The 114081-nt window shown below is 70.8% G+C and carries 101 protein-coding genes, 3 tRNA genes and 2 pseudogenes (1 of these 106 only partly in view); 46 read left to right on the forward strand and 60 right to left on the reverse strand.

All coding sequences use genetic code 11. The features are described 5' to 3' along the window. Positions 1-120: 120 nt before the first annotated feature. A complete protein-coding gene (locus tag OTB20_RS00005; RefSeq protein ID WP_267814309.1) occupies positions 121-909 on the reverse strand; it encodes a carbon-nitrogen family hydrolase in 789 nt (262 codons plus the stop codon). Positions 910-1048: 139 nt separating this feature from the next. Between OTB20_RS00005 and OTB20_RS00010 the strand changes: the two genes are divergently transcribed. Next, positions 1049-1903, forward strand: coding sequence for a maleylpyruvate isomerase family mycothiol-dependent enzyme (locus tag OTB20_RS00010; protein ID WP_420716286.1), 855 nt, complete (start codon positions 1049-1051; stop codon positions 1901-1903). Positions 1904-1948: 45 nt separating this feature from the next. On the opposite strand, the gene OTB20_RS00015 is transcribed toward OTB20_RS00010, so the two are convergent. The 12 genes from OTB20_RS00015 to pdhA (OTB20_RS00070) all read right to left on the reverse strand — a co-directional run bounded on the left by OTB20_RS00015 (position 1949) and on the right by pdhA (OTB20_RS00070) (position 18284). Continuing rightward, positions 1949-3370 carry an MFS transporter gene (locus tag OTB20_RS00015; protein ID WP_267814310.1) on the reverse strand — a complete coding sequence of 474 codons (1422 nt, stop codon included), beginning with the start codon at positions 3368-3370 and terminating at the stop codon, positions 1949-1951. Beyond that, positions 3367-4017: a GntR family transcriptional regulator gene (locus OTB20_RS00020; RefSeq protein WP_267814311.1), complete on the reverse strand. Its 651-nt coding sequence runs from the start codon at positions 4015-4017 to the stop codon at positions 3367-3369. The genes OTB20_RS00015 and OTB20_RS00020 overlap by 4 nt, the downstream gene beginning before the upstream one ends. Positions 4018-4096: 79 nt before the next feature. Beyond that, positions 4097-4411, reverse strand: a complete 315-nt coding sequence (locus OTB20_RS00025) for a protease inhibitor I42 family protein (protein ID WP_267814312.1) — start codon at positions 4409-4411, stop codon at positions 4097-4099. A 44-nt stretch (positions 4412-4455) separates the two neighbouring features. Continuing rightward, positions 4456-6396 carry a C1 family peptidase gene (locus OTB20_RS00030; RefSeq protein WP_267814313.1) on the reverse strand — a complete coding sequence of 647 codons (1941 nt, stop codon included), beginning with the start codon at positions 6394-6396 and terminating at the stop codon, positions 4456-4458. A 194-nt stretch (positions 6397-6590) separates the two neighbouring features. Beyond that, complete coding sequence (locus OTB20_RS00035; RefSeq protein WP_267814314.1) at positions 6591-7370, reverse strand: hypothetical protein; 780 nt, start codon at positions 7368-7370, stop codon at positions 6591-6593. Positions 7371-8074: 704 nt separating this feature from the next. Further along, positions 8075-9505 (reverse strand): non-reducing end alpha-L-arabinofuranosidase family hydrolase, encoded by a 1431-nt coding sequence (locus tag OTB20_RS00040; RefSeq protein WP_267814317.1) that lies wholly within the window; start codon positions 9503-9505, stop codon positions 8075-8077. 222 nt (positions 9506-9727) lie between these two features. Beyond that, positions 9728-12388 carry an RICIN domain-containing protein gene (locus OTB20_RS00045; RefSeq protein ID WP_267814318.1) on the reverse strand — a complete coding sequence of 887 codons (2661 nt, stop codon included), beginning with the start codon at positions 12386-12388 and terminating at the stop codon, positions 9728-9730. 257 nt (positions 12389-12645) lie between these two features. After that, on the reverse strand, positions 12646-13395 hold the full coding sequence (locus OTB20_RS00050) for a hypothetical protein (RefSeq protein ID WP_267814319.1): 750 nt from the start codon (positions 13393-13395) through the stop codon (positions 12646-12648). A 108-nt stretch (positions 13396-13503) separates the two neighbouring features. Further along, on the reverse strand, positions 13504-14484 hold the full coding sequence (locus tag OTB20_RS00055) for a GNAT family N-acetyltransferase (RefSeq protein WP_267814320.1): 981 nt from the start codon (positions 14482-14484) through the stop codon (positions 13504-13506). 146 nt (positions 14485-14630) lie between these two features. Beyond that, positions 14631-16064 (reverse strand): dihydrolipoamide acetyltransferase family protein, encoded by a 1434-nt coding sequence (locus OTB20_RS00060; protein ID WP_267814321.1) that lies wholly within the window; start codon positions 16062-16064, stop codon positions 14631-14633. Between the two features lie 13 nt (positions 16065-16077). Continuing rightward, positions 16078-17058, reverse strand: a complete 981-nt coding sequence (locus OTB20_RS00065; protein WP_267814322.1) for an alpha-ketoacid dehydrogenase subunit beta — start codon at positions 17056-17058, stop codon at positions 16078-16080. A 5-nt stretch (positions 17059-17063) separates the two neighbouring features. After that, complete coding sequence (pdhA, locus tag OTB20_RS00070) at positions 17064-18284, reverse strand: pyruvate dehydrogenase (acetyl-transferring) E1 component subunit alpha (protein WP_267753107.1); 1221 nt, start codon at positions 18282-18284, stop codon at positions 17064-17066. 325 nt (positions 18285-18609) lie between these two features. Between pdhA (OTB20_RS00070) and OTB20_RS00075 the strand changes: the two genes are divergently transcribed. Together OTB20_RS00075 and OTB20_RS00080 are read left to right on the forward strand one after the other, a co-directional pair. Next, positions 18610-19275 (forward strand): response regulator, encoded by a 666-nt coding sequence (locus tag OTB20_RS00075; protein WP_267814325.1) that lies wholly within the window; start codon positions 18610-18612, stop codon positions 19273-19275. 178 nt (positions 19276-19453) lie between these two features. Continuing rightward, a complete protein-coding gene (locus tag OTB20_RS00080; protein ID WP_267814326.1) occupies positions 19454-19876 on the forward strand; it encodes a pyridoxamine 5'-phosphate oxidase family protein in 423 nt (140 codons plus the stop codon). A gap of 87 nt (positions 19877-19963) precedes the next feature. Here OTB20_RS00080 and OTB20_RS00085 read toward each other — a convergent pair whose 3' ends face one another. Continuing rightward, positions 19964-21559 (reverse strand): protein kinase domain-containing protein, encoded by a 1596-nt coding sequence (locus OTB20_RS00085; protein ID WP_267814327.1) that lies wholly within the window; start codon positions 21557-21559, stop codon positions 19964-19966. A 240-nt stretch (positions 21560-21799) separates the two neighbouring features. Here OTB20_RS00085 and OTB20_RS00090 point away from each other — a divergent pair, with 240 nt between their 5' ends. The 10 genes from OTB20_RS00090 (at position 21800) to OTB20_RS00135 (ending at position 34048) form a co-directional block, all read left to right on the forward strand. Beyond that, a complete protein-coding gene (locus OTB20_RS00090; protein WP_267814330.1) occupies positions 21800-23485 on the forward strand; it encodes a protein kinase domain-containing protein in 1686 nt (561 codons plus the stop codon). 218 nt (positions 23486-23703) lie between these two features. Beyond that, on the forward strand, positions 23704-24222 hold the full coding sequence (locus OTB20_RS00095; RefSeq protein WP_267814332.1) for a hypothetical protein: 519 nt from the start codon (positions 23704-23706) through the stop codon (positions 24220-24222). A 95-nt stretch (positions 24223-24317) separates the two neighbouring features. Continuing rightward, the gene (locus OTB20_RS00100) at positions 24318-25004 is read left to right on the forward strand and encodes a PadR family transcriptional regulator (RefSeq protein ID WP_267814333.1); all 687 of its coding nucleotides are present in this window, start codon (positions 24318-24320) and stop codon (positions 25002-25004) included. A gap of 32 nt (positions 25005-25036) precedes the next feature. Beyond that, a complete protein-coding gene (locus tag OTB20_RS00105) occupies positions 25037-25768 on the forward strand; it encodes an ABC transporter ATP-binding protein (protein WP_267753117.1) in 732 nt (243 codons plus the stop codon). Then, positions 25765-28620: an FtsX-like permease family protein gene (locus tag OTB20_RS00110; RefSeq protein ID WP_267814334.1), complete on the forward strand. Its 2856-nt coding sequence runs from the start codon at positions 25765-25767 to the stop codon at positions 28618-28620. Before OTB20_RS00105 ends, OTB20_RS00110 begins: the two co-directional genes overlap by 4 nt. Positions 28621-28729: 109 nt before the next feature. Further along, positions 28730-29269 (forward strand): bacterial proteasome activator family protein, encoded by a 540-nt coding sequence (locus OTB20_RS00115; RefSeq protein WP_243330999.1) that lies wholly within the window; start codon positions 28730-28732, stop codon positions 29267-29269. Between the two features lie 372 nt (positions 29270-29641). Then, positions 29642-30550, forward strand: a complete 909-nt coding sequence (locus OTB20_RS00120; protein WP_267814335.1) for an NTP transferase domain-containing protein — start codon at positions 29642-29644, stop codon at positions 30548-30550. Beyond that, positions 30547-31884 (forward strand): molybdopterin molybdotransferase MoeA, encoded by a 1338-nt coding sequence (locus OTB20_RS00125; protein ID WP_267814337.1) that lies wholly within the window; start codon positions 30547-30549, stop codon positions 31882-31884. Before OTB20_RS00120 ends, OTB20_RS00125 begins: the two co-directional genes overlap by 4 nt. Continuing rightward, the gene (locus OTB20_RS00130; RefSeq protein ID WP_267814339.1) at positions 31872-32972 is read left to right on the forward strand and encodes a potassium channel family protein; all 1101 of its coding nucleotides are present in this window, start codon (positions 31872-31874) and stop codon (positions 32970-32972) included. The genes OTB20_RS00125 and OTB20_RS00130 overlap by 13 nt, the downstream gene beginning before the upstream one ends. A gap of 98 nt (positions 32973-33070) precedes the next feature. Continuing rightward, positions 33071-34048 (forward strand): NAD(P)H-quinone oxidoreductase, encoded by a 978-nt coding sequence (locus OTB20_RS00135; RefSeq protein WP_267814340.1) that lies wholly within the window; start codon positions 33071-33073, stop codon positions 34046-34048. 65 nt (positions 34049-34113) lie between these two features. On the opposite strand, the gene OTB20_RS00140 is transcribed toward OTB20_RS00135, so the two are convergent. From OTB20_RS00140 to pdhA (OTB20_RS00150), 3 genes are read right to left on the reverse strand one after another with little or no spacing between them, the layout of a single operon-like run. After that, complete coding sequence (locus OTB20_RS00140) at positions 34114-35484, reverse strand: dihydrolipoamide acetyltransferase family protein (protein ID WP_267814341.1); 1371 nt, start codon at positions 35482-35484, stop codon at positions 34114-34116. Next, entirely contained in the window at positions 35484-36497 is a 1014-nt protein-coding gene (locus OTB20_RS00145; RefSeq protein WP_267814342.1) for an alpha-ketoacid dehydrogenase subunit beta, read from the reverse strand. Before OTB20_RS00145 ends, OTB20_RS00140 begins: the two co-directional genes overlap by 1 nt. Next, a complete protein-coding gene (gene pdhA / locus OTB20_RS00150) occupies positions 36494-37645 on the reverse strand; it encodes a pyruvate dehydrogenase (acetyl-transferring) E1 component subunit alpha (RefSeq protein ID WP_267814344.1) in 1152 nt (383 codons plus the stop codon). The genes OTB20_RS00145 and pdhA (OTB20_RS00150) overlap by 4 nt, the downstream gene beginning before the upstream one ends. A gap of 178 nt (positions 37646-37823) precedes the next feature. On the opposite strand from pdhA (OTB20_RS00150), the gene OTB20_RS00155 reads away from it, so the two are divergent. Both OTB20_RS00155 and OTB20_RS00160 read left to right on the forward strand, forming a co-directional pair. Next, positions 37824-38459 (forward strand): winged helix-turn-helix transcriptional regulator, encoded by a 636-nt coding sequence (locus OTB20_RS00155; RefSeq protein ID WP_420716287.1) that lies wholly within the window; start codon positions 37824-37826, stop codon positions 38457-38459. A 119-nt stretch (positions 38460-38578) separates the two neighbouring features. Further along, positions 38579-39196 (forward strand): DinB family protein, encoded by a 618-nt coding sequence (locus OTB20_RS00160; protein ID WP_267814347.1) that lies wholly within the window; start codon positions 38579-38581, stop codon positions 39194-39196. A gap of 45 nt (positions 39197-39241) precedes the next feature. On the opposite strand, the gene OTB20_RS00165 is transcribed toward OTB20_RS00160, so the two are convergent. Both OTB20_RS00165 and OTB20_RS00170 read right to left on the reverse strand, forming a co-directional pair. Further along, positions 39242-39829, reverse strand: a complete 588-nt coding sequence (locus OTB20_RS00165; RefSeq protein ID WP_267814348.1) for a TetR/AcrR family transcriptional regulator — start codon at positions 39827-39829, stop codon at positions 39242-39244. Further along, positions 39826-41385, reverse strand: coding sequence for a 3-hydroxyacyl-CoA dehydrogenase (locus OTB20_RS00170; RefSeq protein ID WP_267814349.1), 1560 nt, complete (start codon positions 41383-41385; stop codon positions 39826-39828). Before OTB20_RS00170 ends, OTB20_RS00165 begins: the two co-directional genes overlap by 4 nt. A gap of 157 nt (positions 41386-41542) precedes the next feature. Here OTB20_RS00170 and paaN point away from each other — a divergent pair, with 157 nt between their 5' ends. Then, positions 41543-43225: a phenylacetic acid degradation protein PaaN gene (gene paaN, locus OTB20_RS00175; RefSeq protein ID WP_267814350.1), complete on the forward strand. Its 1683-nt coding sequence runs from the start codon at positions 41543-41545 to the stop codon at positions 43223-43225. 72 nt (positions 43226-43297) lie between these two features. On the opposite strand, the gene OTB20_RS00180 is transcribed toward paaN, so the two are convergent. The 3 genes from OTB20_RS00180 to OTB20_RS00190 form a co-directional block, all read right to left on the reverse strand. Then, a complete protein-coding gene (locus OTB20_RS00180) occupies positions 43298-44086 on the reverse strand; it encodes a TrmH family RNA methyltransferase (protein ID WP_267814351.1) in 789 nt (262 codons plus the stop codon). Between the two features lie 156 nt (positions 44087-44242). Continuing rightward, positions 44243-45532, reverse strand: coding sequence for an HTTM domain-containing protein (locus tag OTB20_RS00185; RefSeq protein WP_267814352.1), 1290 nt, complete (start codon positions 45530-45532; stop codon positions 44243-44245). Beyond that, positions 45469-46185, reverse strand: a complete 717-nt coding sequence (locus OTB20_RS00190) for a DUF5819 family protein (protein ID WP_267814354.1) — start codon at positions 46183-46185, stop codon at positions 45469-45471. The genes OTB20_RS00185 and OTB20_RS00190 overlap by 64 nt, the downstream gene beginning before the upstream one ends. Before the next feature lie 144 nt (positions 46186-46329). Here OTB20_RS00190 and paaA point away from each other — a divergent pair, with 144 nt between their 5' ends. The 6 genes from paaA to OTB20_RS00220 all read left to right on the forward strand — a co-directional run bounded on the left by paaA (position 46330) and on the right by OTB20_RS00220 (position 51349). Beyond that, positions 46330-47391 carry a 1,2-phenylacetyl-CoA epoxidase subunit PaaA gene (paaA, locus tag OTB20_RS00195; protein WP_267814356.1) on the forward strand — a complete coding sequence of 354 codons (1062 nt, stop codon included), beginning with the start codon at positions 46330-46332 and terminating at the stop codon, positions 47389-47391. Beyond that, positions 47388-47672 carry a 1,2-phenylacetyl-CoA epoxidase subunit PaaB gene (paaB, locus tag OTB20_RS00200; protein ID WP_030153111.1) on the forward strand — a complete coding sequence of 95 codons (285 nt, stop codon included), beginning with the start codon at positions 47388-47390 and terminating at the stop codon, positions 47670-47672. The genes paaA and paaB overlap by 4 nt, the downstream gene beginning before the upstream one ends. Beyond that, the gene (gene paaC, locus OTB20_RS00205; RefSeq protein ID WP_267814357.1) at positions 47669-48412 is read left to right on the forward strand and encodes a 1,2-phenylacetyl-CoA epoxidase subunit PaaC; all 744 of its coding nucleotides are present in this window, start codon (positions 47669-47671) and stop codon (positions 48410-48412) included. Before paaB ends, paaC begins: the two co-directional genes overlap by 4 nt. Then, entirely contained in the window at positions 48403-48909 is a 507-nt protein-coding gene (paaD, locus tag OTB20_RS00210; RefSeq protein WP_267814683.1) for a 1,2-phenylacetyl-CoA epoxidase subunit PaaD, read from the forward strand. Before paaC ends, paaD begins: the two co-directional genes overlap by 10 nt. Then, the gene (locus OTB20_RS00215) at positions 48910-50085 is read left to right on the forward strand and encodes a 2Fe-2S iron-sulfur cluster-binding protein (RefSeq protein WP_267814358.1); all 1176 of its coding nucleotides are present in this window, start codon (positions 48910-48912) and stop codon (positions 50083-50085) included. 121 nt (positions 50086-50206) lie between these two features. After that, on the forward strand, positions 50207-51349 hold the full coding sequence (locus OTB20_RS00220) for an acyl-CoA dehydrogenase family protein (RefSeq protein ID WP_267814359.1): 1143 nt from the start codon (positions 50207-50209) through the stop codon (positions 51347-51349). A 62-nt stretch (positions 51350-51411) separates the two neighbouring features. On the opposite strand, the gene OTB20_RS00225 is transcribed toward OTB20_RS00220, so the two are convergent. The 5 genes from OTB20_RS00225 to OTB20_RS00245 form a co-directional block, all read right to left on the reverse strand. After that, positions 51412-51756, reverse strand: coding sequence for a rhodanese-like domain-containing protein (locus OTB20_RS00225; protein WP_267753146.1), 345 nt, complete (start codon positions 51754-51756; stop codon positions 51412-51414). A 61-nt stretch (positions 51757-51817) separates the two neighbouring features. Next, entirely contained in the window at positions 51818-52576 is a 759-nt protein-coding gene (locus OTB20_RS00230) for a J domain-containing protein (RefSeq protein ID WP_267814685.1), read from the reverse strand. 255 nt (positions 52577-52831) lie between these two features. Beyond that, positions 52832-54280 (reverse strand): DUF2252 domain-containing protein, encoded by a 1449-nt coding sequence (locus tag OTB20_RS00235; RefSeq protein ID WP_267814362.1) that lies wholly within the window; start codon positions 54278-54280, stop codon positions 52832-52834. Positions 54281-54322: 42 nt separating this feature from the next. Continuing rightward, on the reverse strand, positions 54323-54982 hold the full coding sequence (locus tag OTB20_RS00240; RefSeq protein ID WP_324290314.1) for a response regulator transcription factor: 660 nt from the start codon (positions 54980-54982) through the stop codon (positions 54323-54325). Positions 54983-55006: 24 nt separating this feature from the next. After that, complete coding sequence (locus OTB20_RS00245) at positions 55007-56713, reverse strand: sensor histidine kinase (RefSeq protein ID WP_267814364.1); 1707 nt, start codon at positions 56711-56713, stop codon at positions 55007-55009. Between the two features lie 315 nt (positions 56714-57028). On the opposite strand from OTB20_RS00245, the gene OTB20_RS00250 reads away from it, so the two are divergent. Together OTB20_RS00250 and OTB20_RS42675 are read left to right on the forward strand one after the other, a co-directional pair. Beyond that, complete coding sequence (locus OTB20_RS00250; protein ID WP_267814365.1) at positions 57029-57349, forward strand: MerR family transcriptional regulator; 321 nt, start codon at positions 57029-57031, stop codon at positions 57347-57349. Beyond that, the gene (locus OTB20_RS42675; protein ID WP_420716288.1) at positions 57346-57510 is read left to right on the forward strand and encodes a hypothetical protein; all 165 of its coding nucleotides are present in this window, start codon (positions 57346-57348) and stop codon (positions 57508-57510) included. Before OTB20_RS00250 ends, OTB20_RS42675 begins: the two co-directional genes overlap by 4 nt. 100 nt (positions 57511-57610) lie before the next feature. Here OTB20_RS42675 and OTB20_RS00260 read toward each other — a convergent pair. Next, positions 57611-57693 (reverse strand) — tRNA-Leu (locus OTB20_RS00260). 292 nt (positions 57694-57985) lie between these two features. On the opposite strand from OTB20_RS00260, the gene OTB20_RS00265 reads away from it, so the two are divergent. The 6 genes from OTB20_RS00265 (at position 57986) to pknB (ending at position 66169) form a co-directional block, all read left to right on the forward strand. Next, entirely contained in the window at positions 57986-58858 is an 873-nt protein-coding gene (locus tag OTB20_RS00265; protein ID WP_267814366.1) for an FhaA domain-containing protein, read from the forward strand. A 10-nt stretch (positions 58859-58868) separates the two neighbouring features. Beyond that, a complete protein-coding gene (locus tag OTB20_RS00270; protein ID WP_267814367.1) occupies positions 58869-59372 on the forward strand; it encodes an FHA domain-containing protein FhaB/FipA in 504 nt (167 codons plus the stop codon). Positions 59373-59513: 141 nt separating this feature from the next. Next, complete coding sequence (locus tag OTB20_RS00275) at positions 59514-60989, forward strand: PP2C family protein-serine/threonine phosphatase (protein ID WP_267814368.1); 1476 nt, start codon at positions 59514-59516, stop codon at positions 60987-60989. A 31-nt stretch (positions 60990-61020) separates the two neighbouring features. Further along, positions 61021-62457 (forward strand): FtsW/RodA/SpoVE family cell cycle protein, encoded by a 1437-nt coding sequence (locus tag OTB20_RS00280; protein ID WP_267814371.1) that lies wholly within the window; start codon positions 61021-61023, stop codon positions 62455-62457. Next, entirely contained in the window at positions 62454-63920 is a 1467-nt protein-coding gene (locus OTB20_RS00285; protein ID WP_267814373.1) for a peptidoglycan D,D-transpeptidase FtsI family protein, read from the forward strand. The genes OTB20_RS00280 and OTB20_RS00285 overlap by 4 nt, the downstream gene beginning before the upstream one ends. A 215-nt stretch (positions 63921-64135) precedes the next feature. Next, positions 64136-66169 carry a Stk1 family PASTA domain-containing Ser/Thr kinase gene (gene pknB, locus OTB20_RS00290; protein WP_267814374.1) on the forward strand — a complete coding sequence of 678 codons (2034 nt, stop codon included), beginning with the start codon at positions 64136-64138 and terminating at the stop codon, positions 66167-66169. Positions 66170-66286: 117 nt separating this feature from the next. Here pknB and OTB20_RS00295 read toward each other — a convergent pair whose 3' ends face one another. From OTB20_RS00295 to OTB20_RS00320, 6 genes and pseudogenes are all read right to left on the reverse strand, one after another. After that, positions 66287-67003 (reverse strand): class E sortase, encoded by a 717-nt coding sequence (locus OTB20_RS00295; RefSeq protein WP_267814376.1) that lies wholly within the window; start codon positions 67001-67003, stop codon positions 66287-66289. 10 nt (positions 67004-67013) lie between these two features. Beyond that, a pseudogene (locus tag OTB20_RS00300) lies at positions 67014-67880 on the reverse strand (class E sortase); the annotation flags it as partial. Continuing rightward, positions 67823-68461: an aminodeoxychorismate/anthranilate synthase component II gene (locus OTB20_RS00305; RefSeq protein ID WP_267814378.1), complete on the reverse strand. Its 639-nt coding sequence runs from the start codon at positions 68459-68461 to the stop codon at positions 67823-67825. The gene OTB20_RS00305 and the pseudogene OTB20_RS00300, both read right to left, overlap by 58 nt. Continuing rightward, positions 68458-68658: a hypothetical protein gene (locus tag OTB20_RS00310; RefSeq protein ID WP_267814708.1), complete on the reverse strand. Its 201-nt coding sequence runs from the start codon at positions 68656-68658 to the stop codon at positions 68458-68460. Before OTB20_RS00310 ends, OTB20_RS00305 begins: the two co-directional genes overlap by 4 nt. A gap of 65 nt (positions 68659-68723) precedes the next feature. Beyond that, the gene (locus OTB20_RS00315; protein WP_267814381.1) at positions 68724-69449 is read right to left on the reverse strand and encodes a class E sortase; all 726 of its coding nucleotides are present in this window, start codon (positions 69447-69449) and stop codon (positions 68724-68726) included. Beyond that, positions 69418-70194: a DUF881 domain-containing protein gene (locus OTB20_RS00320; RefSeq protein WP_267814383.1), complete on the reverse strand. Its 777-nt coding sequence runs from the start codon at positions 70192-70194 to the stop codon at positions 69418-69420. Before OTB20_RS00320 ends, OTB20_RS00315 begins: the two co-directional genes overlap by 32 nt. A 91-nt stretch (positions 70195-70285) precedes the next feature. Between OTB20_RS00320 and crgA the strand changes: the two genes are divergently transcribed. Then, positions 70286-70540 (forward strand): cell division protein CrgA, encoded by a 255-nt coding sequence (gene crgA, locus OTB20_RS00325; RefSeq protein WP_267753165.1) that lies wholly within the window; start codon positions 70286-70288, stop codon positions 70538-70540. 106 nt (positions 70541-70646) lie between these two features. Here the strand turns inward: crgA and OTB20_RS00330 are convergent, their stop codons facing one another. Together OTB20_RS00330 and OTB20_RS00335 are read right to left on the reverse strand one after the other, a co-directional pair. After that, on the reverse strand, positions 70647-71537 hold the full coding sequence (locus tag OTB20_RS00330) for a rhomboid family intramembrane serine protease (RefSeq protein ID WP_267814384.1): 891 nt from the start codon (positions 71535-71537) through the stop codon (positions 70647-70649). Between the two features lie 165 nt (positions 71538-71702). Then, entirely contained in the window at positions 71703-72230 is a 528-nt protein-coding gene (locus tag OTB20_RS00335; protein ID WP_267814385.1) for a peptidylprolyl isomerase, read from the reverse strand. 175 nt (positions 72231-72405) lie between these two features. On the opposite strand from OTB20_RS00335, the gene OTB20_RS00340 reads away from it, so the two are divergent. After that, positions 72406-73155, forward strand: coding sequence for a DUF5324 family protein (locus OTB20_RS00340; protein WP_267814386.1), 750 nt, complete (start codon positions 72406-72408; stop codon positions 73153-73155). A 105-nt stretch (positions 73156-73260) separates the two neighbouring features. Here the strand turns inward: OTB20_RS00340 and OTB20_RS00345 are convergent, their stop codons facing one another. Together OTB20_RS00345 and OTB20_RS00350 are read right to left on the reverse strand one after the other, a co-directional pair. Continuing rightward, positions 73261-73767, reverse strand: coding sequence for a LysM peptidoglycan-binding domain-containing protein (locus tag OTB20_RS00345; protein WP_267814388.1), 507 nt, complete (start codon positions 73765-73767; stop codon positions 73261-73263). 111 nt (positions 73768-73878) lie between these two features. Beyond that, positions 73879-74358 carry a MarR family winged helix-turn-helix transcriptional regulator gene (locus tag OTB20_RS00350; protein ID WP_267753172.1) on the reverse strand — a complete coding sequence of 160 codons (480 nt, stop codon included), beginning with the start codon at positions 74356-74358 and terminating at the stop codon, positions 73879-73881. A gap of 104 nt (positions 74359-74462) precedes the next feature. On the opposite strand from OTB20_RS00350, the gene OTB20_RS00355 reads away from it, so the two are divergent. Further along, positions 74463-75950, forward strand: coding sequence for an MFS transporter (locus OTB20_RS00355; protein WP_267814389.1), 1488 nt, complete (start codon positions 74463-74465; stop codon positions 75948-75950). A 253-nt stretch (positions 75951-76203) separates the two neighbouring features. Next, positions 76204-76938: a hypothetical protein gene (locus OTB20_RS00360; RefSeq protein WP_267814390.1), complete on the forward strand. Its 735-nt coding sequence runs from the start codon at positions 76204-76206 to the stop codon at positions 76936-76938. An 82-nt stretch (positions 76939-77020) separates the two neighbouring features. Here the strand turns inward: OTB20_RS00360 and OTB20_RS00365 are convergent. Further along, positions 77021-77093 (reverse strand) — tRNA-Ala (locus OTB20_RS00365). Between the two features lie 159 nt (positions 77094-77252). Between OTB20_RS00365 and OTB20_RS00370 the strand changes: the two genes are divergently transcribed. Then, entirely contained in the window at positions 77253-77804 is a 552-nt protein-coding gene (locus OTB20_RS00370) for a helix-turn-helix domain-containing protein (protein WP_267814391.1), read from the forward strand. A 50-nt stretch (positions 77805-77854) separates the two neighbouring features. Continuing rightward, positions 77855-79087, forward strand: a complete 1233-nt coding sequence (locus tag OTB20_RS00375) for a serine/threonine-protein kinase (RefSeq protein ID WP_267814393.1) — start codon at positions 77855-77857, stop codon at positions 79085-79087. 30 nt (positions 79088-79117) lie between these two features. Here the strand turns inward: OTB20_RS00375 and OTB20_RS00380 are convergent, their stop codons facing one another. The 12 genes and pseudogenes from OTB20_RS00380 to dnaA (OTB20_RS42680) form a co-directional block, all read right to left on the reverse strand. After that, positions 79118-80413, reverse strand: coding sequence for a hypothetical protein (locus tag OTB20_RS00380; protein ID WP_267814687.1), 1296 nt, complete (start codon positions 80411-80413; stop codon positions 79118-79120). A gap of 124 nt (positions 80414-80537) precedes the next feature. Continuing rightward, entirely contained in the window at positions 80538-80672 is a 135-nt protein-coding gene (locus OTB20_RS00385) for a DLW-39 family protein (RefSeq protein WP_208809277.1), read from the reverse strand. A 145-nt stretch (positions 80673-80817) separates the two neighbouring features. Further along, positions 80818-80891, reverse strand: a tRNA-Ile gene (locus tag OTB20_RS00390). 107 nt (positions 80892-80998) lie between these two features. Further along, positions 80999-81628 (reverse strand): DUF3566 domain-containing protein, encoded by a 630-nt coding sequence (locus OTB20_RS00395; protein ID WP_267814395.1) that lies wholly within the window; start codon positions 81626-81628, stop codon positions 80999-81001. A gap of 2 nt (positions 81629-81630) precedes the next feature. Next, positions 81631-84243 carry a DNA gyrase subunit A gene (gene gyrA / locus OTB20_RS00400; RefSeq protein ID WP_267814397.1) on the reverse strand — a complete coding sequence of 871 codons (2613 nt, stop codon included), beginning with the start codon at positions 84241-84243 and terminating at the stop codon, positions 81631-81633. A gap of 40 nt (positions 84244-84283) precedes the next feature. Next, positions 84284-86341, reverse strand: a complete 2058-nt coding sequence (gyrB, locus tag OTB20_RS00405; RefSeq protein WP_324290315.1) for a DNA topoisomerase (ATP-hydrolyzing) subunit B — start codon at positions 86339-86341, stop codon at positions 84284-84286. A 554-nt stretch (positions 86342-86895) separates the two neighbouring features. Beyond that, positions 86896-87441, reverse strand: coding sequence for a DUF721 domain-containing protein (locus OTB20_RS00410; RefSeq protein ID WP_267814399.1), 546 nt, complete (start codon positions 87439-87441; stop codon positions 86896-86898). Then, the gene (gene recF, locus OTB20_RS00415; protein WP_267814400.1) at positions 87438-88574 is read right to left on the reverse strand and encodes a DNA replication/repair protein RecF; all 1137 of its coding nucleotides are present in this window, start codon (positions 88572-88574) and stop codon (positions 87438-87440) included. The genes OTB20_RS00410 and recF overlap by 4 nt, the downstream gene beginning before the upstream one ends. An 81-nt stretch (positions 88575-88655) precedes the next feature. Further along, on the reverse strand, positions 88656-89531 hold the full coding sequence (gnd, locus tag OTB20_RS00420) for a phosphogluconate dehydrogenase (NAD(+)-dependent, decarboxylating) (protein ID WP_267814401.1): 876 nt from the start codon (positions 89529-89531) through the stop codon (positions 88656-88658). Positions 89532-89792: 261 nt separating this feature from the next. Next, positions 89793-90923 carry a DNA polymerase III subunit beta gene (dnaN, locus tag OTB20_RS00425; protein WP_267814403.1) on the reverse strand — a complete coding sequence of 377 codons (1131 nt, stop codon included), beginning with the start codon at positions 90921-90923 and terminating at the stop codon, positions 89793-89795. Positions 90924-91801: 878 nt separating this feature from the next. Next, a complete protein-coding gene (gene dnaA, locus OTB20_RS00430; RefSeq protein ID WP_267814688.1) occupies positions 91802-93040 on the reverse strand; it encodes a chromosomal replication initiator protein DnaA in 1239 nt (412 codons plus the stop codon). Positions 93041-93073: 33 nt separating this feature from the next. Beyond that, a pseudogene (gene dnaA / locus OTB20_RS42680) lies at positions 93074-93625 on the reverse strand (chromosomal replication initiator protein DnaA); the annotation flags it as partial. A gap of 362 nt (positions 93626-93987) precedes the next feature. Between dnaA (OTB20_RS42680) and rpmH the strand changes: the two are divergent. The 9 genes from rpmH to OTB20_RS00475 all read left to right on the forward strand — a co-directional run bounded on the left by rpmH (position 93988) and on the right by OTB20_RS00475 (position 100463). Beyond that, on the forward strand, positions 93988-94125 hold the full coding sequence (rpmH, locus tag OTB20_RS00435; protein WP_112448007.1) for a 50S ribosomal protein L34: 138 nt from the start codon (positions 93988-93990) through the stop codon (positions 94123-94125). Between the two features lie 22 nt (positions 94126-94147). Next, positions 94148-94522: a ribonuclease P protein component gene (gene rnpA / locus OTB20_RS00440; RefSeq protein WP_267814406.1), complete on the forward strand. Its 375-nt coding sequence runs from the start codon at positions 94148-94150 to the stop codon at positions 94520-94522. Then, positions 94519-94800, forward strand: a complete 282-nt coding sequence (gene yidD, locus OTB20_RS00445; protein ID WP_076043740.1) for a membrane protein insertion efficiency factor YidD — start codon at positions 94519-94521, stop codon at positions 94798-94800. The genes rnpA and yidD overlap by 4 nt, the downstream gene beginning before the upstream one ends. 3 nt (positions 94801-94803) lie before the next feature. Then, positions 94804-95910 (forward strand): membrane protein insertase YidC, encoded by a 1107-nt coding sequence (gene yidC / locus OTB20_RS00450; RefSeq protein WP_267814408.1) that lies wholly within the window; start codon positions 94804-94806, stop codon positions 95908-95910. A 15-nt stretch (positions 95911-95925) separates the two neighbouring features. After that, positions 95926-96435 carry a protein jag gene (locus OTB20_RS00455; RefSeq protein ID WP_267814410.1) on the forward strand — a complete coding sequence of 170 codons (510 nt, stop codon included), beginning with the start codon at positions 95926-95928 and terminating at the stop codon, positions 96433-96435. Positions 96436-96586: 151 nt separating this feature from the next. After that, a complete protein-coding gene (rsmG, locus tag OTB20_RS00460) occupies positions 96587-97297 on the forward strand; it encodes a 16S rRNA (guanine(527)-N(7))-methyltransferase RsmG (protein WP_267814689.1) in 711 nt (236 codons plus the stop codon). 264 nt (positions 97298-97561) lie between these two features. After that, a complete protein-coding gene (locus OTB20_RS00465) occupies positions 97562-98653 on the forward strand; it encodes a ParA family protein (protein ID WP_267814411.1) in 1092 nt (363 codons plus the stop codon). Next, complete coding sequence (locus tag OTB20_RS00470) at positions 98650-99744, forward strand: ParB/RepB/Spo0J family partition protein (RefSeq protein ID WP_267814412.1); 1095 nt, start codon at positions 98650-98652, stop codon at positions 99742-99744. Before OTB20_RS00465 ends, OTB20_RS00470 begins: the two co-directional genes overlap by 4 nt. A 101-nt stretch (positions 99745-99845) precedes the next feature. After that, positions 99846-100463, forward strand: a complete 618-nt coding sequence (locus tag OTB20_RS00475; protein WP_267754546.1) for a GNAT family N-acetyltransferase — start codon at positions 99846-99848, stop codon at positions 100461-100463. A 109-nt stretch (positions 100464-100572) separates the two neighbouring features. Here the strand turns inward: OTB20_RS00475 and trxA are convergent, their stop codons facing one another. The 7 genes from trxA to OTB20_RS00510 all read right to left on the reverse strand — a co-directional run bounded on the left by trxA (position 100573) and on the right by OTB20_RS00510 (position 110060). Continuing rightward, on the reverse strand, positions 100573-100914 hold the full coding sequence (gene trxA, locus OTB20_RS00480) for a thioredoxin (RefSeq protein WP_267754545.1): 342 nt from the start codon (positions 100912-100914) through the stop codon (positions 100573-100575). Positions 100915-100966: 52 nt separating this feature from the next. Beyond that, the gene (gene trxB / locus OTB20_RS00485) at positions 100967-101926 is read right to left on the reverse strand and encodes a thioredoxin-disulfide reductase (RefSeq protein ID WP_267814413.1); all 960 of its coding nucleotides are present in this window, start codon (positions 101924-101926) and stop codon (positions 100967-100969) included. A 124-nt stretch (positions 101927-102050) separates the two neighbouring features. After that, positions 102051-102995: an anti-sigma factor family protein gene (locus OTB20_RS00490; protein ID WP_267814414.1), complete on the reverse strand. Its 945-nt coding sequence runs from the start codon at positions 102993-102995 to the stop codon at positions 102051-102053. Next, positions 102992-103693, reverse strand: a complete 702-nt coding sequence (gene sigM, locus OTB20_RS00495; protein ID WP_267814415.1) for an RNA polymerase sigma factor SigM — start codon at positions 103691-103693, stop codon at positions 102992-102994. Before sigM ends, OTB20_RS00490 begins: the two co-directional genes overlap by 4 nt. Before the next feature lie 24 nt (positions 103694-103717). Further along, positions 103718-105448 (reverse strand): protein kinase family protein, encoded by a 1731-nt coding sequence (locus tag OTB20_RS00500; RefSeq protein ID WP_267814417.1) that lies wholly within the window; start codon positions 105446-105448, stop codon positions 103718-103720. Positions 105449-105565: 117 nt separating this feature from the next. Beyond that, entirely contained in the window at positions 105566-107743 is a 2178-nt protein-coding gene (murJ, locus tag OTB20_RS00505; RefSeq protein ID WP_267814419.1) for a murein biosynthesis integral membrane protein MurJ, read from the reverse strand. 46 nt (positions 107744-107789) lie between these two features. After that, a complete protein-coding gene (locus OTB20_RS00510; RefSeq protein WP_267814420.1) occupies positions 107790-110060 on the reverse strand; it encodes a DUF6049 family protein in 2271 nt (756 codons plus the stop codon). A 187-nt stretch (positions 110061-110247) separates the two neighbouring features. On the opposite strand from OTB20_RS00510, the gene OTB20_RS00515 reads away from it, so the two are divergent. Next, positions 110248-111717 carry a CCA tRNA nucleotidyltransferase gene (locus OTB20_RS00515; protein ID WP_267814421.1) on the forward strand — a complete coding sequence of 490 codons (1470 nt, stop codon included), beginning with the start codon at positions 110248-110250 and terminating at the stop codon, positions 111715-111717. Between the two features lie 53 nt (positions 111718-111770). Here the strand turns inward: OTB20_RS00515 and OTB20_RS00520 are convergent, their stop codons facing one another. Both OTB20_RS00520 and OTB20_RS00525 read right to left on the reverse strand, forming a co-directional pair. Further along, entirely contained in the window at positions 111771-113051 is a 1281-nt protein-coding gene (locus OTB20_RS00520; protein ID WP_267814422.1) for an MFS transporter, read from the reverse strand. Between the two features lie 105 nt (positions 113052-113156). Further along, on the reverse strand, positions 113157-114081 hold the 3' portion of the coding sequence (locus OTB20_RS00525) for an inositol-3-phosphate synthase (protein ID WP_267814423.1). It continues 158 nt past the right edge of the window; only the last 925 of its 1083 coding nucleotides appear in the window; its start codon lies beyond the right edge, outside the window; it ends in the stop codon at positions 113157-113159.

Here is a 114081-nt window from a genome sequence, read left to right on the forward strand (position 1 = left end):
TGGCCTCCCGGCCGACCAGCAGGGGCACGGTCTGACCTCAGAAGTCGATGCTTCCGGCGTCGAAAGTGCTCACCTGCTGGCGGCTACGGAACCAAGCATTCCCCGGTTCCGCAGCTCCCATTAGGCGTCGCCGAGCGAGAGGCGGCGGTCCTTCAGGGCCGGGAACTGCTCGCGGGTTTCGGCGACCTTCTTCGGGTCGAGGTCCACCGTCAGGACCTCCTCCCCCGGGCCCGCCTCCGCCAGGACCTCGCCCCACGGGTCCACGACCAGGCTGTGGCCGGCCTGCTCGACACCGCCGTTGGTGCCGGCCGACCCGCAGGCGAGGACGTACGACTGGTCCTCGACGGCCCGGGCCCGGTTCAGCAGCGTCCAGTGGCCCCGGCGGCGGGCCGGCCAGCCCGCGGAGACGACCATCGTCGTCGCCCCGGCGTCGACCAGCCCGCGGAACAGCTCCGGGAAGCGCAGGTCGTAGCAGGTGGCGAGGCCGAGGGTCTGCTCCGGCAGGGTGACCGTGGTCAGGGACTCGCCCGCGGACATCAGGACGGCCTCGCCCTGGTCGAAGCCGAAGCGGTGGATCTTGCGGTAGGTGGCGGCGAGCTCGCCCGTCGGGGAGAGGACGAGAGCGGTGTTGTAGAGCGAGCCGTCGCCCGCGCGCTCCACGAAGGAACCGGCGTGCAGCCAGACCCCGGCGTCCCGGGCCGCCGCGGACATCGCCCCGTAGGTCGGGCCGTCCAGCGGCTCGGCCTCCGTCTCGAACTGCTCGTAGGCGAAGGCGCCCACGGTCCACAGCTCGGGCAGCACGACGAGGTCCGAGCCCGACTGTTCCCGTACGAGGTCAGCGGCCCTGGAGCGGCGGGAAACCACCGACTCCCCCTCATTCACCGCGATTTGGATCAAGGAAGCGCGCACAGTACCACCGTCCTGGCTTTCAAGCCGTCAACTCGGGCCTACGATCGTCACACGAAAGCACTGCCGGGGGGCTCACCGGCAGCGTAGTTTTGAAGCCATTGCACAAGCTTCCAGAACGCGCCAATGCGCCAACGCGCCAATGAACAGCACGCGAGGGGTCCCGTTGACCGTCCATCCGCATCCCAGCCTTCAGCCCTATGCCGACGCGTGGACCCACTCCATCGAGGCGATATCCGAGCTGGTCCTTCCGCTGACGGAAGGCGAGTGGAACCGGGCGACGCCCTGCCCCAACTGGTCCGTGCGCGACATCGTGTCGCACGTCATCGGCATCGAGTGCGAGCAACTCGGCGACCCGCGGCCGATCCACACCCTGCCGAGGGACCTGCGGCACGTGGTCGACGAGTTCTCCCGGTACATGGAAGTACAGGTCGACGTACGGCGTCACCACACCGCGCCCGAGATGACCTCCGAGCTGGAGTACACGATCATCCGCCGCTCGCGGCAGCTGCGGAACGAGAAGCGGGATCCGGACACGATGATCCGCGGCCCGCTGGGCGAGCCCGCGACGCTGGAGGACTCGCTGCGGCTGCGCGCGTTCGACGTGTGGATGCACGAGCAGGACCTGCGGGCGGCGCTGGGCGCACCCGGGAACTGGGACTCCCCCGGGGCCCAGGTGGCACGGGACGTGCTGCTCGCCGGGCTGCCGAAGGTGGTCGCGAAGAAGGCGGGCGCGCCCGCGAACTCGGCCGTCGTCATCGACGTGCACGGGGCGCTGGAGTTCATGCGGACCGTACGGGTCAACACGGAAGGCCGCGGCACCATCGACAAGGCCCCCTCGCTGGGGCCCGCGGTGACGCTGACCCTCGACTGGGAGACCTACGTACGCCTCGCGGCCGGCCGGGTGCGTCCGCACACCGTCGCCGACCGGGTGAAGGTGGAGGGCGACCAGGCGCTGGCCGAGGCGATCCTGACGCAGTTCTCCGTGACTCCGTGACTCCGTGACTCCGTGACTCCGTAGGCCCCGAGCACCGTACGGGGCCTACGCGCCGGCCGGGCCGGCCCCGGACATCACCGGGCCGGCCGGCTGCGGGGGAAGGGCCACCGAGGCCACCGCCACCGGCACTCCCGTCCGGTCGCGTTCGCGTTCGCGTTCGCGGGCCAGGGCGCGGCGGCGCAGGCGCAGGATCTGGGTGATGCCCAGGAGTTCGAGGAAGAAGACCGACGAGAACGCGATGCGGTAGTTGTCCCCGGTGGCGTCCAGCAGCAGGCCCACCGCCAGCAGGGTCGTCATCGACGCGATGAAACCGCCCATGTTGGTGATCCCGGAGGCGGTTCCCTGACGTTCGGCCGGGTTGGCGGGGCGCGCGAAGTCGAAGCCGATCATCGAGGCCGGCCCGCACGTGCCCAGCACCAGGCAGAGCCCGATCAACAGCCACATCGGCGCGTGGTCCCCGGGGTAGGCCAGGACCGAGCCCCACAGCAGGGCGGTGAGGGCGACCGTGCCCAGCGCGAGCGGGATCCGGGACGACTGGCGCCGGCCGACGATCTGGCCGTAGACCAGGCCGAGCGCCATGTTCGAGGCGACCACCAGCGTCAGCAGGCCGCCCGCGGTGGTCCGCGACAGCCCCTGGGCCTCGACGAGGAACGGCATGCCCCACAGCAGCAGGAACACCATCGCCGGGAACTGCGTCGTGAAGTGCACCCACAGGCCGAGCTTGGTCCCCGGCTCCTTCCAGGAGTCGGCGATCTGGCGCCGTACGAAGCCTCCTGTCCCGGCGGCCGCCGGTGGCGCGGGCTCGTGCCCCTCGGGGTGGTCGCGCAGGAACAGCACGAGCGGGACCAGGACGACCAGCCCCGCCACCGCGCTGCCCGCGAACGCCGGCACCCAGCCGACCCCGTGCAGCACGGGAGCCAGCACCAGCGTGGAGATCAGGTTGCCGGCCATCCCGACCAGCCCGGCCAGCTGCGCCATCAGCGGCCCCCGGCGGGCCGGGAACCAGCGGGTGCCGAGCCGCAGCACGGAGATGAAGGTCATGGCGTCCCCGCAGCCCAGCAGGGCGCGGGCGGCCAGGGCCATCTCGTAGGAGGGGGAGAGAGCGAAGCCGATCTGGCCGGCGGTGAAGAGCACTGCGCCGAGGGTGAGCACCTTCTTGGTGCCGAGCCGGTCCACCATCAGGCCGACGGGTATCTGCATGCCCGCGTAGACCAGCAGCTGGAGCAGGGAGAAGGTGGACAACGCCGAGGCGTTCACGTGGAAGCGGTCCGCGGCCTCCAGCCCGGCGACGCCGAGGCTGGTGCGGAAGATGACCGCCACGAAGTAGACGGCGACGCCGATCGACCAGACGAGCACCGCCTTGCGGCCGCCCGGGGGGTCTCTGAACACCGGGGCCACCGGGAGGGCGGGCGCGGAGCCGGTGGAACCGGGGCCGGCCGGTCCGGAGACGGTGGGCGCGGAGCTCATCGGCCGGGCCCCCGCACCAGTTCCCCGACCCGGCCCACGTGGGCCCGTACCGCCGCGGCGGCCGTGTCGGCGTCTCCCGCGCGCAGGGCGTCGAGGATCTCCCGGTGCTCGGCCAGCGTCCGCTCCACCCGCTCGGGGTGCGCGTGCAGCAGGGCCACGCCCATGCGCAGCTGGCGGTCGCGCAGTTGGTCGTAGAGGCGGCAGAGGATCTGGTTGCCGGCGCTGCGCACGATCTCCGCGTGGAAGGCCCGGTCGGCGGCCATCATCGCCCCGAGTTCGCCCGCGTCGCCGAGCCTGCGCTGCTCCTCGAGCAGTTCCGCGAGCCGCTCCAGCAGTCCGGCCGGGGCTGGCACGGCCTGGCGGACGGTGAACTCCTCGACCAGCAGCCGGGTTTCGATCACGTCGGTGATCTCCTGGGCGGAGACCGCGAGGACGAGGGCGCCCTTCTTCGGGTACAGCTTCAGCAGCCCCTCGGTCTCCAGCCGCAGCAGCGCCTCGCGGACCGGTGTGCGGGAGACCCCGACGGCGACCGCGAGCTCGCCTTCGGTCAGCAGCACCCCGCCCTCGTAGCGGCGGTCGAGCACCGCCTGCTTTACGTGTTGGTATACGCGTTCGGCGGCGGTCACGGTGGCACTGGCGGCTGGCATGCGCACAGCATAGATACAACAGAGGTGCAACCCGGACGGCGTCCACGATGTGGACCTTGAACGTCGCGGCCGCTCCCGGCTACCCCCCGGCCCCCGAGACCGTCACGTCCAGGACGAACTCGTCGTACGGGGCCTCGTCCGGATACGGCGGCCGGACCTGCGCGAAGCGGATCCGCGCCCGGCCCGCTGCCCGCCCGCGCACGGCGTACACCCGCTCCACCGTCGCCCCGGGCAGCGCCGGCTCCGCGGCATCTGCCGGCGGGCCCTCGGCCACCGAGACGGCGTCCGCGTCGCCCGACACCCGCCAGGTCCAGACGTAGCCCCGCGCACCGCGCCCGGTGAGCCGCAGCTCGTACGGCTCACCGGGGGCGAGCGTCACCTCGCGCACCTCCACGCGGACTCCTCTCCTCCGGGAAACCACGCCGGGTCCTACGGGAACTACGCCGGGCCGATCACCGCCCCCTCGTGCCAGCCCGCACCGTCGCGCCAGTAGTGCTGGAGCAGCCGGTCGGTCCGCAGGACGATCACCTCCAGGTTGAACCCGAAGCTGCCCTGCAGCATCCCGGTGACCGCCAGCACGTCGTGGCCGAAGACCGCGGAGCGCTGCCAGCCGGCGCCGCCCGCGTTGCCGCGCCACCAGTGCTCGACGCGGCCGCCCTCGCCCGTCACGCACAGCTCGTAGTTCCCCGCGGTGTCCTCGTCGGCCGCCCCGTGCTGCGCCTCGATCAGGCAGGGCGCGGAGGTGATGCCGGCGGCGAAGACCTCGCCGGGACGCCAGACGAACCCGTTCGGGTCGTCGCGCCACCACAGCTGCATCCGGCCGTCGGTACGGGTGGCGACCAGGTCCAGGTGGCGGGCGCGGGTCTGGACCAGGGCCGGGCCGAAGTGGGCGATGCCGGAGGCGAAGCGGCCGCCGTCGTTCCAGGTCCAGGGGGCGCCGTTGATCCGCCACCAGTGGTTGAGGCGGCCGTCGGCGGTGCGCACGACCACCTCGAAATTTCCGGGCGCCCCGTAGTCGCTCTGGATGAAGGCCGGGGTCGAGCCGACCGCCGCGTCGCCGGGGCCGAAGGCGCCGCCGTCACGCCAGGCGCCACCGAAATGCTCGTAGTACCAGTGGCGGAGCCGGCCGCCGGTGGTGACGTGCAGCGACTCCATGTTCCGGTTGTACGTGGTTCCCGTGAAGGCCGGCTGGCCCGAGGCGTCGGAGGCGAAGCTCCGGGCGCGGGTCCAGGCATGGGGGGCGTCGCCGTCCCGCCACCAGTGGTGGAGGGCGCCCTTGTCGGCGCTCCCGCCGCCGAGCGAGGCCATCTCGAAGTTGCGGTGGGCGCGGCCGTTGCCGCTCTCGTAGACGTTCCCGGTGTGCAGGCGGCGCTTGCTCCACGGGTCGATGTTGGTGTCCTGCAGCCCGCACTTCGCCCAGTGGTCGATCCGCACCTCGCCGTACCCGATCCGGCCGTAGCCGCCCACGTGGTAGCCGGTCCCCCAGGAGTTCTTGAACAGCCAGCAGCCGGCCGCGTCGTCGTAGCCGGTGATCAGGACGCAGTGACCGCCCGCGAGCCGGTCGCTGGTGCGGTGATAGACCCCGGAGCCGAGGCCGAAGAAGTCCTCGTACACGTCGAAACAGGCGGTCAGCGGGCCCACCGTGTCCAGCCACACCTTCTGCTGCTCCACATCGCCGAGCCGGACGTGGTCCTTGATGCGGACGGTCCGCCCGGAGCGGTCCCAGCTCGGGGTGTACTCGGCCCGCCAGGCCTCCCGGCGGTCCACGGGAGTCCCGGGCGGCGGCGGCGAGTACGGCCAGCAGCCCGGGTCGGCGACTCCCCCGTTGGTCCGGATCCAGTCCAGGGCCGCCTCGGGGCTGCCCGTCCGCCCGCACGGGGCCTTCAGCCCGTCGTGGACGTCCCCCTCGGACCGCTCGGCCCATACGTGGTGCTCGATGCGGGCCATCGACTCCACCAGACCGGCCGCCCCGAACGCCCAGCAGGAGCTGCACGGGTTCTGGTCCTTCACCTTCGTGAGCCAGGCCCATCCCCACCGGCTGCGCCAGTCCACGGCGGACGGCCGGGCCGCCCCCAGGGCGCCCGTACCCGTCGTGCCAGTACCCGTGCCCGGCAGCAGCCCGTGCGCCGCCCTGCGCCGGTTGAGGTGCGGATTGCCGCCGGCCCGGCCTACGAGGCCGCGCAGATCCACCGGCGGCGCGGCCTCCGCGGAGGTGAGACCGGCCCCCGAGGACGCACCCGTGCCGAGGCCCAGCGCGGGCCTCGGCACGGGATCGCCGTCGGCGAGGTGTTCGCTCACGGACCAGCGCGCCCCACGGGCCGCGAGCAGCGCCCGCAGCTCCCCCGCCGTCTGGACACGCCGCTGCGACTGCTCCGGCATTCCGGCCCCCCAATGCAACCGTACGGATCCGAGCCCCGGGAGCGTCCACCTGGCCAGGAGGGCGCGTCAAGGGGGTCCGTACGGTCGCGCGGCGGCACGCCGGTCGCACACCGGGGCGCGGGGGCGCTGCCACTGCTGGAACGGGAGCGCCGGGGCGCTGCCGCCGCTTGAACGGGAGCGCCCCGGCGTGGGCGCTACTGGACGGGGACCGGGAGCGGCGGCGCCGGGACCGGCAGCGGCGGCAGGCCCGGCAGGCCGAGGCCCGTCAGCAGGGCGACGAGGGCGGCGACCAGGTCGGTCACCACGTCCGTGGCCTTGGCCTTGGCGTCGGTGGAACACCCGCAGGGCCCGGCGACCTTGGTCAGCCCGTCGAGGGAGCCCTTGAGCTTGTCGATGGCGCCGGTGGCCAGGTCCAACGGACCGGCGGCGGCCCTGTTGACGGCGACGGGCAGCGCGACGGGCGGCTTCGGAGCCGCGACGGGGAGCTTGGGAGCCGCGACGGGCAGCTTCGGAGCCTCGACGGGGAGCGCCGGCGCGTCCACCGGCAGCTTCGGCGCCTCCACCGGGAGCGGCGGAGTCTCGACCGGGAGCTTCGGCGGATCCACCGGGAGCTGCGGCACGTCCACGGGCGGGAGCGGTACGGGCAGGGCCGGGGTGGCGGGCAGGCTCTTCTTCAGGTCCGCGACCGCCGCGTCGATCTTCTCCTTGAACGCGGCCAGGTCCGCCTCCGGGAGCTTGCCGTCAGGGGACTTGAGGATGGCGGCCAGCAGGTCGGTGACGGGTTTCAGCAGCCCGCCGATGCCGCCCAGCGACTGCACCTGCGCGAGCAGCGCTTCGGTTCCGGGGATGGCCTTGCCGGCCACCGTGGCCTGCGGCTTCGCCTGCGCGGAGGTGGCCGACGCGAGACCGGGGGACGCGGTCAGCAGGGTCAGGCAGAGGGCGGCGGGGACGGTGTAGCGCGTGATGCGGTGCAACGGAGCTCTCCTGTCGAGGGGCCACGGCACGGGACGTACCGGGGGACATGAGGTGGGACGGGACATGGGACGTGTCCCAGCCCACTCATTGGCACCCCGCCAACTCCCGCAACCGGAGCCCCTGAACCACCGCGAAGGACACGCCGCGCAACCGGCCCACACGCCTCCCTGACCTGCACGGACACCATCACCCTCAGCCAATGCCCCGTCAGGCGGCCGCCGGATGGCGATCGCGTCGCCGGGACTGCCGGACGTGTCGGTCCCGCAGCAGGATTTCTCGTCCGGCGCGGGGGCGCCGACCGGCGCTACGCCTCCCGCCCGCCTGTGCGGTCACGGTCGTGCGGGAGGTGGGCGAGGGTGATGGTGCGGAGCAGCCATTCCACCGGGCCGTAGCGGTGGGTGGCCATCAGCTTCTTGCTGAGTGTGCTGGCGGATCTCGGCAGAGCCCTCAGCTCGGTCTTCCGCCGGCGCCGTCTCGGCCGCTGTTGGCGGCCGAATCTCCGGCAGATGGTCGGTGATGGCCTGTGCGTACTCGGCGAGGAGAGCGGCCGAGCGAGTCCGCGAAAGAGAGGAACCCCAGCCGACGCGCGGCTGGGGTTCCTCGATGCGGTGAGTATCGGTCAGCAGGTGGAGTTGCCCACGTAAACAACTCGTCTACGCGTCGGCGGACCGCACCACATTGCGATCACCGTGGATCAGGCGGGTCAGCGCTGCGGGGTGAGCAGGGCCGGCCGGTACGGCAGTTTCAGGTAGTCAGGGTTCGCCGGTGTGTTGGTGGCGTAGCCCTGGTAGAGGAACTGCAGGTTGCAGGGATCGATGGTCATGGTCTGGTCGGGGTTGTTGCGGACCAGGTCACCGTGGCTGATGCCGTTGGTCCAGGTGGCACCGCTGTTGGCATTGCCCGCGAAGGGGCTGCTCTCGCTGCCGGCCTGGACGGTCCACGCACCGTTCAGGCTGGAGGCGGTGAACGAGCGGAAGTAGCGCCCGTTCGTACCCTTCGCCTCAACGATCATGAGGTACTGGTTCTGGCCCTGGACCTTGTAGACCTCCGGCGCCTCGAACAGCTTGTCCTCGGTGTCGCTCATGACCGTCGTGTACGAGGAGCCGAAGCTGCTGGGGAAGTTCCCGAGCGGCATGGTCGACCGGTAGATCTTGCCGTTGTCACCGGCGAAGAACAGGTACATGTTCTGGTCGTCGGCGATCATGGTCGGGTCGATCGGGACACCACCCTCGCCGGCGGGGAAGCTACCGGTGAACAGCGACTGCGGGGCGGACCAGCCGTTGGGGTTGGTGGGGTCGCTGGACGTGCGGTAGGTGAAGGTCCAGTTGGTACCCCACCCATTTGAGGTCAGCACCCAGATGTTCTTGCTTGAGAGGTAGAACAGTTTGGGCGCCACCGCGATCTGGTTCATCCCGGTCTGGGTGGCCGACGCCATGTCCGACCAGTTCGTGAAGGGACTGAACCCCATCGAGCCCCACGACGATCCGTTGGAGGTGGTCCCGTAGACCAGGTGCTTGCCGTTGTACGTCGCGGTGGTGAAGTCCTTCAGCGCGACCCCACCGTTCGCCGGCTGCGCCAGCGGACCCGTCGAGGTCCACCGGTATGCCGACGGAAGAGAACACGAGTTGCCCGTCCCGGACAGGCCGGTCCACTTCTGGTTGCTGCCGCCGTTGCACGACCAGATCTGCGCCGCCGTGTTGTTGGCCGTACCGCCGCCCGAGACGTCCAGGCACAGCCCGGACTGCACACCGACGACCGTACCGTCGGAGTTCACCCGCCACTGCTGGTTCGCACCGCCGTTGCAGGCGTAGATCTGCACACGGGTCCCGGACGTGGCGGCGTGTCCCGGAACATCCAGGCACTTGTTGCCGTACACGGTCAGCTGGTTGCTGTCCGTCAACGTCCACTGCTGGTTGGTTGCGCCGTTGCAGTCCCAGATCTGCAGGAACGTGCTGTCGGCCTGGCCGGCGCCCGGCACATCAAGGCACCGGCCGGAAGCTACACCGCGCAAGGCGCCACTGGTGGCCGCCTGAGCCGGGCCGGCGACGAGCAGCGCCGCCAGCGCGGCCAGGGCCGCAATCACGGAGGCGAGCGCCGCAGCCGGATGTCTGCGGCTGAAACTACGTCTGTGCATAAGGACCTCGTCATCCTTGAGCAAGCAGCTCCGGTTCGCCACGTCAGAGGCTGTCCGGATGCCGGTGTGGTGTGGTGTGGTGTGGCTCTGGGGTGTCCGATATGTCGATCAAATATCGGAGTATCGAGCAACTGGACAGCAGCTCGTGCAGGACGAAGCGGGTACCTCAGCCACGGCGGGGACACAGGCCGTTGGGCCTGCGGCCCCGCTCGGGCGCTGGGGTCAGGACGGGTCGCCGTACTGGAGGCCGCGTCCGTTGGTGCCGACATAGACACGCCCGAAGGTGTCGGGGTCGCCGGTGATGACGCCGCCGCCGCTGATGTTGCCCCACTGGTGGGCGTCGTCGTTGATGCGGACCCAGGTGGCTCCCTTGTCGCTGGAGCGGAAGACTCCGGTGACGTCCTTGACCGTGCCGATCAGGTACAGGGCCTGGTAGGAGGCGCCCGGCGCCGCCTTGCCGAAGCCGACGGCGGAGGCGGACTTCACCGTGGTGAGCGCGGTGAAGTTGCGGCCGCCGTCGGTCGAGTGCAGCAGTCCCTTGCCACCGCCGGAGATCCACAGGTCCCCGGCGATGCCAGGGACGGCCACGAGCCGGCCGGCGGGCAGGTTGGTGGCGCGGGCGGTGAAGCTCGCGCCGCCGTCGGTGCTGGCGTAGAGCGTGCCGCCGGCCAGTGAGTAGAAGGTCCTGGCCGAGGAGCGGTCGGCGACGACCACGGCGCCGGTGCTCAGGCCGCCGACCCTCGACCAGCTCGCCCCCTGGTCGGTCGAGCGGTACGGAGCCTGCCCCTCCGGGGTCCAGACGATGGCGGAGCCGTCCGCAGAGAGCGCGACCTGCCCGCTGTCGGAGCTGCCCACCGGCTCCGATTTGAAGCCGCTCCAGTTGCTGCCGCCGTCGGTGGAGTAGGCGCCGTCCTGCGAGCCGCCACGGCCGACGCGGACCATCATCGAGGGGTTGGACTGGGCGAAGTCGATGTCCGTACTGGTGATCATCAGCGGGTTCTTCAGCCGCCCTGCGGGCACTTTGGCCAGGGAACTGGAGGAGCTGTAGTGGAAACCGCCCAGGTCTCCCATGGAGGAAATGACGGCGGCGCCGCCGGGCGGGGCTACCGCGTCCTGCACCGCGGTCTCCTCCAGTCCTCGGGACCCCACGGTCCAGTGGCTGGTGCCGCCGTTGTCGGTGGCGCCCGCGTCCTTGCTGCGCCAGATGCCGCTTCCGGTGCCGTACAGCACGTGCCCGGAGTTGAAGGGGTCGATGGCCATGGCGGTCATCCAGTGCCCGGTGCTGGTACCGACGTAAGGGGCGGCGGAGGTGTCCCGCTTCGACTTCGAGGCCAGTGCCTTCCAGGAGGTGCCGCCGTCGGTGGTGCGGTAGATCTCGTCCTCGGGCCACCAGCGGTCGAGGGTGGTGACCATCACCGTGGACGGCTTCTGCGGGTCGACGGCCAGACCGGAGAACCCGTAACTGCCCTTGGACGGGGAGACGTTCTTCCACGCTCCGCCCGCCGGCGTGTGCTTCCACACCGAACCCGCCGTCACGCCGTTGGGGCCGACGGCGTTGGTGTACGTCAGGTACAGCGAGCCGTCACCGGAGAGCACGCCGTGCTGCGGCATCTCGCCGGTGGGCTGACCGGATACGGCCTGCCAGGTGCTGCCGCCGTCGGTGGAGCGGTACAGGGAGGTGGACTTGTCGGCGACACCGGCGTAGACCGTATTGCTGCCGGCCGGGCCGTACGTCACGAAGGCGATGCCCGCACCGCTGCTCGCCCCGTCCTTGACGGGGAACGAGGAGACCTGACTCCATGTCACGCCGTGGTCGGTGCTGCGCCACAGGCCGTTCTTGCGGGTGCCCAGCAGCAGCGTTCCGTTGTCCGCGGGGTTGATCGCCAGCCGTTCGCCCGCCCCGCGGCCGTCCTCGTTCGCGCCCAGCTTGAAAGGCAGAGCGGTGCGCTTGAAGGTGCGGCCCCGGTCGGTGGAGCGCAGAAGCTCGGCGTTGCCCGCCCAGCCGTTGGTGTAGGTGCCCGCCGCGGCGTAGAGCCGGCCGGGGTCGACGGGGTCGGTGGCCAGCGAATCGATGCCCAGCAGGTTCCAGTCCTTCTCGCCGACCCAGTCGGTGAGCGGGAGCCACTGCTCGGCTGCCGCGTCCCAGCGGTAGGCGCCGCCCATGTCGGTGCGCGCGTACAGAAGGCCCTTCTCGCGCGGGTTGAACACCAGCCCGGTGACGTAACCGCCGCCCACCACCTGGGCGTTTTTCCACACGTACGGTCCGGCCGCGGTCTGATCCGCGCCGCCGGCCCCGGCCGCCTGGGCCGGGGCCGATCTCACAAGCTTCCACTGCTGGTTGGTGCTGTGCCTGTCGGGATACTGCATGACCGTCGCACCCTGGGCCGTGGAGCCTCCGGAGACGTCCAGGACCAAGCCGCTCTTGCGGGAGGTGAAGGTGACGCCGTCGGATCCGCTCACTTCGTCGATTCGCCACTCCTGGGAGGCGGAGGAGCTGTCGGTCTGCTGCTCGGCGGCGGCCTTCTCGGCGGTCGAATCACCCGCTATGCCCAGCACTTTGCCGCTGTTGCGGTTCACCAGCTCGTAGTAGCCGTCCCTCCCGGTGGACCTCAGCCTCCACTGCTGGTTGGCGGTGTTCTGGTCGGTCCACTGCTGGATGCGGGTGCCGTCGGCGGTGGAGAAGCTGTTGACATCCAGCACCTTGCCGCTGCGCACGGAGACCAGCCGGTAGTAGGCCGCGCCGTCGACCGTCGCGGCCTGCGAATCCTCCTGCACGAACAGGAAATACGGCACGACGATGGCGGGCACGCCGAGCAGCAGACCGGTCGCGGTCCAGCGACGGCGGTGACGTCCGCGGTTCCCGCCATTCGTGGGGTTGTTCATGGGGGGGGGGGTTGTTCTCCTCGCATACCGTTCACAAGCCAAAGGGGGATCCAGGCTCCGGATTGGCCGGATCCGACTCCTTGTGGTCACAGGCTCCGCAAAGGGTTGCCTCGAGCCGGAAACTTTTCGGCCGCCTCGTGGTGCGGTAGGCGCTGATCAGGAGAACTACGCCGAGCCGGGGCCGGAGGGGGTCCCAATCAGGTGGCGCCCGGTCAGGTGGCGCCCGGTCAGGTGGCGCCCGGTCAGGTGGCGCCCGGTCAGGGCAGCCGGGGTCGCAGCGCCGCCCAGGCGTCCGCCGCCACCGCCAGGGGATCGCTCGCGGCGAGGTACGGCCGGGCCGGGGCCATGCAGGGAATGAGATTCTTGATGCGGCGCAGCCGCTGGATGGCGGGGCGCGGCAGCTCCCGCCAGGCGCGGGACTGCTCCGCCGCCTGGGCCGGGGTCAGCTCGAAGCCGGCCAGCACGTCCCGGCAGAGCCCGGCGGGGTCGCGGTCGGGGTCCGCGGTGTCTCCGGGGCCGAAGCTCTGGATCAAGTAGCTGCGTACGTATGGTTGTTCCTCCGGACGGCCGGCCCGGTCGAGGGCGGCCAGCGCGATCCGGCCCCAGCGCAGCCGCATCCCGTCGGGCAGGGCCTCGTCCTGCATCCTGGCGGTCGCGAGGGCGCGCAGCGGGCCCGGATGCGGCTCGTCCAGCAGCTCCGGCCCGGTGGCCAGCCACGCCTCGACCTCCACCAGGGCGTGCCCGCCGGGCGGTACGTACGTCAGCACCTGCCCCCGGGCGAGCAGCGCGACCACGGCCCCCGTGAGGTGGACCCTGGCGGTGTGCCCGGCATCGACGGACTCCGCCACCCGCCCGTACCGCTCGATCCGCCGCAGCCCGACCCTGAGCTCCCCGGCCGCGTAGACCTGCCCGGCGCGCGCCACACCGCCGACGCACCGCACCACGCACACGCCACCCGTGGCATCGGCCGTCTCGACTGCGTACACCTGCAACTCGGCGATGGACACCCTGCCCCACCCCTTTCCGGGGCGGGAGGCTACCGGTTCGCGGTCACCGGCAGGTGCCGGTTCCACGATCTCACCGCGCTCCGGGCCGACTTGCCGTCACGCGGGGACCTAGGCGGGGGCCTGGGCGGGGGCCTGGGCGGGGGCCTGGTCCGGGTCCGGGGACGCCTCCAGCACCAGGCGGATCTCCGTGACCTCGTAGCCCGCGCGGCTGAAGGCGGCGGCCATCGGGGCGTTCACGGTGTCCGTCGTGGCGGTGATGCGCTCGGCGGCCTCGGAGGCGTGGAAGCGGGTGATCTCCGCGAGGATCTCGTCGATCAGCCCGCGGCCGCGCTGTTCGGGGACGACGCCGAGGTAGCCGACGTTGCGGTGGTACGGGGTCGCCGAGGGGATGGCCATACCGGCGAGGGTGCCGTCCGGAAGGTGGGCCAGGCGCCACCAGGAGCGCTCGCCCGGGCAGTCGGTGTAGAAGGCGATGTCCGCGCGGGCCAGTTCCTCGGCGTCGCTCGTGCGGAGCTCGCTCTGCGTGTGCAGGTCCAGGCTGCCCTGCGAGAGGCGGACGAAGGCGTCGAGGAACTCCTCGTCGGTGCCCTCGCGGAAGACCAGGCGGCCGGTGGGCTCGACGGTCCCGGCGGCCGGGGTCCACTGGAAGCGGAGCCGCTCGATCGCGCGGGTCAGGCCGGCCTCGGAGGCGGCCTTGCGGCGCCAGGCCACCGCGTCGGCCACGCCGTCCGGGGCGGTGCGCCAGTCGCGCGGGAGCGAGATGTTGTAGCCCGGGAGCGTGCCGAGGGCCTTGTGCCCGGCGGCGAGCAGCCCGGCGGCGACGGAGCCCGGGTCGGCCACGGAGCCGCGTACCTGGAGGCAGTCGAGCGCGATCGGCTGCTCGCTGTCGCCGCGGCCCCACCACAGGGCGCGGGCCAGGATCTCGCCGTTCTCGTCCTCGGCGAACCAGGTCCACTCGGGACGCATCTGGTGCGCGGCGAGCTCTTCCCGGATCTTCTCGGTGGCGAGGGCGGGGACGGGGCCGTCGGCCTGGTAGGCGAGGGCGCGGTCCATGTCGGTGGGGTCTGCGGTGGCAGCACGGAAATCCATGGGCCGATGATCACACCAAAGAGGGGCCCGACCCAAGGGATTTGCGCCCGCCGGTGGGCGGGTGAGGGCGCCGGGCGGGCGAGGGCGCCGGGCGGATGAGCGCGGCGGGCAGGCGAGCGCGGCGGGCAGGCGAGGGCGGCGGACCGTCAGGACCAGGTGATCAGACGGCGGGGGTGCTCCAGGACGGCGGCGATGTCCGCGAGGAAGCGGGAGCCGAGCTCGCCGTCGATGAGGCGGTGGTCGAAGGACAGCGCCAGGGTGGTGACCTGGCGGGCCTTGACCTTGCCCTTGTGGACCCACGGCTGGAGCTTGATCGCACCGACCGCGAGGATCGCGGACTCGCCGGGGTTCAGGATGGGCGTACCGGTGTCGACGCCGAAGACGCCGACGTTGGTGAGGGTGAGGGTGCCGTTCTGCATGTCGGACGGCGAGGTCTTGCCCTCGCGTGCCGTACCGACCAGCGCGGACAGGGCCTCGGACAGCTCGGGGAGCGTCTTGGCGTGGGCGTCCTTGATGTTCGGGACGATCAGCCCCCGGGGCGTGGCCGCGGCGATGCCCAGGTTCACGTAGTGCTTGAGCACGATCTCCTGAGCCGCCTCGTCCCACGAGGCGTTGACCTCGGGATTGCGGCGGACGGCCACGAGGACGGCCTTGGCGATCAGGAGCAGCGGGTTGATCCGGAGCCCCGCGAGGTCCGGGTCCGCCTTGAGCTCCTGGACCAGCTTCATCGTGCGGGTCACGTCGAAGGTGATGAACTCGGTGACGTGCGGCGCGGTGAAGGCGGAGCCGACCATGGCCTGGGCGGTGACCTTGCGGACGCCCTTGACCGGGATACGGGTCTCCCGGGCGGCCGTCCCGGCCGGGACCGGAGCCTGGGCCTGGGACGCGGCCGGAGCCGCCGCCGGAGCCGGAGCGACCGGAGCCGGAGCCACGGCCTGCGGGGTGAGCGCCGCGGCGGCCGCCGCGTGCACGTCCTCGCGGGTCACGACCCCGCCGTCGCCGGTGGCCACGACGGCCGCCAGGTCGATGCCGAGGTCCTTGGCGAGCTTGCGCACCGGCGGCTTGGCCAGTGCCTTGGCGCCGGAGCCGCCGGCGGTGCCGTTCTGGGCCGGGAGCACGGCGGCCGGGGCCGCCACAGCCGCGGCCGGGGCCGGCTGGGCCACGCCCGTGCCGTTCTGCGCGGCCACCGCCGGCTGCGGGGCCTTGCGCGGGCGGCGCTTCGTAGAGGCGGTGGAGACTCCGTAGCCGACCAGGACGGGCTGGCGGGCCACGGGGGCCTCCGGCTCCGCCTCGGCGGACGCCGTCGCCGCGGCGACGGCCTCGGCCGGAGCCTCGTCCCCCGCCGTCCGGACGGAGATGATGACCTGGCCCACATCGACCGTGACGCCCTCCTCGAAGAGGAGTGCGTGCACGACTCCGTCGAAGGGGATCGGCAGCTCGACGGCCGCCTTCGCCGTCTCGACCTCGCAGACGACCTGGCCATCGGTGACCGTGTCACCCGGCTGGACGTACCACTTGAGGATCTCGGCCTCGGTGAGGCCCTCGCCCACATCGGGCATCTTGAATTCGCTGATCGTCATCGCAGGGCTCTCCTCAGTACGCCAGCGAGCGGTCGACTGCGTCGAGCACCCTGTCCAGGCCCGGCAGGTACTCGTCCTCCAGGCGGGCCGGCGGGTACGGGGCGTGATAGCCGCCCACCCGCAGCACGGGCGCCTCCAGGTGGTAGAAGCACCGCTCCGTGATGCGAGCGGCGATCTCCGAACCCACTCCGAGGAACACCGGTGCCTCGTGGACGACCACGAGCCGGCGGGTCTTCTCCACCGACGCCTGGATCCCGTCGAAGTCGACCGGGGACATCGAGCGCAGGTCCACGACCTCCACCGACTTGCCCTCCTCGGCGGCCGCCGCGGCGGCCTCCAGGCAGACCTTCACCATGGGCCCGTAGGCCGCCAGCGTGATGTCGGTGCCCGTACGGGCCACCCGCGAGCCGTGCAGCGCGTCGGGGATGGCCTCGACGTCGACCTCGCCCTTGTCCCAGTAACGGCGCTTCGGCTCGAAGAAGATCACCGGGTCGTCGCTGAGGATCGCCTGCTGGAGCATCCAGTAGGCGTCGTTCGCGTTGGACGGCGAGACCACCTTGAGGCCCGGGACGTGCGCGAACAGCGTCTCCGGGGACTCCGAGTGGTGCTCGACCGCGCCGATGCCGCCCGCGTAGGGGATGCGGATGACGACCGGCATCTTGATGGTGCCGAGCGAGCGCGCGTGCATCTTGGCGAGCTGCGTGACGATCTGGTCGTACGCCGGGAAGACGAACCCGTCGAACTGGATCTCCACGACCGGCCGGTACCCGCGCAGGGCCAGGCCGATCGCGGTGCCGACGATGCCCGATTCGGCGAGCGGGGTGTCGATGACCCGCTCCTCGCCGAAGTCCTTCTGCAGCCCGTCGGTGATGCGGAAGACGCCGCCCAGCTTGCCGACGTCCTCACCCATGATCAGGACCTTCGGGTCCGTCTCCAGGGCCTTGCGCAGCGAGTCGTTGAGCGCCTTCGCGATGGTGAGCTTCTGTACGGCCATGACGGTCACTCCCCGCCTTCGAAGGACGCGAGGTAGGCGGCGAACTGCGCGCGCTCCTCGTCGACGAGCGCGTGCCCGTCCGCGTAGACGTTCTCGAAGATCGCCATGGTGTCCGGGTCGGGCATCGAGCGCACGACCTCGCGCACCCGCTTGCCGAGGATCTCGCTCTCGGCCTCCAGCTCCTGGAAGTACGCCTCGTCGGCGCCTCCGGTGGCCACCAGGTGGGCCTTCAGGCGCAGGATCGGGTCCTTGGCCTCCCAGGCCGCCGTCTCCTCGTCGCGCCGGTACTTCGTCGGGTCGTCGGAGGTCGTGTGCGCGCCCATCCGGTACGTGAAGGCCTCCACCAGGGTGGGTCCCTCTCCCCGGCGGGCCCGCTCCAGTGCCCAGCGGGTGACCGCGAGGCAGGCCAGGACGTCGTTGCCGTCCACCCGGACGCCCGGGAAGCCGAAGCCCTGCGCGCGCTGGTAGAGCGGCACGCGCATCTGGCGCTCGGTGGGCTCGGAGATGGCCCACTGGTTGTTCTGGCAGAAGAACACCACGGGCGAGTTGTAGACGGCCGAGAAGGTGAAGGCCTCCGCGACGTCGCCCTGGCTGGACGCGCCGTCGCCGAAGTAGGCGATGACGGCCGAGTCGGCGCCGTCCTTGGCCACGCCCATCGCGTACCCGGTCGCGTGCAGCGTCTGGGAGCCGATGACGATCGTGTACAGGTGGAAGTTGTTGGTGGTCGGGTCCCAGCCACCGTGGTTCACACCGCGGAACATGCCCAGCAGGTTGGTCGGGTCGACCCCGCGGCACCAGGCCACACCGTGCTCGCGGTAGGTCGGGAAGACGTAGTCGTCGTCCCGCAGGGCCCGGCCGGAGCCGATCTGCGCGGCCTCCTGGCCGAGCAGCGAGGCCCACAGGCCCAGCTCGCCCTGGCGCTGGAGGGCGGTCGCCTCGCCGTCGAAACGGCGGGTCATGACCATGTCGCGGTAGAGACCGCGCAGGTCATCGGTGGTGATGTCGGCGACGAAGGGGGCGAACTCGGCGATGTCGGGGTTGTCCGCAACCTCGACCCGGTCCCCCTCGGGCGTCAGCAGCTGTACGAACTGGGGCTCGGCTACATGCGTCTGCGCGGTGGCAGCGGCGGCGGCCTTGCCGGCCTTGGCGGCGCTGGCCGCGCCTGCCGGCCGCTTGGCGCCGCTGCTGCGTCGCGGCTTGCGCGCGGCAGTGCTCTCCACGGTCACGATTGCTCCTCCGTCGGTCCGGAACCCGGGTTCTCCGGGGACCAGTGCGGCTCACCTGCATCCCTGCCCGCGCACGGGGTGGGTGCGCTTCGGGTCTGGGATTCAGGCGTGACAGGTGCCCCGGCGAGTGCCCTGCGCAATGCACGTTACCCAGTGCGTCGCATAACTGCGAAACCCCGTTTGACCTGCGATTTTGCTTGGATTTCCAAGTAAATCCGCGGAAGCGGGAACAACTACTGGTCACAGCCTTGCAGGGGGCCGGAACAACGGCACGTTATCCCGGTCGCCACCGGCAGGGAAGGGGTGAGTGTGTGAAACTGAGTTCGTGCGCGAAAACGGAAAAATCAAGGTATTCCTCCTGGACGACCACGAAGTGGTACGTCGCGGTGTTCACGAGCTGCTGTCGATGGAATCGGACATCGAGGTCGTGGGTGAGGCCGGAACGGCCGCCGACGCACTCGTCCGCATCCCCGCCACCCGCCCCGACGTGGCCGTTCTCGACGTCCGGCTGCCCGACGGCAGCGGCGTGGAGGTGTGCCGCGAGGTTCGCTCCCAGAACGAGGACATCAAGTGTCTGATGCTCACCTCGTTCGCGGATGACGAAGCACTGTTCGACGCGATCATGGCCGGCGCCTCGGGCTATGTACTGAAGGCGATCCGCGGAAACGAGCTGCTCAACGCGGTGCGGGACGTGGCGGCCGGCAAGTCGCTGCTTGACCCCGTCGCCACGGCCCGGGTGCTGGAGCGGCTGCGCGACGGCAAGAACGGCAAGGGCGACGACCGGCTCTCCAACCTCACCGACCAGGAGCGCAAGATCCTCGACCTGATCGGCGAGGGCCTGACGAACCGCGTGATCGGCGAGCGGCTGCACCTGGCCGAGAAGACGATCAAGAACTACGTCTCCAGCCTGCTGTCCAAGCTGGGCATGGAGCGCCGGTCCCAGGCCGCCGCGTACGTGGCCCGCCTGCAGGCCGAGAAGCAGCGCCGCTAGCCTCTCCGGCTCCCGGCTCCCGGCTCCCGGTTCCCGGTTGCTCTAAGGCTCCCGGCTCCTCCCATTCGCTACACAGCGTTACGCCCCGTGGTCGCACACAAATTCGGGACCAACGTCCCCGAACTGCGGGGCGGGCTCCTCTTTCCCGGCGCCGTGTCGGTACCGGAAAGTGGGTGACATGTCCCCAGAGGAACTCCACGCCATCGAACTGCTGCGCCGCGTGCCGTACGGCCGAGCCGCCACCAGCATGCGCGCGCTGCCCTTCCTCGCCGTCGCGCGCCATATCGTGGTGAACGGCAAGGTCGTCCTGAGAATGCACGCCGGTTTCGGCTACCACCAAGCCTGCAACGGCAGCGTGGTCTCGTACGGAGCGGACAATTTCAATTCCGACGAGCCCCAGCTGTGGTCGGTGCAGTTCACCGGCACCGCGAACATCATCGAACCCACCACCGCCGAACTGGAGCTGTTCGGACCCGGCCCGCACTTCGTGGACGGCGCGGTCTTCGACCCCGTCTACATGCGGATCGAGCCGCACCTCGTCACGGTGCACACCCTCGCGGGCAACCTGGACCGGCGGTACCAGCACCAGCACGCGCTCTGAGCTCCCGAGGGACCTCGGTCCCGTGAAGAACGGCCCGGCGGAATTCCGCCGGGCCGTTCTTCATGACTCAGGGCTACGCCCCGTCCGCTACGGAACCTCTTCCCCTTCGGGGTCGGGCGTCTTGGACGGGGATGCCGACACCGACCTCGTCGGTGTGGGCGTCGGCGAATGCGTGGGCGAGGACGACTTCGACTCCGACGGCGACTCCGACGGAGTCGAACTCGGCGAGTAGCTCGGCGTCGAGGACCTGCTGCGGGTCGGCGGCGGCGTGTAGGTGTACGTGTTCTCCGGCGTCGACCTGGACGGCGTGATCTCCGGCGTCTTGTCGTCGGGGGTCACGAGGTCCGAGGAGGACGAGGAGGAGGACGAGGCCGGCGGGGTCACGCCCGTACTGGGCTTCTTGTCGTTGCCGAGGCCGTTGACCGCGTACGCCACGCCGCCCGCGACCGCGAGGATCGCGAGGACGGCGAACAGCCACAGCTTCCAGCGGCCGCCGCCGGAACGGTCGTCGTACCCGTCGTGCCCGCCGGGGCCGCCCTGTCCGGGGCCGTTGCCGCCCCCACCGGGGTAGGCCGAGCCGTCGTCCGGGTTGATCGGCGGCACCATCGGCTGCTGGAACTGCGAGGTCGTGGAGTGCGAGCCGTACGGGGGCTGGCCGTACGGGGGCTGGCCGTGCCCGGGCGTCGTCATCGCCGTGGTCTGCGCGGGACCGCGGCCGTGCGGCAGCGACATGGTGACCGGGCCGGTGTTCCAGGTGCCGCTGTTCGGTCCCTGGTCGTGCAGCATCTGCAGGGAGTACTGGACCAGCCCGCGCATCTCCTCGGCGCTCTGGAACCGGTCGTCCGGGTCCTTGGCCAGCGAGCGCATGACGAGCCCGTCGAGCTCCTGCGGGATCTGGCCGCCCTCCGGCAGCTGCGAGGGCGGGATCGGCGCGTCCTGCACGTGCTGGTAGACCACCGACAGCGGGGTCTCCCCGGTGAACGGGGGACGCAGCGCGAGGAGTTCGTAGAGCAGGCAGCCCGTCGCGTACAGGTCGGAGCGGTGGTCCACGGCCTTGCCGAGGGCCTGTTCGGGCGAGAGGTACTGCGGCGTGCCCATGACCATTCCGGTCTGGGTCATCGTCGACTGCGCGCCGTGCAGGGCGCGCGCGATGCCGAAGTCCATCACCTTGACCGCGCCGGTGTCCGTGATGATCACGTTGGCGGGCTTGATGTCACGGTGCACGATGCCGTGCTGGTGCGAGTACGCGAGCGCTTCGAGCACGCCGGAGACGATGATCAGCGCCTGGTCGGGGCCCGGGGCCTCGGCGCTGATCAGCAGGTCGCGGATGGTGCGGCCCTCGACCAGTTCCATGACGATGTAGGGGACGACGTTCGGACCGATGCGGTCCTCGCCCGAGTCGTACACGGCCACCACGGCATGGTGGTTGAGGCCGGCGACCGACTGCGCCTCGCGCGTGAAGCGGGCCTTGGACACCGGGTCCTCGGCGAGGTCCGGGCGCAGCAGCTTGACGGCGACGGTCCGGCCCAGCCGGACGTCCTCGGCCGCGAAGACCTCGGCCATGCCACCTCGGCCCAGACGGTGGGTCAGCCGGTAACGGCCGTCTCCCACCAGGCCGCCGGCGCCCCAGTGCTCAGGACCTTCTGCCATCCCGCCTCCGCTTCCCTCGGGTTCGGGTGCCATCAGTCCTCGCCGTCGTCTGTCCAGGCCGCCGCTCAGCGGTAGGTCCCCATCGTGTGCTCCGACGAACGCTACAGCCTCGCAACCGGTCGGTGTTCGGACAAGGAGGCCCTGTGGACCCCCTGTGGCCTTGTGGTCACGGAACGGGAACCTGGCTTGACGTGTGCTTGCCCTCCGGCAGACTGAGCCCGACATGCGCTCAGCCAGAGGCGTAGAGACACATCCCGAGGGGAAGCAACAGTCATGAGCCAGGACGGCACTCAGGGCCAGTACGCGGGCGGCTCTTTGGCCGGTGGCCGTTACCAGCTAAGGGATTTGCTCGGCGAGGGCGGCATGGCCTCGGTCTATCTCGCCTACGACTCCGCGCTCGACCGGCAGGTCGCGATCAAGACCCTGCACAGCGAGCTCGGGCGCGAGCAGTCCTTCCGCGAGCGCTTCCGCCGCGAGGCCCAGGCTGTAGCGAAACTGTCGCACACCAATATCGTCTCGGTCTTCGATACCGGCGAGGGCGTCGTCTCCTTCGCCAACCCCTCGATGGCCGACGGCGCGGTCATGCCGTACATCGTCATGGAGTACGTGGAGGGGCAGCCGCTCGGCTCCGTCCTCGACGGCGACATCAGGCAGTACGGGGCCATGCCGGCCGACAAGGCGCTGAAGGTGACGGCCGACGTGCTGGCGGCTCTGGAGAGCAGCCACGAGATGGGGCTGGTCCACCGCGACATCAAGCCGGGCAACGTCATGATGACGCGACGCGGCCTGGTCAAGGTCATGGACTTCGGCATCGCCCGGGCCATGCAGTCGGGGGTCACCTCGATGACGCAGACCGGCATGGTCGTCGGCACCCCGCAGTACCTCTCCCCCGAGCAGGCGCTCGGGCGGGCCGTGGACGCCCGTTCCGACCTGTACTCGGTGGGCATCATGCTCTTCGAGCTGCTGACCGGGCGGGTCCCCTTCGTCGCCGACTCGGCCCTGGGCATGGCGTACGCGCACGTGCAGGAGGAGCCGGTCGCGCCCTCCTCCATCAACCGCTCGGTCACCCCGGCCATGGACGCGCTGGTGGCGCGCGCCCTGAAGAAGAACCCGAACGAGCGTTTCCCCACCGCCGCCGTCATGCTCGGCGAGGTCGCGCGGGTGGCGGGCGCCGGGTACGCGGCGGCCCCGGTCATCGTCCCGGGCGCGCACCCGACGAACAGCGGTGCCGGGCTGGGCTCGGCCGTGTTCCCGCCGGTGGACTCCGCTCTGCAGGCGCCGCCGCACTCGGTGCAACAGCCCTACCAGCCCCCGCAGCACACACCGGCGCCGTCCCCGTACGCGCCGACGCCGGCGCCTTCGTACGGGTACCCGCAGCAGCACCAGCAGCCCGCGCACTACCAGCCGCAGGCGCAGACCCCGGCGCCGTACTCGGCCGCGACCCCGCCGCCGTACACGCTCTCGCCGCAGGGCGGGCAGAGCGGACAGGGCCCGGCCGCGGCCTCCCGGAAGAAGAACGCCCCGATCATGGTCGGGGCCGTCGTGGTGGCGCTGCTGGCGGTGGGCGGCCTGGTCGCCGCGCTGAACGGCGACGACGACAAGGACAAGGACAAGGCCGCCGATCCGGCCTCCTCCGCCTCGGCCTCGGCGTCCGGCTCGGCGAACGCCGGGCACAGGGGTCCTGACCTCTCGCGGACGATCGACGAGGCCAAGTGCAAGGAACCGCAGAAGCACTACAGCGACGCGACCAAGGTGGAGGCGCCGGACTTCCGCAACATCAACCAGATCTCGGTGAAGGCGTGCATCCGGGCCGGCGGCTGGAAGTACGACGAGAAGTCCAGGGACGAGGCGGTCTACGGCGAGGGAACCGTCCTGGAGCAGCAGCCCGTCCCCGGCGCCAAGATCGACCCGAAGGACACCACCTTCACCCTGTGGATCTCCACCGGCGACCCGGAGTGACCCGGCGCCGACAGGGGTGAAGGGCGCAGGGCGCGGCAGTACGCGGGGGTCCGGCTCCACACGCTGGGACCACGCGGGCCGCTCGCACGATTGACCCCGACGTCCGAACCGGCGCGGGAACGGAAGCGGCCAGAGCGGGGAGACCCTCCCGGCATCTGCTGCAGCCCGACCGGCCCCTACGAGATGCCGGTTTTGTCCCGTTATGCAAATCTGAGTCCGTGACCTACGCCCGCGCGTTGCGCTGGACCGCCGGGGCAGCGATGGCAACCACCACGCTGCTGATCTCGGCGCCCGCGCACGCCGGGCCGGCGCCGCTCGTCCGCGCCCACGCCCACGCCCACGCATCCGCTGGCGCCGCCGCGCACACCGCCGCTTCCGCCCGTTCCGCGCCGTCCGCCGACGCCGCGCCCGCGGCCGACGTGGCGGACCGGGCCTTCGAGGATCTCGCCGGAAGCGCCGCCGGGGCCGGGCGGGAGCGGCCCGGGCGCCCGGTGGGCGAGCCCGCCAATCCCGAGACCGTGCTCGCCGCGCGGCCCGTCCCGGCGCGCCCGCGCACCGAGCCCACCCTTCCGGCCCCGGCGACTTCTCCCCCGCCCGAGGTGATCGGCGCGCTCGGCACCGGGCCGAACGAGCGGGCCGCCGATCTGGCCGCGCGCATGGTGCCGCTCGGAACGGGATTCGCCCTGCTGGGACTGGGTCTGGGCTTCATGGGAATGCGGCTGCGCCGGGGTCCGTAGCTCCCTCCCCCGACGGACCCGGCGCGCGGATCCCTCCTACGGCCTACGCCTCAGGATGGTTGCGGAGATCGACATACTCGGTATACATACTCAGTATGTCGATCCGCCACGGCCTTCTCGCCCTGCTGGAACGGGGCCCGCGGTACGGCTCCCAACTGCGTACCGAATTCGAGTCCCGCACCGGTTCCACCTGGCCGCTCAACGTCGGGCAGGTGTACACCACGCTCGCCCGTCTGGAGCGCGACGGCCTCGTCGCCCCCGGCGGCGAGGACACGGCCGGGCACACCCTCTACGCCATCACCGAGACCGGGCGCCACGAACTGCGCGGGTGGTACGAGCGTCCCGTCGACCGGGCCAACCCGCCCCGCGACGAGCTCGCCATCAAGCTCGCCATGGCCGTCGGCGCACCCGGCGTGAACATCCGCGCCGTCATCCAGTCCCAGCGGCACGCCACCGTCCAGGCCATGCAGGACTACACCCGGCTCAAGGCCCAGGCGCTCGCCGCCATCGAGAGCGGGCGCGGCAGCGAGCGCGACGACATCGCCTGGCTGCTGGTCCTGGAACAGCTGATCTTCCAGACCGAGGCCGAGGCCCGCTGGCTCGACCACTGCGAGTCCCGACTCGTACGGCTCTCCGCACGCGGGGATCTCGCACCGGTCGAGGCCGAGCCACCCGAGGGCCGCCCCGCCGCCGACCCCACCACGGCCTCAGCCACGACGACACCCACGACCACGCCCACCGACCGGCCTCTGCCCCGTACCGCCCGCATGCGGCGGGGCTGAACAGCGCTCCACGTCCCAGGGGGGAACCCTTCATGCCCGACCAGCCCGTATTGCAGCTGGACCAGCTCGTCCGTACCCACGGCAGCGGCGCCACCGAGGTGCACGCCCTGCGCGGGATCGACCTCTCCGTGTACCCCGGTGAACTCGTCGCCGTCATGGGCCCCTCCGGGTCCGGCAAGTCCACGCTGCTGACCCTCGCCGGCGGACTCGACACCCCGAGCAGCGGCAGGGTCATCGTCGAAGGAACCGACATCACCACCGCGAGCCGCAAGCAGCTGGCCGCCCTGCGCCGCCGCAGCATCGGGTACGTCTTCCAGGACTACAACCTGATCCCGGCGCTCACCGCGGCCGAGAACGTCGCCCTGCCGCTCGAACTCGACGGCGTCTCCGCCCGCAAGGCCCGCGTCTTCGCGCTCGCGGCCCTGGAGGAGATGAACCTCGGGCAGCTCGCGGACCGCTTCCCCGACGAGATGTCCGGCGGCCAGCAGCAGCGCGTGGCCATCGCCCGCGCACTCGTCGGCGACCGCCGCCTCGTCCTCGCCGACGAGCCCACCGGCGCCCTCGACTCCGAAACCGGGGAGTCCGTACTCGCCCTGCTGCGCTCGCGCTGCGAAGCGGGCGCCGCCGGGATCCTGGTCACCCACGAGCCGCGCTTCGCCGCCTGGGCCGACCGCGTGGTGTTCCTGCGCGACGGCAGCGTCGTCGACGAGACACTGCGCAGCCAGGCCGACTCCCTGCTCACCGGGCAGGCGGCCACTCAGTGATCTCCTGGTACCACTCCTGGATCGCGGCCATCCGGATAGCCCGCCGCGACGCCTGGCGCTCCAAGGGCCGCAGCGCCCTCGTCCTGGCCATGATCGCCCTGCCGATCGTCGGCGTGAGCGCCGTCGACCTCACCGTGCGCAGCTCCCAGCTCTCCCCCGAGCAGCACGTCGGGCGGGTGCTCGGCGCCGCCGACGCCAAGGTGACCGACCCGGGCATGGACACGCCCCTCTACCAGAGCCCCGACGCGCAGAGCTACGCGCCGGTCGGCGGCTACGACAAGTACGAGCCGAGTCCCGGCAGCCGGGGCGAGGAGACCGCCGATCCGGCGCCCGAACTCCCGGCCGGAGCCGAGTCCGTCAAGGACAGCACGGCCTACGGCAAGGTCCGGACCCGGTACGGGATCCTCGACAGCGAGCTGCGGGAGATCGACCCGGCGAGCCCGCTGGTCAAGGGCCTGTGGACGCTGGACCGCGGCCGGCTGCCGAAGGGGTCCGGCGAGGTCATCGCCACCAACGCCTTCCTGGAGGAGTCCGGTTACTTCGTCGGGTCCACCGTGACCCCGCGCGGGTCGAAAACCTCGTACAAGATCGTCGGCGCCTACGAGATACCCGACGCCCTGAAGCAGCCGCAGCTCCTCGCCCCTCCCGGCACCCTGCTGTCCGCGCTCGACCGGGACCTGACGGGCGCCGGCAGCCCGGGGGTGCGCACCCAGGACGAGTACCTGGTGAAGGTCGGCGGCGAAGGTTTCACGTGGAACATGGTCAAGGCCGCCAACGCCAAGCACCTCCTCGTCGAATCCCGCGTCGTACTGCTGGACCCGCCGGCCGACTCCCAGGTGCCGCTCTTCACTGAGCAGCCCGGGGACGCGTGGCAGCCCAACTCCACCATCGGCACCACCGAACTCGCCATCGTCTCCACCGTCGTCGGCCTCGCCATGCTGGAGATCTGCCTGCTGGCCGGACCCGCCTTCGCGGTCGGCGCCCGGCGCTCGCGCCGTCAGCTCGGCCTCGTCGGCGCCAACGGCGGCGACCGACGGCACATCCGGGCCATCGTGCTCTCCGGCGGCCTCGTCATCGGCGCCGCGGCCGCGGTCAGCGGCACCGCCGTCGGCATCGCCCTCACCCTCGGGCTCCGCCCGCTGCTCGAGGAGACGATCGGCACGCGGTTCGGCGGCTTCGAGGTCCGCCCGCTGGAACTCCTCGCCATCGGCCTGCTCGCCGTCCTGACCGGGCTGCTCGCGGCCATCGTCCCGGCCGTCAACGCCTCCCGGCAGACCGTGCTCGCCTCCCTCACCGGCCGCCGCGGCGTACGCCGGGCCAACCGGGTGCTGCCCGTCCTCGGTCTGCTCGCCATCGCGGGCGGGGCCTCCATCGCCCTGTTCGGCTCCGTCTCCGAGATGGGCTCCACCGTCGTCGCGGGCGGCAGCGCCATCGCCGAGCTCGGGATCGTCGCCCTCACCCCCACCCTGGTCGGCCTGTTCGGCCGGGCCGGCCGGTGGCTGCCGCTGTCTCCCCGCCTCGCGCTGCGCGACGCCGTCCGCAACCGTGGGCGTACCGCGCCGGCCGTGGCCGCCGTACTGGCCGCCGTCGCCGGCACCGTCGCGGTGGCCACGTACGAGCACAGCAGGGAGGTCCAGGCGCGGCACAACTACGTCGCCGATCTGCCCTTCGGGACCGGCATGATCGAGACCAACGAGAACTCCGCCTTCCGGGAAGTGACCTCGATGCGCGAGATCCTCTCGAAGGAACTCCCGGTGGCCGTACGGGCCGACGTGGACCGCCTCGTCGTCGGCAAGCCCGGCTGCTCCCCCTACTCCGCCAGTCCCGACTGCGGGCGGGCCGAGGTCATCATCCCGAAGGAACAGCGCTGCCCCCTCTACACGGCCGTGAGCGGCCCCAGCTCCTTCACCGTGCAGCAGCAGAAGGAACTGCGGAACGACTGGCGGTGCCAGGACGGAAACTTCGGCGTCCAGGTCCCCCTGGTCATCGCCGACGAGAAGCTGCTCTCGGTCCTGTCGATCGAGGATCCGGGCGCCGCGGCCGCGCTGAAGGACGGCAAGGCCGTCTCCTTCAGGAAGCAGGACGTGCGCGACGGCAAGGTCACCGTCCGGCTGATCATGAGCAAGGACGAGGAGGCCTCCGGCAACATCGCGCCCGGTGAGTCCCCGCCCGGCAAGGACAAGGTGTTCGCCACGTACCAGGCACCCGAATCGGCGAAGGGCTACGGCCTGCAACTGGTGCTGCCGCCCTCGGCCGCGAAGAAGGCCGGCATCGCCACCGCGCCCTTCGGCTCGTACTTCACCCTCGACGGGGACGCGAGCTCCGAACAGCGGCAACGGCTGGAAGGGGCCCTCGACAAATCGGGCCTGGACGCGTCCGTGAACATCGAGAAGGGCTACGAGGGCGACGACAGCCTGGTCATGCTCGTCCTGACCGTCTTCGCCGGCCTGGTCACCATCGGCGCGGCCGGCATCGCCACCGGCCTGGCCCAGGCGGACGCCGAGGGCGACCTGAAGACCCTGGCCGCGGTCGGCGCACCGCCGCGGGTGCGGCGTACGCTCAGTGGCTTCCAGTGCGGGGTGGTCGCCTTCATGGGCGTGCTCCTCGGCTCGGCGGCCGGGATCCTGCCCGCTGTCGGACTCCGGCTCACCGAGCGGCGGGCCAAGGCCGACATGATCCGGTCGGGCATCGAGAACGGCTACGCGGCGGCTTCCGAAGTCGCGCCCTACATCCCGATCGCGGTGCCGTGGCCCACGCTGGCCGGACTGCTGATCGCGGTACCGCTGGGCGCGGCGCTTCTGGCGGCCCTGGTCACACGTTCGAGTGGAGCACTGGCACGCCGCGAGGTCTGACGCGGCCGGAGTCCTCGTCGGTGCCACAGTTGGTGCCCCCGCACAGGGTGGATCACGCCCGTGCGGGGGCACACCGTGTGAATACGAAGGTATGCGACAGAATGACGGCATGGAGATGCCGAGGAGTGAACGGTCGCAGGACAGCCCCCCACACGGTCTGATCGTGGGCCAGGACGGGATGCCGGTCGGCGGCGCCGATGACGAGTCGCGCGAGGTCCCGGTGACGGAGATGGTCGAACAGCCCGCCAAGGTCATGCGGATCGGCAGCATGATCAAGCAACTCCTGGAAGAAGTGCGCGCCGCACCTCTGGACGAGGCCAGCCGGGTCCGTCTCAAGGACATCCACGCGGCGTCGGTGAAGGAGCTGGAAGACGGCCTGGCTCCCGAACTCGTGGAAGAACTGGAGCGCCTCTCCCTCCCCTTCACGGAGGAGGCCATCCCCTCCGAGGCGGAACTACGCATCGCCCAAGCCCAATTGGTGGGCTGGTTGGAAGGCCTGTTCCACGGCATCCAGACGGCCCTGTTCGCGCAGCAGATGGCGGCGCGAGCCCAGCTGGAACAAATGCGCCGCGCCCTCCCGCCCGGCTCCTCCCACGAGGACGACGAGGACGGCCCCCACGGCGCCATCCGCTCGGGCCCCTACCTCTAAACCACCCCGCCACCCCACCGGGGCCGCCCTTCGGGCGGCCCCGCACCCATACGATCCAGCCCCAGCGCCGCCGCCCCAGACCCTGCACCTCCGCCGGGCAATTCCGGCCCCGCCGGCCTATATCCAGCCCCGCCGACGTGCCTCCCAGCGGTAGCCGGGGAAGTTTGAGGCGCGGGGTCCGGGGCGGAGCCCCAGGGTCTGTTCAGCCCGTCCGGCGTTTGAGGACCGGGTCAGGGCCGGGCCCTGGGAACGGTGGAAGGGCGGGGAGGGGACTTCGCCCGCGCAGCGGCAACGCACGGTGGTCAGCCCGGACCTCAAGAATCCGGTAAACGGCGAAGCCCATCCGTCCACGACCCCCCGCATACTCGGGTCATGACCTACGACGCCATCGTCCTGGCCGGCGGCGCCGCACGGCGACTCGACGGAGCCGACAAACCCGGCCTCCTGGTCGGCGGCCGCCGACTCCTCGACCGCGTCCTGGACGCCTGCGCGGACGCCCGCACCACCGTCGTCGTAGGCAGCCGCAGGCAAACGGCCCGGCCCGTGCACTGGACCCGGGAGGACCCGCCCGGCGGCGGCCCCCTCGCCGCGCTGGACGCCGGGCTCCGGCACACCACCGCCCCGCTGGTCCTCGTACTCTCCGCCGATCTGCCGTTCCTGGACCGGGAAACCGTCCACTCCCTGCTCCAGGCCCTCGACGCGCCCGGACACGACGCCCGCGACGGAGCCCTGCTCCGGGACCCGGGCGGCCGCGACCAGCCCCTGGTCGCCGCGTACCGCGCCGAGCCCCTGCGCAGGGAAATCGCCCTGCTGGCCGCCGAACACGGCTCGCCGGCCGGTCTCCCCCTGCGCGCCCTCACCACCGAACTCGACCTCACCCCGGTCACCGCAGCTGCGCCACTCGCCTCCTTCGACTGCGACACCTGGGATGATCTCGCCGCCGCCCGAGCCCGAATCAGAGAGCATGGAACCGTGCTGGACCAATGGATCACCGCCGTCAAGAACGAGCTGGGCATCGACGTCGCCGTCGACACCAAGACCCTGCTCGACCTCGCCCGTGACGCCGCGCACGGCGTCGCCCGGCCCGCCGCCCCGCTGACGACCTTCCTCGTCGGCTACGCGGCGGCCCATGCCGAAGCCACCGGCGCCGACCCCGCGCAGGCCGTGGCCGAGGCCTCGCGCAAGGCCGCCGAACTGGCCCTGCGCTGGGCCGCGGAAGGCGAGGCCGCGGAAGGCGCCGGCCCCGAGGCCACCGGCCCCGAAGCGACCGGCTCCGGATGACCGCCGACCCCGGAGCCGGCACCGGAACCGGCACCGACTCCGACGCCGACCGCGCCCTGGACCAGGCCCTCGCGCTGGTCAGCCGCGACCCCCGTGGTCCCGCCGCCGACGGCGGCCACCTCGCCGCGACGTGGCTCCGGGCCCGGGAGAGCGCCACCCGCGCCGGTTCGGCCGTCCGCGGCCGCACCCACCGGGTGCCCCTGCCGGCCGCCCTCGGCGAGGTGCTGGCCGCGTCCCTCGACGCCCTGGGCGACCTGCCGTCCTTCGACACCTCCGCGATGGACGGCTGGGCCGTGGCCGGGCCCGGCCCCTGGACCATCCGCCCCGGCGAGAGCGCACTGGCCGGGAGCGAACGCCCCGCTCCCCTCGCGGACGGCGAGGCCCTGCGGATCGCCACGGGTGCCCGGATCCCCGCGGACACCACCGCCGTGATCCGCAGCGAGCATTCCCGCGAGGCCGGCACCCTGCTGTACGCCGACCGGCCCGTCGCCACCGGCCAGGACATCCGCCCGCGCGGCCAGGAGTGCCGCTCCGGCGACCTGTTGCTGCCGGCCGGCTCCCTTGTGACCCCGGCCGTCCTCGGCCTCGCCGCGGCCGCCGGGTACGACGAGCTCACCACCCGGCCCCGGCCGCGCGTGGAAATCCTGGTGCTCGGCGACGAACTGCTCACCGAGGGGCCCCCGCACGACGGCCTCATCCGCGACGCGCTGAGCCCCATGCTGGGCCCCTGGCTGACCCGGCTCGGCGCCGAGGTGATCGCCGTCCGCAGGCTCGGCGACGACCCGGCGGGCGTCGCAGCACTGCTGGCGGCCGTCACCGGCTCGTCCGCCGACGTGGTCGTCACCACCGGCGGTACCGCCTCCGGCCCCGTGGACCACGTACACCCCGTACTGGCCGAGGCCGGCGCGGAACTGCTCGTCGACGGGGTCTCCGTACGCCCCGGGCACCCGATGCTGCTGGCCCGCCTCGGCGGAGCACCCGGCCAGGGCCCGGTCCGCCACCTGGTGGGCCTGCCCGGCAATCCGCTGGCCGCCGTCTCCGGACTGCTCACCCTTGCCGAGCCGCTGCTGCGCGCCCTCGCCGGCCGGCGCCCGCGGCCCCGGTACGTGGTGCCCGTGGAGGGCGACGTACCGGGCCACCCGCACGACACCCGGCTCGTACCGGTCCTGCTGACCGAGGATCACGCCGTACCGCTGCGCTACAACGGACCGGCGATGCTGCGCGGGGTGGCCGCCGCGGACGCGCTCGCCGTCGTACCCCCGCACGGGGCCAGGTCCGGGCAAGAGCTGGAGATCCTCGATCTCCCATGGGCCTCAGGGGGATGTTTCACGTGAAACTTCACGGATCCGATGCGATGGCACGCGGCGCCGACGAGAAGCTCGTCTCGCGCCGCATCAAACTGCCCAAGCGCGTCGTCGAAAAACCGCTCCGGCAGGTCACCCGGCGACTGCTGATGGCACTGTTCGTGATGTCCCTGACGGTCCTGATCGTGTGGATCGACCGCGACGGCTATCACGACAACGCCAACAACAAGGTCGACTTCCTCGACTGCGTCTACTACGCCACCGTCACACTGTCGACGACCGGCTACGGCGACATCGTCCCGTACAGCAACAGCGCGCGGCTGATGAACGTCCTGCTGATCACCCCGCTGCGCGTGCTGTTCCTGATCATCCTGGTCGGCACCACCCTGGAAGTCCTCACCGAGCGGACCAGGGAAGAGTGGCGGCTCAGCCGCTGGAGGAATAACTTGCGTGACCACACGGTCGTCGTCGGCTTCGGCACGAAGGGCCGCTCCGCCCTCCAGACGCTGCTGGCCACCGGCCTCAGCAAGGAGCAGGTCGTCATCGTCGACCCCAGCGCCAAGGTGATCGACATCGCCAACGCGGAGGGGTTCACCGGGGTCGTCGGCGATGCCACCCGATCCGATGTCCTGCTGCGGGCCGAGACCCACAAGGCCCGTCAGATCGTCATCGCCACCCAGCGCGACGATACGGCGGTCCTGGTCACCCTGACGGCCCGCCAGCTCAACCGCGTCGCGAAGATCGTGGCGGCCGTCCGGGAAGAGGAGAACGCGCCGCTGCTGCGCCAGTCGGGCGCCGACGCGGTCATCACCAGCGCCAGCGCGGCCGGCCGGCTGCTCGGGCTGTCCGTGCTCAGCCCGAGCGCGGGCACGGTGATGGAGGACCTCATCCAGCAGGGCAGCGGGCTCGATCTGATCGAGCGTCCGATCACCAAGGCGGAGGTCGGCAAATCGGTCCGGGACACCGGCGACCTCGTCGTCAGCGTCCTGCGCGGCCACCGGCTGCTCCCGTACGACGATCCGCACGCGAGCCCCCTCCAGCTGACGGACCGTGTGATCAGCATCGTCCGTGCGGCCCCGCCGACCGGCCCGCAGGTGGTGCTGGGCCCGGCCGACTAGTTGTCGTGGCCGCGATGGTCCGTCGTGACCCGGTGAACCCCGCCTGCCACAGAACTGGTGCTGTGGCCGGCCGATGGTCGGAGCGGTAGCCTCCGGCCATGCATGCGATCACCATCGAACAGCCCGGCGGCCCCGAGACCCTGGTGTGGGCCGAAGCACCCGATCCGGTGGCCGGAGACGGCGAGGTCGTCGTCGAAGTGGCGGCGAGCGCCGTGAACCGCGCCGACGTCCTGCAGCGGCAGGGCTTCTACAACCCTCCGCCCGGCGCCTCCCCCCATCCCGGCCTGGAGTGCTCAGGGCGGATCTCCGCGATCGGGCCCAGGGTGTCCGGCTGGTCGGTCGGCGACGAGGTGTGCGCGCTGCTGGCCGGCGGCGGGTACGCGGAGCGGGTGGCCGTACCGGCGGGCCAACTGCTGCCGGTACCGGCGGGCGTGGACCTGGTGACGGCCGCGGCCCTGCCGGAGGTCGTCTCCACGGTCTGGTCGAACGTGTTCATGGTGGCCGGACTGCGCCCCGGCGAGACCCTGCTGGTGCACGGCGGATCGAGCGGCATCGGGACGATGGCGATCCAGCTCGCCAAGGCCGTGGGCGCGCGGGTCGCGGTCACGGCGGGCGGCAAGGAGAAGCTGGCACGCTGCGCGGAGCTGGGTGCGGACATCCTGATCGACTACCGCGAGCAGGACTTCGTGGAGGAGATCCGGGCGGCCACGGGCGGCGCCGGGGCGGACGTGATCCTGGACATCATGGGCGGGAAGTACCTGACGCGGAACGTGGACGCGCTGGCCGTGAACGGCCGCCTCGCGATCATCGGGCTGCAGGGCGGGGTCAAGGCCGAACTCAACCTGGCCACCCTGCTGGCGAAGCGGGCGGCGATCACCGCCACCACGCTCCGGGCGCGGCCCCTGGACGAGAAGGCGGCGATCGTCGCGGCCGTACGGGAGCACGTGTGGCCCCTGGTCGCGGCGGGCCGGATCCACCCGGTGGTGCACGCCACCTACCCCATGGCGGAGGCGGCCGAGGCGCACCGCGTCCTGGAGTCGAGCGCGCACGTGGGCAAGCTGCTGCTGACCACCTGAGCAACGGCCGCGCTCCGGACCCGGAGCTCCGGCGGGGCTGATTCCAGCCCCGCCGGGGTCCCGGGCTACAGGCCGCGCAGCAGCACGGCCGGGGACTCGACACAGTCGGCGACGTACCGCAGGAAGCCGCCCGCCGTGCCGCCGTCACACACCCGGTGGTCGAAGGTCAGGGACAGCTGCACGACCTGGCGGACCGCCAGCTCGCCCCCGTGCACCCACGGCTTCGGGATGATCCGGCCCACTCCGAGCATCGCCGCCTCGGGGTGGTTGATGATCGGCGTGGAGCCGTCGACCCCGAACACCCCGTAGTTGTTCAGAGTGAAGGTGCCGCCGGTGAGGTCGGCCGGGGCGAGCTTCCCCGCCCGGGCCAGCTCGGTGAGCCGGGCGAACTCGGCCGACAGCGATTCGGCGCTGCGCGACTGCGCGTCCCGGACCACCGGGACCATCAGACCCCGCTCCGTCTGCGCGGCGAAGCCGAGGTGCACGGCGGGTAGCCGGACAATCTCGTTCGCCGCCAGGTCCACCGTGGAGTTGAGCTCCGGGTGGCTGGCCAGTGCCGCCGTGCAGATTCGGGCGAGCAGCGCGAGCACCGAGATCTTGGGCCCGCCCGCGGCATTCATCGCCGCCCGGGTCGCCATCAGTTCGGTGGCGTCGGCGTCGACCCAGCAGGTGGCGTCAGGTATCTCGCGCCGACTGCGCGACAGCTTGTCCGCGACCGCCCCGCGCACCCCCTTGAGGGGGATCCGCGTGGCGCCCTGCTGGGCGGTGACGGCGGCGGCCGTGGCGGCGGATCCGGCTGCCGGCTGCGCCGGGGCGCGCAGCGCGGCCTCGACGTCCGAGCGCAGAATCAGGCCCTCGGGGCCCGATCCGTGCAGGGCGCGCAGGTCCACGCCGTGATCCCGGGCCAGCTTGCGCACCAGCGGCGAGATGACCGGCACGGGGCCGGAGCCCTGCACGGGGGCAGGCGCCTGGGCCGCGGGCCGAACGGCGGTCCGGGCGGCGGCCGGAGCCACGGAGCCGGCCGGCGCGGCGGCCGCACCCGTGTGAGTACCTTCCGGCACGGCGGAGCCGGGTCGCACCCGCCTCCGACGTGCCGGACGTGAATGGTCCGTGCCGTATCCGACCAGGACGTTGCCCGATCCGGAATCGGACGACGGAGCCTGCGCGGGCTCGTCGGACGCCTCGGTGGCCGCCCCCACCGCCACGGTGATGAGCGGTGCGCCGACGGGCAGTTCCGTCCCCTCCTCGCCGAAGCGGGCGGTGACCACGCCCCCGTAGGGACAGGGCACCTCGACCATCGCCTTGGCCGTCTCGACCTCGACGACCGGCTGGTCGATGGCGACGACGTCGCCGACCGCCACCAGCCAGCGGACGATCTCCGCCTCGGTCAGCCCTTCCCCCAGGTCCGGCAGCTTGAACTCCATGACCTGCGGCATCAGTTCTCCCACTGCAGACGGGCCACGGTGTCCAGGATCCGGTCCACGCCGGGCAGGTGGTGCTTCTCCAGCATCGGCGGCGGGTAGGGGATGTCGAAGCCGGTCACGCGCAGCACCGGCGCCTCCAGGTGGTGGAAGCACCGCTCCGTGACCCGGGCGGCGATCTCCGCGCCGGGGCCGCCGAAGCCGCCCGACTCGTGGACCACCACCGCGCGTCCGGTCCGGCGTACGGAGGCCACGACGGTCTCCTCGTCGAAGGGGACCAGCGAGCGCAGGTCCACGACCTCGAGGTCCCAGCCCTCCTCGCGCGCCGCCTCGGCCGCCTCCATGCACACCGGCAGGGAGGGCCCGTAGGTGATCAGCGTCGCGCTCGTGCCGGTCCGCCGGACGAGGGCCTTGCCGATGCCGGGTACCTCCGCGGGCGCCTCCGGCGACCATTCGGCCTTGGACCAGTACAGCCGCTTCGGCTCCAGGAAGACCACCGGGTCGTCGCTGGCTATCGACGCGCGCAGCAGTCCGTACGCGTCCTCGACCGTCGCCGGGGTCACGACCGTGAGCCCGGGCGTGGCCACGTAATACGCCTCGGAGGAGTCGCTGTGGTGTTCCACACCGCCGATCCCGCCGCCGTACGGCACCCGGATCGTGATGGGCAGCGGCATCGCGCCCCGCGTGCGGTTGCGCATCTTCGCCACGTGCGAGATCAGCTGCTCGAAGGCGGGGTACGCGAACGCGTCGAACTGCATCTCCACGACCGGCCGCAGCCCGTACATGGCCATGCCGACGGCCGCGCCGAGGATGCCGGCCTCCGCCAGCGGGGTGTCCGTACAGCGGTCCTCGCCGAACTCCTTCGCGAGTCCGTCCGTGATGCGGAAGACCCCGCCGAGGGCGCCCACGTCCTCGCCCATGACGTGGACGGTCGGGTCCTCGGCCATCGCGTCGCGCATCGCCCGGTTCAGGGCCTGCGCCATGGTCGCCGGCTTCGTGGTCGCCGGCTTCGCCGCCACCGTGGTCATGACGGATCTCCCTCTTCCTGCTCGGCCGCGTCCAGCTCGGCACGGAGCATGGCCGCCTGTTCGCGCAGCCGGCCGGTCTGCTGCGCGTAGACGTTTTCGAAGAGGTCCATCGGGTCGAGCACGGGCTGTGCGTTCATCCCGTCGCGGAGCGCCGCAGCCATCGCCTCGGCCGCGTCCTTGGCGGCCTGGATGCCCGCCTCGTCCAGCAGCCCGCGCGAGGTCAGCTCGCGTTCCAGCAGCTCGACCGGGTCGTGCGCCTTCCAGGCCTCGACCTCGGCGTCGCCCCGGTAGCGGGTGGCGTCGTCGGCGTTGGTGTGGGCCTCGATGCGGTACGTGACGGCCTCGATCATGGTCGGGCCGCCGCCGGACCGGGCCCGCCGGACGGCCTCGGACAGCACCTCGTGCATGGCGGCGATGTCGTTGCCGTCGACGAGGCGGCCCGGCATCCCGTACCCCACGGCCTTGTGGGCCAGGGTCGGGGCGGCGGTCTGCTTGGCGAGCGGGACGGATATCGCGAAGCCGTTGTTCTGCACGAGGAAGACGACCGGGGCCTCCCAGACGGCGGCGAAGTTCATGGCCTCGTGGAAATCGCCCTCGCTGGTGCCGCCGTCGCCGACCATGGCGAGGGCCACCACGTCGTCACCGCGCAGCCGGGCGGCGTGCGCCAGACCGACCGCGTGCGGCAGCTGGGTGGCGAGGGGGGTCGAGAGGGGGGCTATCCGCCGCTCTCGCGGGTCGTACCCGGTGTGCCAGTCGCCGCGCAGCAGCGTCAGCGCCTCTACGGGGTCCAGTCCGCGTGCCACGGCCGCGAGGGTGTCGCGGTAGCTCGGGAAGAGCCAGTCCCGCTCCTCCAGGACCAGGGCGGCGGCGATCTCGCACGCCTCCTGTCCCACGGTGGAGGGATATACCGCCAGACGGCCCTGCCGGGTGAGGGCGGTGGCCTGGGCGTTGTAGCGGCGGCCGCGCACCAGCTCGGCATAGCACCGGCGCATCAGCTCGGGGTCGAGCCGGTCGGCGGCCGGGGTGCCCAGCACCCGGTACGGCTCGGGGTCCGGGAGCAGCGGGGCGGCATCCGTGCGGGGCCTCCAGGCGGGCGGCGGGGTGGAGCGGTGGGACGCACCGGCACCGGGCAGCTCTTGGACCGTCATGGCGGCGTACACCTCCTCGTGGGAAGCGGGCGGGGAGGACCCCGGGTGTGAGGCGCCTCACCTACCGATTGTTCGGTTGTCCGGGCAATTTGGCTACAGGCGGCTCCAGGCTGTGGACAAAGTGGCGCCGACGCCCTGGTATGGGTGCAGGACGTCCAGGAGAGGCAGGCATCGGGCGATGGCGGATGAACAAATGGCCGGAGCGGGTTCCGCGACGGGCCCGGGGGCGGGCTCCCCGACGGGCCCGGGGGCGGGCTCCCCGACGGGCCCGGGGGCGGCTTCCCCGACGGGGCCACCGGCGGGCGCACCCGGCACCCCACAGGCCCCACAGCTCCCGCCCCGCCCCTTGGACCCGATCGACCGGTCGATCGTGCGCCTCCTCCAGGCGGACGGCCGCGCCTCGATACGCTCCGTCGCCGAGCAGGTCCACGTCTCCCGGGCCAATGCCTACGCCCGGATCAACCGGCTCATCGACGACGGGGTGATCCGGGGGTTCACCGCCCGCGTCAACCACGAACGGGCCGGCCAGGGCGCCTCCGCCTACATCACCCTGAAGATCGTCCAGAACTCCTGGCGCACGGTCCGCGAACAGCTCCGCGAGCTCCCCGGCGCGGCCCACATCGCGCTGGTCAGCGGCGATTTCGACGTCCTGCTGCTGGTCCACACCCCGGACAACCGCACCCTGCGCGAACTCGTCCTGACCCGCCTCCAGTCCATCCCCGAGGTCCTCTCCACACGCACCCTGCTGGTCTTCGAGGAAACGGATCTCCTGGCCCGCGACCCGGCCGCCGGTCCGACGATCACCGAGGACTGAAGCCCCGCCCCCGGGCAAGATCCGAAAGAGACGGCCTGGCGGCGGGACCGTGGCAGCCTGGCAGGCCACCGCGACGTCCCCGCGTCGCGGAACGAGCCGACCGCCACCGGAGAGCCCCCGTGATCCCACCCCGCCTGCTCCCCCTGCTCGAGCAGTTCGACTTCGCGCGCGAGCGCCTCACCGCCCGCTTGACGGGTCCCGTCATGGACAGCGGCGACGGATCCGACACCGAGGTCGGCCCGATGACCGACGCGGAGTACTTCTGGGAGCCCGTGGCGGACTGCTGGTCCGTGCGCGAACGCGCGGCCGGACCGGGGCCGCGCGCGACCCTGCTGGCCGGTGCGGGCCCCTGGGGGCGCGACGCCGCGGCCCACCCGCACCCCTGGCCGCCGCCGGTCACCACGATCGCGTGGCGGCTCAGCCACCTCGGCGAGATGATCGCCCTGCGCGCCGACCACGTGGCGGGAAGCCGCACGCTGACCCGCGAGGTCCACCCGGTCCCGGGGAGCGCCGCGGAGGCGGTCGCCGCCTTCGACGCGGCCGCCGGGGCCTGGCACGCGGCCCTGCTGGGCGCCGACGACACCGCGCTGGACACCGTCGGGTACTCCAGCTACCCCCACGGCAGCGATCCGGAGGACGTCTTCGTCGACGTCGTGTGGTGGGTCAACCAGGAACTGCTGCACCACGGGGCCGAGATCGCGCTGCTCCGCGACCTCTACCGCGCGCGACCGCGCTGAGGCGCCGAGCCGCGCAACCCGCCGGCCGGGGGCGCACCGCGGCCCTCAGCGCTGCGTGCGCAGGCCGTCCAGGGCCATGCTGACCACCGCGTCCGCCAGCTGGTCGGAGGTGGTGCCCGGGTGCGGGCGGTACCACTCGACCAGGGAGTTGACCATGCCGAAGAGCAGCCGGGTGGCGAGCCGGATGTCGACGTCCGCCCGCAGGTCGCCCTCTGCGGCGGCGGCCTTCAGCAGCTCCGCGACCTGCTGGTCGAACTCGCGGCGGCGCTCCAGGGCCCAGCGCTCGGTGCGGGTGTTGCCCCGGACGCGCAGCAGCAGGGTCACGTAGGGGAGTTCCGCGACGAGGACCTCGACCGTGCGGCGCGTGACGTACTCGACGCGTTCGACCGCGCGGCCCCGTATCGCCCCCGTCTCTCCCAGGACCGCGAAGAGCTCGTCCAGTGCCCGGCTGACGGCGCGCTGGAGCAGTTCCTCCTTGCCGGCGACGTGGTGGTAGATCGAGGACTTCGAGATGCCGGCCGCCTTGGAGAGGTGCTCCATCGAGGTGCCGTCGTAGCCGCGCTCGTTGAAGACCTGGACGGCTACGGACAGGAGCGTCTCGGGCGTGTACGTGTCCCGCTTGGCCGTGGTCATTCCGTCTCCCCCGGCTCGTGGTCCGCCTCGTCGTCCACGTCGTCGTCCGCGCCGCCGTCCTCGTCCCCCGCCGCGTAGCCCAGCTTGTACAGGGCCAGCGAAGGCGCGTACCGGCCGCCCGGGCAGCGCTCGTCGAGGTGGTGCAGCAGGTCGTACGCCCAGTCGCGGCCGAGCCGGTCGTGCCATTCGGCGGGGCCCGCCGGGTAGTTGGCGCCGAGCCGCATGGCCGTGTCGATGTCCTCGGCGCCGGCCACCCCGCGGGCAACGGCGTTGGCGGTGAGGTCGATCAGCATCGCGACCGTCCGGGCGACGATCATGCCGGGGACGTCGCCGATGACGGAGACCTTCTTGCCGAGCTTCTGGAACAGTCCGACGGCCTCGGCGAGCGTCTGCTCGCTGGTGTCCTCACTGGCGGAGAGTGCGATCCGGGTGGCGCCGCGGTAGTCGTAGGCGAGGTCGAAGTAGACGACGTCGGCGAACTCGATCGAGGTCTTGCCGTCGGCGAGCACGAGCTGGCCCTCGCCGGGGAGCTGGATGTACGGGCCCCCGTGCGCGACGGCCGCGACCTCGATCCCGGCCTCCTCCAGCAGGTCGACGAGGTCCGCGGCCGGCCCGAGGTCACCGACGACGGTCACCTTCGCGGGCGCGTCCTGCGGGCCCGCGGTGTGCGGGGCCGGGGCCTTCGCGTCCGGGCCGTACGGGTACCAGCCGTGGCCCGACTTTCGGCCGAGGCGGCCCGACTGGACCAGGCGGCGCTGGGCGAGGGACGGGGTGAACTTGGGGCTGCGGAAGAAGGACTCCCACACGGAGCGGGTGACGGCCTCGTTGACGTCGTGGCCGATCAGGTCGGTCAGCGCGAAGGGGCCCATCTTGAAGCCGCCGCTCTCGCGGAGCACGGCGTCGATGGTGGCCGGATCGGCGCCCTGCTCCTCGTACACCGCGAAGGCCTCGGCGTAGAAGGGGCGGGCGATCCGGTTGACGATGAAGCCCGGGGTGTCGGCGCAGCGCACCGGCGTCTTCCCCCAGCCGAGCAGGGTGCCGTACGCGATGTCGGCGGCGGCCGGGTCGGTCGCGAAACCGGAGACCACCTCGACCAGCGGGAGCAGCGGGGCCGGATTGAAGAAGTGCAGGCCCAGGAAGCGGCCCGGGTGCACGAGGCCCGCGGCGAGCTCGGTGACGGAGAGGGAGGAGGTGTTGGTGGCCAGCAGCGCGTCCGGCGAAACCACCTCTTCCAGTGCCGCGAAGAGCGCCCGCTTGACGGTGGCGTCCTCGACGACCGCCTCCACGACGAGGGCGGCGCCGGCCAGCTCCGACAGTTTGGCCGCCGAACCGATCCGGCCGATCGCGTCCTCGGCCTCGGTTCGATCCAGCCTGCCCTTTGCGGCCATCCGCTCGACCCGGTCCTGCACGAAACCGACCGCGTCGGCGGCGAGCGCGGCGGCGATGTCGTAGATCAGCACGCGGTGACCTGCGAGAAGCGCGACCTGGGCGATGCCCTGACCCATGGTGCCGGCGCCGACGACCGCCACTGTGCGGGACCGCTCGATTGCTGTCATGACCCGATCCTCCCGCACCGACTTATCCACAGGTCTGCCGGGCCCTCTTGTCCCGACCGATCGTTCGGTTACTCTAGCTCCAGTCTGCTCTTCTTCATCCCTTCTTGCCCGACCCGATCGCCTGATCCCGCCCGGCTCAACGAGGAGTTGGTCCCTGATGGCCGCCGAGCTCACCGTCCCCCAGCTGTCCGCCAAGCACCGGCCCACCCTGGACCAGGCACTGGCCACGATCCGCAGCCGCGCCTACTGGTCCCCGCACCCCGAGCACCCCAAGGCGTACGGGGAGAGCGCGCCTGCCGACGGGCTCGCCGCCTTCGAGGCGCTGCGCGGCACCCGGCTGGACCTCGGGCAGCCCGGCACCGACGGCTGGACGGGCGCCGAGACCTCCCCCTACGGCGTGGAGCTCGGCGTCGAGTACCCGCACGTGGACGCGGACGTGCTGCTGCCCGCGATGCGGGCCGGCATGAGCGCCTGGCGGGACGCCGGTCCCGAGGCGCGCGCCCTGGTCTGCATCGAGATCCTGGCCCGGATCTCGGCGCGCACGCACGAGTTCGCGCACGCGGTCATGCACACCAGCGGCCAGGCCTTCATGATGGCGTTCCAGGCGGGCGGCCCGCACGCGCAGGACCGCGGCCTGGAGGCGGTGGCCTATGCGTACGAGGAGCAGACCCGTGTCCCGGGGCAGGCCGACTGGTCGAAGCCACAGGGCAAGAAGGACCCGCTGGAGCTCGGCAAGACCTTCACCGCCGTCCCGCGGGGCATCTCCCTGATGATCGGCTGCAACACCTTCCCCACCTGGAACGGCTACCCGGGGATCTTCGCCTCCCTCGCCACGGGCAACCCGGTGCTGGTCAAGCCGCACCCGCGCGCCGTGCTCCCGCTGGCGCTGACCGTCCAGGTGGCCCGCGAGGTCCTGGCGGACTCCGGCTTCGACCCGAACCTGGTCGCGCTGGCCGTGGAGCGGCCGGGCGAGGGCATCGCCAAGGAGCTCGCCCTCCGTCCCGAGGTCAAGGTCATCGACTACACCGGGTCCACCGAGTTCGGTGAGTGGCTGGAGGCCAACGCCCGCCAGGCGCAGGTCTACACGGAGAAGGCCGGCGTCAACACCGTCGTCCTGGACTCCACCGACAACTACAAGGGGATGCTGTCCAACCTGGCCTTCTCGCTGTCCCTTTACAGCGGCCAGATGTGCACCACCCCGCAGAACCTGCTGATCCCGCGCGACGGCATCGAGACGGACGCCGGGCACAAGGGGTACGACGAGGTCGTCGCCGACCTCGCGGCCGCGGTCGGCGGCCTGCTCGGCGACGACGCGCGGGCCAACGCGCTGCTCGGCGCGCTGGTCAACCCGGACGTCAAGGCCCGTCTGGAGGCCGCGGCCGGGCTCGGCGAGGTCGCGCTGGCCTCGCGCGAGGTGACGAACCCCGATTTCCCGGGCGCGGTGGTGCGCACACCGGTGATGGTGAAGCTGGACTCGGCCAAGCCGGACGACTCCGCCCCCTACCTCTCGGAGTGCTTCGGGCCGGTCTCCTTCGCGGTGGCGGTCGACTCCACGGCGGGCGCTCTCGAACTGCTGCGGCGCACCGTCCGCGAGAAGGGCGCGATGACGGTCGGGGCGTACACCACGTCCGCGGACACCGAGCGGGCCATCGAGGAGGTCTGCCTGGAGGAGTCGGCGCAGCTCTCGCTGAACCTGACGGGCGGGGTCTATGTGAACCAGACCGCGGCCTTCTCCGACTTCCACGGCTCCGGCGGCAACCCGGCGGCGAACGCGGCGCTGTGCGACGGGGCGTTCGTGTCGAACCGCTTCCGCGTGGTGGAGGTCCGCCGCCAGGGCTAGCCGACGGGGCCTGCCGGCGGTTCTGGCCGGCGGGTCTGACCGGCGGGGCCGAGTTCGGGCCGCGCCCGTGAACTAGTCCACAGGCCGGTCCGCCGACCACTCGTCGGGCCGGGGCCCGCCCCAGTGGAAGAGGGTCATCGCCACGCTGGTGGCCAGGTTGTAGCTGGAGACTTGCGGACGCATCGGCAGGGACACCAGGTGATCGGCGCGGGCGAGCAGCTCGGGTGAGATGCCGTGGCGTTCCGAGCCGAAGGCGAGCAGCGCATCGTCCGGGAGGGTGAGGGAGCGGATGTCCTCGCCCTCCGGGTCGAGCGCGTACAGCGGGCCGGGCGGCAGCGTACCGAGCTCCACCCGGTCGACGGTGGTGGCGTAGTGCAGCCCCGCCCCGGCCCGGACCACGTTGGGGTGCCAGGGGTCTAGGTCCCCCCGGGTGACCACGCCGGTGACGCCGAAGCCGGCGGCGAGCCGGACGACGGCGCCGACGTTGCCGAGGTTGCGGGGGTTGTCGAGGACCACGATCGGGGCGGTCCTGCGCCGTGCGTCGAGCCGGGCCCGCCCCTCCGCCCGGTCGGGCCGGACCGCGAGCGCCGCCACCCCGGTGGGGTGCACCCGCGCGAGCAGCCCCTTGAGCGGGGCCTGCCTCACCAGCCGGGCCACGTCCGCCTCCACGTCCGGAGCCAGCTCGCGCGCGAGGCCCCGTACGGCCTCCGGTTCCTCGGCGACGGCCAGCCGCACATCCGCCCCGAAGCGCAGGGCATGCTTCAGCGCGTGGAACCCGTCGAGGAGTACGAGATCTTCCCGCCCCGCGGCCTCCCGCCACTGCCGTTCGGTGGCCTCGGCGTCCCCATGCTGCTCACTCATACCGCCGACCCTACGTTCCCCACAGACCCCGCCGCCGTACGAGGCAACCTCCAGCCAACTCCAGCCCCGCCGGCGTTTGAGGCGCGGGGTCTGGGGCGGAGCCCCAGGGAACGGGCGAAGGGCGGGTAGGGGACAAGCCCCCGCAGGGCCAGGGGCTCAGCGCGGGACCGGGCTGGGGAGCGCAGGGTCCGGGTCCGGGTCCGGATCGGGGTCCGGATCCGGGTCCGGATCGGGGTCCGGATCCGGGTCCGGATCGGGGTCCGGGTGCGGAACGGCCCGCCCCCCACCGACCCGCCGCGCAGCGACCCACGCGCCGACCCAGACCAGAAATCCGGTCGGCAGAAACACCGCGTCAGCGGCAATCATCGCCATGGAAAAGAACGGCAGCCCCAGCAGCACGGCGATCCCCGCATGCTCCAGCATCATCAGTGCCAGCAGCACGTTCTTGATCCGCCGGTTGAACAGCGTGAACGGGAAGGCCACCTGGACCGCGACCGTCCCGTAGGACAGCAGCATGACCAGCGTGCCACTGCTCGCGAGCAGGGCGGAGACCCCGGGCCACGGGGTGAAGTAGTCCAGGCCCAGCGGGTAGTACAGCGCCGTGCCGTCCTGCCACCGCGAACCCTGGATCTTGTACCACCCGGCCGTCGCGTAGATCAGGCACACCTCCGCCATGATCACCAGCATCCCGGCGTTGTGCAGCAGGTTGGCCAGGACGTCGAGGACCGCCCGCCCCTCCCCCTCCGGCTCGTAGCGGTCGACCGTCCACCAGAGCGCGGCGATCACCCACAGGGCCGCGAAGATCACCACCCAGTTGGTGCTGAACCGCCCGGTCGCGGCCCCGTACGCGAAGAGCGCGCCGAGCCCGGCCCATAGCGCCGACCCCGCCCGCCCGGCCGTGGCCGCGCCGAGGCGGCGGGCGCGGCGGGCGTCCAGCGACCACACCTGCGCGCACCTGGTCAGTACGAGGTAGATCGCCATCAGGTGGATGACGTTGTCGCCGCCGTCGCCCATGAAGACGCTGCGGTTCTGCAGGGACAGCACGCCGATCATGAAGACCACGGAGGTCGCCCGGGTGCGCCAGCCCAGCATCAGCAGGGCGGACGAGAGCACGGCCACGGCGTAGACGATCTCGAACCAGAGCGCCGAGTCCGACCACATCAGCACCGTGAAGGCGTGGTTCGAGTCGATCAGCCGCTGCGCCAGCTCCCAGCTCCACGGCCCGTCCGGCCCGTACAGCTCGTGGCGGTGGGGGAACTCCCGCAGCAGGAAGAACAGCCAGGTGCCGGCGAAGCCGATGCGGACCACGGCGCTCTGGTACGGACCCAGCGCCTGCCCGCTGACCTGGGCGAGAGCCCGGCCGGCGGCGGCCTTGAGCCCCCTCACACCGTCCACCACGGCAGCTCCCGGTAGTACGTCTGGGTGTCGGCCTTCTCGTCGGACCATTTGGGCGCGGCGACCTCCGTGGTCGCCCCACGCAGCTGGATCCGTACGATCCTGCCCTCCGCCAGGTGCGGGCCCTTGCCGATGGCCGTGTCGGCGTCCGTGCGCGGGTCCAGCCGGTCCAGCCGGTCCAGCCGGTCCAGGGCGATCCGGCGGAGGTACTGCTCGGCGAGTTCGCCGCGGTCGCCGTTGGCCTTGTTGTCCTCGTCGTGGGAGTTCGTGAAGAAGTCCCAGGCGCGGCGGAGCTCGTTCTGCTCGGTGTGGCTCGGCAGCAGGCTGTGGCGGATGGCCGCGCCGTCCTCGGCGGACAGATCGCGCCAGTTGCCCGTCACCAGCAGGCCGTCGTGCGTCCGCACTTCCGCGCGCACCTCCACGGCGATGTTCTGCTGGAGCGGGTTGGGGGCGAAGAGCTTCCAGTTCTGTTCGAGCTCGGGGTAGATCCAGTAGTCGATCATCCGCGCATGCCGCTTGCTCACCGTGTTGGACGGGGCCACGTGCAGGAAGACGAGGGCCAGGTGCGAGCAGGCGGCTACCGCCACCGCTCCGAGGGCGAGGGCCGTGACGACCCGGTACGGGGTGGACAGGCCGGCGATTCCGGGCGCCCTGGGCGGGGGTGGAGCCCCTCCGTCGAGGCGCTCGCGCTCGTTCGAATCCATCCCGCCCCGATCATCCGGTGTCCACAGGGTTGACCACAGAGGTTGACACCCTACGGCCCGTCGTCCCACCATTGAAGAGTACGAACCGAACGATCGGTCGGTCGGGCGGGACGAGGCGGTAGAGACCTCTGACAGGGGGCCGTGATGGTGGCAGTGACCCCGGCAGTGACCTCGGGGGCGGGGCAGGCAGCGGGGCGGGACGCTGAGATCGGCGTGAACGCCGACCTCGGTGCTCAGCTCGCGGCGGCGTTCGACGCGGCCGTGGCGGCCGACGAGCGGGTGGAGCCGCGCGACTGGATGCCGGACGAGTACCGCGCCTCCCTGGTCCGCCAGATGGCCCAGCACGCCCATTCCGAGATCATCGGCATGCAGCCCGAGGCGAACTGGATCACCCGCGCGCCCTCACTGCGCCGCAAGGCGATCCTGATGGCGAAGGTCCAGGACGAAGCAGGCCACGGCCTGTACCTGTACAGCGCCGCCGAGACCCTCGGCACCAGCCGCGACGAGCTCCTCGACAAGCTCCACGCCGGGAAGCAGAAGTACTCCTCGATCTTCAACTACCCCACGCTGACCTGGGCCGACGTCGGCGCGATCGGCTGGCTCGTGGACGGTGCGGCGATCACCAACCAGGTCCCGATCTGCCGCTGCTCCTACGGGCCGTACGCGCGGGCCATGGTCCGGATCTGCAAGGAGGAGTCCTTCCACCAGCGCCAGGGGTACGAGCTGCTCCTCGCCCTCTCGCGGGGCACCGAGGCCCAGCACGCCATGGCGCAGGACGCCGTCGACCGCTGGTGGTGGCCCTCGCTGATGATGTTCGGCCCGCCGGACGGCGAGTCGGCGCACTCGGCGCAGTCGATGGCCTGGCGGATCAAGCGCCACTCCAACGACGACCTGCGCCAGCGCTTCGTGGACATCGCCGTCCCGCAGGCCGAGTCGCTGGGGCTGACCCTGCCCGACCCGGACCTGAAGTGGAACGAGGAGCGCGGGCACCACGACTTCGGAGCCATCGACTGGACGGAGTTCTGGGAGGTGCTGAAGGGCAACGGCCCGTGCAACGAAGACCGGATCGGGCAGCGCCGGGCGGCGCACGAGGAAGGCGCCTGGGTACGCGACGCGGCCGCGGCGTACGCACAGAAGCAGACGGCGGCGAAGGCGTCGACAGCGGCGGCAACGGAAGCGGCAATCGGAAGCGAGGCTCGGGTATGACGCAGAACTGGCCCCTGTGGGAGGTGTTCGTCCGCTCGCGGCGCGGCCTCTCGCACACGCACGCGGGCAGCCTGCACGCCCCCGACGCGGAGATGGCTCTGCGCAACGCCCGCGATCTCTACACCCGGCGCGGCGAGGGCATCTCCATCTGGGTGGTGCCCTCCACGGAGATCACCGCTTCCTCCCCGGACGAGCGGGACCCGTTCTTCGCCCCTTCGGCCGACAAGCCGTACCGGCACCCGACCTTCTACGAGATCCCCGAGGGGGTGAACCACCTGTGACCAGCACCGAAGCGGGTACGGCCACGGTGGCGGCGGCGCTGGCCCTCGGCGACGACGCGCTGATCCTCTCGCACCGCCTCGCCGAGTGGGCGGGCCACGCGCCCGTCCTGGAGGAGGAGGTCGCCCTCGCCAACATCGCCCTCGACCTGCTCGGCCAGGCCCGCGTCCTGCTGTCGACGGCCGGAGACGAGGACGAGCTGGCCTACCTCCGCGAGGAGCGGTCCTTCCGCAACCTCCAGCTGGTCGAGCAGCCGAACGGCGACTTCGCCCACACCATCGCGCGCCAGCTCTACTTCTCTCTCTACCAGCACGAGCTCTACGGGGAACTGGCGCTTGGAGACGGTCCGTTCGGGCCGCTCGCCGCCAAGGCGGTCAAGGAGACCGCCTACCACCGCGACCACGCCGAGCAGTGGACGCTGCGGCTCGGTGACGGCACCGAGGAGAGCCGCGCCCGGATGCGGGCCGCGCTCGACGGGCTGTGGAAGTACACCGGGGAGATGTTCCGGCCCGTGGACGGACTCGAAGGCGACGACGGAGTCGACTGGGCCGCCCTGGAGGTCCGTTGGCTCGCCGCGGTCGGCGGCGTGCTGGAGCAGGCCGGACTGGAACTGCCCCAGGGGCCGCGCCACGGCGCCTGGGCCGCCGGAGCCGGCCGGCAGGGACTGCACACCGAGTCGTTCGGCCGTCTCCTCGCGGAGATGCAGCACCTGCACCGCAGCCACCCGGGGGCATCGTGGTGACCGGCACCGGGCAGACCCGGCTGGAGGTGGAGCTCGCCGCGCTGGCCGGCTCCGTCCTCGACCCCGAACTGCCCGTGCTCACCCTCGCCGAGCTCGGCGTGATGCGCGGGGTGCGGATGTACGAGGACGGCCACGTGGAGGTCACCCTGACCCCCACCTACACCGGCTGCCCGGCCGTCGAGGCCATGTCCGCCGACATCGAGCGGGTCCTGACCGACCACGGCATACCGGACGTCCGGGTACGGACCGTGCTGGCCCCCGCCTGGTCCACCGACGACATCAGCGCCGAAGGCCGCCGCAAACTGGCGGAGTTCGGCATCGCCCCGCCGCGGCCGCACGCCGCCGGCGGACCGGTTCCGCTCACCCTGTCGGTCCGCTGCCCCCACTGCGGATCGACCGACACCGAGCTGCTCAGCCGGTTCTCCTCCACCGCATGCAAGGCGCTGCGCCGCTGCACCGCCTGCCGCGAACCGTTCGACCACTTCAAGGAGCTGTAGATGGCCGTGTCACCGCCGTCGCCCACGCTGGGGTCCGCGAGCCCGGTGCGCCCCGCGCGCCACGGCGCGTTCCACACCTTGACGGTGACGGCGGTCGACCGGCTCACCGAGGACTCCGTGGCCCTGACCCTGGCCGTCCCGCCGGAGCTGCGCGCCGAGTACCGGCACGCCCCCGGCCAGCACCTGACCCTGCGCCGCGGAGCCGCCGGGGACTCCGGCCGGCCGGAGGTGCGGCGTACGTACTCGATCTGCTCCGCCGCCCCGGCCGCCGACGCGCCCGGCCCCGCCGCGCTGCGGGTCGGAGTGCGGCTGGTGGAGGGCGGGGAGTTCTCCTCCTTCGCCCACAAGGAGATCGCCGCCGGGGACGTCCTGGACGTGATGGTCCCGGCCGGCCGGTTCATCCTGGACCCCGCGGCGGCGCCGGCCGCCGCGCACTACGCCGCGATCGTCGGCGGCAGCGGCATCACCCCGGTGCTGTCGATCGCCGCCACCCTGCTGGCGGCCCGCCCCGACGCCCGGTTCTGCCTGGTGCGCAGCGACCGCAGCGCGGCCTCGACGATGTTCCTGGAGGAGGTCGCCGACCTCAAGAACCGCTATCCCGACCGGTTCCAGCTCGTCACCGTGCTCTCCCGGGAGGAGCAGGAGGCCGGACTGCCCTCGGGGCGCCTCGGCGAGGAGCGGCTGACGGAGCTGCTGCCGGCCCTGCTGCCGGTCGCGGAGGTGACGGGCTGGTTCCTGTGCGGGCCGTACGGCCTGGTGACGGGAGCGGAGCAGGCGCTGAGCGCGCTCGGCGTCGTCCGGACCCGGGTGCACGAGGAGATCTTCCACGTCGCGGACACCACGACGCCGGCCCCGTCGGACCTGTCGGGCGCGGCCCCGGCGGGCGCGGCCGCCACCACCAGCGGCCGGGTCACGGCGCGGCTCGACGGCCGCTCGGGCACCTGGCCGGTGCGCGACGGCGAATCCCTGCTCGACGCGGTGCTCCGGGCCCGCGCGGACGCCCCGTACGCCTGCAAGGGCGGGGTGTGCGGCACCTGCCGGGCGTTCGTCGTATCGGGCGAGGTGCGGATGGACCGCAATTTCGCGCTGGAGGAGCAGGAGACCGAGGCCGGGTTCGTGCTGGCCTGCCAGTCGCACCCGGTGTCGGAGGAGGTGGAGATCGACTTCGACCGCTGAGCCGGGCGCCGACCCGGCCCGCGCGGTCGTCCCTGCCACCCCCCTGTCAAATTTCCAGAACGTGTTCTATCTTGACGCACCGTCAGGCAGAGCACGATCCGGGTACGCGGGAGGACAGGCAGTGGACTTCACCTTCACCGAGGAGCAGCAGGCCGCCGTCGAGGCGGCCAAGGCCGTGTTCGCGGACGTGGCCCCCGACGGCGTGCCCAGCCCCGCACTCACCCCGAGGGCCGTGGCCGACGAGTTCGACCGCGAGTTGTGGGCCAAGCTCGCCGACTCCGACCTGCTGAGCCTGGTCCTCGCCGAGGAGCACGGCGGCTCCGGACTCGACGTCATCGCCCTGTGCCTGGTCCTGCGCGAATCGGCGAGGGTACTGGCCCGGGTCCCGCTGCTGGAGCACTGCGCCACCGCCATGACCGTCCAGGCCCACGGCGGCCCCGAACTGGCCGCCGCCCTGCTGGACGGAGCCGGGCACGGCAGCGTCGTCCTCACCGTCGCCGCGCACGGTCGCAGCGGCCACGACCCCGCCGAACTGGCCGTCACCGCACGGCGGGACGGCGACGCCTGGGTTCTGGAGGGCCTCCAGACGGCCGTCGCATGGGCGCACAGCGCCGACTGGACGGCCGTACCGGCCCACACCGGGGAGGGCGAGGCAGTCCTCGCGTTCGTCCCCCGGGGCGCCGAGGGCCTGTCCCTCGCGGAGCAGTACTCCACCAGCGGGGAGCGGCTCGGAGAGCTCACCCTCGACGGGGTACGGGTCCCGGCCGCGCACCTGATCGAGGAGCCCGGCGTCTGGGACCACCTGCGCCAGCTCCTGGCCACCGGGACCTGCGCGCTCGCGCTCGGTCTCGGCGAGAACGTGCTCACGATGACCAGCGAGTACACCAGCAAGCGCGAGCAGTTCGGCTTCCCGGTGGCCAGCTTCCAGGCCGTCGCCGTCCAGGCCGCCGACCGCTTCATCGACCTGCGCGCCATGGAGGTCACCCTCTGGCAGGCCGCCTGGCGGCTCGACGCCTCCACGGGCGGAGCGGGCGGACCGCTGCCGAGCGCCGGCGACGTGGCCGTGGCCAAGATCTGGGCCTCCGAGGGCGTACGGCGCGTCGTGCAGACCGCACAGCACCTGCACGGCGGCTTCGGTGCCGACACCGACTACCCGCTGCACCGCTACCACGCCTGGGCCAAGCAGCTGGAGCTCCAGCTCGGCCCGGCCGCGGCGCACGAGGAGGCGCTGGGCGACCTACTGGCCGCCCACCCCCTCGCCTAGCCCGTCCCAGACAGCCCGTCTCAAGCAGTCCTACCCAGACAGCCCGTCCCAGACAGCCCGTCTCAGACGACGAAGCCCGGGGCGCCCGCGTCGGTGACGACCGGGCGGCCCGCGGCCTCCCAGTCCTGCATGCCGCCGTCCACGTTCACGGCTTCGATGTCCTGGCCCCGCAGGTACTGGGCCACCTGGGCGGAGCGTCCACCGACCCGGCACATCACGTAGACCGGGCGGTCGTCCTCGATCTTCTCGGTCAGCTCACCGATGCGCGCCACGAACTCGCTCATCGGGATGTGCAGCGCGCCCTCGGCGTGGCCGGCCGCCCATTCGTCGTTCTCGCGAACGTCGAGGACAAAGGCCTCGGAGGGCAGTGCGGAGGCGGCCACCGAGGGAAGCGGTCCGGAGTTCATAGCTGTCGCCTTCTCTCGTCACGGATAGGTGAGCCAACCTATCCGACGGGTTCTTCGCGGCTCACGGAGTGAGCAGCGCCGCCAGTTCCGCTTCGCGCTTCGCGACATCGGAGAGCAGTTGCTCCGCGATCTCCTCCAGCAGCCGGTCCGGGTCCTCCGGCGCCATCCGCAGCATCGACCCGATCGCGCCTTCCTCCAGCTCCCGGGCGACCACCGACAGCAGTTCCTTGCGGCGCGAGAGCCACTCCAGCCGCTCGTACAGCTCCTCGCTCTCGCTCAGCCGCACGGCGGCCGGCGCCGGGCCCTGCGCCCATTCCTGCGCGAGCTCGCGCAGCAGCTGCTCCTCGCCGCGCCCGTACGCCGCGTTGACCCGCGCGATGAAGGCGTCGCGCCGCTCGCGTTCGGCCTCGTCCTGGGCGAGGTCGGGATGCGCCTGGCGGACCAGCTCGCGGTAGAGGCGGCGTACCTCCTCCGTCGGGCGCACCCGCTCCGGGGGCCGCACCGCGCGGTCCGTGAGCATCGCGGAGGCGTCGTCGGACAGCCCGTCCGAGTCCAGCCAGTCGTGGAACAGCTCGTCCACCCCGGGCATCGGCATCACCATCGCGCGAGCCTCGCGCGCACGGCGCAGGTCCTCCGGGTCGCCCGTGCTCGCCGCCTTCGCCTCGGCGATCTGGGCGTCCAGCTCGTCGAGCCGCGAGTACATCGGTCCGAGCTTCTGGTGGTGCAGGCGGGAGAAGTTCTCCACCTCCACCCGGAAGGTCTCCACCGCGATCTCGAACTCGATCAGCGCCTGCTCGGCCGCCCGCACGGCGCGCTCCAGGCGCGCCTCGGGCCGCTCGTCGGCAGCGGGGCCGGAACCGGGCTCGGGCTGGACCTCGGGTTGCGGCTCGGACTGGACCTCGGGCTGCGGCTCAGACGGCGGCTCGGACTGGGGCTCGGGCGATTCGGGAACACTCTGCTCGCTCACCCGGCCAGCCTAAGGCCCTCCGGGCCGGGTGTTTCACGTGAAACATGCACCGGTTTCACGTGAAACATCACGCCCGCGGGCGCGAACCCCGACCGTCCGGACCGCGGCTCAGACCCCGGTCGTCGCCGCGATCCGCCCCGACCGCACGGCCGCCACGAGCACCGCGTGGTCGGCCTCGCTCCGGTCGGCATAAGCCACGGCGAAGCCGGCGATGGCCTCGTCCAGCTCGTCGTTCTTACCGCAGTACCCGGCCAGCAGCCGCGGATCCGCGCTGTGCGCGTGCGCCCTCGCCAGCAGGGCTCCGGTCATCCGCCCGTAGTCGTCGAACTGCTCGGCGGCCAGCGCCGTCGGGTCCACGCTGCCCTTGCGGTTGCGGAACTGGCGGACCTGGAAGGGTCGCCCCTCCACCGTCGTCCAGCCCAGCAGGATGTCGGAGACCACCTGCATCCGCTTCTGCCCGGCCACCACCCGGCGGCCCTCGTGCTCCTCCGGCGGGGAGACGAAGCCGAGCCCGGGCAGGTGCGGCAGCAGCGCCGACGGCCGGGCCTCCTTCACCTGGAGGACCAGCGCCTCACCCCTGTGGTCCAGCAGCAGCACCACGTACGAGTGGGTACCGACACTGCCCGTCCCCACCACCCGGAAGGCCACGTCGTGGATCGTGTACCGGGCCAGCAGCGGCAGCCGGTCCCCCTGCAGCGTCCCCAGGTACGGGCCCAGCGCGGCCGCCACGGCCGCCGCCTCCCCGTCCCCGACCCGGCGCAGCACGGGGAGCGCGTCCACGAAGGCCCGGCCCCCGTCGGGCGTGAGCTCGGTGGACTTGGCGGCGAACCGGGCGGAGGTGTTGTTGCGGGCCTTCTCCGAAACCCGTTCCAGCGTGCCCAGCAGGTCACGGGCATCGGTGTGCGAGACCAGTTCCTCGTCCGGGATGGCGTTCCAGGCGTCGAGGGCCGGCAGTTTGGCCAGCAGCCGCATCGTGCGCCGGTAGGCACCCGCCGCGTCGAGCGCTGCCGCCCGGCAGGTGTCCTCGTCCGCACCGGCCACCCGGCCGGCCAGGACCAGCGAGGTGGCCAGCCGCTTGAGGTCCCACTCCCACGGGCCGAAGACCGTCTCGTCGAAGTCGTTGAGGTCGATGACCAGGCGGCCGCGCACGTCCCCGTACAGGCCGAAGTTGGCCGCGTGGGCGTCCCCGCAGATCTGTGCACCGATCCCGGTCACGGGACCGCCGGAGAGGTCGTGCGCCATCAGCCCGGCCGCCCCGCGCAGGAACGCGAAGGGGTTGGCCGCCATCCGGCCGACCCGTATCGGCGTCAGCTCGGCGACCCGACCGACGTTGGACTCCTCCACCGCCCGTACCGCGTCCGGACGGTCCGCCGGTGCCTCGAACCGGGCGTGCTCCGCCCGGGGCACCCGCGTGCGCAGCGCCTTGCCCGCCTCCCGGGGCGAACCGGCGCCCCGCGCCGTCGGCCCGGCGGCGTACCGCGGGGCGAAGCCCTCGACCACCGGGATCCGGCCCGTCGCCCGTGTTTCCACGCCGCGCTGTTCCTCTACCGCCGTCATGCACCCGCCCCTTGGATCGCCGTCATTCGGCCCAGACCGTATCTAGAGCCCGGCGTCCCTGGCCAGCAGCGCCGCCTGCACCCGGTTCTCGCATTCCAGCTTCGCCAGGATCCGGCTCACGTACGTCTTCACCGTGGCCTCGCTCATGTGCAGCCGCCGTCCCGCGTCCGCGTTCGACAGCCCCTCCCCCAGCAGCGCCAGCACCCCGCGCTCCCGCTCGCTCAGTTCGGCCACCAGACGCCGGGCCTCCTCGTCGCGGGCGGCCGTCCGGCCGGACGCGAGCTGGTCCACCACGTGCCGGGTCGCCGCCGGAGACAGGTACGCGTCCCCCGCCGCGGCCGCCCGTACGGCGCCGATGAGTTCACCGGGCGCCGAGTCCTTCAGCAGGAACCCCGCGCCGCCCCCGCTCAGCGCCCGCAGCACGTTCTCCTTCTCCCCGAAGGTGGTCAGGATCAGCGCCCGTACCTCCGGCACCGCCCGCCCCAGCTCGGCCAGTGCCGTCAGCCCGTCCATCACCGGCATCTGGATGTCCAGGAGCACCACGTCCGGGCCGTGCGCCCGGGCCAGCTCCACCGCCTCCCGGCCGTTCGCCGCCTCCGCGACGACCTCGATGTCCGCCGCCGAGGTCAGGATCATCCTGATCCCGGCCCGGATCAGCGGTTCGTCGTCAGCGATCACCACGCGGATCACCCTGGTTGTCACCCCTGCTCCCCCTTCTCGGCCCGGCTACTCGGCCTGGTACGCCTGCTTGTCGACGAGCTTGCCGTCCTTGAAGCAGAACCGGAAAACGCTGTCGCTGCCCAAGTCGGAATCATCGTCCGCGAGCAGGGCCAGGCACGTGGTTCCCTGTGGACGGGGCGGGCCCTTTCGGTCGAGCCCTTCGGTCAGGATGCTGTCCCCGCTGGGCAGCCGCGAACGCACCGTGCTCTCCGGTTCGCCCACCTGGGCGCCGTCGTAGTCGGCCCGGTCGATCGTCGCGTCGCTCACCGAACCGACGAGCAGCGCCACTGCCGCTCCGATCACGATCAGCAGCACCACCACGGCCGCGACCGCGATCCCGCAGCCCAGCGCCACGCCCCCGGACCGGCCGCCTCCGCGCAGCAGTCTCTTGTCGATGACAGCCCAGTCCACCGGCTCCGCGCCGCCGACCGCGGTCCGGGCCCGCAGCTGCTGTCCGAAGTCGTCGGCGACGGCGCCCGCCCCGCCCTCCAGGGCCCCGGTGACCTCGGCCCCCGCCGGCTCTGTCCCGTACGGAAGCACCCCGGCCACCCGGAAGCCCCCGCCGTCCACGGCGCCCGCGTAGACCATGCCGCCGACCAGCCGGGCCCGTTCGCGCAGCCCGGTCAGACCCTGCCCTCCGGAGACCACCTCGCCGGCGCCCGGGCCGGCGGCCCGGCCGTTGGCGATCTCCACGACCAGTGAGTCGTCCTCGTACCTCAGCTCCACCATGATCGGCGCGCCCGGCGCGTGCTTGTAGGCGTTGGTCAGCGCCTCCTGCGCGATCCGGTACGCCGCGTGGTCGCACGCCGCGACCAGCGGCCTGGGCTGCCCCGTGGTCCTGAGCCCTACGTCCGTCCCCGCGCTGCGCGCCGACTCCACGAGCCCGGCGATGCCCGCCACCCCGCGCGCGGCGGGCTGCGCCTCCTCCACCGGCTGTGGCGCCTCCACCCCGTCCCGCAGGATGCCGACGACCTCGCGCAGCTCGTGCATGGCCGCGACCGAGGCCTGGCGCAGCACTCCCACCGCCTCGCGCTGCCGGTCGGTCAGTACCGGGTCCACCTCCAGCGCCCCGGTGTGCACCGAGATCAGGGCGAGCTGGTGGCCGAGGCTGTCGTGCATGTCCTGGGCGATGCGCTGGCGTTCGCGCAGTCTGGCCTGGCCCGCGACCATCGCCCGCTCGCGCAGCAGCTGGGCGTTGCGTTCCTGCAGGGCGCGCAGGAGCGTACTGCGCTGGGACCAGTAGCGGCTGGCCAGACCGGGCATGACCACCGTGGCCAGGAACATCAGCGTGCTGAAGACGATGATCAGCACCGGCCGGCCCTGGGACGCCTCCTTGACCACGCTGAGGGCGAGCGCCGCGACGAAGGCCGTGGTGAAGGCGCCGAGCGCCCGTCCGACGCCGACGATGCGCCGCCCCGCCGACCAGCCGAGGGGGATCGCCACGAGGAAGGCCCCGGGCAGGTACACGCCCACCGCCGAGCCGACCACCAGGGTGACCACCGGCAGCCGCCGCCGCAGCAGGGTCAGCACCACCACGGCAAGGGCGCCGGCCAGCATCCGCGCCGGCGAGCCGTTGTCGAGTTCCTCGACCCCCAGCCCGAGCAGCGCCAGCGTCCCGGCCATCGCCAGGTCCCCCGCCAGCATCCGCCGGGTCCAGGGCTCGGGCCCCTTCACCCAGTCCCGTCCCGCACGCACCCTCGCCGTCACGTCCACCCGCCCGACCCTAGACACCGCCCCGCCTCCGGGCCGTCCTCTTTCGTCGCGCCCCCCGCTACGAAAGTCTCCCGGCACAGTCCGGACCTGGTGCGGGCGATTTCATTCCGCTGGGAGGAGGGCCCGCGATTCTCCGCTGCAGACGGCCTGCCTCCGCGGGGGAATATCCGCCTACATCTTTCGAGGCATCACCGGGATCGCCGGGCCGCTCCGCCTGGTGAGCCCCGTCCCTCGTACCTAAGGTCCTGCCATGACCGAACGGAATGGATCACGCGGGGAAACCGGCGGCGGAGAAGAACTGCGGGAGGAATCGGCGTGCAGCTACCGGAACTGAGCGCCGAGATCCGCATACCCGTCCGTGCCCTTCAGCTGTATATACGCATGGGGCTGCTCCCCGCCCTGCCCGTATACGACGAGTCCCACGTCCGCAGAGCCGTACTGGTCCGAACCCTGCTGGACGTCGGCGGTCTTTCGTATTCCGCAAGGCCCGGATGGCCCTGCCCCTGCGCCGGCCGGATCCTGGGCCGCCGCCTGATGCACGAGGTGCACACGGGCTCGGTGCTCGGGGATCCCGCGCTGCTGCCGGACCGCGGCAGGGGCTGGGACCCCCTGGCGGCGTCCCGCGGGACGCGGTGAGGCCGAGCGCGGCCGAACGCCAGGAGAGCGTGCTGCGGGCCGCCGTCGCCGAGTTCGCCACCGGCGGCTACCACGACACCTCGACCGAGGTCACGGCTTTCTTCGCGCACGAGGCACTGGCGGACACGCGAGCGGCCGTGGCCCGGCCGCCTGCGCACTGACCGGCCCGCGCCGGCGCCGAGACCCTCGTCACGCCCACGACCCCGGAAAAAAGAAGAACCCCCGCTCCGGATCTCTCCGGAGCGGGGGTTCTCTCACTTGTGCGCGAGGGGGGATTTGAACCCCCACGTCCCGAAGGACACTGGCACCTGAAGCCAGCGCGTCTGCCGTTCCGCCACTCGCGCAAGTGGCTACCAGCGGTTCTCCCCTTGCGGGCCGTTCCCCTGGCGACATCGGAACATTAGCACGTCGGAAGGGGTGGATTCACATCGCTTTTCGTGCTCTCCCGGCCCCGGCCGAGGACCGCCCCTCCCGCACTCGACCGCCGGTGCGGGACACTGTCCTCGGGGCGCCCCTACGATCGCTTGTGAGGACCAACACTCATGCGCACGTGAGCGATGGGGAACCACCCGAATCCGCCACGCGTGGATACGATCAGTAAGCAGTACAGGGCGACAACGACGGAGGAGGTGCCCCATGGGAGTCCTGAAGCGGTTCGAGCAGCGACTCGAAGGTCTGGTGAACGGCACCTTCGCCAAGGTGTTCAAGTCCGAGGTCCAGCCGGTGGAGATCGCAGGCGCCCTCCAGCGCGAGTGCGACAACAACGCCACCATCTGGAACCGCGAGCGGACCGTCGTCCCCAACGACTTCATCGTGGAGCTGAGCACGGGCGACTACGAGCGCCTGAGCCCCTACTCGGGCCAGCTCGGCGACGAGCTCGCGGGCCTGGTCCGCGACTACGCCAAGCAGCAGCGCTACAGCTTCATGGGCCCCATCAAGGTCCAGCTGGAGAAGGCGGACGATCTGGACACCGGGCTCTACCGGGTCCGCAGCCGCACGCTCGCCGCCAGCACCTCCCAGTCCCCGGGCCAGCCCGGTCAGGGACAGGGACAGGGCCAGGGCCAGGGCCAGGGACACCAGGCCCCCCCGGCCCAGCCCGGCGGCTACGGGTACCCCCCGGCCTCCGCGCCGCCCATGCCCGCCGGTCCGCCCCCGGGCGGACCCGGCGCACGCCGGCCGGGCCCCGGCGGACCGGGCGGACCGGCCCCCGTGGCCACCGGAGGCACCGTCAGGCGCCACTGGATCGAGATCAACGGCACCCGCCACCAGATCTCGCGCCCTACGCTCGTACTCGGCCGTAGCACCGAAGCCGACGTGCGGATCGACGACCCCGGCGTATCGCGCCGGCACTGTGAGATCCGGACCGGAACGCCCTCGACGATCCAGGATCTCGGGTCCACCAACGGCATCGTGGTGGACGGGCAGCACACCACCCGCGCTACGCTCCGCGACGGTTCGCGGATCGTCGTGGGCAGCACCACCATCATTTATCGGCAAGCCGAAGGGTGAAGCGGGGGCAATGTCAGAGCTGACCCTGACGGTCATGCGGTTGGGTTTCCTGGCCGTTCTGTGGCTGTTCGTCATCGTGGCCGTCCAGGTCATCCGCAGCGATCTCTTCGGTACGAGAGTCACGCAGCGCGGTTCCCGACGCGGCGGGGGCGCCGCCGGCGCACCCCAGCAACAGGGCCGCCAGCCGGCGGCTCCACCGCAGCAACGCCAGCGCCGCGGTGCGCCGACCAAGCTCGTCGTGTCCGAGGGCACCCTCACGGGTACCACGGTGGCCCTCGCCGGCCAGACGATCACCTTGGGCCGCGCCCACGACTCCACGATCGTGCTGGACGACGACTACGCCTCCAGCAGGCATGCCAGGATCTACCCGGACCGTGACGGTCAGTGGATCGTCGAGGATCTCGGGTCCACCAACGGCACGTATCTCGACCGGACCCGGCTGACCACCCCGACGCCCATTCCGCCGGGCGCACCGATCCGCATCGGCAAGACCGTCATCGAGCTGCGGAAGTAGTAAGAGAATGAGCGAGCGGAGCGAGCGAGCCGCAGTGGTCCGTCCCACCGGGGACCCGGATCCGAGCGCGCTCCCGACCGGAGGGTGGGCAGTGTGGCTCGTGACCGGTTGTACCCCGAGGCGTCGACAGGGCAGGTGCGCATGAGTCTGTCCCTGCGGTTCGCCGCCGGATCGCACAAGGGCATGATCCGCGAGGGCAACGAGGACTCCGGCTACGCCGGTCCCCGTCTCCTCGCGATCGCCGACGGCATGGGCGGCCAAGCCGCCGGTGAAGTCGCCAGCTCCGAGGTGATCTCCACACTCGTGCAGCTCGACGACGACGTGCCGGGCTCCGACATCCTCACCGCGCTCAGCACTGCCGTGCAGCGCGCCAACGACCAGCTGCGCGTCATGGTCGAGGAGGATCCCCAGCTCGAGGGCATGGGCACCACGCTCACCGCCCTGCTGTGGACGGGCCAGCGCCTCGGCCTGGTCCACGTCGGCGACTCCCGCGCCTACCTGCTCCGCGACGGCATCCTCACGCAGATCACCCAGGACCACACCTGGGTGCAGCGGCTCGTCGACGAGGGCCGGATCACCGAAGAGGAAGCCACCACCCACCCGCAGCGCTCCCTGCTGATGAGAGCCCTGGGCAGCGGCGACATCGTCGAGCCCGATCTCTCCATCCGCGAGGTCCGGGTCGGCGACCGCTACCTCATCTGCTCCGACGGGCTCTCCGGCGTGGTCTCCCACCAGACCCTGGAGGAGACCCTCGCCGACTACCACGGTCCCCGCGAGACCGTGGCCGCGCTCATCCAGCTCGCGCTGCGCGGCGGCGGCCCCGACAACATCACCTGCATCGTGGCCGACGTCCTCGACACCGACAGCGGCGACACCCTGGCCGCGCAGGTCAACGACACCCCGGTCGTCGTCGGTGCGGTCGCCGAGAACCAGCACCACCAGCTCTTCGACGGCGGCAACGCCATGCAGACCCCGGCCGGCCGCGCCTCCGGGCTCGGCCGCCAGGCCTCCCCGCCCGCCGGCGCCTTCGGCCCCCCCGGCAGCGGCGAGGCCCCGGGTTACGGCGGCTACGGCGACCAGGGACAGGGCGGCGGAGCCGACGGGTACGGCAGCTACGGCGAGCCCGACCCGTACGACGGCGACTCCGGCTACGAGGACACGTACGACCACCCGCGCCGGCGCCGCGGCAAGGGCCGCAAGTGGACGACGCGCGCGCTGACCCTGCTCGTGATCCTCGGTGTCATCGGCGGCGGCCTGTACGCCGGCTACCGCTGGACGCAGACGCAGTTCTACATCGGGGTCAAGGGCGAGCACGTCGCGCTGTTCCGCGGGATCAGCCAGAAGCTGGGGCCGCTGGAACTCTCCAAGGTGGAGACCGACCGGCCCGACATCGAACTGAAGTACCTGCCGGCCTTCAAGCGCAAGCAGGTCGTGGACACGATCAGCGAGGGCAACCTCGACACCGCCCGCGAGAAGATCGATCAGCTCGGCACCCAGGCCTCCGCGTGCAAGAAGGACGAGGAGCGACGGGCCGCCGAGGCTCAGGGCAACCAAACGCCGGGCCCCGTCCTGACTGCCGCGGAGCAGCAGGTCGTCAGCCTGTGCGAGAAGCAGTAGACATACGCGGGCACAGGGGGCCCGTCACACCATGAGCGTTGTCACGAACACGACCACCATCGGCGCCATCGAGCTGCCGAGCCGGCGGAACACCGAGCTCCTGCTGCTCGTCTTCGCCGTGGTCATCCCGATCTTCGCCTACGCCAACGCAGGCCTGGCGATCGACGGAAAGCTGCCCCCGGGCATGCTCACCTACGGGCTCGGCCTCGCCGTCCTGGCGGGCATCGCCCACTTCGTCGTACGGCGCTACGCCAAGTACGCCGACCCGCTGCTGCTGCCGATCGCCACGCTCCTCAACGGGCTGGGCCTCGTCCTGATCTGGCGACTGGACCAGTCCGCGCGCCTGCAGAACCTCGCGAAGCGCAGCTACGGGACGTTCACCGAGTCCGCGCCCCGGCAGATGCTGTACACGGCGCTCGGCATCGCCCTGTTCGCCGGCGTGCTGCTGTTCCTCAAGGACCACCGCATCCTGCAGCGGTTCACCTACATCTCGATGGTCGCGGCCCTGGTGCTGCTCCTCCTGCCGCTCGTCCCCGGCCTCGGCGCGGACGTCTTCGGCGCCAAGATCTGGATCCGCGTCGCCGGATTCTCCATCCAGCCCGGCGAGTTCGCGAAGATCGTCCTCGCGGTGTTCTTCGCCGGCTACCTGATGGTCAAGCGCGACGCCCTGGCCCTGGCCTCCCGCCGGTTCATGGGCCTCTACCTGCCGCGCGGCCGCGACCTCGGCCCGATCCTGGCGATCTGGGCGATGAGCCTGCTCATCCTGATCTTCGAGAACGACCTCGGCTCCTCGCTGCTGTTCTTCGGCATGTTCGTGATCATGCTGTACGTGGCTACCGAGCGGACCAGCTGGATCATCATCGGCCTTCTGATGTCGGTCGGCGGCGCCGTCGTGGTCGCCTCCTTCTCCAGCCACGTCGGAGCCCGGGTCAGCGCCTGGCTGGACCCCTTCGGCTGCTGGGCGCGACGCGGCGACGACGCCGGAGCCTGCGAGCAGATCGCCCAGTCGATCATGAGCTTCGGCTCGGGCGGGGTCCTCGGCACCGGCTGGGGACAGGGCCACTCCGACCTCATCCAGTTCGCCGCCAACTCCGACTTCATCTTCTCCACCGTCGGCGAGGAGCTCGGCCTCGCCGGGGTCATGGCCTTCCTGCTGCTCTACGGCCTGATCATCGAGCGGGGCGTGCGCACCTCCCTCGCCGCCCGCGACCCCTTCGGCAAGCTCTTCGCGATCGGCCTCTCCGGCGCCTTCGCGCTGCAGGTCTTCGTGGTCGCCGGCGGAGTCATGGGCCTCATCCCCCTGACCGGCATGACCATGCCCTTCCTCGCGGCCGGCGGCTCGTCCGTCCTCGCGAACTGGATCCTCATCGCCATCCTCATCCGGATCAGCGACACCGCACGCCGCCCTGCCCCGGCCCCGGCACCGTCCCCCGACTCCGAGATGACCCAGGTGGTCCGCCCGTCATGAACAAGCCCCTGCGCCGCATCTCGATCTTCTGCGGGCTGCTCGTCCTGGCACTGCTCGTGCGGACCAACTGGCTCCAGTACGTGAAGGCCGAGGAGCTGAGCACCCGCAAGGAGAACCGCCGGGTCCAGATCGCTCAGTACGCCACCGAACGCGGCAACATCATCGTCGAGGGCAACCCGATCACCGGCTCCACCGTCACCGACGGCAGCGACTACAAGTACAAGCGGAAGTACCTGGACGGTCCGCTCTGGTCCCCGGTCACCGGCTACGCCTCGCAGGCCTTCGGATCCACGCAACTGGAATCCCTCGAGGACGGCATCCTCACCGGCAACGACGACCGGCTCTTCTTCGACCGCACCATCGGCATGTTCACCGGTGAGAAGCGGCAGGGCGGCAACGTCGTCACCACGCTCAACGCCGCCGCCCAGAAGGCCGCGTTCGACAAGCTCGGCTCGAAGAAGGGCGCCGTCGCGGCGATCGACCCGCGCACCGGCGCGATCCTCGCCCTGGTCAGCACCCCCTCGTACGACCCCACCGCCTTCGCCGGCAACTCGAAGACGGACGAGAAGGCCTGGGTCGAGCTCAAGGACAGCGAGGACAAGAAGCTGGTCAACCGCGCCCTGCGCGAGACCTACCCGCCCGGCTCCACCTTCAAGGTGGTCACGGCCGGCGCGGCCCTGGAGCACGGCGTCGTCAAGGACATCAACGCGCCGACGGACACCCCCGAGCCGTACATCCTGCCGGGCACCACCACCCCGATGGTCAACCACGCCAGCGGGTGCGAGAAGGCCAGCCTCATGAAGGCCCTCGAAGTCTCCTGCAACTCCGTCTTCGCCAACATGGGCAACCAGGTCGGGCGGGACAACATGGTGAAGACCGCCGAGAAGTTCGGCTTCAACAACGCCGAGATCGACACCCCGGTCCGCGCCTTCGCCAGCGTCTACGACAAGAACATGGACAAGCCCAGCAACGCCCTGAGCTCGATCGGCCAGTTCAACACCGCGGCCACCCCGCTGCAGATGGCCATGGTCACCGCCGCCATCGCCAACAACGGCAAGCTGATGAAGCCGTACATGGTCAAGCAGCTGGAATCGCCCGGCCTCGACGTCATCGAGAAGCACGAGCCGGAGGAAATGAGCCGGCCCCTCTCCGTCGAGAACGCCAAGAGGGTCCGGGACATGATGGTCAACGTCGTCGACAACGGCACCGGCGGCAACGCCAAGATCAGGGACGTGAAGGTCGGCGGCAAGACCGGCACCGCCCAGCACGGCGAGGGCAACAAGAAGCGCCCGTACGCCTGGTTCATCTCCTACGCCGAGAACCCCGACGGCAGTTCCCCGGTCGCCGTCGCCGTCGTCATCGAGGACAGCGGAGCGGAACGCGAGGACATCTCCGGCGGCGGTCTCGCGGCCCCCGTGGCGAAGGCGGTCATGGAAGCCGTGCTCAAGAGCAACAAGGGGTAACGGGCGGGGCAGAACGCCACACGAGAGCCGCAAGGGACACACAGATGTGATCCGGGTCACTACTCCTGCCCGGATCCGAGCGTACGGTACCGGTCCGGTATCAGCCTGTGGTCACGAACCGATCACCTACGATCGGCCGGTAGCCTTTGCGCGAACAGCACACCGCCGGACCACACACGGGTGCGGTCGGGACTGACGGAGAGGGCTGCAACGTTATGGAAGAGCCGCGTCGCCTCGGCGGCCGGTACGAGCTGAGCCACGTGCTCGGCCGCGGTGGCATGGCCGAGGTCTACCTCGCCCACGACACCCGGCTCGGCCGTACCGTCGCCGTCAAGACCCTGCGCGCCGATCTCGCCCGCGACCCGTCCTTCCAGGCCCGGTTCCGTCGCGAGGCCCAGTCGGCCGCATCGCTCAACCACCCGGCGATCGTCGCCGTGTACGACACCGGCGAGGACTACGTCGACAACATCTCCATCCCGTACATCGTGATGGAGTACGTCGACGGCTCGACCCTGCGCGAGCTCCTGCACTCCGGCCGCAAGCTGCTGCCCGAGCGCACCCTCGAGATGTGCATCGGCATCCTCCAGGCGCTGGAGTACTCGCACCGCGCCGGCATCGTGCACCGCGACATCAAGCCCGCCAACGTCATGCTGAACCGCTCCGGCCAGGTCAAGGTCATGGACTTCGGCATCGCCCGCGCCATGGGCGACTCCGGCATGACCATGACGCAGACCGCCGCCGTCATCGGCACCGCCCAGTACCTCTCTCCGGAGCAGGCCAGGGGCGAGCAGGTCGACGCACGCTCCGACCTCTACTCGGCCGGCTGCCTGCTGTACGAGCTCCTCGCCGTCCGGCCGCCGTTCATCGGCGACTCCCCGGTCGCGGTCGCCTACCAGCACGTACGGGAAGAGCCCCAGCCCCCGTCGAACTTCGACTCCGAGATCACGCCCGAGATGGACGCGATCGTGTTGAAGGCGCTGGTCAAGGACGCCGACTACCGCTACCAGTCCGCCGACGAGATGCGCGCCGACATCGAGGCCTGCCTCGACGGCCAGCCCGTCGCCGCCACCGCCGCCATGGGCCAGGCCGGCTACGGCTACCCCGACCAGGGGCACGGCTACGGACACCAGGGCTACGACCAGCCCACCACCGCCCTGCGCACCACCGACCCGAACCAGACCTCCATGCTCCCCCCGATGCCCCCGGGCGACGGCGGACACGGGTACGGGGACCAGGGCGGATACGACCAGGGCGGCCGCGGCAGACGCCCGCAGAAGAAGAGCAAGGTCTCCACGATCCTGCTGGTCACCGCCGGCATCCTCGTCCTGGTCGGCGCGATCCTCATCGGGCGCACCCTCTTCGAGACCACCGCCGACAACCGGCCCGCGGTCCCCAAGCTCATCGGCGAGACCCTCGAGCAGGCCAAGGCCAACGCGGACAACGTCGGTCTCGTCGTCCAGCAGGACGGGGAGATGCCCTGCGACGTCGCGCCCAAGGGCAGCGTCTGCGAGCAGGACCCGGCCGAAGGCACCAAGGTCGACAAGAAGTCCACCGTCAAGGTGAAGGTCTCCACGGGCGCGCCAAAGATCCTCGTCCCGAACGTCATGTACCTGGCGATCGGTGACGCCGAGAAGGCGCTCCAGGAAAAGGGCTTCCAGGTCGAGAAGAAGACGGCCGAGTCCGAGCGGCCCGCCGGCACCGTCATCGACCAGACCCCGAAGGGCGGCGAGGCCGAGAAGGGGTCCACCGTCACCCTGACGGTGGCCAAGGAGATCTCCAAGGCGACGGTCCCCGACCTGACGGGCAAGAAGCAGGACGAGGTCTCCAAGATCCTCAAGGACGCCAAGCTGAAGCTCGGCAGCGTCACGGAGGTGGACGCGCCCCCGGGCACGGCCCCCAAGACGGTCGTCACCCAGGACCAGGCCCCCAACAGCTCGGTCGACATCGGCACGTCGGTCAACATCTCCGTCGCCAAGGCCGTCCAGCAGGTCCAGGTCCCGAACCTGGCCGGCAAGACGATCAACCAGGCCAGGCAGGAGCTCGCCTCCAAGGGGCTCGTCCTCGGCTCCGTGCTGTCGGGCCCGAGCGACGGGAAGTCGCTCGTCCTGACCTCCGACCCGGGCGTCGGCCAGTCGGTGGCGCCGGGCTCGGTGATCAACGTCAACACCTTCCCCGACGGCCAGCAGAACAACGGCCAGCAGAACGGCGGCGGCAACGGCGGCGGCTTCATCGGAGGCCTCGGCAACTAGCCTCCGGCGATCCGCGAGCGACTGCGCACAAAGGGTCCGGCCCCTCTCGACGAGAGGGGCCGGACCCTTTTGACGTCCCCGCGGTCCGGCGGCGCCACAGCCCCCTCCAGGGGGCTCCTAGCGCAGCTCGGCCGGGAGGCTGCGCTGCGCGTCCACCTTCTCGGTGCGCACCAGCTCGCCCCACACGATGTAGCGGTACTTCGAGGTGTACACGGGCGTGCAGGTCGTCAGGGTGATGTAGCGGCCCGGCGCCGTCCGGCCCGATCCCCCGGGGACCGGGCTGATCGCGTTCACGTTGTACTTCGAGGTCTGGTTCAGCTCGGCGAAGACCTTGTACACGTACCAGGTGTCGCGGGTCTCGAAGACGACCGCGTCGCCGTTCTCCAGCTTGTCGATGTTGTGGAACTTGGCCCCGTGCCCGTCGCGGTGGGCCGCCAGCGCGAAGTTGCCCGCCGGGTCCCACGGCAGCGCCGATTTGACCGGCTCGGTGTAGTACCCGGCCACCCCGTCGTTCAGGACCTCCGAGTCGGTGCCCCGCTTGACCAGCACCTCGCCGTTCTTCATCGCCGGCACGTGCAGGAAGCCGATCCCGCCCTGGGTGTCCAGCTCGCCAGGCTTCGCGGCCGCCTCGGGCGAGGGCGCCGTCCGGTCCCACTGCCGGCGCACGGCGTCACCGCGTACGGAGGCGTCCCGGTCCGCCAGTACGTTCGTCCACCACAGCGAGTACGCCACGAACAGCCCGAGCACCAGGCCCACCGTGATCAGGAGCTCGCCCAGCAGGCTCAGGAACCCCGCGAAGGCACTGCGGCTCGGGGTCGGTGCGGCACGTGACACTGCGGATCCTCTACGGGCTGGCCAGCTCGGGCGGAGCGCCCTCGCTGCGGGGGCGTTCAGCGGTCATCCTGCCCCATACGATCATCCGGTAGGTGCTGGTGAACTCCGGGGTGCAGGTGGTCAGCGTGATGTACCGGCCCGCGGAAGTGAAGCCCGATCCGACGGGCACCGGTTTGATCACCGACACGTTCGACGGCGGGGTCTGCGCCAGCTGCGAGGTCATCTCGTACGTGTAGTACGCGTCCCGCGTCTCCACCACGATCTTGTCCCCCGGCACCAGCCGGTTGATGTAGCGGAACGGTTCGCCATGCGTGTTCCGGTGGCCCGCCAGTGCGAAGTTGCCCTGCTTGTCGGCGGGCATCGCGGTGGCGAGCGGCGCCTCGCCGTAGTGGCCGACCATCCCCCTGTCGAGGACCTTCGCCTTGTTCGTGCCCTCCGCGACCGGCACCTTCAGGTCCAGCTTCGGGATGTACAGGATCGCGAAGCCCCGGCCCGGCTCGAACGCCGTCACGGGCGGGGCGGCCGCCCCGCCCGGATCGCGGTCCCAGGTCTGGAGCAGCGATCCGGCGGCGTTGTCGGCCGTCCGGCCCGCCAGGAAGTTCGTGTACCAGAGCTGGTAGCCGACGAAGAGCAGCATCACCAGGCCCAGCGTGATGAACAGCTCCCCGGCGAGCCTGCTGACGACCACGGCAGGCCCGCCCGAGGCCGGCCGCCTGCGCCGGCGGCCCCGGCCCCGTGCCCGCGTGCGCTTCGATGCCTCCTGCGCCGCCCTGCGTCGCGCGGCCCGGCCCCCCGTGGGCGCGGACGGCGCGAGCGCCGTCACGCGACGGCCTTGCCCACCACCGGGGCCAGCCCCACCGAGCGCTTCACCGCGCCCGCGTCACCGCAGCGCACCAGCCAGTTCGCGAGCATCCGGTGGCCCCACTCGGTCAGCACCGACTCGGGGTGGAACTGCACGCCCTCGACGTCGTGCTCGCGGTGGCGCAGGCCCATGATGATCCCGTCCTCGGTCCGCGCCGTGACCTCGAGCGTGTCCGGGAGGGTGAGGGGCTCGGCCGCGAGGGAGTGGTACCGGGTCGCGGTGAAGGGCGAGGGCAGTCCCTCGAAGACGCCGACGCCCTCGTGGACCACCGGCGAGGTCTTGCCGTGCAGCAGCTCCGGGGCCCGGCCGACGACCCCTCCGTAGGCCACGGCCATCGACTGCATGCCGAGGCAGACGCCGAAGACCGGTACGCCCGTGTCCGCGCAGTGGCGGACCATGTCCACGCAGATGCCGGCCTCTTCCGGCGTGCCCGGGCCGGGGGACAGCAGTACGCCGTCGAAGCCGTCCTGGGCGTGGGCGAGTGCGACCTCGTCGTTGCGCAGCACCTCGCACTCGGCGCCGAGCTGATAGAGGTACTGGACCAGGTTGAAGACAAAGCTGTCGTAGTTGTCGACAACCAGAATGCGCGCGCTCACGGAGTCGCTCCCGATCCCTCGTCCACCGTCACATCGTTGAACGGAAGCAGCGGCTCGGCCCACGGGAAGACGTACTGGAACAGCACGAACACCGCCCCGAGCACCAGCACGAGGGAGATCAGCACGCGTACCCACGCGTTGCCCGGCAAATGCCGCCAGATCCAGCCGTACATGCCGCCTGTGTCCTTTTCGTCCACGATCGTTCAACGCACCGCGGGGGCGGTACGTCCACAGCCTAAAGCCACCCGCCCGGCGCGGAGGGTCACCTTGCCAAACCCTCCGGCCCGCCCTGCGCGAGGGTCCGCGTGCCGGTCAGCTCGGCCCAGACCACGAGCCGGTGGCTGTGGCCCCATTCCGGGTCGCAGGTGGTCAGCGTCAGGTACCGGCCGGGGCCGGTGAAGGGCGAGCGGCTCGGCACCGGATCGACCACCCCGATCTCCGTGGGGAGCGTGCGCAGCGGCGCGGCGCGGACGGTGTACGTGTACCAGCCGGTGGCGTCCTTGAGGATCACGGCGTCGCCGGGGCGCAGCTTGGGGATGTCCTTGAAGGGGTCGCCGTACGTGCGCCGGTGGCCGGCCACCGCGAAGTTCCCGGTGCCGCCGAGCCGGGCCGTGCCGGCGTAGTGGCCCAGGCCCTTCTTCAGCAGGTCCGTGCCGGTGCCCTCCAGGACGGGCTTGTTCCAGCCCGAGCCGAAGCGCGGGACGTACATCTCGGCGAAGGCCCGGCCCCGGGGGTAGCCGGCGGGTACCGGGGCCGCCGCTGCCGTGGGGGCGGGCTGCGGGGCGGCCACGGGGGCCGCGGACCAGCGGTCGCGCATGCGGGCCATCTCCCCGTCCATGGCCTGATCGGCCTTGACCCCGGTCCACAGCAGGACGTAGGCCACGAAGAGCACGATGAGCGAGCCCGCGGACAGGCACACCTCGCTGAACGTCCGTACCAGCAGGCGCAGTACGGCGTCACGGGGTGGCGGACTCCAGCGGCTTCGCATAGTGGAGGTCCACTGTGCCGGAGTAGCCCGGCAGTGTCAGCGCCTTGTGCTCGTCCACTTTCCAGCCGAGCCCGTACGCGTTCACGTACAGCTGGTAGTTCTGCAGCGCCGGGGAGGCGGCGAGGGCCCTCTTCAGCGCGCCGGGGTCGCCGACCGCCGTCACCTTGTACGGGGGCGAGTACACCCGGCCCTGGAGGATCAGCGTGTTGCCCACGCAGCGCACGGCGCTGGTGGAGATCAGGCGCTGGTCCATGACCTGGATGCCCTCGGCGCCGCCCCGCCAGAGGGCGTTGACGACGGCCTGGAGGTCCTGCTGGTGGATCACCAGGTCGTTGGGCTGCGGCTCGGGCACATTGGGAATGCGGGCCGTGGCGTTCGGGGGCGCGTCGTTGAGGGTGACCGTCACGGCCTTGCCGGTGATCTCCTCGGTGCCTGAGGCGGCCCGCAGGGCGGCCAGTTTTGCGTCCTCGGCCCTGGTGCTCCCGTCGTCCCGGTCCGCGAGGGCGTCGACCTGGCCGCGTGCGGTGGCGGTGCTCTTCTCCAGGTCCAGATTGCTCTGACTGCGCTCGTGGATCAGGTCGGACAGCTTGAGGAGCGAGGCATCCGTCCGGATGTTCGTACCCTTGGAGGTGTTGAAGCTGGTGACGAAGATCAAGCCTGCCAGGGCGAAAACGGCGGCGGTGAGCAGCCGGACCGGTCTGGCACGGCGACGGGGACCCGCGGAGGAGTCGTCGGAATTGCTCAACGTACCCTTCTCCTTCAACGCCACAGGTCCACTACGCTAACGGACGCCCGGGGCAGGCAAGGTCCCCAGCCCATCGACAGGAGAGCCCCTCGTGCCGAAGTCACGTATCCGCAAGAAGGACGACTACACCCCGCCTCCCACGCGGACGCCACAGGCGATCAAGCTGACGAACCGCAACTGGGTGGCCCCGGTCATGCTGGCGTTCTTCTTGGTCGGTCTGGCATGGATCGTCGTCTTCTATCTGTCCGAGACCCAGCTTCCGATCGAAACTCTCGGAAATTGGAACATTGTGGTCGGATTCGGCTTCATTGCGGCAGGATTCGGCGTCTCCACGCAGTGGAAGTAGCCCGACTCCGCAAGCTCTCCCCATGAGTTATCCACAGCGTCATCCACACCTGAGGAAAAGACAGAAGATCTGTGGATAACTCTGTGGAGAGTTGACGCCTGTGTGATCAGATGAGTGCGGAAAGTTCGACGGTCCGAACCACGATCAGGGCTGTGGCCAGCAAGAACACCGCCACACAGGTGCCCCACTGAACGAGTTTGCGATTCCGCGCGCTGTGGCCCTTCGCGGGCCACAGCAGGCCCAGCGCGACCAGTACGCCTGTGATCAGACCGCCGACATGGGCCTGCCACGACACGTTCAGGCCGAAGAGCGGCACGAAAGTCAGCACCAGCATGAACACCACCATGGTGATCAGCGGGCGCATCTCGTACCGCATCCGGCGGGTCAGCACCAAGGTGGCGCCGAGCAGCCCGAAGACGGCGCCGGAGGCTCCGAGGGTCGCGCCGTTGTACGGGGTCAGCAGATAGACCAGAGCGCTGCCGCCCAGGGCCGAGATCAGGTACACGGTGAGGTAGCGGGCCCGGCCGAGCGCTTGCTCCAGCGGTCCCCCGATGAACCACAGGCCGAGCATGTTACCGAGGATGTGCATCGGCTCGACGTGCAGGAACGTCGAGGTCAGCAACCGGTAGTACTCGCCCGTGGAGACGCCTTCGGGCGGCCCGCCGACCTGCTCGCGGTACCAGCCCACGAGCTCCAGCCCGAGCTCCAGCCCCGGGAAGACGAGGACCGCCAGAAACACGGCCACGTTGATCCCCATCAGGACCTTGGTGACCAGGTACGGATCGGCGGCGACCACCCCGCCCGCGATGGTGCGCGGGGCATTGGCGGCCGGCCCGTGGCCGGTTCCCGAGCCCCCGCGGACGCATTCGGGGCACTGGAAGCCGACCGAGGCGCTGATCATGCAATCCGTGCAGATCGGCCGCTCGCAGCGGGCGCAGCTGATCCCGGTGTCACGTTCCGGATGGCGGTAGCAGCCCGGAAGACGGTCGGTGTCCATCGGTCCCCTCGGTCACCTCGCTCGGCGACGGTCGCCGGCGGCAGCGGTCATCGGTCATCGGTCATCGGTGGGACGAAGGCGGTGCGGCCGGTCCGCCGCGCCCGTCCGGTACGTACCGAGGACGGACGGGCGGGGCCGAAGGTTCCCGTACGGCGCAGGCGCCGGTCAGCGCTTCTCGATGACGACGGACTGGATGATCACGTCGTCGAGGGGGCGCTCGGTGCGCGGGTTGGTGGGGGAGGCGGCGATGGCGTCGACGATCTTCTGGCTGGCCTTGTCGCCGATCTCGCCGAAGATGGTGTGCTTGCGCGTCAGCCAGGCGGTGGGGGCGACGGTGACGAAGAACTGCGAGCCGTTGGTGCCCGGACCGGCGTTCGCCATCGCGAGCAGGTAGGGCTTGGTGAAGGCCAGGTCGGGGTGGAACTCGTCGGCGAACTGGTAGCCGGGGCCACCGGTGCCGTTGCCGAGCGGGTCACCGCCCTGGATCATGAACCCGCTGATGACGCGGTGGAAGACGGTGCCGTCGTAGAGCCGGTCCGTGGTCTTCTGGCCGTCCGTGGGACGCGTCCACTCGCGCTCACCGGTGGCGAGTTCGACGAAGTTGCGCACGGTCTTCGGAGCGAAGTTCGGCAGAAGCTCGATCTCGATGTCGCCGTGATTGGTCTTCAGGGTGGCGTAGAGCTTCTCGGCCACGGATCTGCCTTCCCTAGTCATCACTGTCGGTTTCAGATCCTCCCACGGAGGGCCACACCGAACAGAAATCGTCCACTCGTATGCCCTGTCACGCGTGCCCGTCGAAGGTATGGGAGGCATGATCCGACAAAGGGTGGAAAGGTGAACTGTGTCCGCCACCGAGGAGGAGGATCCTGTGACCCGCAAGGAAAGCGTGCGTCTGGCAGCGACAAGTGCCAGGGATACGGCGCGGCACGCAGCGGAAGTGGTGGCGCCGTACGCGGAATCCGCCAAGCACGCTGCGGTGCATTATGCCCACGAAGCCAATGAACGACTCGCCCCGAAGGTGTCCTACGCCGCGGGCGAGGCTGCCAAACAGGCCCGAACGACGTACGGCTGCCACGTTCAGCCCCGGATCAAGTCGGCGCGCGCCCATGTGCCGCCGAACGTGGACCGGGCGGCATCGAACGCCGTGAAGCAGACCCGCCTGGCGGCCCGGCACGCGGCGGACTACACGCAGCCGCGGCTGGAGAGCGCCCTCGCGGCGGCCCAGCCGGTGGCCGAGGAGGCCGCTTCGCGGTCGACGGCGGCGCTGGCGGCGCTGCGCGGCCAGGTATCGGCCAAGGAGGTCCAGAAGCTGGTACGGCGCCATGAGCGGCGGGCCCGCTACGGCCGGCTGTTCAAGGGCGTCGCGGTCTTCGGCGTCCTGGCCGGCGGGGCCTACGCCGCGTGGAAGTGGTGGGACCAGCAGTCGAACCCGGACTGGCTCGTCGAGCCGCCGGCCCCCACCGAGCTGGCTCGGGAGGAGGCGCCGGCCTCCTTCGACGAGGAGCTGGCGGCGAAGGAGCGCGCGACCGGGACGGACTCCGAGTCCAGCCTGGAAGCCGAGGCGGAGGCCGCGCAGGAGCGGATCGACGCGGAGGACGCGAAGCGCAAGCACCGCTGAGAACCGGCACCGCGAACGACCGGCACGGCGAAGAAGAGGGGCCCGGATCCTTTCCCAGGATCCGGGCCCCTCTTCGGTTTCCGCGTTCTCCCTCTCCGCTCCCGCCTAGCTCGGGAGGTTGAGCTTCATCCCCGGGTGGATCATGTCGGGGTTGGAGCCGATGACGCCCTTGTTCATGGCGTACAGCTCGCGCCAGCGGCCCTCGTTGCCGAGCTCGCGGCGGGCGATCGCGGAGAGCGAGTCCCCGGAGCGGACGGTGTACGTGCGCTGCACTTTCGGCGCGGGCTTCGGGGCCGCCGGCACCGCCTTGTGCGCGGCGGAAGCCGGAGTGGGCGTGTGCGAAACGGGCCGCGCGACGGGGGGCGCCGGGGCGGCGGCCCTGGGCGGCGCGGGTGCGGCCTTGGGCGGCGCCGCGGCCGCCATGCGCTCGGCGGCCGCCTTGGTCGCCGCCGCCGAGTCGCTGTACTTGGTCCCGGCGTTTCCGGGCATCGCGGCCGACGGGGCCGCGGGAGCGGCCGCAGCCTGCTGTTGCACCTGCTCAGCGGCCTTCTCCGCCGCCTTCTCGGCTTGTTCCTTCTTCTTGTCGGACCTCATGAAGTCGAACAGTCCCATGTGCGTACGCCTCCGGCATGGTGGTGCCCCCCTGGGCTTGAGTACCTCTTCCACTCTCTTCCAGAAGGCGCCCGACGGCCCTGTGACTGAGCCATCCGGGGGTCCGGATGGCTACTGGCGGGCCCGACGGGCCGGCCGCGGACTCTCCGACGGAGTCTCCAGATCGCTCTTGACCAGCAGGTTCATGATGCGCAGCAAGGCCTCGCGGTCATCATCCGGGAGGGATGCGAGAGCGTCGGCGTGCACCTGGTCGACGATGCGGCTGCTCTCGCGGGCCAGGGCCGCACCCTGCTCGGTGACGACGATGACGCGGGCCCGGCGGTCCGTGCCGGACTGCCTCCGCTCGGCCAGTCCGGCCTTCTCCAGGGCGTCGACGGTGACGACCATCGTCGTCTTGTCCATGCCGCCGATCTCGGCGAGCTGGATCTGGGTCCGTTCCTCCCCGAGGGCGTGCACGAGTACGCAGTGCATCCGTGCTGTGAGCCCGATCCGGTCGAGGGCAGCCGACATCCGCGTGCGCAGGACGTGGCTGGTGTGGTCCAGAAGGAAGGAGAGGTCCGGCTCGTTCCGGGCGGGTGCCATGGCAGTCATGTCCACCAGCCTAACAACTAAGTTCCCAACAGATCGTCTGCAACAGAACTATCTGATACGGTCTTACCAAGTCAGCCCGCCGATCACCGACTGGGGACACAGAGATGCCTGCCACTTCCGCTCCCGCCGCCACTGCTCCTACCGCTCCCGCCACTTCCGCTCCCGCCGCCTCCGCTTCCGTCCCGGCCGCACCGCGTGGGCCGCGCTCCCGGTGGACCGCCCTCGGGGTGCTCTCCACCGGCGTGCTGATGACGGTCCTCGACGGCAGCATCGTCACCGTCGCGATGCCCGCCATCCAGAACGACCTGGGCTTCACCCCCGCCGGACTCAGCTGGGTCGTCAACGCCTACCTGATCGCCTTCGGCAGCCTGCTGCTCCTCGCCGGCCGGCTCGGCGACCTCATCGGCCGCAAGCGGATGTTCCTGGCCGGGACCGGCGTCTTCACCGGAGCCTCCCTGCTCGCCGGATTCGCCGGCTCTCCCGAGGTACTGATCGCCGCCCGGTTCCTGCAGGGCCTGGGCAGCGCCATGGCCGCGGCCGTCAGCCTGGGCATCCTGATCACGCTGTTCACCGAACCCCGCGAGCGGGCCAAGGCCATCGCCGTCTTCTCCTTCACCGGCGCGGCCGGTGCCTCCCTGGGGCAGGTGCTCGGCGGGGTGCTGACCGACGCCCTCGACTGGCACTGGATCTTCTTCATCAACCTGCCCATAGGACTCGCCGCCCTCGTGCTGGCCCTGCCCGCGCTGCCAGGCGACCAAGGACTGGGCCTGCGCGCCGGAGCCGACGTACTCGGCGCCTTCCTGGTCACCGCCGGTCTGATGCTCGGCATCTTCACCGTGGTCGAGGTGGAGCGCTACGGCTGGGTCTCCGCGCACACCCTCGGCCTCGGCACGCTCTCGGTCGCCCTGCTCGCCGGCTTCACCGCACGCCAGGCCAAGGCCCGCACCCCTCTGGTACCGCTGCGGATCTTCCGCTCCCGGACCGTGGTCGGCGCGAACCTGGTCCAGATGCTGATGGTGGCCGCACTGTTCTCCTTCCAGGTCCTGGTCGCCCTGTACCTCCAGAACGTGCTGGGCTACGGAGCCGCCGAGACCGGCCTCGCGATGCTCCCTGCGGCCGTGGTCATCGGCGCGGTCTCGCTCTTCGCCTCGGCCCCGCTGAACGCCCGCTTCGGCGAACGGCGCGTCCTCCTGGCCGGACTCGCCCTGCTCGTCGGCGCCCTGGGCCTGCTGACCCGTCTCCCGGTCCGCGCCGACTACGTCACCGACCTGCTCCCCGTGATGCTGCTGGCAGCCGGCTTCGGCCTGGCCCTCCCCGCCCTCACCACGCTCGGCATGTCCGGCGCCGACGAGCGGGACGCGGGCCTCGCCTCGGGCCTGTTCAACACCACCCAGCAGATCGGCATGGCCCTCGGCGTCGCCGCCCTCTCCACCCTGGCGGCCGCCCGTACCGACTCCCTGCTCGGCACCGGCCTGGACCGCGCCGAGGCCCTGACCAGCGGCTACCACCTGGCCTTCGGCATCGGAGCCGGGCTGATGGTCACGGCGCTCGCGGTGGCCGCGACCCTGGTGCGGACCGGCCGGCGCCGGTGACTCCCGCCCGATGTTTCACGTGAAACATCGGGGCAGCCGGGCTGACCGATACGGCCGTGGGCCGCTCCGCACATCGGAGCGGCCCACGGCTGTTCGCTGTTACGGAGCGAGGACAGGAATCCCACGTTCCGGCCGATCAGGATCCGTAGATTTCTCATCAGCAGCCCCGCAGACGTGACCGGACAAACCCCGACAGCGACACCGCGGCATGCGACTCTCCGCCCCTTCCGAGACAATGCTCCAAGGAGTCGTTATGCGTACCGCCCTGCGTACCTCGATCGTCACCGCCGCCCTCGCCGCAGCCCTCCTGGCCCCCGCGGCGACCGCCCTCGCCGCGCCCGCACATACCGCGACGGCCGTGACGTCGACCTCGGCGGTACCCGCCGGCACTCCCGTCGGCACTCCCGGCAGCGACCGCTACGACGGCGAGATCCACCAGGTCGCCGACGGCCGCATCGCCGTACTGCGCAACAAGTCCGAAGGCCCCGAAGTCTGGATCCGCGCCGTCGCCCCCGACTGGAAGCCCGGCGACGGCTGGGCCGGCCGCGTCCTGGCCAAGCTCGACGCCACCCACAAGCGCTCCGTCATCGACGGCATCGAGTACGACCTCAAGAAGATCGAAGACGGCCCCCACCAGGGCCGCTGGCTTCTCACCGTCCGCGTCCTCGGCGAAGGCGCCGCCAACGGCACCTACTTCCTCCCCAAGGCCACACCCACCACCAAGCCCTCCGCGAAGCCCACCACCAAGCCCGCCGTGAAGCCCGCCGTGAGGCCCGCCAACAAGCCGGCCACGCAGACCGCCGCCGACACCAAGCCGCAGACCGCCGTCGTCCCCAAGGGCCCCGTCGCCGCAGGCGCCGAACTCGCCACCCAGGACAGCGGCGACAGCACCATCACCACCGCCACCGGCGCCGCCCTCATCGCCGTACTCGCCGCACTCGGCGCCACCCTCACCATCCGCGACCGCAAGACTCGCACCCGCGGCTGAGGAACCCGCCCCGGCCTGCGCCGACCCACACGAAAAACCCCGCCTGACCAGCGTTTCAGCTGGTCAGGCGGGGTTCGTAGTGTGGAGCCTAGGAGATTCGAACTCCTGACATCTGCCTTGCAAAGGCAGCGCTCTACCAACTGAGCTAAGGCCCCGGATCCGGACGCGGCCGTACTCCGGGAGGGAGTGACCGTTCCGAAGGACAGAGTACCGGGTGTACCCCCTCATCCCGCAAAATGATAGGGACTCCCGCCCCGCGACCACTCTCCGTAAGATGCTCGCGAGGTTCGCACCAGCGAAGGGGAGTAGTAAGAGTGGACGCAGTACAGCAAGAGGCTACGGCCAGAGCCAGGGAACTTCAGCGGAGTTGGTACGGGGAGCCGCTCGGCGCGCTCTTCCGCCGGCTCATAGATGACCTCGGTTTGAACCAGGCCCGCCTCGCTGCCGTCCTCGGACTGTCGGCACCGATGCTGTCCCAGCTGATGAGCGGTCAGCGGGCCAAGATCGGCAACCCCGCCGTGGTCCAGCGGGTTCAGGCTCTCCAGGATCTCGCCGGCCAGGTGGCCGACGGGAGCGTCAGCGCGGCAGAGGCAACCGACCGGATGGACGAGATCAAGAAGACCCAGGGAGGTTCCGTCCTCAGCAACAGCAGCAGCCAGACCGCCACCGGTTCCGGCGCCCCCACCGTCAAGCGCGTCGTACGCGAGATCCAGTCGCTGCTGCGCTCGGTCTCCGCGGCCGGCGACATCATCGACGCGGCGGACACCCTCGCCCCCACCCACCCGGAACTGGCAGAGTTCCTCCGGGTGTACGGAGCGGGCCGCACTTCCGACGCACTCGCGCACTACGAGGCCCACCAGAACTGATACGCGACGCACGCGACGCACGCAGCTTACGACGGGGGACGGGCGCAGCAATGGGTGAGATCTTCGCCGGCCGGTACGAACTGATCGACCCGATCGGGCGTGGCGGCGCTGGCGCCGTATGGCGTGCCTGGGACCACCGGCGCCGCCGTTACGTCGCAGCGAAGGTCCTCCTGCAGAGCGATGCCCACACCCTGCTGCGGTTCGTCCGTGAACAGGCGCTGCGGATCGATCACCCGCACGTACTGGCCCCGGCCAGCTGGGCGGCGGACGACGACAAGGTCCTCTTCACCATGGACCTCGTCGCCGGCGGCTCCCTCGCCCATGTGATCGGGGACTACGGGGCCCTGCCGCCCCGGTTCGTGTGCACGCTGCTCGACCAGCTCCTGTCGGGGCTGGCGGCGGTGCATGCGGAGGGTGTCGTCCACCGCGACATCAAACCGGCCAACATCCTGATGGAGGCCACCGGAACCGGGCGGCCGCACCTGCGGCTGTCCGACTTCGGCATCGCCATGCGCAAGGGCGAGCCCCGGTTGACCGAGACCGCCTACGTGGTCGGCACGCCGGGCTATCTCTCGCCCGAACAACTCCTCGGCTCCGAGCCGGACTTCACCACAGACCTGTTCGCCGTCGGACTCGTCGGCCTCTACCTCCTGCAAGGGCGGAAGCCCGACTCCCAAGCCCTCGTCGCGCAGTTCCTCACCGACGGCACCCCCGGAGCCCCGCAGGGCGTTCCCGCGCCGCTGTGGGACGTCCTGGCCGCGCTGCTCCAGCCGGACCCCCGGAGCAGGTTCCAGACGGCCACCGGGGCGCGTAGGGCCCTCACCGAGGCCGTGGAACTGCTCGCGCAGCCCGGCCCGGACGGGGATCAGGTCGAGGTCTTCGACCAACTGGGCCCGGTGCCCGCCGGGTTCACACCTCGAGCACCCCAGGCAGCCACGTATGCGGACCCGCCCCGGAGCGTGCCCGAAGCTCCGTACGAGACCCCGCCCGCGGCCCCGGTCGGCATGCCCGTGCAGCCGGCCACCCCCGCCGGAGTCTTCGGGCCTTCGGAGACGGGCAGCTTCCACCTGCCGCCGCCCCTGCTCAGCACCCCGACCTCGCCGACATCGCCTACGTCGGCGACCACTCCGATGTCACCGGTGGCCCCGTACCAGCAGCCGGCTCCCCCCGCCGTGCCCCGTACGAGCACCCTCGCTCCCCCGCCCGCGAAGGTCACCGCCGGGATCCTCCTCGCGGCGGCGCTGTGCTTCGCCGTCGGGATCTGGGCCCTGACCCAGCTCTAGCGGGGCCCGGCGGGCTCCGAAAGACACGGCCTAGAGTGCCCGCCGCCGGCCCAGGAGGACCCAGCCGCCCAGCACGAGCAGCAAGAGGGTCCCCGTACCGAAACCGGCGCCCGCGACCACCTGCATCACCGACCGGTTCGCGGCGGCGTCGGCGGCCTCCACGGCCGTACTGCCCTCCTTGGCGGCGGTACGGTCCTCGGCTCCCACCCCGAATCCGGCCGCCGCGAGGTCCTCCGTGTAGGCGGGGGCCTTGCCCGCCCCGCCGATGACCTCCATGCGCAGGGTCAGCGGGACGGGCACCGCGTCCTCGATGAACTCCCCTACCTTCTGGGCCATGGTCACCGCGATGTAGTACCAGCCGGCCACCCGGACCGACTGCACTTTCCGGTCGGCGGAGAAGCGGTTCTCGTACGCCACCGGCGGTGTCCGCGGCAGGGTGAACCCCGCCTGCTTCCCGTCGTACGTGGCGTCCTCGCTGCTGACCAGCGCCCGGTAAGGGCTGTACAGCGAGACGGTCAGCCCCGACGCGGCCGATCCGTACTCCTTCGTCGGCTTGCCGGCGGAGAGTTCGGCCGAGAGGCCCAGCTGCTGACCCCAGTCGAGCGGCACCCGGTAGTAGCGGGTCTGGCCGGGCCGCAGGTCGTCGCTCCAGACCCCGCTGCCGAGGGCCCGGGCGTCGTTGAAGCCGGTCCCGCCGGACCGGGGCGCCGGATCGCTGCCCGGCAGAGTCGGGGAGGCCGAGGGCCAGACGCTGGGGGCGGTGGTGGGCGCGCTGCCGCCGCTGAGCCCCGGTTCCCGCTGGACCCGCAGCTCCAGGGGCCAGGCGGCCGGGTCCCCGTCCTTGGGCGCCTCGCGCGTGACCTTGACGTAGTAGGTCCCACCGCCCTGGCAGGCGGCGTCCTCCTGCAGCATCCGGGCACCCGCGGCGCTGACGGGAACGGGTTCGTAGCCGATGCTCGCCGTCGCGGGGCTGCCGCAGGAGCGGTTCTCGATGTTCACGACGTCCACTTCGACGCCGTCGCCGTAGCCCACTTCGGCGCTGCCCGGGGGCTGGAGGACGGCGGAGACGTACACGGTGGAGCGGTCGTCGAGGTTGAGCCGGTAGTAGCGCTCCCCGGGCGCGATCGAGTCCTTGTAGACCGATCCGGCCTTCAGCTCCGGGGAACCGGCCGTGGAGGGCTTCCCCTCGACCGCCTGCGCCCCGTCCGCGCCCCGGTACGCGGGCACGGGCTGCGGATTCCCCACCGCCCCCGCGGCCCCCGGCAGGGCAGCCACCAGTCCGAGGGCGGCCACCGCCGCGCCCACGCCCGTCCGTACCCGACCCATCACAAGCACCCACCCCGAGTTTGCCAACGCAAGCAAATTCTTTGCATATTGCAATATTTCGTCACAGAGCAGCACAGAGCCCCGACCGCAGCGGCAGTCGGGGCTCTGGGTTCAACCTTGGGTCTCACACACCGGAACCAGAAGGCACTGAGTCAGTTGCCTCCGTCCACAGGTCCTGCTCGGCGCGGTCCGCCTGGATCTGGCGGTACACGAGGAGCCCGCCGATGGCGGCCAGTGCGACCAGGAGCAGCTTCTTCACCGTGCGACCTCGTCTTTCGTTGACGTAGGGGACTTCTGGCGGCCAACAATACACACCGACCGATACCGATCGGTGACCTGCCGTCCCACCAACTGGCCCAACGACAAAGACCCCCAGGCCATGGGCCTGGGGGTCTTCGACACTGTGGGGCTAACAGGATTTGAACCTGTGGCCTCATCCTTATCAGGGATGCGCTCTAACCAACTGAGCTATAGCCCCATCCGCGCTGCGCGCTGACTTCTGAAGGTTAGCGCACAGACCCGGTGACTCCAAAATTGGTTGCCGTGACCCGTCTGCGCAGGTCATCAGCCCCCTCTTGGAAGCGTCTACTCGTCCTCGGCGAGCGTCAGCTCCACACCGCCGACGAACCCCGCCGACAGGTTGTAGATGAACGCGCCCAGGGTCGCCAGCGCCGTCATGAGCACCACGTCGATGACCGAGATCACCGTCGTGAAGATCAGAACGCGCGGCAGCGACAGGAAGGTCTGGAGGTCGAAGCCGTTGCTCTCGTTCGAGCCGGTCGCCTCGCTGATCGTGCCGCCGACGCTGGAGAAGATGCCCATGGCGTCCATGACCATCCACAGCACCACCGACGCCACGATCGTGCACACGCCCAGCGCGATCGACAGCAGGAAGCTGACCTTCATCACCGACCAGGGGTCGGCCTTGGCCACCCTGAGCCGCGCCTTGCGCGTCCTGGGTGCCATACGGGCTCCCGTGCGCGGCTTGCGCTGCGCTCCGGGATCGCCCGCCCCGCGCGGCGCCCCGGTGCCCGCGGGCGCCGCGTACGCCTGCGGCGGGTGGTAAGGCTGCTGAGGGCCGGCCTGAGTCTGAGGCGACTGCGGCGGCTGCGGTCCTCGGGTGTCCGTCACGGTTCCCCCCTGAGAGTCCGCGGCGGGGCCACGGGCACCGTTCGCTCCAGTGTTGGCCGGTCCGGCGCCCGTGGCTCCGCTCACGCTTACTCCTCGTGCTCCCCAGCCGAAGGCTCCGTGCCCTCGGCGGCCTCTGCGGCCTGTCCTTCGACCGCCGCGTCGGTCCCGATCTCGTTCTCGACGTCGTCCGCCTCGTCGCCATCCTGACCGGCCTCGGCGTTGCGGGCGATGCCGACGACGGCATCCCGCTTGCCCAGGTTGATCAGCTGGACGCCCATGGTGTCACGGCCGGTCTCCCGTACTTCGTTGACTCGCGTACGAATCACACCACCGCTGAGCGTGATGGCGAGAATCTCGTCCGTTTCGTCCACTACGAGCGCCCCGACGAGCGAGCCGCGGTCCTCCACGATCTTCGCCGCCTTGATGCCCAGGCCACCACGGCCCTGGACGCGGTACTCGTTCACGGGCGTCCGCTTGGCATAGCCGCCGTTGGTCGCCGTGAAGACGAACGTACCGGGCCGGACGACGCTCATGGAAAGGAGTTCGTCCTCTCCGCGGAAACTCATGCCCTTCACGCCCGAGGTCGCGCGGCCCATCGGACGCAGCGCGTCGTCGGTCGCCGTGAAACGGATCGACTGCGCCTTCTTGCTGATGAGCAGCAGGTCGTCCTCGGCGGACACCAGCTCGGCGCCGATCAGCTCGTCGTCGCTGCCGTCCTCGGTCTCCCGCAGGTTGATGGCGATGACGCCACCCGAACGGGGAGAGTCGTAGTCCTTGAGCGCCGTCTTCTTCACCAGGCCGCCCTTGGTGGCCAGGATCAGGTACGGGGTGGCCTCGTAGTCGCGGATCGCGAGGATCTGGGCGATCTTCTCGTCCGGCTGGAAGGCCAGCAGGTTCGCCACGTGCTGACCGCGGGCGTCGCGGCCGGCGTCCGGGAGCTCGTACGCCTTGGAGCGGTAGACCCGGCCCTTGTTCGTGAAGAACAGCAGCCAGTGGTGCGTGGTGGACACGAAGAAGTGGTCGACGAGGTCGTCCTGCTTCAGCTTCGCGCCGCGCACACCCTTGCCGCCGCGCTTCTGCGAGCGGTAGTCCTCGGTCTTGGTGCGCTTGACGTAGCCGCCGTGCGTGATCGTGACGACGATGTCCTCTTCGGCGATCAGGTCCTCCATGGACATGTCGCCGTCGAAGGGCACCAGCTTGGAACGCCGGTCGTCGCCGAACTTCTCGACGATGGCCGCCAGTTCCTCGCTGACGATCTGGCGCTGACGCTCCTCCGAGGCCAGGATCGCGTTGTACTCGTTGATCTTGGCCTGGAGCTCGTCGTGCTCGGCGACGATCTTCTGCCGCTCCAGGGCCGCCAGGCGGCGGAGCTGCATCTCCAGGATCGCGTTCGCCTGGATCTCGTCGATCGACAGCAGGCCCATCAGGCCCTCGCGGGCGATCTCGACCGTGTTGCTGCGCCGGATCAGCGCGATGACCTCGTCGATCGCGTCCAGCGCCTTGAGCAGACCGCGCAGGATGTGGGCGCGCTCCTCGGCCTTGCGCAGGCGGAACTTCGTGCGCCGGACGATGACCTCGATCTGGTGCGTCACCCAGTGGCGGATGAACGCGTCGATCGACAGCGTGCGCGGCACGCCGTCCACCAGCGCCAGCATGTTCGCGCCGAAGTTCGTCTGCAGGTCGGTGTGCTTGTACAGGTTGTTCAGCACGACCTTGGCGACGGCGTCGCGCTTGAGGACGATCACCAGGCGCTGGCCGGTCCGGGACGAGGTCTCGTCGCGGACGTCGGCGATCCCGCCGACCTTGCTGTCCTTCACCAGGTCGGCGATCTTTTGCGCCAGGTTGTCGGGGTTGGTCTGGTACGGGAGCTCCGTGACCACCAGGCACTGGCGGTTCTGGATCTCCTCGACCTCGACCACCGCGCGCATCGTGATGGAGCCGCGCCCGGTCCGGTACGCCTCCTCGATGCCCTTGCGGCCCACGACCAGGGCGCCCGACGGGAAGTCCGGGCCCTTGATCCGCTCAATGAGCGCGTCCTGGAGCTCCTCGTGCGAGGCCTCCGGGTGTTCCAGCGCCCACTGGGCGCCGGCCGCGACCTCGCGCAGGTTGTGCGGCGGGATGTTGGTGGCCATACCGACGGCGATGCCCGCGGAGCCGTTGATCAGCAGGTTCGGGAACCGGGCCGGCAGGACGGTCGGCTCCTGGTTCCGGCCGTCGTAGTTGTCCGTGAAGTCGACGGTCTCCTCGTCGATGTCCCGGAGCATCTCCATGGCCAGCGGCATCAGCTTGCACTCGGTGTAGCGCATCGCGGCCGCCGGGTCGTTGCCCGGGGAGCCGAAGTTGCCGTTGGAGTCCACGAGCGGCATGCGCAGCGACCACGGCTGGGCCAGGCGGACCAGGGCGTCGTAGATCGAGGAGTCGCCGTGCGGGTGGTAGGTACCCATGACGTCACCGACGACGCGGGCGCACTTGTAGAAGCCCTTCTCGGGCCGGTAGCCGCCGTCGTACATCGCGTACAGCACACGACGGTGGACGGGCTTGAGGCCGTCCCGTACGTCGGGCAGCGCGCGGGAGACGATGACGGACATCGCGTAGTCGAGGTAGGAGCGCTGCATCTCGGTCTCGAGCCCGACGGGCTCGATGCGCTGGACGGGCTCCGCGGCGGATTCCTCGGCGGTGGGGGTGGTTTCGTCGGCCATTGCTGGTCAGAAGTCCTTTCAGGCAGTCAGCTGAGCCGACTCAGATGTCGAGGAACCGAACGTCCTTGGCGTTGCGCTGGATGAAGGAGCGCCGGGCTTCGACGTCCTCGCCCATCAGCACCGAGAACAGGTCGTCGGCCTGCGCGGCGTCGTCCAGGGTGACCTGGCCGAGCACGCGGTGGTCGACGTCCATGGTGGTGATGCGCAGTTCCTCGGCGTTCATCTCGCCCAGACCCTTGAAGCGCTGGATGGAGTCTTCCTTGATGCGCTTGCCGTTCTGCTTGCCGAGCGTCACGAGCGCGTCGCGCTCGCGGTCCGAGTACGCGTACTCGAAGTCGTCCCGGCCCCACTTGATCTTGTACAGCGGCGGGCGCGACAGGTACACGTGACCCGCCTCGACCAGCGGCCGCATGAAGCGGAACAGGAAGGTCAGCAGCAGGGTGTTGATGTGCTGGCCGTCGACGTCGGCGTCCGCCATCAGGATGATCTTGTGATAGCGGAGCTTCTCGATGTCGAAGTCCTCGTGCACACCGGTGCCGAAGGCGCTGATCAGCGCCTGGACCTCGGTGTTCTGGAGGATCTTGTCGATACGGGCCTTCTCGACGTTCAGGATCTTGCCGCGGATCGGCAGGATGGCCTGGTACATCGGGTTTCGGCCGGACTTCGCGGAGCCGCCGGCCGAGTCGCCCTCGACGATGAAGATCTCGCACTTGGTCGGGTCGTTCGACTGGCAGTCCGACAGCTTGCCCGGCAGCGAGGCGCTCTCCAGCAGACCCTTGCGGCGCGTCAGGTCGCGGGCCTTGCGGGCCGCGACGCGCGCCGTGGCCGCCTGGATCGACTTGCGGATGATGTCCGCGGCCTCGTTCGGGTTCCGGTCGAACCAGTCGTTGAGGTGCTCGTGCACGACCTTCTGCACGAAGGTCTTGGCCTCCGTGTTGCCCAGCTTGGTCTTGGTCTGGCCCTCGAACTGCGGCTCGCCCAGCTTGATCGAGATGATCGCGGTCAGACCCTCGCGGATGTCCTCGCCGGCGAGGTTGTCGTCCTTCTCGCGCAGGAACTTCTTCTCGCGGGCGTAGCGGTTGACCAGACCCGTCATCGCCGCGCGGAAGCCCTCTTCGTGGGTGCCGCCCTCGTGCGTGTGGATCGTGTTCGCGAAGGAGTAGACGCCCTCGGTGTACTGCGAGTTCCACTGCATCGCGATCTCGACCGAGAGCATGCGCTCCTTGTCCTCGGCCTCGACGTCGATGACGGTCGGGTGGATCGGCTCGCCCTTGCGCGCGTTCAGGTGCTTCACGAAGTCGACGATGCCGCCTTCGTAGTAGTACTTGACCGTGCGCGCCAGGTCGTCGTCGGTCACCTCGGCCGTGTCCGAGCCCACCGTGGCCTTGGCCGACTCGCGCTCGTCCGTCAGGGAGAGGGTCAGGCCCTTGTTGAGGAAGGCCATCTCCTGGAAGCGGCGCGCGAGCGTCTCGAAGGAGTACTCGGTGGTCTCGAAGATGTCGCCGTCGGCCCAGAAGGTGACCGAGGTGCCCGTATCGGGCGTCTCCTCGTTCTTGGCGAGCTCGGCCGTCGGGACGCCGAGCTTGTAGTCCTGGGTCCAGCGGTAACCGTCGGTCTTGACCTCGACCGCGACCTTGGTCGACAGGGCGTTCACGACGGAGACGCCGACGCCGTGCAGACCGCCGGAGACGGCGTAGCCGCCGCCGCCGAACTTGCCGCCCGCGTGCAGGACCGTCAGCACGACCTCGACGGCCGGCTTCCCCTCGGACGGCACGATGCCGACCGGGATACCGCGGCCGTTGTCGACCACGCGCACGCCGCCGTCGGCGAGGATCGTCACGTCGATGGTGTCCGCGTGCCCGGCCATGGCCTCGTCGACCGAGTTGTCGACGACCTCCTGGACGAGGTGGTGGAGCCCGCGCTCACCGGTCGAGCCGATGTACATGCCGGGCCGCTTGCGGACCGCGTCCAGGCCCTCGAGGACCTGGATGGCACTGGCGTCGTACGAGGAGGTGACCTCGCCGTTCTGGCCGACTGTGGACTGGTTGTCGTTGGGGTTGCCGGAATCGGCCACGAAGCGCCCTTTCTGGCACAGCACAGGCCGTACTCCGGGCCGGCATGCATGCAAGCGGGAGCGGCTGCGTCGATCTGCGTTGTCAGCGGTGGTCAGCTTTACTCGACTGAATCCCGCGCGTGCGCGGGATTCTCGTTCAGTCTACCGGTATCACCCCCATGAATGGGCGTTTGCCGGTACCTGAGTCCGCATGTGCCGCCCGGAAACTCCTCTCTCCGACTCCCCATATCCAGGGAGGGGCTCAAAGAGGCTCACACGGGCATTGAGCGCTTCGGCCTGTCAACCTCCCACTACCGTGAGGGACACCACCCGCACAGCTGTCCGTACGGGGCGTCCACCGGCTCCCGCCTCACCCGTACGGGTGTGCGTGCGGGCGGACGTGCAGGCAGGCGTACGAAGCCGCCCGCACGGGCAGCCGTACGGGCACCGGCGCTCACGTCCGGGGAGTCCGGGGAGTCCGGGGAGTCCGGGGAGAGGCGGAAGGGCGAACCCGGGCCCGGGTCGGGCATACGGGAACGGAGTACGTCGTCGAGCACGCGGTGTCAGGCACGCGCCGGCAGGCGCGCGGGCTCACCGGCTCACCCGTAGGTGTCCCCCGGGCCGGTGCTCCCCGGTGCCCGCAAGGGCCCGTACCGCTTCGGCCCGCCGCCCGGACCGTGCACCTTGATCAGCCGGACCGTGCCCTGCCCCAGGTCCGCGTTGAGCCGGGCCACCAGCTGCGGGGCCAGCAGCTTCAGCTGCGCCGCCCACGCCGAGGAATCGCAGCGCACCACCAGCTCGCGGTCCTCGTACCGGTCCGGCACGCAGTGCGTCGCGATGTCGTGGCCGACGATCTCCGGCCACCGCTCCATCACGCCCGCCACCGCCATCGGCATCTCCCAGCCGCGCTCCGTCCGCAGCCGGTCCAGCGCCGCCATCAGCGGCATCGGGTCCCGGCCGTCCGCGCGGGCGCCCGAGCGCAGGCCCGGCTGGTAGCGGCCTTTCTTGTTCTGCGCCGCGTTGCCCCGGGCCCGTGCCTGCTCGCGGGCGGCCGCCAGCGCCTGGCGTGCCAGGTCCACGCCGGAGGGTTCGGCCTTCTTGCGCGGCGGTTCCTCCCGCGCCGGATCCTGCTGGTCACCGCTCACAGCCGGGTCACCTCTCCGCCTGACACCGCGAAACGGGTCCCGACCAGCACCCCGGGCACGTCGTCGTCGACCGCCGCCGTCACCAGTACCTGCTCGCCCGGAGCCACCAGCTCCGCCAGCCGTTCCCGGCGCCGTGCGTCCAGCTCCGCGAACACGTCGTCGAGGATCAGCACCGGCTCGCTGCCCTCCGAGCGGAGCAGATCGTAGGAGGCCAGCCGCAGGGCCAGCGCGTACGACCAGGACTCGCCGTGGCTCGCGTACCCCTTGGCAGGCAGCTCGCCCAGGCGCAGCACCATGTCGTCGCGGTGCGGGCCGACGAGGGTCACGCCGCGCTCGATCTCCTGCTTGCGCACCTCGGCCAGCGAGCCGAGGAGGACCTCGTACAGCGCCTCGCGGGTGCGGGCCGCGCCGCTGTCCACGGGCTCGCCCGCGGAGGACTTGTACGCCACGCCGAGCGGGCCTCCGCCGGGCGCGAGCTGCTCGTACGCCTTGTCCGCGAGCGGCAGCAGCGTCGCGATCAGGTCGAGCCGCTGGGACAGCATTTCCGCGCCCACGCGCGCGAGGTGCTGGTCCCACACGTCGAGGGTGGACAGGTCCATGGAGCGGCCGCCGTGGCGGCGGGCCATCGCCGCCGACTTCAGCAGGGTGTTGCGCTGCTTGAGCACCCGCTCGTAGTCCGAGCGCACGGCCGCCATGCGTGGCGAGCGGGCCGTGACGAGCTCGTCGAGGAAGCGGCGCCGCTCACCGGGGTCGCCCTTGACCAGGGCGAGGTCCTCGGGGGCGAAGAGCACCGTACGCACGATGCCCAGGACGTCCCTCGGCCTGACCTGCGAGGACCTGTTGATCCGGGCCCGGTTGGCGCGGCCCGGGTTCAGCTCCAGCTCCACCAGCTGCTGCCGCTCGCCCTGGGTGACGGCGGCTCGGATGACGGCGCGCTCGGCGCCCATCCGCACGAGCGGGGCGTCCGCCGAGACGCGGTGGCTTCCGAGGGTCGCGAGATAGCCGATCGCCTCGACGAGGTTGGTCTTGCCCTGACCGTTGGGGCCCACGAAAGCGGTGACGCCCGGGTCGAGGGGAACCTCGGCCCGGGCGTACGAGCGGAAGTCGGCCAACGAGAGATGCGAAACGTGCATACGGCGCCGACCTCCCCCGGCTTCCTGCTGCTCTGCTGTGCTCCCGCTCCACGGGCCGACGGCCTGTGGAGCGGTTGTGGATTACTTCTTCTCGACCGCGTGGCCGCCGAACTGGTTGCGCAGCGCGGCGATCATCTTCATCTGCGGCGAGTCCTCCTGGCGGGACGCGAAGCGCGCGAAGAGCGAGGCCGTGATCGCGGGCAGCGGCACGGCGTTGTCGATCGCGGCCTCGACGGTCCAGCGGCCCTCGCCGGAGTCCTGCGCGAACCCGCGCAGTTGCTGCAGGTGCTCGTCCTCGTCCAGCGCGTTCACGGCCAGGTCCAGCAGCCAGGAACGGATGACCGTTCCCTCCTGCCAGGACCGGAAGACCTCGCGGACGTCGGTGACCGAGTCGACCTTCTCCAGCAGTTCCCAGCCCTCGGCGTAGGCCTGCATCATGGCGTACTCGATGCCGTTGTGGACCATCTTCGCGAAGTGGCCGGCGCCGATCTTGCCGGCGTGCACGGCGCCGAACTCGCCCTCGGGCTTGAGTGCGTCGAAGACGGGCTGGACGGCCGCGACGTGCTCCTTGGCGCCGCCGTACATCAGCGCGTAGCCGTTCTCCAGGCCCCAGACGCCGCCCGAGACTCCGCAGTCGACGAAGCCGATGCCCTTGGCCGCCAGCTCGGCGCCGTGCTTCTCGTCGTCGGTCCAGCGCGAGTTGCCGCCGTCGACGACGATGTCGCCGGGCGAGAGCAGGCCGGCGAGCTCGTCCACGGTGGACTGGGTCGCCGCGCCCGCCGGGACCATGACCCACACCACGCGGGGGGCCTGCAGGCTGTCCACAAGTTCCGACAGGCTGTGGACATCGGCGAGGTCCGGGTTGCGGTCGTATCCGATGACGGTGTGGCCGGCGCGGCGGATGCGCTCGCGCATGTTGCCGCCCATCTTGCCGAGACCGACGAGACCAAGCTCCATCAGGTGGTTCCTTAAGCGTTGTGGCCGTCTGTGCCGGGGTTCCCCCCTGCCCGGGGACATCCCCCCGTGCCGAGCCTACGCCGGGCCGTGCCACCCGGCGCCACGGGCACTCCGGGTGTCGGCGCCGAGGGGCGCGGGAGGCCCGTACGAGGCTCCGTAGGGCTTCTGCGGGGCTTCGCGGGCCTGGTGCGCAACGCCGTCGGGGCCGGTCCCGCGGGAAGCGGAACCGGGCCCGACGGGCTGCCGCATCGTTTCCGGAGCTCAGCCGGAGAGGCGGACCGGCATGATCAGGTACTTGTACGCCTCGTCGGCCTCGGCGTCGACCGCCGGGCGGCCGCTGAGCAGCGCCGGCTTGGTGGACGTGGTGAAGCTCAGCTGCGCGGCCGGCGAGTCGATCGCGCTCAGGCCGTCCAGCAGGAAGGTCGGGTTGAAGGCGATCGAGATGTCGTCGCCCTCCAGCTTCGCGTCGACGCGCTCCACAGCCTGTGCGTCGTCGGAGGAACCGGCCTCCAGGATCAGCACGCCCTGCTCGAAGCTGAGGCGCACCGGGGTGTTGCGCTCGGCGACCAGGGCCACGCGCTTGACGGCCTCGACGAACGGGGCGGTCTCGATCACCGCGATGGAGTTGAACTCCGTCGGGAAGAGCGTGCGGTACTTCGGCAGGTCGCCTTCGAGGAGGCGGGTGGTGGTCCGCCGGCCGGCGCCCTCGAAGCCGATGAGGCCCTCGCCATGACCGGAGCCCGACAGCGCGATGGTGACCGTGTCGCCGCTGGTGAGCGACTTGGCGGTGTCCAGGAGGGTCTTGGCGGGCACCAGGGCCACGGCCGAGGCCTCCGGGTCCTCAGGCTTCCACAGGAACTCGCGGACCGCGAAGCGGTAGCGGTCGGTGGAGGCCAGGGTGACCTTGTCGCCCTCGATCTCGATGCGGACACCGGTCAGCACGGGCAGCGTGTCGTCACGGCCGGCGGCGATGGCGACCTGGGCGGCGGCCGAGGCGAAGACCTCGCCGGGCACGGTGCCGGTCGCGGTGGGCATCGTCGGCAGAGCCGGGTATTCCTCCACAGGCAGGGTGTGGAGTGTGAACCGCGAGGAGCCGCAGACCACGGTCGCCCGTACACCGTCTGTGGAAATCTCCACCGGGCGGTTGGGCAGGGCGCGGCAGATGTCGGCGAGCAGCCGGCCGGAGACCAGGACGGTGCCGTCCTCCTCGACGTCCGCCTCGACGGAGACCCGCGCCGAGACCTCGTAGTCGAAGCCGGAGAGGGACAGCTTGCCCTCCTCGGCCTTCAGCAGCAGGCCCGCGAGAACGGGCACCGGCGGCCGGGCCGGGAGGCTACGAGCAGCCCAGGCCACCGCCTCCGCGAGTACGTCGCGCTCCACCCGGATCTTCACCGGAAACCGCCTCCTGCTGTTGATCGCTCGTCTGCCGGCCTTCGTCGTCGGCTGGTCGATGCCTCAACCGATGCCGGGGACCAGTCTGACGTACGGCGCCGACAGTCGTGGCTGCTGGCGGTCAAGTCGGGAGCGAGGTGTCGGGGAGGCGATCCACCGAGTTGTGCACAGGTCCTGCTTGAAAACCGAAACCGGGCTATCTCTCTATGGGAGTAGTAGTAGGGCCTGTGGAAACGGTGGATAAGCCCGTTTTCGCAGGTCAGCCCGCGTTTTTTATCCCCACACCCTGTGGGTGACACCGGTGGACAACCGGGTGTCTCTGTGGAGAACGAAAAGTTCTGCACAGGCCGTCCCCAGATGACCCCGAGTACTCCACAGGTGCGTCCCCAGGTTTCCCCGAGTACTCCACAGCCCAAACGTCGACTTCGGTGTGACCGCTTTCACTCGGGGCGGTGATTGAGGGCTCCGCGTTGCCGAACAGTGGACAACGGTGTGGGGAAGCCATCTGATCCTGTGCACAGGACGCGGGAAGCTGTGGACGGCCGGTGGACAACGCGGTGGACGCACCTGTGGACGAAAAATTCGTCCACAGCCTGTGGATAGCGGTTGCGCACAATTCCACAGGGGTCTGACCAGCCCTGATGATGTCTCACGCCTGGGCCCTGTAGACAGTTTTGTGGGCGCCGCGGGCTGTCCCCAGGTTGTGGACGGAAGAAAGTCGCCAAATCTGTGGATGAGTTGCCCTCCAGGGGGCGTATTCGAACAAGTTGGGAGCGCACGCATGAAGAAGGGCGCCCCCTAAGTGACCCGGGAGCGCCCTCTGAGAGCGTTTATGGGGGCTTCGACGACGCCCGTACGGCCCGCGCACAGTGCCCGTGTCAGCCGTTCTTGATGCGGTTGGTGAGCTCCGTGACCTGGTTGTAGATGGAGCGGCGTTCCGCCATCAGAGCGCGGATCTTGCGGTCCGCATGCATGACGGTGGTGTGGTCGCGGCCGCCGAACTGTGCCCCGATCTTGGGCAGCGAGAGGTCCGTGAGCTCCCGGCACAGGTACATGGCGATCTGACGGGCGGTGACCAGCACGCGGCTGCGCGAGGAGCCGCACAGGTCGTCCACGGTGAGCCCGAAGTAGTCGGCGGTGGCGGCCATGATGTCCGTCGCCGTGATCTCGGGCGCGCTGTCCTCGCCGCCGGGGATCAGGTTCTTCAGTACGTCCTCGGCCAGGCCCAGGTCCACCGGCTGCCGGTTCAGGCTCGCGAAGGCCGTGACCCGGATCAGCGCCCCCTCGAGCTCGCGGATGTTGCGCGAGATGCGGGAGGCGATGAACTCCAGCACCTCCGGCGGGGCGTTGAGCTGCTCCTGGACGGCCTTCTTGCGCAGGATCGCGATCCGGGTCTCCAGCTCGGGCGGCTGGACGTCGGTGATCAGGCCCCACTCGAAGCGGTTGCGGAGCCGGTCCTCCAGGGTGACGAGCTGCTTGGGCGGCCGGTCGGAGGAGAGCACGATCTGCTTGTTGGCGTTGTGCAGCGTGTTGAAGGTGTGGAAGAACTCCTCCTGCGTCGACTCCTTGCTCGCGAGGAACTGGATGTCGTCGACGAGCAGGATGTCCATCTCGCGGTAGCGCTTGCGGAACGCGTCGCCCTTGCCGTCGCGGATCGAGTTGATGAACTCGTTGGTGAACTCCTCGGAGCTCACGTACCGCACCCGGGTGCCGGGGTAGAGGCTCCGCGCGTAGTGCCCGATGGCGTGCAGCAGGTGCGTCTTGCCGAGGCCCGACTCCCCGTAGATGAAGAGGGGGTTGTACGCCTTGGCCGGCGCCTCGGCTACGGCCACCGCGGCGGCGTGCGCGAAGCGGTTGGAGGCGCCGATGACGAAGGTGTCGAAGAGGTACTTCGGGTTCAGCCGGGCGGTCGGCTCGAGCGGGCCCGAGGTGGAACCGCCGGACGGGGCCGAGGGTGCGGGCCGGCTGGGCACCGGCCGCGGGGCGGACTGCTGCTCGTACTGCTGCTGCTCGTAGGGGCGCGAGGAGCGCTGCTGCTGGCCCTCGTACTGCTGCTGCTCGTACTTCTGCTGTTCGTAGGAGCCCTGGTCGTAGGAGGAGGGCTCGGACTGCTGCATGTAGCCCGGCTGCGGGGAGGCGTACGGGTCGCGGTCGGGGAAGCCGCCGAGGCGGGGCTGCTGCCAGCCGTAGTCGTCCTGCTGGCCGCCGCGGGGCCAGGCGCCGGGCTCGGAGCGCGGCTGCTGGTAGTCCGGATAGGCGGGGCGGGCGGTGGGGAGCTGGTCGTCCGCGGGGCCGGAGTGGCCGCCGTGGCCGGTATGACCGCCGGGACCGGTCTGGCCGCCGGGTCCGGTGTGACCGCCGGTGCGCTGGCCGCCGTACGGCTCGTAGCCGTCGCGAGAAGAGGACGGGGCCGGGGGCGAGGGCTCGCCGGCGGAGTCGTCGACGGTGATGGCGATCCGGATCGGGCGTCCGCACTCACGGCTGAGGGCATCGCTGATGAGCGGGGCCAGCCGGCCTTCGAGGACGCGCTTGCCGTACTCGTTGGGGACGGCAAGCAGCGCGGTGTCGGCCACCAGGGCCAAGGGCTGACAACGCTCGACCCACTGCTTGTCCTTGGGCTCGATGCTGTTCTGTCCCTCCCCGAGGAGCTTTTCGAGCACCCTTGGCCACACTGCGGCAAGATCGGCAGGTACGTCAGCCACAGGGCACGCTCTCTCAGAGGGGGTCCCACGAATGTGTGGTTCTTTGGGACGGGCGGGACAAAAGATCCGGGGTCAGTCAACGGTAGTCAGGCCGACGGGTACGGTTCAAGTCGTTGTCCACAGCCTGTGCACAGTGTGGGGCACCGCCGCCTCGGTTTGACCGGATGGCGTAGCCGCGCGTACCGTAACGAGGTCGAGTTGTCGATGGCTGCTGCCGCCTGCCTACCGATGGGCGAGATCACTGATGTGATCGTTTAGCGGTGCCGCACGGGCGAACACGCGAGTATTTATTTCTCCTCGTGGGCGCACGGTGACAGCCAGGCGATGTCCCGCCACAACGATTTATTCTCTGGAGCCCCCGAGTGAGCAAGCGCACCTTCCAGCCGAACAACCGCCGTCGTGCCAAGACCCACGGCTTCCGCCTGCGGATGCGTACCCGTGCCGGTCGCGCGATCCTCGCGAACCGCCGTGGCAAGGGCCGCAGCGCCCTTTCCGCGTAACTGACAGGCGGATCGTGACGTCGTGCTGTCTCCCGAAAATCGGCTGAGGCGGCGCGAGGACTTCGCGAGCGCGGTACGTCGAGGTCGTCGGGCTGGTCGCCCGCTCCTCGTCGTCCACCTACGTACAAGCGGTGCAACGGACCCGCACGCGCCGGGGGAGATCGATCCCTCGACGCGTGCGGGTTTCGTCGTCAGCAAGGCTGTCGGCATCGCTGTCGTACGCAACCGGGTCAAGCGCCGTTTGCGCCATCTCGTCCGCGAGCGGCTGTCTCAGCTGCCCGAAGGTAGCCTGATGGTGGTACGGGCTCTGCCCGGAGCGGGTGATGCCGGTCTCGACGAGCTGGCCCGGGACCTTGACGCCGCATTGCTGCGGCTCATGGGAGGCGTCGCTCGATGAAGTACCCGCTGCTCGCATTGATCAAGCTGTACCAGTGGACCATCAGTCCGCTGCTCGGGCCGGTGTGCCGCTACTACCCCTCGTGTTCGCACTACGGGTACACGGCCATCGACCGGCATGGTGCGGTGAAGGGGACGGCTCTGACCGCCTGGCGGATCCTGCGGTGCAATCCGTGGTCCCCCGGCGGTGTGGATCATGTCCCACCCCGTAAACGCCCGCGTTGGCACGAGCAGCTGCGCAGTGCGTTGCGTCGATCTCGCAATGCTCAAGGAGCCTGATTAGTGGACACGCTTGCCGGTTTGTTCAGTTTTATTACCACACCTGTCTCGTGGATCATCGTTCAGTTCCACAAGGTGTACGGCGCCATGTTCGGCGCGGACAGTGGCTGGGCCTGGGGCCTGTCCATCGTCTCCTTGGTGATCTTGATCCGCATCTGCCTGATTCCGCTCTTCGTGAAGCAGATCAAGGCAACGCGCGGCATGCAGGCGATCCAGCCGAAGATGAAGGCGATCCAGGAGCGCTACAAGAACGACAAGCAGCGCCAGTCCGAAGAGATGATGAAGCTGTACAAGGAGACGGGTACCAACCCGCTCTCCTCGTGCCTTCCCATCCTGGCGCAGTCTCCGTTCTTCTTCGCGCTCTACCACGTGCTCGCCGGCATCGCCAACGGCAAGCCGATCGGCGAGATCGACGGCCCGCTGCTGGAGAGCGCGCGTAACGCGCACATCTTCGGCGCTCCGCTGGCTTCCAAGTTCACGGACAGCGCCGACAAGGTCGCGGCCCTGGGCGCCACGATCACCGACGTGCGGATCGTCACCGCGATCATGATCGTGATGATGTCGCTGTCGCAGTTCTACACGCAGCGCCAGCTGATGCAGAAGAACGTCGACCTTTCGGTCAAGACGCCGTTCATGCAGCAGCAGAAGATGCTGATGTACGTCTTCCCCCTGATCTTCGCGGTCATGGGCATCAACTTCCCCGTCGGTGTCCTCGTCTACTGGCTGACCACGAACCTGTGGACCATGGGCCAGCAGATGTTCGTCATCAGCCGGAACCCCACCCCGGGCAGCCTGGCCCAGGACCAGTACCTGACACGTCTGCTGAAGCAGGTCGGTGCGCACGGTGCGCTCAGGGGCCGGGGCAAGAAGAAGATCGTCGCGGCCATCGTGGCCAAGGGCCCGGACCGCAACGACAACGAGCGCAAGTTCATCACCGCTCTGAGCAAGCAGGGCATGGCCGCGCAGGCGGACGGCTCCGTGGTGAAGAGCGTCGAGGCGACCGTCGACGCCGATGCTTCCGGTGGCGGTGCCCAGAAGCGGCAGCAGCCCAAGCGGCAGTCGAAGTCGCAGCGTCAGACGCCCCCCAGCAAGCCCTCTCCCAAGAAGTAAGAAGGAGTCCCTCCCGTGACGGAAGGCACCACCACCGCCGCCGCTGAGAGTGGCGACACCCTGACCCGCCTCGAGCAGGAGGGTGAGATCGCGGCCGACTACCTTGAGGGTCTGCTGGACATCGCCGACCTGGACGGCGACATCGACATGGACGTCGAGGCGGACCGCGCCTCTGTCTCCATCGTCAGCGAATCCGCGCGTGACCTGCAGAAGCTCGTGGGCCGTGACGGCGAAGTGCTGGAAGCTCTGCAGGAGCTGACCCGTCTCGCCGTGCACCGGGAGACCGGGGACCGCAGCCGGCTGATGCTGGACATCGGCGGCTTCCGGGCGAAGAAGCGCGAGGAACTGACGGCGCTCGGTGCCAAGGCCTCCGAGGACGTGAAGACGTCCGGCGAGCCCCTGAAGCTGGCTCCGATGACCCCCTTCGAGCGGAAGGTCGTCCACGACGCCGTGGCGGCCGCCGGTCTGCGCAGCGAGTCCGAGGGCGAGGAGCCGCAGCGCTTCGTCGTCGTGCTTCCGGTCTGACCGGAAGTCTGAGTGTCCGGCCCCGTCTGTCTCGCAGGCGGGGCCGATCTTTGTCAGCCTGGCAGTGATGACGTGGCCCGCGGTACGGCACGCCACAACCATGCGGTACGGAAGGACGGTCCCCGTGACGGAGGCAGCTGAGCTTCCCCCGATGCCCGAAGACGCGCCCCAGGCACCTGAAGAGGCGCTTGCGGTGTTCGGTGAGCATCTCCCGGAAGCTGTGCGGTACGCGGAGCTGCTGGCGGACGCGGGTGTCAAGCGGGGCCTGATCGGGCCGCGCGAGGTGCCGCGGCTGTGGGAGAGGCATCTGCTGAACTGTGCCGTGCTCTCGGAAGTGGTGCCCGAAGGCGTCACCGTGTGCGACGTGGGTTCGGGTGCCGGCCTGCCCGGCATTCCGCTGGCCCTGGTGCGCAGGGACCTGAAGATCACCCTGCTGGAGCCGCTGCTGCGCCGCACGAACTTCCTCCAGGAGGTCGTGGAGCTGCTGGGGCTCGACCATGTGACCGTGGTCCGCGGGAGGGCCGAGGAGGTTCTCGGCAAGCTCCAGCCGGTGCACGTGGTGACCGCGCGCGCGGTGGCCCCGCTGGACCGGCTCGCCGGCTGGGGTGTGCCCCTCCTGCGTCCGTACGGCGAGATGCTGGCGCTGAAGGGCGATACCGCCGAGGAGGAACTGGTGGCCGCGAAGGCCGCACTGACCAAGCTCGGTGTGGTGAAGACCTCGGTGCTGCACGTCGGCGAGGGGGTCGTGGACCCGCTCTCCACCGTGGTGCGGGTCGAGGTGGGGGAAAGCCCCGGTGGGGTGCGCTTCGCGGCGAAGCGGGCCAAGGCCGCCCGGGTGAGCCGTACGCGCCGGCGGCGCTGAGCCCTTGTCCGGCCTTGCTCGCAGGCATATCGCAGGGGTGTTGAGCCCTATAGGTATGGATTTCGGAGTGTCGTAGCGGCCGGATGGCTCCGTCCGGGCATCGTGTTTCACGTGAAACGTCCCTCTCTGCTGCACGGAATCATCAGCCGCAGTCGTGCGGCCACGTCCCCCCGTCTCCGCAAGGACGAAGGGGGGACGGAGTTGTCCACATCGGTGGATTCATCCACAGGAGTACGGGCCCCGCTGGTTCGTGACCCCGGCGGCATGGCAGGCTCTGTTCATCGCGAGCCTGATGCCGAGGAGAGTGACACCGTGCGGTCAGACGCCAACCTTGCGGGGCCGATGGCCGATCCGGTCCCCGGTCCCCGATCTGAATCACCGGGCGACGATGTTTCACGTGAAACATCGGCCCCGCCGCTAGTCGACAACGAGGACACCCCCATTGGCCGGGCCGCCCAGATCGCGGTCGAGGCACTGGGCCGTGCGGGTGAGGGCCTGCCCAGGCCCCCGCAGACCCGGATCATGGTGGTGGCCAACCAGAAGGGCGGCGTGGGCAAGACCACGTCGACCGTGAACCTGGCCGCATCCCTGGCCCTGCACGGTGCGCGGGTCCTGGTGGTCGACCTCGACCCGCAGGGCAACGCCTCGACGGCCCTGGGCATCGACCACCACGCGGACGTGCCGTCCATCTACGACGTACTCGTCGACAGCCGCCCGCTGATGGAGGTCGTCCAGCCGGTGGCCGACGTGGAGGGGCTCTTCTGCGCACCTGCCACGATCGACCTGGCGGGCGCCGAGATCGAGCTGGTGTCCCTGGTGGCACGCGAGAGCCGTCTCCAGCGGGCCATCCAGGCGTACGAGCAGCCGCTCGATTACATCCTGATCGACTGCCCGCCCTCGCTGGGCCTGCTGACGGTGAACGCCCTGGTCGCGGGCGCGGAGGTGCTGATCCCGATCCAGTGCGAGTACTACGCGCTGGAGGGACTGGGCCAGCTGCTGCGCAACGTCGACCTGGTGCGGGCCCACCTGAACCCCACGCTTCACGTCTCCACCATCCTGCTGACGATGTACGACGGCAGGACCCGGCTGGCTTCGCAGGTGGCGGAGGAGGTGCGCACCCACTTCGGCAAGGAGGTGCTGCGCACGAGCATCCCGCGGTCGGTCCGCATCTCCGAGGCTCCGAGCTACGGGCAGACGGTGCTGACCTATGACCCGGGTTCCAGCGGCTCCCTCTCCTATCTGGAGGCGGCGCGGGAGATCGCGCTGCGCGGGGCCGGATTCCAGTACGACCCCCAGCACCCCCACCAGGGTGCGGGCACGAACAACACGCAGAGCATGGCGGAGGGTATCCAGTGAGTGAGCGACGTAGGGGTCTGGGGCGGGGGCTCGGCGCGCTGATTCCCGCGGCTCCCCAGGAGAAGATGCCGCCGGTGATCGGTGCCGGGTCGACGTCTCCGTCGGCGATGCCGGTCCTGCCGTCGGAGCGGGGTGTCGCGGCCGCGAAGCTGGCGGCGCTTCCGCGGGCCGATGTTTCACGTGAAACATCGACGGTGGCCGAGTCCGTGAGCGTGCCGGCGCCGACCGTCGCTCCGGAGAGCGGCGAGGTGGCGGGGGCGACGTTCGCGGAGCTCCCGATGGACTCCATCACGCCGAACCCGCGGCAGCCGCGCGAGGTCTTCGACGAGGACGCGCTGGCCGAGCTGGTGACCTCCATTCAAGAGGTGGGCCTGCTCCAGCCGGTGGTGGTGCGCCAGTCCGGCCCGGGCCGCTATGAGCTGATCATGGGCGAGCGGCGCTGGCGGGCGTGCCGGGAGGCCGGTCTGGACCGTATTCCGGCGATCATCCGGGCCACGGACGACGAGAAGCTGCTGCTGGACGCGCTGCTGGAGAACCTGCACCGGGCCCAGCTGAACCCCTTGGAGGAGGCTGCCGCGTACGACCAGCTGCTCCAGGACTTCAAATGCACGCACGACCAGCTGGCGGACCGGATCGGGCGTTCCCGTCCGCAGGTCTCGAACACGCTGCGCCTGCTGAAGCTCTCCCCTTCCGTGCAGCGGCGGGTGGCGGCGGGTGTGCTGTCGGCCGGGCACGCACGGGCCCTGCTCTCGGTGGACAACTCCGAGGAGCAGGACCGGCTGGCCCACCGGATCGTGGCCGAGGGCCTCTCGGTGCGTGCGGTCGAGGAGATCGTGGCGCTGATGGCGGCGGACTCGCCGAGCGCGGCGAAGTCGAAGGGGCCGCGAGCGGGCGCCCGGGTCTCCCCCGCGCTCAACGAGCTGGCGACGAGGTTGTCGGACCGGTTCGAGACGCGGGTGAAGGTGGATCTGGGCCAGAAGAAGGGCAAGATCACCGTCGAGTTCGCATCGATGGAGGACCTGGAGCGGATTCTGGGGACCCTGGCTCCGGGCGAGGGCCGCGTGCTGGACCAGGGCACCGCCGGGGAGTAACGCACAACCTGGGGGCGGTTCGTGCCGGTGTGAGCCGGCGGGATCCGCCCCTTTGCCTTGCTGCGGTTTCGGGTGATTCGAGCTGTGGATACGATGCGGTCATGGGTCGTCGGCTGGTACCGCTCACGCTGGACAACCTTCAAGAGCTGCCGCGGCGTTGCCGGTCCTGTGTCTTCTGGGAGTTGGACCCCGTCAGCGGCGGGGCCGCCGTGAAGGCGGGCAACTCTGCCCAGGAGAAAGAGGCGTGGATCTCCGCCGTCCTCCTGGAGTGGGGCTCGTGCGGCCGGGTGGTCTATGTGGACGAGGTCCCCGTGGGATTCGTCCTGTACGCGCCGCCGGCCTACGTGCCGCGTGCGACCGCGTTCCCGACCAGCCCGGTTTCCCCGGACGCCGTACAGCTCATCACCGCGTGGATCATGCCCGGGTACCAGGGCCAGGGGCTGGGGCGGGTGCTGGTCCAGACGGTGGCGAAGGACTTGCTGACCAGGGGTTTCCGGGCGATCGAGGCGTTCGGTGATACCCGGTGGGAAGGCCCGGCCTGTCTGCTGCCGGCGGACTATCTGCTGTCCGTGGGCTTCAAGACGGTACGCCCCCATCCGACGCGCCCCCGGCTGCGGCTGGAGCTGCGGTCCACGCTGTCCTGGAAGGAAGACGTGGAACTGGCCTTGGACCGGCTGCTGGGCGCCGCCCGGAAGGAACCGGCGCTGCGCCCGCTGTGAGATGGCCGCTCGGGGCCGGCCCGCTGGAGGCCGTCCGCTCCAGGACATGGGACCGGGGCCGCTCCCGGCAGGGGGCGGCCCCGGTCCCATATCACTGGGCGATGCTGCGTCAGACGGGCTTGACCTCGACGAAGTCCGCGAGGTCGCGCAGGATGGCGGCCTTGGGCTTGGCACCGACGATGGTCTTGGCGACCTCGCCGCCCTTGTAGACGTTCAGCGTCGGGATGGACATGACGCCGTACTTGGCGGCCGTCTCCGGGTTCTCGTCGATGTTGAGCTTGACGATCTCGATCTGGTCGCCGTACTCGGCGGCGATGGCCTCGAGCGACGGAGCGATCTGGCGGCACGGACCGCACCAGGCGGCCCAGAAGTCCACCAGGACGGGCTTGTCGCTCTTGAGGACGTCGTCATCGAAGCTTGCGTCGGTGACGGTCTTGAGGGTGCCGGCCACAGCGGCCTCCTTCTTTTCCTGCGGGGACTGGGGTGTGTGCTGCTTCAGGGTGTCAGACCGTCGCGTGCGCCTTCTCGGCGTCCGCGAGGGCGGCGAGGAAGCGCTCGGCGTCGAGGGCCGCGGAGCAGCCCGTACCCGCGGCGGTGATGGCCTGACGGTAGGTGTGGTCCACGACGTCGCCCGCGCCGAACACACCGGGGAGGCTGGTGCGGGTGGACGGGGCGTTGACCGTGAGGTAGCCCTCCGCGTCGAGGTCCAGCTGGTCCTTGAACAGCTCGGTGCGCGGGTCGTGGCCGACGGCGATGAAGAGACCGGTCACGGGCAGCTCGGAGGTCTCACCGGTCTTGGTGTTGCGCAGGGTGAGGCCCGTGAGCTTCTGCTCGCCGTGGATCTCGGCGACCTCACTGTCCCAGGCGAACTTGACCTTCGGGTCGGCGAAGGCACGGTCCTGCATGGCCTTGGAGGCACGCAGGGAGTCGCGACGGTGGACGATCGTGACGGACTTGGCGAACCGGGAGAGGAAGGTGGCTTCCTCGATCGCGGTGTCGCCGCCGCCGACCACGACGATGTCGTGGTCCTTGAAGAAGAAGCCGTCGCAGGTGGCGCACCAGGAGACACCGCGGCCGGAGAGCGCGTCCTCGTTGGGCAGGCCGAGCTTGCGGTGCTGGGACCCGGTGGTCACGATCACGGCCTTGGCGCGGTGCACGTTGCCGGCGGTGTCGGTGACGGTCTTGATCTCACCGGTGAGGTCCACGGCCACGACATCGTCCGGGACCAGCTCGGCGCCGAAGCGCTCGGCCTGGCCGCGCATGTTGTCCATGAGGTCAGGCCCCATGATGCCGTCCTGGAAACCGGGGAAGTTCTCGACCTCGGTGGTGTTCATCAGCGCGCCACCCGCGGTGACCGCGCCTTCGAAGACCAGGGGCTTGAGCGAAGCACGTGCGGTGTACAGGGCGGCCGTGTACCCAGCCGGCCCGGAGCCGATGATGATCACGTTTCGTACGTCGCTCACGGGTTACTTCCTCGTCTCTGCGGACTGCCTGCTGCCTATCGGGGCGCCGGTGTGAACTCTCACCCCACCCAACGGATCCTACGGCGCTTGCATTCCCGAGCCGTCCAACAAGCTGAGGACTGGATCAGCTCCGGGGGTAAGTGCTGGTCAGCAGGGGCTTCCCGGCAGGGGCCGAGGGGTCGTTGACGCAGGCGGAGCCGACGAGATAGGCATCCACCACGGAGGAGTCGCCGGGGTGGGGCAGGACGATGAGGAAGACGTCCTTGCCCTCGTAGGTGCCGCGCTCGAAGCCCAGCGGGCTGTCGGGGCGGCCGGTGGCTTCCTGTACGCAGGCCGGTGCCCGGGGCGCTCCGCCGTCGGCGGGGGCGAGGCTCGGGTCCGCCGGAGCGCTGTTCTCCACTCCGAAGGTGTTGTTCTCCTTTCCCGTGGCCTTGTTTCCCGGGCCCGCGGACGCGAGGAGCTCCCGCACCGTGCCGGGGAGTCCCTGCGCGGTGTACGCGTTCGCACCGGACCTGGACTGGGCGGTGGCAGCGTCGCTCCGCGCGGACATGTCCCGCGTGGGGTGGTCGCCGGAGATGAGTCCGGACACCAGGATGCCGGCGGCGCAGGCCGCGAGCAGACCGCCCGCGATCGCGATCCGGCGGCGTGCACGTCGCCGTCCGGGGCCGGTTGGGCCGGCCGGGTGACCGGAAGGGCGCAGGGCGCCGGTCTCACCGAGCGGGGCGGCGGAGGTTTCACGTGAAACGTCGGGACCGGGGCTCCCGTCGGCCGCCTCGGCCGGGCGGCCGGGCCCGGGCGCCCCGTGCGGGGTGGAGGCGTCGAGCAGTGCTTCGGCGGCGAGGGCCGCGTCGATCCGGCCGGCGATGTCGGCGGGCATCCGGGCGGGGCCGGGAAGGGTGCCGAGCAGGGACCGGATCTCTTCCAGGGAGGCGCGGACGTCCGCGCACAGGGGGCAGCCGCCGAGGTGGCTGCGGACCTCCGCCGTACGGGACGGGGAGAGGAGGCCTTCCGTCAGCTCGGAGATCTCCGAGACGTCGGGGTGCCCGATCGTGCCGGTCGTGGCGCTCACGCTCGTCCACCTCCGCCCTTCACTGCGTTGGGATCCGGGACCGTGTTCCCGGGGTCTGCCGTCGGTGGGACGGTTGTCCCCGGTGTCCGGTTCCTTCCCCGCTCGGTGTCGGTGTTATCCCCGGTCCGCGTGCGCAGATGAGTGAGGAGCGGGACGAGTTTCGCCCTGCCGCGGGCGCAGCGGCTCTTCACGGTGCCGACGGGGACGTCGAGCATGCGGGCGGCCTCCGCGACGGGGTAGCCCTGCATGTCGACGAGGACCAGAACCGCCCGCTGATCGGCCGGGAGGGTCCTCAGGGCGGCCAGTAGCTGCCGGTGGAGGTCCTGGCGTTCCGCGGGGGCCTCGGCGGATTCGTGGGGCTCCAGGAGCCGCTCCAGACGCTCCGTGTCGTCCATCGGGGACGTCCTGCGGGAGGCGGCTTTGCGGGCCCGGTCCAGGCAGGCGTTCACGGTGATGCGGTGCAGCCAGGTCGTGACGGCGGATTCCCCGCGGAAGGTGTGCGCGGCGCGGTAGGCGGATACCAGGGCGTCCTGCACGGCGTCGGCGGCTTCCTCGCGGTCGCCGAGGGTGCGCAGGGCCACGGCCCACAGCCGGTCGCGGTGCCTGCGTACGAGCTCACCGAAGGCATCCGGGTCTCCGGCGGCGTGCAGCGACAGGAGCTCCTGATCACTGCGGCCGTCGGGTGTGGCTTCGTCCAACGGTGGGCCCCTCCCCTGCTGTCGTCAGCCCGTGAACTTCACTTCCGCGATGGCCTGCTTGAATCCGGCCCCGCTCCCGGTCGACGGATCCGCGGGCGATTTCGGCATCGCCGTGATCCAGACGAGCACGTAGCGGGCCTTGAGGTTCTCGGTGGTCAGTTTGAGAGTGCTGGACGAGGTCCTCTTCGTGACGATCTTGTCCATCGATCCGAGCGGCGCCGACGAAGACAGGGAGGAGGCCTTGTAGAGCGAGACGGTGGTGTGGTCGCCCGCGTACTTCAGCGCTATCGAGGCTTCGCTGACGTCCTGCTCGGAGCCGAGGTCGTAGACGACGCCGAGGCCCGCTTTGAAGCCCGGGGTCATGTCGGGGCCGTCGAGGTAGTACCTGGTGCGCCAGTAGGTGGAGGTGTCCTCGTCGAAGGTGTTCTTGGCGCCCTCGAGATCCTGGGGCTTGCCGTCGGGGTAGTACTCGGCGGCGCCCTTGACGGGGAGAAGGGCGGGCTCCTTCTTGTCGGGTGCCTCGTCGGCCTTCGGGCTCGAGTTCTGGTTGCTGCCGCTGCTGCCCTGGGTGCTGTGGTCCAGCAGGGCGTCGGCGAGCTGCCAGCTGCCCAGCCCGAGCGCGGCGATCAGGAGGGCCGCGACACCCCACTTGAGGACCCGGCCGGTACGGCTCTGCAGGGGCGGCGGCGGAGGCGCGATGCTGAGGACCTGCGCGCTGGGCAGCCCGGGGCCCTGGGGCCGGCCGTAGCTGCCCTGCTGGTAGGTCGTGTGCTGGTACTCCGGAGGCGCTGTGAACGTGGGCTCCGGCGGCCGGATGCGGGGCATCGCGGCCACGGCCTTGGAGAGTTCCTCCGGGGTGGTGCAGGCGGGTTCCTGGCGCGAGGCGGTGGCCCCGTCGTTGGCGAGGGCGCGCATGGCCAGCTCGCCCAGACCACGGTGCACGCCCGCGCGGACCTGGTCGGGTGCGATCAGGCCGACGCCCTTGGGCAGGCCGGTGAGGCCGTAGGCGTCGTTCTCGTACGGCCAGCGCTGGGTCAGCGAGGCGTACAGGAGGGCGCCGATGGCCTCGGTGTCCGCGCGCTGCGGGGTCTCGCTGGTGATGCCGCGCAGGGCGGCGTTCACGGCCAGGCCGCGGATTCGGTACTGGCCCGTGGAGGTGCGCAGTATCGCGCTGGGGGTCAGCCGCAGGTGCGCAAGGCCTTCGCGGTGTGCGGCGGCCATGGCCTGGGAGATCTGGCTGACGAGCTGGTAGGCCTCGTGCGGTTCCATGGGGCCCGCGGCGAGGATCGCGGTGAGCTCCGTGGCATCGGGGAGCCACTCGTGGACGACGTAGACGAGGTCGTTCTCCTCCACGGCGTCGAGGACCTGGACGAACCGGGGGTCGCCGAGCAGGGCCGAGGAGCGGGCTGCGGCCAGGACGGCTCTGGCCCGCGCGTGGTCGGCCGGCAGCAGGTGGACGCCCACGGCCCGGCGCAGCTTCTCGTCCATCGCACGCCAGCTGCTGAATCCGTCCAGACGGGTGACGCATTCTTCGAGCCGGTAGCGTCTGGCCAGCTTGTGGCCGCTGTGCAACTCGGGCGCGGCAGCGGGTGCCGGGTTCCTGCGGTCGCCGTCCTTCTCGGGCATGGTTCCGTCCGCGGCTCGTCCGTTCTGGGTGTCCACCCCGTCGGTCGTGGCCTGGGCCGTCTCCGCGGCCAGCGGCTCGTCGCCGCTGTTGTCGGCCACGTCGACGGCAGCCGTGCTACGTTCCGCCACCGTCGTCCCCGCCTCCCCATCCGTTGCGCGCTGTCGGCCAGTCTGCGAAGCCATGCCAATTGTGCCCACAGTCCACCGATGTGCACGACACGCCAGCGAGGGCGAAGGTTGTACGCATCAGCGTCCCAGGCGTCCGCGGACCATCCCGACCATGGCGTTGAGTTCTTCGATGCGCATCCGCTTGGCGGCGACGAGGAACACCGCCGCCAGTGAGATGGCGCCGGCCACCAGAGCGGTGAGGGAGCCGAGGGCTCCGCTGCCGATGAAGTGCAGGACGGCGAAGGCGACGGCGCCGGCCACGGCGGCAGCGGGGACGCAGGCGCCGATGAGCCGGGTATAAGTGCGCATCACGTGCACCCCGTCGAGGTCGCCGCCGAGGCGGGTGCGCAGTCGGCGCCAGGCGACCCCGACGCCCACGGCGTAGCCGAGGCCGTAGGCGGCGGCCATGCCGACGACGGCCCAGCGGGCGGGGAGCACGAAGAAGGCGACGGCGGACATGCCCGCGTTGACGGCGGCGACGATGACCGTGTTGTAGAAGGGCGTCCGGGTGTCCTCGTAGGCGTAGAAGCCGCGCAGGACCACGTACTGGACGGAGTACGGGATCAGTCCGAGGCCGAAGGCCATCAGGATGAACCCGATGTTCTGGGCGCTCTGCGTGCCGGAACCGGCGTAGAGCAGGCCGGCCATCGGAACGCCCAGGGCGAGGAACGCGAAGGCGCAGGGCACGATCGCGACGGCCGAGGTGCGCAGTCCGTAGGAGATGTCGTCACGCACGGCGGCTGCGTCGCCGTCATGGGCGGACCGGGAGATGCGCGGCAGGACGGCGGTCATGACGGAGACGGTGATGATGGCCTGCGGCATCTGCCAGAGCAGCAGGGCGTAGTTGTAGCCGGTGATGCCGGTACCGCCGTGGCCCTGTTTGTCGGCCACCTCGCCCGCCCAGGTGGCGAGCTGGGTGACGACGATGAGGCCGAGCTGGTTGGCGAGGACGAAGAAGAACGTCCACTTGGCCAGGCCGGCGGCCTTGCCGAGGCCGTGGCCCTTCCAGTCGAAGCGCAGGCGCGGCCTGAAGCCGGCGTCGCGCAGGTAGGGAACCATCGCCAGGGACTGGACGACGAGGCCGAGCAGGGTGCCCAGGCCCAGCAGGCGGACGCCGTCGGGGGTGATGCCGGCCTCGGTGACGCCCGTGGTGGTGAAGCCTCCGAAGGCCCAGATGAAGGCACCGAAGGTGGCGATGACGACGATGTTGTTGAGGACCGGGGTCCACATCATCGCGCCGAACCGGCCTCGGGCGTTGAGGATCTGACCGAGGACCACGTGCACGCCCATGAAGAACATGGTGGGCAGGCAGTAGTGGGCGAAGGCGACGGCGACGTCCAGGCGCTGCGGGTCGTCGGCGATCTTCTGCGACATCATGCCGATGAAGAGCGGGGCCGCGAGCACGCAGACCACCGTGACGGCGCCCAGCAGCACCATGACGAGGGTCAGCAGCCGGTTGGCGTACGCCTCCCCCCCGTCCTCGTCGTTCTTCATCGCGCGCACCAGCTGCGGGATGAAGACGGCGTTGAGGGCGCCTCCGCCGACCAGGACGTAGATCATCGTCGGCAGGGTGTTGGCGACCTGGTAGCTGTCGTTGAGGGTGGCGACGCCGATCGCCCCGGCGATCACCAGGGTCCGCATGAAGCCGGTGATGCGGGAGACGATGGTGCCGGCGGCCATCAGGGCACTGGACTTGAGCAGGCTGGAGGCGCGTCCGGCGGGCTTGCTCGGCGCCGGGGCGGCCACGGGCGCGTCCTCCGCGGGGGTGCGGGGCGCCGCGTCCTGGTCCCGGTAGAGGTGCGCGAAGGCATCGGGACGGGATTCCTGGTCGGTGGCCTTGGTCACGAGGGAGTCCACACCGACGAACTGTGTGGTCGTGGCGTGGTCGCCGTACGGCAGGTGCCGGGACGGACCGTCCGGCTCGGGCGGAGGGGTCTGGGCCCATACCCGCGGGTCCGGGGAGTACGAGGGGGCCGGCGGGGCCGCGTAGAGCGGACCGGGCTCCTGGAAGGTGCCGGGCGGTGGCGGCGGGTGCGAGGCCCGGTCGTACAGGACTTCCGCCACCGGGTCCTGGGCGGACAGGTCCTGCGCCCGGTACGGGTCGTAGGCGTAGGCGTCATGGACATAAGGGTCGTGGTCCGGCGCGGGCGCGGGCGCGGGAACCTGCCCCGGCACCGGGGTGCCGGGGGCAGTGCCCTGGGAGGGCGCGGGCCCGCCAGTGCCCTGCGCGCGGTCACCTTCGTACGGCGCGTTCATCGAAACCCCACCTCATCGTCCCCAGGCCGACCGGCCACGGCGTCGCTCAACGGTCCACTGTCTCACCCGTGCCGGACGGGTCCGCGCTTTGCGGTCCGGTGTCCGGGGACTCGTCACTCTGCTGCGTGCTCTCCTCGGCGGCGGCGCGTGCTGCGACGCGCTTGCGGCTGGCGTACATCTTGATGCCGGCCAGCACGAGCAGGAGGACCCCGCCCGCGATGACGAGCATGACGGTGGGGGTCACCTCGGTGGCCTCGACGGTGAACTTGCGCGCCTTCCCGTAGGGCACGCCGTCCGTGGTGAAGAGCTGCGCCGTCACCTCGACCGGGCCGCTCGCGGTTGCGTTGGCGTCGAACTTCACGGTCTGGCTGTGCCCGCCCTGGATCGCGACTTCCCGCTGATCCTCCCCGCTGTCGCCGAACATCAGCCGGGTCGGGTTGGCGGACCGCACCCGCAGGACCAGGTTGTGGGTGTCCTGGACGAGGCTGTTCTGGACGCTGACCGGGATGGTCGCGCTGTGTCCGGAGAGCGTCGCATCGGACTTCGGGATGAGCTTGACCTTGTCGGTGAGCCGGATCAGGTACCGCTGCACCTGGTCCCGGTAGTCCCAAGCCGCATCGGGGCGGCCACGCCAGGAGGTGGACATCTCCCGGTTGGTGGTGTTGCCGAAGGGGATCTCGACGCGGTCGGGCGCGGTCAGGATCACCTTGAAGTGGTCGAGGGTCGTCTCGGTGGCGCGGATCTTCTCGAAGGCGGAGACCGGCAGTTCCTGCTTGCTCAGCGCCCCGGGGTACTGGCCGGCTCCCGGCACCTGGGTGGCGGCGCGGGGGTCGGGCGTCGCTGCGGCCGCCGCCTCCAGGTCCACGGCCTGGCTCCAGCGGCCCGACTGCAGAGCCCGTATGGCGGCGGCCATCGTCTGCGCCTGGCTGGAGCTGGGCATCCGCTGCGGAGCGACGACGAAGCTGCGCTGGTTGTCGGTCTTCTGCAGGTTCAGGGCGAGGGTCTGGGCGAGGAACTGCTGCACCGCGAGGGTGGCGTTCCCGGACCGGAGCATGTCGCCCTGGAAGGCGGTGGAGAGATCGGCGTCCGCGACCACGGCCGTGGTGCCCGCGCCGATGGGCCGCGCGGCCGACGGGGTGTAGCCGAGGGCGCCGGTCTCCTGGAGGCTGTCGCTGCGGGTCAGGACGTTGTGGGCACCGGCCGACGTCGCCACATTGACGATCGACGGGTCGATCGCTCCGTCCACGGGCCAGGAGAAGTCGGTGGTCGCGGGGACGTGCAGGACCGTCTCGACGGCCTGCTTCGCCTTGTCGGTGGCGGGTCGCAGCTGCCCCAGGGTGCCGGAGACGTCCTTGCCGTGGTGGGCGAGCGAGGCGATGTCCGGATCCGCGAAGGGCAGCGCGACGACCTTCTTGCCCCGGACGGCGTTTTCCAGTGAGCTGAGCCACTGCTCGGCGAGGGCTTTGTTCTTGCCGAGGACGGTCCGGCCTTCGGGGGTGCGGACCCGGTAGCCCTTGGTCATGGCGTCGACGGTGTAGAGCAGATCCGGGTCGATGACCCAGGTGATGGGCAGCTCCTTGCCGAGGGCCACCATCTGTTCCAGGCGGCCGCCGGGCCTCAGCTCGTCGGCGAGGCTGTCGTCGAGGAAGACGGGGGTCTGCAGCTCGTCCGACCCGGTCTCCGACGTCAAGTGCGTGGTGGAGATCAACGGCCACGCGTACGCGAGCTGGGAACGCTTGGCGGCGGCCTCCGGCTGCCAGGGCAGGAAGGTCCGCTTGATGCCGAGGACCCGCTCGTACTGCCGGCTCTCGGTCTCTCCGGACAGGGAGACGCCGAGCTGGTAGACGCCGTCCTTGTCCAGGTCCAGCTTGCTCACCGGAACCTTGAGGGTGAACGGCCGGCTGACCTTCGAGGGCAGCGAATCGATCTTCACGGCAAATTCGGCGCCGACCTCCGCCGGGTCGGTGCCCGCCCGGAATCCGCCACGCTCCGCGGCCTCGTCGATGGAGCTGCGGTCACCGAGCGCCGGCCCGACCCGCAGACCCACGTGCGCGTCGGTGATCTTCTCGCGGCCGTTGTTGACCACGGTCCCCGAGATGGTGAGGGTGTCGCCCTTGACCGGGGCGCTCGGCGCCAGGTCGTCGAGCTGGACGTCGACGGCGGCGGCCGCCGTGTCGGCGGCCTGGGCTTCAGGGGCGGGCGAGTAGACCAGGCCGGCGAGCACCGGCGTCCCGGCGAGCAGGACGACCGCCCGCCGCAGCCAGCGCCGCCGGGCAGGAGCGAGGGGTGCCCCCTGGATGTCTGCCGCCTCGGCCAACGCGCTCGCCCGTCCCTCGGAGTGTCAGTGGTCGTCGTTTGTGCGTCCACGCATGGTAACGAGGCCCGCTGTGCGCGAGTGCCGCGCCTTGCTCCACATGATCGGGTCCGCCCCGGCGCGGCCGTGGGCCGGGGTGGCGCCAAAACACGGGAGCTCCGGGCGGGCCGGGCACGTACCCTTTTCTGTTGTGCCGAACGCCAACGAAGACAACCCCAGTGTCCTGAATCACGGGCAGGCCCGCGCGGTGAGCGAACTGCTGCGGATCGCCCCTGTCGCCGACGAGCTCGGCCGCCGTTTCCAGGAGGCGGGTTTCCGCCTCGCCCTGGTCGGCGGGTCCGTCCGCGACGCGCTGCTCGGGCGCCTCGGCAACGATCTCGACTTCACCACCGACGCCCGCCCCGAGGAGGTCCTCAAGATCGTCAGGCCGTGGGCCGACTCGGTCTGGGACGTCGGCATCGCCTTCGGTACGGTCGGTGCGCAGAAGGCCGCCCGTGTCGGAGACGCTGACCGAAGCTTCCAGATCGAGGTGACCACCTACCGTTCGGAGTCCTACGACCGGAGCTCGCGCAAGCCCGAGGTCTCCTACGGCGACTCCATCGAGGAGGACCTCGTCCGCCGCGACTTCACGGTGAACGCGATGGCCGTCGCGCTCCCCGAGAAGCAGTTCGTTGACCCGCACGGCGGCCTGGAGGACCTCCGGGCGGGCGTGCTGCGCACCCCGGGTACGCCCGAGGACTCCTTCTCCGACGACCCGCTGCGGATGCTGCGGGCGGCCCGTTTCGCCGCCCAGCTCGACTTCGAGGTCGCCCCGGACGTGGTGGCGGCGATGACGGAGATGTCCGCCCGCATCGAGATCGTCTCGGCCGAGCGGGTCCAGGGCGAGCTGAACAAGCTGCTGCTGGCCGCGCACCCCCGCAAGGGCCTGGGCCTCCTCGTGGACACGGGACTGGCGGACCACGTGCTGCCGGAGCTGCCGGCGCTGCGGCTGGAGAGCGACGAGCACCACCGGCACAAGGACGTCTACGACCACTCGCTGATCGTGCTGGAACAGGCGATCGCGCTGGAGCAGGACGGCCCGGACCTGGTGCTGCGGCTCGCGTCCCTGCTGCACGACATCGGCAAGCCCCGGACCCGCCGGTTCGAGAGCGACGGGCGGGTCTCCTTCCACCACCACGAGATGGTGGGCGCGAAGATGACCAAGAAGCGCATGACCGCGCTCAAGTACTCCAACGACATGATCAAGGACGTGTCCCGGCTGGTGGAGCTGCATCTGCGCTTCCACGGCTACGGGGACGGGGAGTGGACCGACTCGGCCGTGCGGCGCTATGTCCGCGACGCCGGTCCGCTGCTGGACCGCCTGCACAAGCTGACCCGTTCCGACTGCACCACGCGCAACAAGCGCAAGGCGAACGCTCTCTCGCGCACCTATGACGGGCTGGAGGAGCGCATCGCCCAGCTGCAGGAGAGGGAGGAGCTGGACGCGATCCGGCCCGACCTCGACGGCAACGAGATCATGCGGGTGCTCGACGTGGCCCCCGGCCCGGTGATCGGCAAGGCCTACGCGTTCTTGCTGGAGCTGCGGCTGGAGAACGGTCCGCTGGAGCACGACGCGGCGGTCGCCGCCCTCAAGGAGTGGTGGGCCGCGCAGGAAGCCTGAGAGGGCCGATGTTTCACGTGAAACGTCGGGCTGGTGAGCCGGTCGCGCATCGGTCAGGGCGATGTTTCACGTGAAACATCGCCCTGACGCATGAGGAACGCCGCGATCAGGGCGTAGAGCATGGCCACTCCGAGGATCAAGGGGGCGGAGTGCCCGTCGAGCGGGAGTACGAGAGCGGCCACTCCCGCGGCGCCGACGAAGGCGGCGTTGAAGAGCACGTCGTAGACGGAGAACACGCGGCCGCGAAAGGCGTCGTCCACCTGGGACTGCACGACGGTGTCGGTGGAGATCTTGGCGCCCTGGGTGGCCAGGCCCAGCACGAAGGCGGCTGCCAGCATCGGTCCGGGTGTGAAGAACAGGCCGAGCGCCGGCACCAGCACGGCGGCGCCCGCGGCGCAGAGGGTGATGGAGCCGAGGGCGCCCAGCCGGCCCACCAGCCAGGGAGTGATGACGGCGGCCGCGAAGAAGCCGGCCCCGGAAACGCCGACCGTGACACCCAGCAGCGCCAGCCCGTCGGCCTCGTTGTCCGACCAGGCGTAGCGGCAGAGCATGAGCAGCGTGACGAACAGGGCTCCGTAGCAGAACCGCATGAGGGTCATGGCGGTGAGCGCCCGGGCCGCCTCGCGCCGTGAGGCCAGGTGCCGCAGGCCTGCGGCCAAGCCCCGCACGGTGAGGGCGACCCCCTGGCCGACCGTCGGGTTGATCCGGCCGGGCAGGTGGTCGGGCCCCAGGAGGTCCAGGGCCAGGCGCAGCGAGACCAGGGCCGCGCACAGGTAGAGGCCGGCTCCGAGGAGTACGACGAGGGCGTCGGAATCGTCGGCCAGCACGCGCACGAGGAAGGCCAGGCCCCCACCGGCGACGGCGGCGAGTGTTCCGGCGGTGGGTGAGAGGGCGTTAGCGGTGACCAGCTGGCCGGGCGCGACGACACGTGGCAGGGAGGCGGAGAGCCCGGCCAGGACGAAGCGGTTGACCGCGGTCACGGACAGGGCCGAGGCGTAGAAGAGCCAGTCGGGGACGTGCGCGACGATCAGCATGCCGGTGACGCAGGCGAGGAAGGCCCGCAGCAGGTTGCCGTAGAGGAACACCTGGCGGCGGCGCCAGCGGTCCAGCAGGACTCCCGCGAAGGGGCCGATCACCGAATAGGGCAGCAGGAGTACCGCCATGGCCGAGGCGATGGCCGCGGGCGAGGCCTGCTTCTCCGGGGAGAAGACGACATAGGCGGCCAGCGCGACCTGGAAGACCCCGTCGGCGGCCTGGGAGAGGAGCCGTACGGCGAGCAGGTTGCGGAAGTCCCGCAGACGCAGGAGTACGCGCAGATCACGTACGACAGCCATGGGGGAAAGCGTCACACACGCGGAGGGTCCCCGGGCACATTGCCCGGGGACCCTCCGCGGAAGAACAGTCGAAGTCCAGGTGTCCTCGAGGACGCCGGGGTTCGACTAGCGCTCGACCTCGCCCTTGATGAACTTCTCGACGTTGGCCTGGGCCTCGTCGTCGAAGTACTGCACCGGCGGGGACTTCATGAAGTAGCTCGACGCCGACAGGATCGGGCCGCCGATACCGCGGTCCTTGGCGATCTTCGCCGCGCGCAGCGCGTCGATGATGACACCGGCGGAGTTCGGGGAGTCCCACACCTCGAGCTTGTACTCGAGGTTGAGGGGGACGTCGCCGAACGCGCGGCCCTCGAGGCGGACGTAGGCCCACTTGCGGTCGTCGAGCCACTGGACGTAGTCCGACGGGCCGATGTGGACGTTCTTCTCGCCGAGCTCACGGTCGGGGATCTGCGAGGTGACGGCCTGCGTCTTGGAGATCTTCTTCGACTCCAGGCGCTCGCGCTCCAGCATGTTCTTGAAGTCCATGTTGCCGCCGACGTTGAGCTGCATGGTGCGCTCAAGACGGACACCGCGGTCCTCGAACAGCTTCGCCATCACGCGGTGCGTGATGGTGGCGCCGACCTGGGACTTGATGTCGTCGCCGACGATCGGGACACCGGCCTCGGTGAACTTGTCGGCCCACTCCTTGGTGCCGGCGATGAAGACCGGGAGGGCGTTGACGAAGGCGACCTTGGCGTCGATGGCGCACTGGGCGTAGAACCGCGCCGCGTCTTCGGAACCGACGGGCAGGTAGCAGATCAGAACGTCGACCTGGCGGTCCTTGAGGACCTCCACGATGTCGACCGGAGCCTCGGCCGACTCCTCGATGGTCTTGCGGTAGTAAATACCCAGGCCGTCCAGGGTGTGGCCGCGCTGAACGGTCACACCCGCGCTCGGGACGTCGCAGATCTTGATGGTGTTGTTCTCACTGGCGCCGATGGCGTCCGAAAGGTCGAGGCCGACCTTCTTCGCGTCGACGTCGAACGCCGCG

The organism is Streptomyces sp. H27-H1, assembly GCF_026627445.1.
Lineage (GTDB): Bacteria > Actinomycetota > Actinomycetes > Streptomycetales > Streptomycetaceae > Streptomyces.

What these genes read in the sequence shown, in the direction of transcription:
- OTB20_RS00015 (WP_267814310.1), bottom strand. Translation starts at nt 3,370, where the DNA reads ATGAGCTCCGCGCCCACCGTCTCCGGACCGGCCGGCCCCGGTTCCACC.
- OTB20_RS00285 (WP_267814373.1), top strand. Translation starts at nt 62,454, where the DNA reads ATGAACAAGCCCCTGCGCCGCATCTCGATCTTCTGCGGGCTGCTCGTC.
- OTB20_RS00115 (WP_243330999.1), top strand. Translation starts at nt 28,730, where the DNA reads ATGGAGATGCCGAGGAGTGAACGGTCGCAGGACAGCCCCCCACACGGT.
- OTB20_RS00190 (WP_267814354.1), bottom strand. Translation starts at nt 46,185, where the DNA reads ATGGATTCGAACGAGCGCGAGCGCCTCGACGGAGGGGCTCCACCCCCG.
- paaA (WP_267814356.1), top strand. Translation starts at nt 46,330, where the DNA reads ATGGTGGCAGTGACCCCGGCAGTGACCTCGGGGGCGGGGCAGGCAGCG.
- murJ (WP_267814419.1), bottom strand. Translation starts at nt 107,743, where the DNA reads ATGAACGCGCCGTACGAAGGTGACCGCGCGCAGGGCACTGGCGGGCCC.
- gnd (WP_267814401.1), bottom strand. Translation starts at nt 89,531, where the DNA reads ATGGAGCTTGGTCTCGTCGGTCTCGGCAAGATGGGCGGCAACATGCGC.
- OTB20_RS00270 (WP_267814367.1), top strand. Translation starts at nt 58,869, where the DNA reads ATGTCAGAGCTGACCCTGACGGTCATGCGGTTGGGTTTCCTGGCCGTT.
- paaB (WP_030153111.1), top strand. Translation starts at nt 47,388, where the DNA reads ATGACGCAGAACTGGCCCCTGTGGGAGGTGTTCGTCCGCTCGCGGCGC.
- OTB20_RS00105 (WP_267753117.1), top strand. Translation starts at nt 25,037, where the DNA reads ATGCCCGACCAGCCCGTATTGCAGCTGGACCAGCTCGTCCGTACCCAC.
- OTB20_RS00225 (WP_267753146.1), bottom strand. Translation starts at nt 51,756, where the DNA reads ATGAACTCCGGACCGCTTCCCTCGGTGGCCGCCTCCGCACTGCCCTCC.
- OTB20_RS00085 (WP_267814327.1), bottom strand. Translation starts at nt 21,559, where the DNA reads ATGGCACCCGAACCCGAGGGAAGCGGAGGCGGGATGGCAGAAGGTCCT.
- OTB20_RS00045 (WP_267814318.1), bottom strand. Translation starts at nt 12,388, where the DNA reads ATGAACAACCCCACGAATGGCGGGAACCGCGGACGTCACCGCCGTCGC.
- OTB20_RS00355 (WP_267814389.1), top strand. Translation starts at nt 74,463, where the DNA reads ATGCCTGCCACTTCCGCTCCCGCCGCCACTGCTCCTACCGCTCCCGCC.
- OTB20_RS00330 (WP_267814384.1), bottom strand. Translation starts at nt 71,537, where the DNA reads ATGGACACCGACCGTCTTCCGGGCTGCTACCGCCATCCGGAACGTGAC.
- OTB20_RS00215 (WP_267814358.1), top strand. Translation starts at nt 48,910, where the DNA reads ATGGCCGTGTCACCGCCGTCGCCCACGCTGGGGTCCGCGAGCCCGGTG.
- OTB20_RS00155 (WP_420716287.1), top strand. Translation starts at nt 37,824, where the DNA reads ATGGCGGATGAACAAATGGCCGGAGCGGGTTCCGCGACGGGCCCGGGG.
- OTB20_RS00170 (WP_267814349.1), bottom strand. Translation starts at nt 41,385, where the DNA reads ATGACAGCAATCGAGCGGTCCCGCACAGTGGCGGTCGTCGGCGCCGGC.
- OTB20_RS00130 (WP_267814339.1), top strand. Translation starts at nt 31,872, where the DNA reads ATGTTTCACGTGAAACTTCACGGATCCGATGCGATGGCACGCGGCGCC.
- OTB20_RS00030 (WP_267814313.1), bottom strand. Translation starts at nt 6,396, where the DNA reads ATGCCGGAGCAGTCGCAGCGGCGTGTCCAGACGGCGGGGGAGCTGCGG.
- gyrA (WP_267814397.1), bottom strand. Translation starts at nt 84,243, where the DNA reads ATGGCCGACGAAACCACCCCCACCGCCGAGGAATCCGCCGCGGAGCCC.
- OTB20_RS00350 (WP_267753172.1), bottom strand. Translation starts at nt 74,358, where the DNA reads ATGACTGCCATGGCACCCGCCCGGAACGAGCCGGACCTCTCCTTCCTT.
- OTB20_RS00010 (WP_420716286.1), top strand. Translation starts at nt 1,049, where the DNA reads ATGAACAGCACGCGAGGGGTCCCGTTGACCGTCCATCCGCATCCCAGC.
- paaN (WP_267814350.1), top strand. Translation starts at nt 41,543, where the DNA reads ATGGCCGCCGAGCTCACCGTCCCCCAGCTGTCCGCCAAGCACCGGCCC.
- recF (WP_267814400.1), bottom strand. Translation starts at nt 88,574, where the DNA reads ATGCACGTTTCGCATCTCTCGTTGGCCGACTTCCGCTCGTACGCCCGG.
- OTB20_RS00020 (WP_267814311.1), bottom strand. Translation starts at nt 4,017, where the DNA reads ATGCCAGCCGCCAGTGCCACCGTGACCGCCGCCGAACGCGTATACCAA.
- OTB20_RS00165 (WP_267814348.1), bottom strand. Translation starts at nt 39,829, where the DNA reads ATGACCACGGCCAAGCGGGACACGTACACGCCCGAGACGCTCCTGTCC.
- OTB20_RS00060 (WP_267814321.1), bottom strand. Translation starts at nt 16,064, where the DNA reads ATGACGATCAGCGAATTCAAGATGCCCGATGTGGGCGAGGGCCTCACC.
- pknB (WP_267814374.1), top strand. Translation starts at nt 64,136, where the DNA reads ATGGAAGAGCCGCGTCGCCTCGGCGGCCGGTACGAGCTGAGCCACGTG.
- OTB20_RS00275 (WP_267814368.1), top strand. Translation starts at nt 59,514, where the DNA reads ATGAGTCTGTCCCTGCGGTTCGCCGCCGGATCGCACAAGGGCATGATC.
- OTB20_RS00380 (WP_267814687.1), bottom strand. Translation starts at nt 80,413, where the DNA reads ATGGGTCGGGTACGGACGGGCGTGGGCGCGGCGGTGGCCGCCCTCGGA.
- OTB20_RS00235 (WP_267814362.1), bottom strand. Translation starts at nt 54,280, where the DNA reads ATGACGGCGGTAGAGGAACAGCGCGGCGTGGAAACACGGGCGACGGGC.
- rsmG (WP_267814689.1), top strand. Translation starts at nt 96,587, where the DNA reads ATGCCCGAAGACGCGCCCCAGGCACCTGAAGAGGCGCTTGCGGTGTTC.
- OTB20_RS00185 (WP_267814352.1), bottom strand. Translation starts at nt 45,532, where the DNA reads ATGGTCCGACGAGAAGGCCGACACCCAGACGTACTACCGGGAGCTGCC.
- OTB20_RS00265 (WP_267814366.1), top strand. Translation starts at nt 57,986, where the DNA reads ATGGGAGTCCTGAAGCGGTTCGAGCAGCGACTCGAAGGTCTGGTGAAC.
- OTB20_RS00125 (WP_267814337.1), top strand. Translation starts at nt 30,547, where the DNA reads ATGACCGCCGACCCCGGAGCCGGCACCGGAACCGGCACCGACTCCGAC.
- OTB20_RS00145 (WP_267814342.1), bottom strand. Translation starts at nt 36,497, where the DNA reads ATGACCACGGTGGCGGCGAAGCCGGCGACCACGAAGCCGGCGACCATG.
- OTB20_RS00100 (WP_267814333.1), top strand. Translation starts at nt 24,318, where the DNA reads ATGTCGATCCGCCACGGCCTTCTCGCCCTGCTGGAACGGGGCCCGCGG.
- OTB20_RS00345 (WP_267814388.1), bottom strand. Translation starts at nt 73,767, where the DNA reads ATGGGACTGTTCGACTTCATGAGGTCCGACAAGAAGAAGGAACAAGCC.
- OTB20_RS00065 (WP_267814322.1), bottom strand. Translation starts at nt 17,058, where the DNA reads ATGGCCGTACAGAAGCTCACCATCGCGAAGGCGCTCAACGACTCGCTG.
- OTB20_RS00140 (WP_267814341.1), bottom strand. Translation starts at nt 35,484, where the DNA reads ATGCCGCAGGTCATGGAGTTCAAGCTGCCGGACCTGGGGGAAGGGCTG.
- OTB20_RS00120 (WP_267814335.1), top strand. Translation starts at nt 29,642, where the DNA reads ATGACCTACGACGCCATCGTCCTGGCCGGCGGCGCCGCACGGCGACTC.
- OTB20_RS00375 (WP_267814393.1), top strand. Translation starts at nt 77,855, where the DNA reads ATGGGTGAGATCTTCGCCGGCCGGTACGAACTGATCGACCCGATCGGG.
- OTB20_RS00135 (WP_267814340.1), top strand. Translation starts at nt 33,071, where the DNA reads ATGCATGCGATCACCATCGAACAGCCCGGCGGCCCCGAGACCCTGGTG.
- yidD (WP_076043740.1), top strand. Translation starts at nt 94,519, where the DNA reads ATGAAGTACCCGCTGCTCGCATTGATCAAGCTGTACCAGTGGACCATC.
- OTB20_RS00040 (WP_267814317.1), bottom strand. Translation starts at nt 9,505, where the DNA reads ATGCACAGACGTAGTTTCAGCCGCAGACATCCGGCTGCGGCGCTCGCC.
- OTB20_RS00090 (WP_267814330.1), top strand. Translation starts at nt 21,800, where the DNA reads ATGAGCCAGGACGGCACTCAGGGCCAGTACGCGGGCGGCTCTTTGGCC.
- OTB20_RS00080 (WP_267814326.1), top strand. Translation starts at nt 19,454, where the DNA reads ATGTCCCCAGAGGAACTCCACGCCATCGAACTGCTGCGCCGCGTGCCG.
- OTB20_RS00315 (WP_267814381.1), bottom strand. Translation starts at nt 69,449, where the DNA reads ATGCGAAGCCGCTGGAGTCCGCCACCCCGTGACGCCGTACTGCGCCTG.
- OTB20_RS00520 (WP_267814422.1), bottom strand. Translation starts at nt 113,051, where the DNA reads ATGGCTGTCGTACGTGATCTGCGCGTACTCCTGCGTCTGCGGGACTTC.
- OTB20_RS00475 (WP_267754546.1), top strand. Translation starts at nt 99,846, where the DNA reads ATGGGTCGTCGGCTGGTACCGCTCACGCTGGACAACCTTCAAGAGCTG.
- OTB20_RS00280 (WP_267814371.1), top strand. Translation starts at nt 61,021, where the DNA reads ATGAGCGTTGTCACGAACACGACCACCATCGGCGCCATCGAGCTGCCG.
- OTB20_RS00360 (WP_267814390.1), top strand. Translation starts at nt 76,204, where the DNA reads ATGCGTACCGCCCTGCGTACCTCGATCGTCACCGCCGCCCTCGCCGCA.
- pdhA (WP_267814344.1), bottom strand. Translation starts at nt 37,645, where the DNA reads ATGACGGTCCAAGAGCTGCCCGGTGCCGGTGCGTCCCACCGCTCCACC.
- dnaA (WP_267814688.1), bottom strand. Translation starts at nt 93,040, where the DNA reads ATGCAGCAGTCCGAGCCCTCCTCCTACGACCAGGGCTCCTACGAACAG.
- OTB20_RS00180 (WP_267814351.1), bottom strand. Translation starts at nt 44,086, where the DNA reads ATGAGTGAGCAGCATGGGGACGCCGAGGCCACCGAACGGCAGTGGCGG.
- OTB20_RS00055 (WP_267814320.1), bottom strand. Translation starts at nt 14,484, where the DNA reads ATGGATTTCCGTGCTGCCACCGCAGACCCCACCGACATGGACCGCGCC.
- OTB20_RS00465 (WP_267814411.1), top strand. Translation starts at nt 97,562, where the DNA reads ATGGCAGGCTCTGTTCATCGCGAGCCTGATGCCGAGGAGAGTGACACC.